This is a genomic window from Pelovirga sp. C15f, from assembly GCF_057178085.1.
In genome coordinates this window covers 57,672-173,014 of record NZ_JBXUCV010000004.1, presented here as the reverse complement: position 1 = coordinate 173,014, position 115,343 = coordinate 57,672, and the positions used below count along the sequence as shown (strand labels likewise).

Sequence of the window (115,343 nt, the reverse complement as noted above, 5' to 3'; positions counted from 1 at the left end):
TTTTTTGAAGATGCGCGCCTTACGCGGATTCTGCTTTTCCAGGGTCTGGTTGATCTTGCTGTACATCGATTCCCACAGGCGCGGCACCGTTGCTACCAGGGTCGGTTTATAGGTCTCCAGATCGGCAGCAAAGGTTTTAACCGTCGAGTAAACAGTGCAGCACCCTTGTGACAGGGCAAGATATTCGCACGCGCGCTCAAAAATATGCCAGCTTGGCAGAATTGAAACAAAGCTGTCGGTTTCTTTAAGGGCAATGATTTCGGGCAGGGTGTGGACGTTGTACATGATGTTGCGGTGGGTGAGGATGACCCCCTTGGGATTGCCGGTGGTACCCGAGGTGTAGATCAGGGTGAAGGTCTCATCCAGGCTCAGGGTGTAGCGCCGGGCGATGAATTCTTCCCGGTCCGCTGGTGTAATGTTGCGGTTGTCCAGAATGTCGTTGTAGCTGTAGACATTATCGAACCAGCGGTGGGTCTTTCCCCCCTCGATGACGAAAACCGCCCGCAACTTCTTCATCTTCTTGAGAATCGCGCTGTGGGCCTTGAGCAGCGCTTCGGTTTCAATCACCAGGAATTCGCAGCCGGCATGCTCGAGGATATATTCGAGCTCACGGGTCGGGGTGTCACTGCCGCGCGGTACGCTGATTGCCCCCAGGGAGATCAGGGCAAAGTCGGTGACAATCCAGCCATAGCGATTGTCCGACAACAGCATGACCTTGCTTCCCTTGCTGATCTTGTGGGAGGCAAAGGCCTTGGCCAGAATCAGGGCATCGTCAAAGAGTTTGGCGTAGCTGACCTGAAATTCACTGCCGGCAGCCCGGTAGATAAAAGCGTTGTGCTCAGCGAAATTCTCGCAGCTGGCAAGCAGGGTGTCAAAGAGGGTGCCCTGTGGCGTGATGACGGTCGTCACCATGGTTACTGGCCGCAGCACTTTTTGAATTTTTTACCGCTACCACAGCTGCATGGGTCATTACGGCCGATCTTGGAGACCGTCAGCGGTGGGGATTTGATCATTTCCCCCTCGGTAAACAGCCAGTTGCTGCCGGTTTTGGCAAAATGCGCACGCTCGTGGTGGCTGCGGATAACCCCTTTGTCGCGAAAACGGGCGATGAATTCGACCTCGCCCTGCTCATCGTCAGCATCACCGGCAGTGGTAACGACTTCCAGTCCAAGCCACTGGGATTTTTCTGCCCAGTTTTTTGTTCCCTTGTGATCGTAATTAGTGCGGTGGTCAGGGTGAGTGCTGCTGTAGAGAAAATCGACAGCCACCTTGTCGTGGGCACTGTAGCGGGCACGCATCAATTCCTCAGGGGTTGCTGCGCTTCTCTTGCCGGTGATGACCGGCTCACAGCAATTGGCATAATCCAGATTGGTGCCACAGGGACAAAGGCTCATGGGTGACTCCTTCTTCGCTTTACGATCATGATCCAGCCACAAGAGGTTGGATGTTATCCGAAAAAATTACTGATTCAGTGCGGGTTGTTCTGTTGCCATCTGTGCCCGCCGGGCTTTGCGTCGCTCACGGATCATCCGTGTGTCTTCGTAAAGATCACTGTAGGTAGCCTGCAGGGCTTCCTCAAAGGTGACTATTTCGCCTGTGTTTTCGGCTATGAAAGCTTCCGCGTCGGTGTGCTTGGCAAAGGCCCATTTAGCGCGCTTACTCATTACCCCGGGACGTTTCCCACCGACTACCCAGGTGGCGGTTTCAGCGTCAATCAGCTCATCGGTGTAATAGTCTCCCACCATCATCCGCACCGGTGCCTTGTCAAGATTGTTGACCATATCCACTGCCGCACAGCGGATACTGCAGGTGCCGACTTCACTGCCGTCATCATACACAAGCAGCATGCGGCTGAAGGAGAACTTGCCACGATCCATCCCGCAATGAGGGCAAGAGGGATGGTTGACAATGTCGCTCTGAGAGCCGATAACTAGAGTGGTTAGAAAAAGCAGGGTGGCCACCAGTAGAATAATTTTTTTCACAAATCTCTCCTTTTAAATATTAGACTAGATATAAATACATTTTTCATAACAGCCTCGACCCACCCTTTTACCAGTAAAAGACACTAACGACAAGAGTCTGGTGGATTTAACGAACAGGCTGATGTTGCAGCAACGGAGAATGACAGCAGATGGACCCTCTTTACTCCCTGGCGTTAATGACCGGATTGTTCGGTTCCGCCCACTGTATCGGCATGTGTGGCGGTATTGTTACCGCCCTGTCGTTGACTGCTGATGGGCGCAATAGTGGCCCCTTTTTCCATCTGCTTTATAATGTCGGCCGAACCATGACCTACGGCCTGATCGGTCTGGTGGTCGGTTGGCTCGGTTCGGCATTGGCAATGAGTGGTTCATACCGGCAGGCAACCCTTGGCCTGTTGATTTTCAGTGATATCCTTGTCATCCTGATCGGTATCGGCAGTGCCGGGCTGTTCCAGCGGGTCAATATCATGGCCCTTGAATTTGCCGGTCCGGTTCAGTATCTGAGCCGTGCAGTTAAAAGATTGCGCAGCTTGCCGCCGGCTTTGTCAGCTTTGCCGTTGGGGATGTTATTCGGTTTTTTGCCCTGTGGCCTGTTGTACGCTATGGCGATTACCGCCGCGGGCAGCGCTGACCCATTACGCGGGGCGGTCACTATGATCGCTTTTGGTCTCGGCACCATTCCGTCCCTGTTTCTGGTCGGTAGTGCGGCCCAGTGGTTCAGCCGCAAGCGCAACTGGATGCTGAAAGGGGCGGGGTTGCTGGTCGCCCTGATGGGTTGTTATAATCTCGTTCGGCATCTGTCCATGGACGTTGTTTGTCATTAGCAGGATGTTTGAAAAGAATCTGGAGAGGTCGATGGAAGAATCGGTTAATAACATCATTGTTCAGCTTCTGAATGTGCTCAACCTCGATGGTGGTTATGCCTGGATTATCCAGGTTTTTATTATTGTGCTGCTGACATCTTTTGTCAGTTACGGGGTCAAAAGGATTTTTGATCGTCTTGAAAAAACGGCCCTGACCACTAAAACCTTCTGGGACGACTTGCTCATCAGTTCGGCACGCAAACCGGTACGAGTTTTTATCTGGCTTAACGGCCTGTTATGGGCGACTGAAGTTGTTCGCCAGGTATCGAATGAGCCGATTTTTAATTTTATTGACCCACTGCGTGAAGTTTCTTTTATTGTAATTTTTGCCTGGTTTATGACCGGCCTGATCAACAAGGGTGAAACGACCATTCAAAGCCCGAAACGAATGGAAAAACCCCTTGACGCGACAACCGCCTCGGCGCTCGCGAAATTACTGCGCCTATCGGTAATAATTACCACTGCGCTGGTGGTCTTGCAGACACTGGGCTTCAGTATCTCAGGGGTTTTGGCCTTTGGCGGCATCGGTGGTATCGCTGTCGGTTTTGCCGCCAAGGACCTGCTCGCCAATTTTTTCGGTGGCCTGATGATTTATCTGGATCAGCCCTTCAGGGTCGGCGACTGGGTGCGATCCCCGGATAAGGAGATCGAAGGGACGGTGGAAACGATCGGCTGGCGGCTGACCTGTATCCGGACCTTTGACAAGCGTCCCCTGTATGTGCCCAACGCTACCTTTGCCAACATCTCGGTGGAAAACCCGTCACGGATGACCAACCGCCGTATTTTTGAAAATATCGGGGTACGTTATGCCGATGGTAACAAGGTCGCCGCCATCGTCATGGAGGTCAAAGAGATGCTGTGTTCCCATCCGGATATCGCTGCTGATCTGACGATGATCGTCAACGTGAATCGCTTTGCTGCCTCATCCATCGATTTCATGGTCTACACCTTTACCAAAACCACCAACTGGGTGGAATTTCACGGCATCAAAGAGGACGTGATGCTCAAGATCATGGAGATCATTGAACATAACGGTGCCGAAATCGCCTTCCCGACCCAGACGATTCATCTCGAATCACCGGAACCCGATCCCCAGGAGTGGTAACTTCAGGTTGTCGGGTCATCCCCATGCCTAACCACCTAAGGAGACAGGAATATGGCAAAAGCAAGCGCGCGGCACATTCTGGTGCCATCAGAAGCGGACTGTAGTACCTTGAAAAAAATGATCGAAGGCGGCGAAGATTTTGCCGCCGTGGCGAAGCAGCATTCAAAATGCCCTTCCGGCAAGCAAGGCGGTGCCTTGGGAGAGTTTTATCCCGGACAGATGGTCAAGGAGTTTGACGAGGTGGTCTTTACCGGCGACATCGGCAAGGTTCTGGGCCCGGTCAAGACGCAATTCGGTTATCATCTGATTGAGATTACCAGCCGCACCGACTCATAGTTTCTGTCCGGAAACGGCCCTTTTCCGCAATCTCTGCGTCAATCTGCGGTTTTGCTTGTGCGGCGTAAAGTACTACGCCTTAAGCGCAACTCCTTGATTTCCTTGACCTTGCGAAAAATTGCTCGTTTCCGAATCAGAAACTATTTTCGGAGTGCCAGGGAAGCATTGGCGGAAAAAATCAGAAAGGCGCCGATCCAGCCGGTAGCTGTCAGTACCGGGTCAGCAACCAGCAACGGGCCAAGCAGGGCCGCCATGAGGATGCGGCTGGAGGAAAGGATGGAACCTTCCACCGCGGTAACAAAGACAAAGCCGTAGGTCAACAGGTACTGCCCCAATACCCCCGCCGCGGAACAGCTGAGCAGAAACAGGAGTTCAGTGCTGTCAGGCAGGAAGATTGCGTCGTGAAACAATATCAGGATAAAGACCATTCCCAGGCCAAACATGTAGAGCAGAATCGTCTGGGAATCATGGTACTGACGACTGATATTCAGGTAGATAATCGCCGCCGCGGCAGTTATTCCCGATGCCATTCCCCAGAGACTGCCCGAGCCAAAATTCATATCTCCCGGCGCCAGTACCAGCCAGATGCCGGCGAACGCCACCAGAACGATGACAAAAGACACCAGATCGCGTTGTCCGCGCAGGAAAAACCAGGAAAACAGGGCAACAAAGAGCGGATAGGTCATGTTGAGAATGTTGGCCTGGGCAACCGATCCGACCTCGACGGCTTTGTAAAAACAGAAAACTGCCGCCGTATTGGTGACGGCGCGACCGATCAGATAATGATAGTTGCGGGGCTTGGGCGATTGTCGTTGCAGCAGCATGGTGGCAGCTACGACGATCAGGCCGACCAGAAAACGGGAAAAAACGTAATAGGCTGACCCAATCTCGACATGGGCTGCGCCCCAGCGGATGATCAGGGTCGCGAGATAAAAGAAAAAGGCTGAGCCCAGCACCGCGCACCAGCCGATGGCCTGACGGGATGTTCTGGGAGTGAGGCCGGGCAGGTCGATACTCATGGGCGGCGCTTTTTTGTCATGAATGGGGTTGTTGTCAGGTTAATGTTTACGGCGGAACAGTCCGGTTTTTAAACTTGATACCCGGTCAAGAAAAAGTAATCCGTCAAGATGGTCGATTTCATGCTGGATGGCAATAGCTTCAAACCCTTCGGCACGAATAACGCAGCGCACGTTGTTTTCATCCTGATACTGGACCACAATAGCTTCCGCCCGGGTGACGTTACCGGTATAGTCTGGAACTGACATGCAGCCTTCACGTGCTTCGCAAGATCCTTCTCGTTCGATGATTTCCGGATTGACCATCTGGATCAGGCCATGATTTTCCTGTTTTTTTCCCAGCTTGCTGCTGGAGACATCCACCACGACGGCACGGCGCAGATCGCCGACCTGCGGTGCCGCAATGCCAACCGAATGCCCGGCGGCGACCATGGTATCGACCAGATCCTGGAGCAGATGGCGGACGGAATCGTCAAAAGTCTCTACCGGCTCTGAAACTTCTTTGAGCAGAGGATCCGGATACACCAGAACGGTCTTTACAGCCATTTGCTACAACTCCACTGCGATCAATGAACGTACAGAAATATCCACCTGCAATTGCCTCTTTAATTCTGCCATCCAGTTTTCCACGGCATCGATCTCAATCCTTGGCGGCAGGATCGCTTCAATCATCATGACGTAGACCGGTCTTTCTGTTGTGCCGATGAGTTTGGTGTTCAAGTCGGTAATGTTGATCTGATGCTCTCCCAGAACCTTGGCCACCTGATAGACAATTCCGGGCTTATCAGCACCGTAAACGGAAATCATGCATTGTTCACCTTCCAGTTCAGGGCTGATTTCCCCTCCCGGTTTCATGGTGCGGATGAACACCGACAGATTGGTCTCTTCGAGATGGCGAAAATCGTCTTCAAACTGATCCTTGGAAGTGATGTTCGGATTGGAGATGATCAGGATCATGGAGAACTGACCGCCTAAGATCGAGCAACTTGAATCAGCGATATTGAAGCCGAGGCGGTAGAGAATTTCCGTCACCTGGGCAACGATACCGGGACGATCACGACCGATGATCGTCAGGGCAAAATATTGCATAATTCCTCCTTAAGGACACAAGATGAGAACAATTGATAATGCCTTATTTGTTGTGGGCAGGCAAGATTGGCTGGATTGGTTTTAAAGAGTTCAGATCGAGTTGATACTGCGCCTCAACAAACATCCAGTTGTTTGATCGCTTTTATTAATTCACCGAACTGATAGGGTTTTTTCAGAAATCCGGCAAGGCCTTTGCCGACGAATTTCTGGGCGACCTCCTGCTGGTTGTAGCCGCTGCAGATAATGACTTCAACATCCTTGGTAATGCGGCGAAATTCGCGGTAAGCCTGCTCCCCGTCCATGTACGGCATGGTCAGATCCATCAGTACAAAACGGATGTCTCTGTGGTGCCGACGGAACAACTCCACGGCAGCCAATCCATCATGAGCGGTCAGTACTTCGAAGCCCAGCTCTTCAAGCATCTCCTTGCCGATTTCAAGGATCGTTTCTTCATCATCGACAAGCAGTACCAAACCGCCGGGATTGAAGGACATGTTGCTGTCAATATCGTCAACCGGAGTTTCCGGCATCGTTGAGGCCGGCAGCAGAATTTTAAAGGTGCTGCCCTTGCCAACTTCGGTGTACAGCTTGATCGCTCCCTGGTGCCCACGGACGATCCCCAGGACTGCTGCCATGCCGAGCCCGCGCCCAGTGAATTTGGTGCTGAAGAAGGGCTCGAAAATGCGATCTAACTGATCGGGTTCCATCCCGCAGCCGGTGTCGGCAACCTCGACATAGACATATCGTCCTTCCGGCAGATGTTCATCCAGCCAGGTTTCACTCAGGTACTGGGTGTCACAGTCCATGACGCCGGTGACTACCGCGATCACCCCACTGTTGTCTCCAATGGACTCAGAAGCGTTGATGACAAGATTCATGATCACCTGGTGCAATTGGGTCGCATCCGCTTCAACTGTGGGCAGATCTTCGGTGAGTTCATAGCGCAGCACCGCTTTTTTACTGACAGAAACGGCGAGGATCTGTTCCATCTCGGATACCAGTCGGGACAGATTCAGTGGTGCAACGACAAACTTGCCTTTCCCGGAATAGGCCAGCATCTGATTGGCCAGATTTGCCGCTTTGCCGGCGGCATTTTTGATCTGCATAAGGTGATTGGCAACAGCTGTTGGGTCGTTAAATCGCCGTTGAGCCAGTTCGCAATGTCCGAGCACCGCCAACAGGATATTGTTGAAGTCGTGAGCAATACCGCCGGCAAGGACCCCGAGACTCTCCAGTTTCTGGACCTGAAGCATCTGCTCTTCCAGCTTGCGTCGTTCCTCTTCGGCCTTTACCCGTTCCGTGATGTCGCGGGTGATGGAGAGAATACAGAGTTCATCGTTGATTTCGATTAAACGTGCCGACATCAGGCCGATCAGAATATGGCCATCTTTGCTGCGAAACAGTGCCTGTAACCCGTGCACCTCGCCATGTTCCCTGAGGTCGTCGACCAGTTTCTGGCGATCCTCGGCGCGGCACCAGATGTCCAGATCCCCCGGCAGGGAGGTACGGCCGATGACTTCTTCCTCAGTCCAGCCCATGGCTTTGGTGAAGCCTTCATTGATCTCAATATAGGCGCCGTCACGTAGACGGTTGATGTTGACCGCATCCGGGCTGAGCTTGAACGCCCGCGAGAACTTTTCTTCAGAGTGTCGCAGCGCCTCTTCGATTTTCTTGCGATCGCTGATGTCGCGCATAAAACAGTGATAGGTGCCATCCGGCAAGACCCTGGCACTCATTTCAATGCTGATAAGGTCTCCGCTTTTACGTAGTAGCTGTCTCTGTTGGTGAACCGTTTCGCCGGCCTGAAGCAGGTCGTAACGCAGGGGCGCGCGTTGCAGTTCATTGGCGGGGAAAAGCCGACTGATGTTCATGCCGATCAGATCATCTTGGGGATAACCGGTCAACTCGAAAGCGTAAAGATTGGCTGTGGTGATATTCCCCTGGGGGTCCCCAAGAAAGATGGCGTCTGCCGCATGTTTGATGAGATCCTGAAACCCTGAAGACTTGGTGGTGGCAGCCTTCAACTGGTTTTTCAGAGTCTGATTTTCCTGTTTCAGGGCATCGCACTCATGGATAAGCTGCTGCAGAAGTTCGACCTCATCTGGTTTTGGCACCATCTGTTATCCCCCTAATTACCCTAAAACCCGATCTGCAATCAGCACAGTAAAGAGCAACGCCATCGACAAATTTACCAGATGAAAGCGCTGCAGTGCGATTGTGTCCGTGGCACCATGCCGGGTGTTGATAAAGGCAAAGAGTAAAACCAGCAGTCCTGTTGTAAAAGAGGCCGTGATCAAGGGGTTGACGATAAAACCGAACAGGGGAAAGAGCAGGTAACAGAGGAACAGGCCGGCAATCCAGCAGTTGTTGATTTTCAACAACCGCTCGGTTGGAATCGTGTGAAACAGATCCGGCAGGCCGCTGCGTCGCAAATCATCGCGATAGCGACATAACAACAACCAGGTGTGAGGGATCTGCCAGACAAACAGGGTGCCGGCGAGAATGATGGCCGGCTGAGATAGCAGATCCCCCCCGGCAGCAGTCCAGCCGATCAGTGGTGGCAGGGCACCGCAAACAGCACCGGGCAGGGCGGCAAAAGCGGTCCTGCGTTTGAGCGGGGTGTAGATGGCGTTATACCAGATAACCGCCAGGGAGCCGATCAGCAGGGGCAGATAATCCGGCGTTTGTGCCAGCAGCGTCAAGCCGACAGCGATCTGCAGCAAGGCTGATATCAGAACCAACTTTTCGCTGAATTCAGCGGCGGGTATGGGACGCATGCAGGTGCGCAGCATGCGTTGGTCAAGATCGGCCTCTTGCCATTGATTAAGAGCCGAACTGCCACCGGCAAGTAATATTGTCCCGCCCAATACTATTGGCACCAGCCATGACCAGGCTCCGCCGGCGAAAAGATATCCGGTCAAGGCCGACAGGGCGACCATACTTGACAGCTCCAGCCGCACCAGTCGCCGCAGTGATTGGAGGTTTGTCAGCAGGCGCCCGGCCGGTGTTGTCCGACTGCCATGGGGAAGGGATAAAGACAAGGTCAGCTATCCTTACTGTTGGAGCAGATGCTCAACAATGGCATCCAGTTCTTCCGGGCTCAGATAATCACTTGACGGCATGATATCCGGATATCCTTCGACTACTTCAGAACCGGGATTAACCAAGGCGCGTAGCAGATAATCACTATCAGCCTGCTGGGTGAATTCTTCGCCATCGCGAACAAAGGTGATGTCGCGGCTCCCGATTCCCTGGAAGGTGGGCCCAATACTGGAGCTGCCGTCCGTTGAATGGCACCCGGTACAGCCGTTGATTTCGATCAGACGAGCGCCATCAATAGCCGCAGCTGTTGTTGTATCCGGTCGTCCCATCAGATAATCAACCAGCGCCTGTAGATCGTCATTGTTGAGACTGGCCTCATCGTATGATGGCATCATCGCCGGATACCCCTGGACAATTTCATCATTGGCTTCACGAATGGCTCGAATGAGATAATCATCGTCGATGGTGATTTCCTTCGTCTGCCCGTCGATCTCCACCTGTCGGGGCGATCCTGCCAGTTCAAACAGGGATGGACCGATACCGGGGGTGCCGTCGAGGCTGTGACAGCCGATACACCCCTGTTCACGCAAAACCACTAAGCCGCGATGTTCGGGCGGGGCATCAGCAACTTGCCAGGCGGCGTAATCCTCCGCGCTCAAGGCTTCGATCGTCGTGATCATGTCAGCGTGACCGGCGCCGCAGTACTCTGTACAGAAAATATCGTAACTGCCCGGTTGGGGAGCCTGAAACCAGACGAAGGTTTCCAGGCCCGGCACCATATCCTTTTTGATGCGGAAGGCCGGCACAAAAAAACTGTGAATGACATCGGTTGAACGCAGGCGCACCTTGACCGGGGTGTTGGCCGGCACATACAGACGGCTTTCGCGGCGACCGTCCTCGTATTCAAACTGCCATGACCACATGCGTGCTGTGGCGTTGACCTCCAGCGCGCCCTCCGGTACTTCAGTCAGACCGACATAATTGACCCAGCCATACCAGAACATGGTCAGTACGATCAGAGTCGGCAGTACGGTCCACGTGGTCTCCAGGACGATGCTGTGATCAACATCGGAGGTCGGCTCCGGATGCTTGGAACGGCGGTACTTGACGACAAAATAAATCGTGATAATGGTGATTCCGAGCAGCAGCAGCAAAGACAGGCCAAAGATGTAGATCATGACACCGTCAACAAGTTGAGCTGTCGGGTTATCAGCTTGAAGCAGGGTCACGGCAACACCTCGCGGTAGATAACATCGGTAAAGGTCAGACCGATGAAGATAACCAGGATAACCAGCATGGCCAGCAGGCCGATTTTAAAGAGCAGCGATTCCTGGCGCAGATGCATAAAAATAAACAGCACCAGGGCCGATTTCAGCGAGGCCACTGACAAAGCAACCCAGACATTCACCGCGCCAAAATCGAACCGGGTAACCCCGACGGTGACGCCGGTCAAGATGATCAGGGCGACCCAGGTAAGGATAAAAGTCCGGTAGGTAACCGGTTCGTGCTTTTCTTCCGACATTCAAACCTCCTGATGTTTCAGATAATCAGGTAATACAGAGGAAACAGGAAAATCCATACCAGGTCAACCAGATGCCAGTAGAGGGCCGAGTTTTCCAGCAGTACGTAACGATCACTTGTCACCTTGCCTTTGGCCACCATTACCGCCACAACCGCAATCAGGGTGGAACCAATCAGAACATGCAGACCATGCAGACCGGCCGTAAAGTAATACAGATTGAAAAATGAGGTGACCCCCGGTCCCATGTCGCGCAGGGTTTCCGACGCGGGATAAATCCCCAGGCTGATCTCGTAAGACCACTCAAAATATTTGTTGATCAAAAAAACCACAGCCAAAGCGATGGTGGCGACGCAAAGGTTGATGCACAGGCGGATCTGGTTGCGCTGAATGGCGGTAATGGCCAGGGCAATGGTCAAACTGCTGGTCAGCAGCACAACGGTATTGGCGGCACCAAACCAGACGTTGAGCTTGTTGCTGGCGGTGATGTACTCCTGCGGATAGGTGATCAGGGCGATGGCATAGAGAATAAACAAACCACTGAACAAAATCACCTCGGTATAGAGGAAGAGCCACATACCGAAACGGTCGCCGGTGTCGTCACGATGTTCAAAACTCATCTGCTCTGACTCCTTTGAAGTCGTAGGGACCACGAGTAACGACCGGATCATCCTTACCAAAGTTAAGCATCGGTGGCGGTGACGGCACCTGCCATTCAAGGGTCGCTCCACCCCAGGGGTTCATCCCGACCGGCCTGCCGTTAAGCATGCCCTTGAGCAGATTGGCGAACATCATGATCAGACCGGCCGCCAGGACCCAGGAGCCGACAGTTGCCACCAGGTTGAGGGTATGAAACTCGGGCAGGTAATCGTAGTAGCGGCGTGGCATGCCTTGAATACCGACGGCCTGCATCGCCATGTAGGTGGTGTTGAAGCCGACAAACAGCAATCCCCAGGCGATAAAAGCGATCTTGTGGTTGTACATGCGACCGGTGAACTTCGGCAGCCAGTAATGCAGCGCCCCAAAAAAGGCAAAACCGGTGCCACCGAACATGGTGTAGTGAAAATGCCCGACGACAAAGGTGGTGTCGTGCAGATGAATGTCGGCGGCGGCAGCACCAAGGGCCAATCCGCCAAGGCCGCCGATGGCGAACTGGAGGATGAAGGCGAGGGCATAAAGCATCGGCGGCGCCAGTTCGATGGATCCTTTGTAGAGGGTGGAGACCCAGTTGAAAATCTTGATAGCGCTGGGAATGGCAACGATGAAAGTCAGAAATGAAAAGACCAGGATCGCGAAATCGCTCATGCCGCTGGCATACATATGATGAGCCCAGACCAGTGAGCCGGCAAAGGCGATGGCGAGACTCGAAATCGCCATGGCCCAGTAACCGAATATCGGTTTGCGGGAAAAGGTCGGGATGATTTCAGAGATGACCCCCATGGCGGGCAGAATCATGATGTACACCGCCGGATGGGAGTAGATCCAGAACAGGTGCTGAAACAGAATCGGGTCCCCGCCGCTGGCAACATCAAACAACCCGGCGCCAAAGAAGCGCTCCAGCATCACCAGTACCAGGGTGATTCCGAGCATCGGGGTCGCTAACACCTGAATCCAGGCAGTGGCGTAGAGGGTCCAGACAAACAGGGGCAGTCGACCCCAGCCCATTCCTTCGGCGCGTAAGCGGTGGATGGTGGTGACAAAGTTGATGCCGGTCAGGATCGAGGAAAAACCGAGCATAAAGGCTGCAAAGGCGGCAAGGCTGACGTTGGTTGACGTCTGGGTACTGAAGGGGACGTAAAACGTCCAGCCGGTGTCGGGGGCGCCGGTGCCGGTAAAAATTGCCAGAATCGCCAGGATGGCGCCGCTGATATATAAATACCAGGACAACAGGTTGATTCTGGGGAAGGAAACATCCCGCGCTCCGATCTGTATCGGTAACAGCAGATTACCGAAGGCTGCCGGAATACTGGGGATAATGAACAGAAAAATCATGATAATGCCGTGGACCGTGAAGGTGGCATTATAGGTCTGTGCTGACATAATGTGCTGTCCGGGGGCGAACAGCTGCAGACGGATGGCAAGGCCGAGCATGGCAGCAACAATAAACATGGTGGTGATGCAGCCAAGATACATCATGCCGATGCGTTTGTGGTCGGTGGAGAGCAGCCAGCCCAGCACGCCGGAACGGGGGCTCTCACTGTAGAATCCGGTGTTACTCAAGGGGGATCTTGTCATGATTTTTTCTTTCTACCGCTGAAGATCAGAAACAGAAAAAAACTGCCGAGGGTCAGCAGGATCACGGTGCCGCTGACGCGCATCAGGTTGAAGACATACCGGCGGTTTTCGGGATCATAGGTAAAGCAGAACTCCAGTGCCTTGCTGATTGGTGTGCTGATACGCCCTTCAGCAGCCTCCAGAATTGCCATGGTCAGGGTGATCGGCGGGATCGATTGACCGATCAGATAGCGGACAATGGTGCCATCAGCAGCGACAATAAAAGCGGCGGTTGGGTGAACAAAGTCATCCCCCTCCTTGTAAAAAAAATAACCGGCGGAGTCAGTCAGTTTAAGGATGTTCTCCTGCTCACCAGTTAAAAAATGCCAGGCCTCGGCCGGGAAGTCGGTACGGGTGGCAGTAAGAAAGGTGCGCTGGCTGTGGGCCGCCATGGCGACGGTTTCTTCCGGGTCAAAGCTTAAGGCGATGACCTGATAATCCTTGCCGGGGGTGAGTCGCATTTTCGGCAGGGTTGACGACAGGCCGCCGAGAAGTACATTGCAGACCGTGCGACAATTGTAAAAGACCGGAACAAATAAGGTCGGGCGGTCAATCAGATCGCCAAGCTGTACCTGCTTGCCGTTCGAATCGGTAAAAGTAAGCTCCAGGGGTATTTTCTCCCCCAGTTGCATCTCCAGGGCAACCCGATTTTCCTGTGCCAGGGCGGTGGCCTGAAATAATAGATAGATAACCAGAACAATGAGAAAAGAACGCAAGAGTTGCTCCATGCAGGTGCCGAAAGTTTTTCTTCGATAGACGCTGCGGTTGTTTTGATCGCTGACAATGACGCAAGTCTACTCAACTGGTAAAGAATTGTAAATACAGTGGGGAGAAAAAGATCCCCGGTCGCGCATCTGTTATGAGCGCTATCAGCCGATGCCTGTGTCGTGACAAGGCTGAGACTGTGTTAATATGGGAAATTGTTGTTCGAATCCCGAGCGCGACCGATGGTCAATTGTTGATGACTTTCTTGAAGAAAATCCATGTGGAGCCTGTGTGGTGATCAAAGCAGACTGGAGTGACTTTTTAGCCAAACACTATCGACTGATGCTGGTGGTCAGTTTGATTCTGCTGGTCACGGTATTTCATTACCTTACCTCGACCATGCACGCACCATTCCATGATATTTACCGACGGCTTTATTACCTGCCGATTGTTCTTGGCGGCGTCTGGTTCGGGTTGCGTGGCGGGTTGCTGGCCGCTGTCTCCATCTCGCTGTTGTATCTGCCGCATGTGTTGTTGCAGTTGGTTCCCTTCCATGGGGATTTACTGGAGCAGGTGCTGGAAATGCTGCTCTATCACGTGGTCGGTGGCGTAACCGGACTGCTTTCCCAGCGCGAGCGGCATCAGCAAAAACGGTATCAGCAGACAGCAGAACGTCTTGAGCACAGTTATGCACAGCTGCGCCGACAAGCCGATGAACTGATTGCCGCAGAAATGGACCTGCGTCGCAGCGAACAGCTTTCTGCCCTGGGTGAGCTGAGTGCCGGTCTGGCCCATGAGATCCGTAACCCGCTGGGATCAATCCGGATGGCGGCCGAGGTGGTGACGGAAGGGTTGACCGTAGAAGATTCCCGCTACGAGTTCGGTCGTATCCTGCAAAAAGAAGCCCAGCGTCTTAATGGCGTACTTGAAGATTTTCTGGGGTTGGCGCGTTCACCGGCAGAAGAAGTGGAAGAGGTGGCGGTCGCAACCATGTTTGCCGAGCTTCAATTACAAATGCTCCCCATCGCGGCAGCCGTACGGGTGAAAATTGTCGTTATCGCGACCGACGAGGTTTTAGCGGTGCCTGCGGTTCCGTTGCGGCAGGCATTGTTGAATCTGGCACAGAACGCGATCCAGGCGATGCCCGGCGGCGGGGTGCTGACGTTATCGGCCCAGCGGATGGATGAAACGCTGCAGTTGCGGGTAGAAGATACGGGTGAGGGGATTGATGAAGAGACACTGCAGAAGATTTTCAGTCCGTTTTTTACCACCCGCGAAGAGGGAACCGGTCTTGGACTGGCCATCACCCAACGACTGGTGCAGCGTTTGGGCGGAAGCGTGCAGGCCACAAGCCGGCCCGGTTCCGGCACCTGTTTTACCGTCTGGTTGCCGTTAACAATGGATGGCGATCACGCACAGTGAGCACGGATTAAAAAAGCCGGAACTGCGCAGGTGCAGTTCCGGCTTCTGATGGCCGAGTCCGACAAGCGGTTAGCAATTATCGCTGGTGCTGTTCAGCACCAGCAGGGAGTGTTGGTGCCCAGCTCGACTCCGATCAGGGGTTGTCCCGCTTCAGTGCCAATCAGAGCCAGCAGTTCGGAGTTGTAATCAAAGTTTGCGCCTGCCGCTTTTGCTTTTTCGCTGCCTACGATATCGGACCCAGCTTCAGTGCCCATGGCAACCAGATCGCGAGAGCTGTAATCGTAATTTTCTGCCGTTGCCAACGCCCCGGGGGATGCAACGATCTCGACCCCTGCTTCCGTACCTATATTTTGACTGTTACCGGGGATACCCATGCCGGCGAATGAGGTTGCTGCTAGACCCAACAGGATCAATGAGGTCAACCCGCTAATAAGTGTCGATTTTGTCTTCATGACATTCTCCTTTTTCTGTCAATTAATTCACCTCGCTGCTCATCAGGAGGTGTTTCTGGTTTTGATGTCTTGTTGATGCTGTGTAATTGCAGGGAGAATGCCAACTTCAAAAAAAAACGTAACATGCTGAAATGTCTGAAATTATTTTATTTAACTAATCGCGAGTCATTTTTTATCGACTTTTATGGAGAATATTCTTCATCTTGTCGTAGAGTATTCTCCTGTCCGTATCCTTGGGTATCAGATAAAACCGACATCGTCTGGAGATGCAATAATGAGTGAAACAATCCTGGTCGTTGATGATGATCAATCCCTGCGCCGGATGATGGAATATACTCTGCAACAGGCGGATTATACCGTTACCGTTGTCAGTGATGGAGAGGAGGCCCTAAAGGTTGTTCGCAAAGAGCAACCACAATTGATCATCACCGATCTGAAGATGGAGAGGATGGGTGGGCTTGAACTGGTGGCGAATATCCGGCGGGAGTACCCGGATATCCTGATGATTGTTGTGACCGCTTTTGGCAGCGTCGAAAGCGCGGTTGAGGCGCTGCAGCGCGGTGCCCATGATTACCTGGTCAAACCCTTCACCCGGGATGTTTTGCGTCTGGCGGTGAAGCGCGCGTTGTCTTACGGTGGCTTGCAGCGGGAAAATAAACAGTTACGCGAGCGGCTTGCTCAAGGCGAAAGTTTTGAACTGGTTACCGCTGCCCCCAGAATGCAACAACTGCTCACGACCCTGGATCGGGTCGCGACCTCCGATGTGCCGGTCCTGCTGACCGGAGAAAGCGGAGTTGGTAAAGAGCTGTTGGCGCGGCGGGTTCATGACAAGAGCGCGCGTGCGCAGCAGCCTTTTGTGGCACTGAACTGTGCCGCCATTCCGCAAGGGTTGATTGAAAGCGAACTGTTCGGCCATCTCAAAGGATCTTTCACCGGCGCTCTTAAGGATCGCAAGGGGAAATTTGAACAGGCTGACGGCGGTACCCTGTTCCTCGATGAAGTTGGTGAATTGCCTCTGGATCAACAGCCAAAACTGCTGCGCGCGTTGCAACTGGGAGAAATAGAACCGGTCGGCGGCCAGACCCGCTCCGTTGATGTGCGAGTGGTAGCTGCCACCAATCTGATTCTGGAAGATGAAATACGTCAGGGTACGTTTCGTGAGGATCTCTACTACCGGCTGGCGGTCATTCCTGTGGAGGTTCCCCCTTTGCGTCGGCGACCCGAGGATATCCCTTTGTTGGCGCGCCACTATCTACGCCAGTATGCGGCAGATCGGCAACTCTGTTTAAAGGACGACGTTGTCACCGCACTGCAACAGTATTCATGGCCTGGTAACGTCAGGGAACTGAAAAACCTGATGCAGCGGCTGGCCATTCTGTGCAATGGCGATACTGTCGAACTGGCCGATTTGTCAGCCAATCTGCGCCCCGAACCCTCATCTAGCAATCCGGGTAGTGATGCTGCTCCCGCAAAAACTGCGTTTGTGCTGCCTGCCACCGGTTATTCCCTGGAGGAGCTGGAGAAGTCGGCAGTACGCCAGGCTCTGGAGTTAAGCGGCGGCAACCAGACGCGTGCCGCTGCGCTGTTGCACATCCCGCGTCACGTCCTGCTGTACCGGCTGGAAAAATTTGGCCTGAAATCCTCCTGAATTTTCACACTTATTGCAGACTATTCCGCGGTTTGCTGTAGAATAGTCTGCAACGCCCTTCTTTTGTTCTTCTTCTGTAAGATCTATCTATCTAAAATACAACAGAAAAAAATCTGGCATGCAAACTGTAGTTGTTCTCTGGCTGATGATCGTTTTCGATCAGATTTATTGATGCCGGAGGCGCGTGTGAGAAAAACCTTTTATGGATTGGTGGCCATGACCTGGCTGCTGGTCGCTTATCCCGTTCTGGCCGCTGAGGAAAATCTCGAGGCGTTGGTGGTCCAGGCGCTGGAACAGAACCCCGACGTTGCGGTTATTGAGTCGCGCTGGCAGATGTTGCGGCATCGGGCTGTCGCCGCAGGTAGCCTCGATGATCCGATGTTGATGATCGGCGTTCGGAGTGTTCCGATAGGTTCCCCCTTTGACTTTCGCAGCGAGCCGATGTCGCAGAAGGTGATCGGCATTTCCCAGAAAATTCCCTATCGGGGCAAGCGCGGCACGCAAGCGGCAGTGGCCCGTAGTGATGCTGAGGCGGCGCGCTGGCTGGTGGCGGAACGAAAGCTTGAACTGGCGCAGATGGTGCGGGAAACCGGCTATCGTATCTATGCCAGCGACAAAAGCATTGAACTGACGCAGCAGACCCTGCAGCTGCTGGACGATCTCATCGTCCTCGCTGAGGCTCGCTACGGAGTCGGGAGGGGATCGATACAGGCCGTTTTCAACGCCCAGGTTCAGCGCTCGCGAATGCAGGAGATATTACTTAAGCGGCAACAACAGCGCAAGACGTTGCAGGCCTTCTTCAATGAACTGCTGAACCGGCCGCAAGCAACCGCGGTCGCGACCTTTCCTGAGCCGGAACTGGAGCTCATCACTGCAGTACCAGAGGTTCTGTTGCAGCGCGCCCTGGTAGAGCGGCCATTGCTGCACAGTTTGAGCGCTGAGCACCAGGCCAGCCTGTCTTCCCGGCGACTGGCTGAGCTCGATTTTTATCCCGATGTAACCTTGAATGTTGAATATATGCAACGCGACCGGCTTGCTTCCGGTATGGGAGGGGATGACATGTACAGCCTGTCACTATCATTCAACCTGCCGGTTCAGCGCGCCAGGCGGCGCGCGGCAGAACATGCGGCGGCTGCGCAAAGTGCCATGGTGACGGCGCAATTGCATCAGCTGCGCAACAGTATTGAGGGTAGCATCAGCCGGCGACTGGCTGAACTCGAACAGCGTTACGGTCAGGTACAACTCTATCGAGATGCCATTCTGCCGCAGGCGGAACAATCTCTTGAGGCATCTGTTGCCGCTTATCAGGTGGATAAACTCGATTTTTCCATGCTGCTCGCTGAGCAGATGGGGTTGTTTGCTTATCAAACGGAATACTACCAATTGCTGGCCGATTATCAGATCTCCCTGGCGCAGTTGCGTACCCTGGTTGGGGGGGAGCTGTGAGTGTCCTTTCTCGAAAATACCAGAGGGTCGGAATGCTTTCTGTTGCCGCAAAAACCCGCCTGTGGTTGCACAAAAGAGGAGAAGCCATGTCGTTGGAGTGTCCTCTCTTGCGGGCAAAACTCGCTACGTTCAGACAGTTTCCAGCTGCTTTCGAACACTCCAATGACATCGCTGGTTACCAACGTTTCGGTGCACCGATCACTTAGAACGGACATGACAATGAAAAAAATATTTCAGCTGCTTCTGACAATCCTGTTGCTGGCAGCTGCCCACGTGGCTGCCGAACCGCCCAAATATATCAGCCCGATGCATCCCTGGATCACCTCGGATGAGCCGGGACAGTGCCCGATCTGCAACATGGATCTGGTGCCCTACGATCAGTTCGAATCCGGGGAGGCCGGAAGTATTATCGAGATCGACCCGGTGGTGGTGCAGAACATGGGGGTGCGTTTAGCACAGGTAGAACGGGGCGATCTGCAGCGCAACGTCCGTACCGTGGGGATCATCACGTATGAGGAAAGTGGTCAGACCTCGGTCAACAGCAAAATCGCCGGCTGGGTGGAACATTTGAACGTTAATCAGACCGGTCAGGAGGTGAAAAAGGGGCAGTTGCTGCTGTCCATCTACAGCCCCGATCTGGTCAGTGCCCAGGAAGAGTATTTGATGGCGTTGCGCAATCTTGAGCGACTGCGGCACAGCTCCATCGCCGGGGTGGCGGACAGTGCCGAAAGATTGTTGGGCGCTGCCGAGACCCGGTTGCGCTACTGGGACATTTCCCAGGGTGACATCGACCGTTTGCGCCGGACCGGAACCGTGCAGAGAACTCTGTCCCTCTATGCTCCCTACAGCGGCGTGGTCACCGAGAAAATGGTCAATCAGGGGATGTTCGTCAATGCCGGCATGGAGCTGTACCAATTCGCTGATTTATCGCGAATCTGGGTCTACGCCGACATCTACGAGTACGAACTGCCATGGATTGTCGAGGGGATGGCGGCCGAGGTCGAGATTCCTCAATCAGGCAAGACCCTTCCCGGCAAGGTCGATCTGATTTATCCCTACGCCGACGCTACGACCCGAACCGTCAAGGCCCGCATTGCGTTGCCCAACAGGGATCGCGTCTTACGTCCCGACATGTTCGTCACGGTGCGTTTGCGGGGACGGACAGTGACGGATGTTCTGCTGGTTCCCGCCGAGGCGGTGCTTGATTCCGGTCAGCAGCAGCGGGTCTTTGTCGCCCTGGGAGAGGGCAGATTCGATCCGCGTCAGGTAGAGGTAGGCTTACGCGGCAGCAATGGACTGGTTGAAGTTCAGGGGGTTCACGAAGGGGAGCAGGTGGTGGTCAGTGCCCAGTTCATGCTTGATTCAGAAAGTCGTTTGCGGGAAGCCATAGAGAAGATGCGGACACCGGCGGCATCAGAGCCATCGCTGGATGATCTGTTTGAGTGAGCAGTGGGGTGCCTCTGCGGCCGGCATTGGAGTGTTTTCTCTTGCTGGCAAAACTCGGCTGGCGCCTTTAGACAGTTGCCCGCTGCGTTCAAACACTCCAATGCCGGCCTTTTTCGCAGCAAGACGCAACAAAGTGAGAAATGAGGCTCTGGCCATGAAAGGTTGTTTCGATGTTATCCCATGTCATTGAATGGTCGTTTCGCAACCGTTTTCTGGTGATCCTGACCACCGCTTTTCTGGTGGCGGGCGGGCTGTTTGCTCTGCGTAACACGCCCATCGATGCGATTCCCGATCTGTCGGACGTCCAGGTGATCGTCTTTACCGAGTACCCGGGGCAGGCGCCCCAGGTGGTGGAGGATCAGGTCACTTACCCCCTGACCACCCAGATGCTGGCGGTGCCGGGGGCCAAGACGGTGCGCGGTTATTCCTTCTTCGGCTATTCCTTTGTCTACGTCATCTTTGAAGACGGAACCGACCTCTACTGGGCCCGCTCGCGGGTACTGGAATATCTCAACTCTGTTTCCGGGCGACTGCCCGAGGGGATTAATCCGGTGCTGGGGCCCGATGCGAGCGGAGTCGGTTGGGTCTACCAGTATGCACTGACTTCAGACCGCCACGATCTGCAACAGCTGCGCAGTATTCAGGACTGGTACCTGCGCTATGAGCTGTCCTCGGTGGAAGGGGTGTCGGAGGTTGCCGGTCTCGGTGGCTTCGTCAAGCAGTATCAGGTGGCGATCGATCCCAACCGGTTGCTTGTCTACAACATCTCGATAACCGAACTGATGATGGCGATCCGTAATGCCAACCTCGATGTCGGCGGCGGTGCCATCGAGATGGGCGAAACCGAATTCATGGTACGTACCACGAATGGTTACGTTGGCTCCGTAGAAGATCTGAGGGAGATTGTGGTGATGGCGACCCCTGAAGGGGTCCCGATCCGGGTGGGGGATCTGGCTGATGTCCGCCTTGGTTCTGAGATGCGGCGGGGTATTGCCGAACTGAACGGTGAGGGGGAAGTGGCCGGCGGGATCATCGTCATGCGCTCGGGTGAGAATGCCCTGAAAACCATCGACCGGATCAAACAGAAACTGGAGGAGCTGAAAGACGGGTTGCCGCAAGGGGTCGCGATCGTCCCGACCTATGACCGCAGTGAACTGATCACCGGAGCGGTCAAGAACCTGCAACGCAAGTTGATTGAAGAGAGCATTGTCGTGGCCCTGGTGATTATTCTCTTCCTGTTCCACCTTCCGAGCGCCTTTGTCGTCATCCTGGCGTTGCCGGTAGCGATCCTGATGTCGTTCATCATCATGTATCTGCAGGGGATCAGTTTCAACATCATGAGCCTCGGCGGCATCGCCATTGCCATCGGCACCATGGTTGATTCGGCCATCATCATGGTCGAGAACGCTCACAAGAAGCTGGAGCATGCGCCGGCTGATGCGCCGCGCAAGTCGATCATTATCGAGGCTGCCAAAGAGGTCGGGCCGACGATCTTTTTTGCCCTGCTGGTGATTACCGTCTCCTTTGCTCCGGTGTTTACCCTGCAGGAGCAGGCCGGACGCATGTTCAAGCCGCTGGCCTATACCAAGACCTATGCCATGGCGGCAGCAGCGCTGCTCTCCATCACCCTGGTGCCGGTACTGATGAGCGTGTTTATCCGCGGACGGATTCGTGGCGAGACGGCCAACCCGATCAATCGAGGATTGATCCGGATTTATCATCCGCTGGTCGATTTTGTCCTGCGGCGGCGCAAGACGGTGCTGCTGGTCACCCTGCTGCTGCTGGTGTCGACGGCCTATCCCATCAGTCGTATCGGTAGCGAATTCATGCCGCCTCTGTATGAGGGGGATCTGCTCTACATGCCGACCACCCTGCCCGGTATCTCGGTGACCAAGGCCAGGGAACTGCTGCAACAGACGGATAAGATCATCGCCTCTTTCCCCGAGGTGGAGCGGGTGTTCGGTAAAATCGGTCGAGCCGAAACGGCCACCGACCCGGCGCCGATGATGATGCTGGAAACCACGATTCTGCTCAAGCCCCGGGAGGAATGGCGTTATCTGCCGGCGGAGCGTTTTTACAGTAACTGGTCCGCTACTCTTGATTTTCTCAAAACACCATTGCGCCGGATGTTTCCTGAATCACAGCAGATGACCATCGATCAGCTGACCGATGAGCTCAACCGGGCGGTGCGCTTTCCCGGTTTGACCAACTCCTGGACGATGCCGATCAAGACCCGGATCGACATGCTCTCCACCGGCATCAAGACCCCGGTCGGGATCAAGGTGATGGGGGATGATCTGAATGTTTTAAGTCGTCTTGCCCAAGAGATCGAAGCGGTCGTGCGGGATGTGCCCGGCACCCGTTCAGCGATAGCCGAGCGGGCGGTAGGGGGTTTCTTCCTCGATATTGAGATTGATCGAAAAGCCGCGGCCCGTTACGGAATCAATATCGGCGATATCACCACTGTTGTTCAGACCGCCATTGGCGGGATGAGTATTGCCGAAACCGTTGAAGGGCTGGAGCGCTACACCATCAATGTCCGCTATGACCGGGATTTTCGTGACGATGCTGATGGCCTGGCGCGGGTGCTGGTGCCTGCTCCGGGCGGACGCCATATTCCCCTGGCGCAGGTGGCGAATCTGGTCGTGCGCCAGGCACCTGACAGTATCAAAAGTGAAAATGCCCGGCGGACGGTCTGGGTGTATGTCGATCTGACCAGCAGCGATGTCGGCGGCTATGTTGCTGCTGCCAGAGCAGCGGTCACCGAACGGATCACCCTGCCGCCGGGCTATAACATCGTCTGGAGCGGACAGTACGAATATATCGAAGCGACCCGGGAGCGTCTGCTGGTGATTATCCCGATGACGGTTGTGGTGATTTTCGTCCTGATTTATCTGAGTACCAAATCGGTGGTCCGAACCGCCATTGTTTTTTCAGCCGTTCCTTTTTCCCTGATCGGTGCTTTCTGGCTGCTCTACCTGCTCGATTACAATATGTCGATCGGGGTCTGGGTCGGGCTGATCGCCCTGGCCGGGCTCGATGCGGAGACCGGCGTGGTGATGCTGCTGTACCTCGATCTGGCGCATAGCCGCTGGAGTGAGCAGGGGCGGATGCGCACTCGTGGCGATCTGATTCAGGCAATTCATTACGGTGCGGTGCGGCGGATCAGACCGAAGCTGATGACGGTGATCACCATTATTGTCGGTCTGATGCCGATCATGTGGAGTAGTGGTATCGGTTCCGACGTGATGAAACGGATTGCTGCACCGATGATCGGTGGCACTGTCAGTTCGCTCATTCTTGAACTGCTGGTTTATCCGGTTTTATTTTACCTCTGGCGGTCCCGTTCGCTGGATCCCAGTCCGGAGCCGACGGTTCCGGATGACGATATAACAATCATTGCGGAGCCTGTTCCGCACAACCAAGGAGAACTGACATGAAAAAAAGTATGAAACGAATTACCGGTGTGGCTTTAAGTCTGTTGTTGGTAACCGCCGGATTCTCAATGGCGATGAATCATGGTGGTGGTCACAGCGGCCATGGCAGCCAGGAGATGAAAACAACATCGGAATCAGGACATGGTGGAGGCCATATGGGGATGGAAATGAGTTCCGAAATGGAGATGCTCGGCGCCACAACCCTGGATGGCGTAAAAGCTATGGCACATATCAGCGATACGAGGGAGGCCATGGCCGCCGCCGGCATGAAACAGACCCATCACCTGATGGTAGCTTTTGAAGACGCCGCGACAATGGCGGTGATCGATTCCGGTCGGGTGGCGGTGCGTATTGTTACCCCTGGTGGCCAAACCTTGCCGGCGATTTCTCTGCAGGGCATGGACGGGGCCTTTGGTGGAGATGTTGAGCTGAGCGAAAAGGGGATCTATACCCTTCAGGTCGGCTCCCAGATGCATGATAACAGGACGCGGCAGTTCGAGTTTCAGTATCACGTGAAGTAGTTTTTTTCAGAAATCGGTTATTTTCGAAGAGATCAGCGGTTTCAACTGTTGGCATAATCCTCTTTGACAGCTATATATAGATTAGTGTGCCAGGAGGAGAGGATTATGCCTAACAGTTTGACGGAACGTCTGGACGAGCTGGAAATTCGCGCCAGCTATCAGGAGCGACTGCTGGAAGAACTCAATGCCGTTGTCACTGATTGCAACCTGCGCATTGATCAGTTGACCCGACAGAATCGCCAGTTGCAGGATATGGTGAAAAATCTCGGCGGGTCGTTGGAAGAGTCGCCCGATGAATAACGCTGAGACAGTCTGATGACGATGGATTTCTGGCAGCAGCGCCTCAAAGAAAGTTTAACGACGGTAGATGAGCTGGCCCTTCGGTTCGGGATTGATCCGGAACCTTTGCGTGAGGTGACAACGCTCTATCCGCTGAAGATTACTCCCGGCTATCTGGATTTGATTGAGACAGTCGGCGATCCGATCTGGCGCCAGTGTGTTCCCGATGTGCAGGAGCTCAAGGCTGAAGGTTTTGCCGACCCGCTGGCGGAGCAGGTCCACTCCCCGGTGCCGGCGGTTATCCACCGCTATCCCGATCGGGTCATTCTGCTGGCGTCTAACAATTGTGCCGGCTATTGCCGCTTCTGTACCCGCAAGCGCAAGGTTGGTAACAGTAAGCATGCCGTCAGTTTTCGTGAACAACGTGAAGGGATCGACTATATCGCCGGCGATAACCGGATTCGTGATGTGATTCTCTCCGGCGGCGACCCTCTGATTTTGCCCGACAACGTCCTCGAGGATCTGCTCGCCCGGATATACGCAATCCCTCACGTTGAGATCATTCGCATCGGCAGCCGGGTCCCGGTGACCCTGCCGGAGCGCATCACCCCGACGCTGTGTGAAATGCTCAAGCACTATGCCCCACTTTATCTCAATACCCACTTTAATCATCCACGTGAGCTGACGCCGGATTCTGCAGCAGCTTGTGCCCGGCTCGCTGACAGCGGCATTATCCTCGGTAACCAGACGGTGCTGCTGCGCGGGGTTAACAATGATATCGCCACCATGACTGAGCTGCTGCGCGGCTTGCTGAAAATCCGCGTGCGTCCTTATTACCTGCATCAGATGGATCTCGCCCAGGGCACCGCTCATTTCCGCACCCCCCTGCAGACCGGTCTGGACATCATCCGCAGTTTACGCGGCCCGGTGTCGGGCATGGCCTGCCCGCATTTTGTCGTTGACCTGCCTGGTGGCAAAGGGAAGGCACCGCTGCTGCCCGACGGTTTATTCCAGCGCTCCGGCAAAACGGTTATCACTACGTCAGGCGGGGAACAGGTGGAATACCCCGATCTGATGTGAGATGGTACTGCCGCTACCAGTTGTGGCCCGTTCGTAAGAGTGGATCCCCTGTCTTTATCCCCGGCACCCCTTTCATTACTTATCGTTCCTGAAGACGTCTTCCAGCGTTAATCCGAAATGTTTTGGCCGGAATCCAGCTCTTGGCTCTGGATTTCCGACAACAACACTCAGGGATGACAACATCTGATGACATGGCGAACAGCCACTGCAGGGTAAGAAAAAGCACGACAGTCTACCGAATTATATTTACAAGGGACCGGTCAAAATATATAAATGGTCATACCAATTTATTTTTTGCCACCCCTTTGCGAAAGTGGACTGTCATGAGCCGTGCTCCTTTGTCAATCAACTACAATAGCAAGTGGCCATTGTCCCACCGTCTGCACAGTGTGAACTCTGACAAGCCTTTGTCTGTACTGACAGGGCCAGTACTCTTGTCGGGAACAAAAACAGCTAAAAGTGGTGGGTTGCAGGTGGTTGTTGCCGGCCTCGGGATTAATCTGGCGTTGGGCATCCTCTACGCTTACAGTATGCTGGCGGCAGATATTGCGACACTATTTCCTGGCTCCGGTGATCCTTATGCGACCGCCTGTCTGGCCTTTGCCGCGTCGATGATCATCGGCGGAAAAATGCAGGACAAAGTTGGCCCGCGAGTGATTGCATTTCTTGGGGGATTGCTGGTCGGGGCCGGATTCCTGGTCTGCTCTCAGAGCTCCAGCTATTGGGGTTGGGTTATTGGCTTCGGGGTGCTGGCCGGTACCGGGATCGGTTTCGGTTATTCGGCTGCGACTCCTCCAGCCCTGAAATGGTTTTCACCGGCAAAAACCGGGTTGGTTGCCGGTATCGTCGTTTCCGGTTTTGGTATCGCTCCGGTCTATCTGGCCCCGGTCTGCCAATACCTGCTTGGGCACTATGGTCTTCATACAACGATGATGATTTTAGGAGTGGTCTTTATCGTAATTGTTTGCACGATGTCACTACTGTTGATTAACCCGCCGACCGGGTTTGTTCCGGCTGTACAGCATCCTCCCGAAGCCGTTGGGAAAAAAACCTGTGTGGATGCTACACTCATCCAGATGCTCAAAGAGCGGCGTTTCTACATCCTGTGGCTGATCTTTTTTGTTGGTGCCGGAGCCGGGTTGATGGTAATCGGCAGTGTCGCTGGTATCGCCAAGCAAAGTATGGGTGAAATGGCTTTTATTGCGGTTGCAGTGATGGCCATCGGTAATGCCGCCGGGCGGGTTGTTGCCGGTCTGATGTCCGATAAAATCGGCCGTGCCACGACTCTGATCCTGCTCCTTGCTCTGCAGTCGGTGCTGATGTTCGTGGCAGTGCGGGTTGTCTCCAATGAAGACTCCGGGGCTCTGCTGGTGACCCTGATGGCAACCTTTATCGGATTCAACTATGGTTCCAACCTGTCTCTCTTTCCTTCTTTTATCAAGGATTACTGGGGCACTAAAAATTACGGGACTAATTACGGTATCCTCTTCTCAGCCTGGGGCGTCGGTGCCTTTGTGCTGGTCAAACTCTCCTCCTTCATGAAAGCTACGCATGGTGGTATGGAAAGCTCCTTTATCCTGGCCGGTATCCTGTTATTGATCGGCACCGTCCTGGCCATTTCCCTGCTGCCGTTAAAAGGGACAGAGCCTGTCTTTGTTGAGAAAGAGCCTTCGAAACTGTAAATCACCTGTCCTCATGGTGACGTCAACCTGCCCGGTGCTGAACAGAAACAATTTCAAAATGATGATCATTACTGGAACCCCCGGATGAGAACGGCTTCAGCCGTGTATGATCATGTATGAAGGTACTTCCTGCCCTGTTATTCCGGGGCAAAATACAGCAAGATCCAGTTTGTTGTGGCGTTAAAAGGTTGTTCTTTAGAGTAAAGCAGCAGCTTGCCCTGAGGTGATACGCCACCGATCAACATCCAGTCCGTTCCTAGTTCACCCAGGCGACTTTTAAGTCGATCGAGATCAAAATCCTTACTCAGGCGGGTTGTCTGTATGCTCCAGCCGTCATTCAGGCGTTGCTGCAGGGTGTGAAAATCTGTCGGCGGCTCAAAGGCAAAATAGCCTCGTTGCTGCAGGGTCAGGCGTTTTTGCTCCTGGACGGCCTCCTTTTGCGGGGCCAGTTGAAAGGTACGATGGTGACCAAATTCATGCCCCTGGGCTTTACAGACCAGGGCGTTATAATAATGATTGTCGGTGGCGCATAACAGAAAGCTCAGATGTTCATCCTCCAGTTTATGTTCGGCATGCTCAGAAAGAATTTCCCCGTAATAGACCTTGATTCCGTCCATGCGCAGCAGTTTGAGCCGATGATAAGATCCATCGGCCACAACCACGTCGATCTCACGCTTTTTCAATGCCTTTGCCAGGGCCTGGGTCCAGGCCGAGGCTCCCACGATCAATAAACCATTTTCATCCTCCGCAGCCAGAGACATTTTTCGCGCCAGGGGTCCCAGGGTGAGTCCATGGGCCAGAACCGTCACGATGATGATCAAAAAGACGATGGGCAAAAGCGCTGCGGCATCTGGATAGCCGGCAGCGACCAGTGCCGGACCGAAAATTCCTGCGGTGGCTGCTGCGACGATGCCGCGTGGGGCGACCCATCCCAACAGAATTTTATCCTTACCCCGGATCGGCGCCCCCAGGGTGGCCAGGGCAATGGTCAGCGGGCGCACCAGCAAGAGCACCGCGACAACGAAAGCGGCCACCCGCCAGTTCAGCAATTCCAGTTGGCTGACCTTGAGTTGCGAAGGAATGATAATGAACAGTACCGCTAACAACAGGATAGTAAGATTTTCCTTGAAATGATGAAGTGACTCACGTTCGACCAGTTTCATATTGCCGATAACCAGACCCATTACCGTGACGGTCAGCAGTCCCGCCTCATGCTGTACCAGATTGCTGACCCAGTAGGCTGCGAGAACATGGACCATCAAGGCCGGGGGTTTCAGGTGGGCGGGAACGGATCCGCGCTGATAGAGCCAGCCGGTAATCCAGCCGCCCAGACCGCCGAATACGGCGGCTGCGAGGATTGCCAGGCCCAGGCCGGACACGGTCTGTTGCCAGCTGCTGCCGGCGTAGGTGAAATACTGGAAAGTCAGGACTGCCAGTAAAACCCCGGTCGGATCGTTGATGATTCCTTCCCACTTGAGCAGCGCTGCCGACTCTTTGTTGAGGCGCGCCTGGCGCAGCAGAGGCAGGATCACGGTCGGCCCGGTGACGACCAGAATAGCACCCAGAACCCAGGCGACCGGCCAGCTCAGTCCGGCAATATAGTGTGCCGCCAGGCTACCGAAAACCCAGGCAAGGGGAGGTCCGAGAATTGTCAGGCGGCCGATACCATGACCGACTCGGCGGATTTCGCCCAGTTTTAAATCCATGCCGCCTTCAAACAGGATAATGGCAACACCGAGGCCGATGAGTTCCGTCAATTCAGTCTGAGATAGCCCCAGCTCGATGATGCCGCTTACCGGGCCCAGCAACAGCCCCGAAGTGATCAGGACGACAATCGCCGGCAGATGAATCCGCCAGGCCAGCCATTGGCTGGCCAGTCCGGCACTTAAAATAATCAGCAGCAGGGTAGCGATGTGCATAGTGACTCCAAGGTTAAAAAAAATCTGCAAAGGCAATAATAAGAGCATATACTTCAGAAGGTAAGATAGGTGTTGATATTTTTTTGTTCGTTCGATCTGTATGAGAAACGATAGGGTGTTAACCTGGCTCTAAGGAGCTCAAAACCAAGGAGAACAAACAATGAGCATGAAAGCAGCCTACGAAAAAAAATTGCAGGCCAAGCTGGATGAATGGAACGCTGACATCGATAAACTAAAAGCCCGGGCAGACTCGGCCGAGGCCGATATCCAGCTGGAATATTACAAGAAAATTGAAGAGTTGAGATCGCAGCAAGATGCCGCCAGAAAAAAGCTTGAAGAGCTTAAAGACTCGAGTGATGACGCCTGGGAAGATCTCAAGGCCGGTGTCGACAGCGCCTGGGATTCCCTCAGCAGCTCCATCAAATCGGCGATCTCTCGCTTTAAATAATGTGCCGGCCACCCATCACGGTTGCCCTTAACAGCCTGCACCGCAGCATGGGAAACGAGTGTGCCTGTCCGTTCGTTGATTCACCGCACATTTCTGAACGGCTGGGCTTCGTGCAGCCCGTTGTGCGCCAAGCCTCGTAAACCGGGCAGGTAATGGGGGTCATTTACGTGGCGAAGTGACTGCCTTGCAAAGAGGATGCAATGAAAACTCAAGTTGATGTTGTCATCATCGGCGCCGGTTCAGCCGGACTGGCGGCGGTGCGTCAGGTTAAAAAAAGAACCGAGAGTTATGTGCTGATTAACGACGGCCCCTACGGCACCACCTGCGCCCGGGTTGGCTGTATGCCTTCCAAGGCCCTGATTGAAGCGGCCAACGCCTACCATTCCCGGCACAGAGCTGAAACCTTCGGTATTCGCGGTAGTTCTGCCTTGTCCATTGATGTGTCGGCCGTGCTGCGACGGGTTAGAGCCTTGCGTGACCGTTTTGTGTCGGGGGTGCTCAAGTCCACTGAAGCCCTTGGTGAGCGGAGTATTGCCGGGCGCGCCAGGTTTGTCGGAGCGAATACGGTTGCTGTTGGTGATCAGCAATTTGAAGCCGGACGCATTATTATCGCCACCGGTACCAGGCCGGTTGTCCCTGCCCCCTGGCGGCCGCTGGGCGAACGGCTGCTGACCACCGACACCTTTTTTGAGCAGAAAACTCTGCCGGCACGGATGGCCGTGATCGGTCTGGGAGCCATCGGGGTTGAAATGGCCCAGGCGTTGTCGCGCCTGGGTGTCGAAGTGTTCGCATTCAGTAACAGTGATCGGCTGGCAGGAATTTCCGATCCGCAAGTCAATGCCTGTCTGCAGGACACGTTAAGTGCGGAACTGACCCTTCATATCGGCCAAGAGGTTGAGCTCAGTGCGACGAGCGGCGGCGTGCGGGTTCAGTCCGGCTCCGTTGGACTGGAAGTCGGGCAGGTGCTCGTGGCCATCGGGCGCAAGCCTAACCTCGACGGACTGGGATTGGCGGATCTGGATGTCAAGCTCGATGAACATGGCATGCCACCGTTCAATCCCAACACGATGCAAGTCGGTGATCTGCCGATTTTTATTGCCGGGGATGTGAATGGGGATCTCGGTTTGCTTCATGAAGCTGCAGATGAAGGGTTCATCGCCGGCATCAATGCGGTCAGTGATGAATTGACCTGCTTTGAACGCCGGACGCCGCTGGCTATTGTCTTCTCCGACCCCGGGATTGCAGCAGTCGGTCAGCGTTTCACCAGCCTTGATCAGGAACAATGTCTGATCGGCAGTGTTGATTTCGGCTCGCAAGGGCGTGCACTGACCGCACAGAAGAACAAAGGCGTGATGCGAATCTATGCCGGCCGCGATGATGCCCGCCTGCTTGGCGCGGAAATGTGCGCGCCGGCCGCAGAGCACATGGCCCATCTGCTCGCCCTGGCCATTCAGCGCGGACTGACCGTCCATGATCTGCTGGCCATGCCATTTTACCATCCGGTCCTGGAGGAGGGGCTGCGAACCGCCTTGCGTGATATCGCTAAGCAATCACAGGTCGTTCGATCCGACCTCAGCGCGTGTGAAGACTACCAGATCGAGGCGCTGGATTAACATAGATCGGCACACTAACCGGTTTTTTTTGTTTCCGGCAGCATGGTACCGCAGTGGCGGCAATGAGTCGCGTCGGTGGTATGATCGGCTTTAGAGCAGGATTCGCAAGCCCGTCCGTCGTTTCGGGTGCGCAGGGATGTGGCTAGTTCTGCTGTATAAATGCCGGTTGGTACGGCAATAATACCGTAGCCGATCAGAATCAGGATGGATGCTGCAAGCTTGCCGAACGGGGTTGCCGGCGAGATGTCGCCATAGCCTACGGTCGAAACACTCACCAGTGCCCAGTACATGGAAATGGGGATGCTGGTGAATCCGTGTTCAGGTCCTTCAATAACGTATAACAGTGCGCCGAAGATGGTGATAATGGTTAACATCGCCAATAAAAACACCAGGATTTTACGCCAACTGTTGCCCAGGGTGTCGAGCAGTACACTGGTGGCACGTGTGTAGCGGCGCATATGCAGGACTTCGAATATGCGCAGGATGCGTAAAACCCTGAGGACGGCAAGAAAATGAAGGCCAGGGAACAACAGTGACAGATAGGTCGGCAGCAGGGCCAGCAGATCAACGACACCATAAAAACTGCGCGCGTAGTGGAGGGGTTGACGGATTACCGTAAGCCGTACCAGGTATTCCAGCGTGAAGACCAGCGTAAATGCCCATTCCGCCGTTCTGAAGATTTCCCTGTAACGGGCATGTAGCAGGGTGACGGAATCGCAGATGACAATGGTAACACTGACCAGAATAGCCAGGACCAGGGCGATGTCAAAGGTTCGCCCTGCATTTGTGTCATAGCCGAAAATGACATGAAAGCAACGCTGCCGCCAGCCTTCGCGGTCATATGGGTGCGGGGAATGAAAGCGGCTCACAGTGTTTTTTCCTCGTTTGGTTCAGAATACTAGCCCCGGGCTTCAATAAGGCCAATCTTGGGTTCAACGAGGGAAGGTTACCCTGTTTCCCTGAGTTGATTTTGATCCGGACGTCCAAAACGATAGGAATGATTCGGATTGACGGTCATTCCCCGCATGGCACTTCGTCCTAACAGCATGCGGAATTTCATCGTATCGCGGTTGGTAAGGGTCATTTCGATCGGCCAGGTACGTTCTCCCAGCCGGATCGGAGTATAGATGACATAACGCATCTCGCGATGTCCGCCGGAGTCACAGACTTCGCGGTAATCATGAACAGGATAAACACAATCCACCCATATTTTATTACGCTTTTGCAATGGTCTTACCCCGAAGTGTATCATCGGTTGATCGTTTTCCATATAGGGTTCGACAAAAAAAGCATGAAGAGCTGAGGTTCTGGCTCCGGTATCAATCTTGGCCTTGATTTTCTCTATTCCCAATTCAGGAAGAGAAAACCACTCGCGCCATCCAACCTGTATGATTTTTTCCATCTCAGAGTTTGTCCAGTACAATTGTCGCAAAACTAAGAACCAGAAAAAAACCACCCATGTCGGTAATCGTGGTAATGAGGGCACCGGTAACCAGTGCCGGATCAAGCTTGAGCATTTTAAGAAGCAGAGGCGTCAGTCCGCCAACCAGAACCGATAGCAGCGTGTTTAATGCCAACGCCAGGCCGATCACTATGCCCAGCACCAGGTTCCCCTGCCAGAAATAAACGAGCCCGCCGAGCAACAACCCCAATCCGATGCCATTGAGGATGCCAACGCTGGATTCCTTCATAATGACCCGCCCTAATTCGTGAGGGCGCAGCAAGCCGAGTGTCAGCTCGCGCATACTGACAGCTGCCGCCTGCTGTCCGGAATTGCCGCTCATATCGCTGACAATCGGCAGAAAGACGGCAAGGGCGATGACGGCTGCAATGGTGTCCTGATACAGGGCGATAATACTGGCGGCAATGATATTCAAAAAAATGTTTAGTGACAGCCACGAAAATCTACGTCCGGCTCTTACTGCGACCGGCATGGATCTGAACTCTTCACCACCGATGATGCCGGAGAGGCTTAAGAACTGATTCACACTTTTTTTCTGTCTGGCGTCTTCCACCGCCTCAGGCATAACAATACCCACCAGACGGTTATTCGGGTCGACCACTGGTGCGCCAAAGAGATTGTGTTCCTCAAAAAAGTTGCGCAATTCATCTAGAGGGGCGGTGACGATGATCTTGTAGGGGTTGCGAATCATCAGCTTTCCCAGGGTTGTCGAGCGCTGGGGGAAAAGCAGGTCGCGCATCCGCAATACTCCTTCAAGATGACCTGCGTTGTCGGTTATGTAGATGTATTGGACATCGTACTCGGCGTATTTCTCACGGTTGGTCTGTAGATTATCAAGAACATCCTGAACGGTCTGGTTACTGCGGTAATCGAGAAATTCCGAGATCATCAGGCCGCCGGCGGTATCCTCGTCATAGGTGAGGAACTGCCGCGCTTCTTCGGCGTCTTCCGGATTCATCTGTCCGATGATGGCGTTGGCATCATCGGAATCCATTTCTCCAAGAATGTCGACGACGTGGTCGCTGTCAAGCTCCTCGAGAATCGCCGCTGCTTGTGACGGGTCCATCTCCTCGATGATTTCCGCCGCCTGGGTGTCAGACAGGTCTTCAATGAGTTCAGCAGCGTCCTCAGCATTAAGCAGAATCATCAGCTCATTGACAAGGTCATCATTGATTCGTGAAATCGCCAGAGCAGTATCGGCGGGATTGGTGTTGTCAAGAAAGGATCGGATCCGGGCATCGTCTTTTGCCGTGATCAGTTCTTCGAGATGTTCCCAGGGCTTTTCAGTTTGTTGAGTTTCCATTGCTTAAAACCTGTCAGCCTGGTGGCGGCGATGAAAATATGTTGTAAACAGTTTCTGTGAGTGGCGGGTAGAACCGCTCCTTGTGCCGGTACCTTGGCCCCTGCAAAAAGAGGGGATGGAAGGTACCGGCACAAGGATTTACCGGTTCAAATCAGGATGCAATGATCAGGGAGTGATAATCACATCAATTCTGCGATTCTGGGCTCGTCCTTCTGCCGTAGTATTGGGTGCCAACGGGCGACTCGGTCCGTACCCGATAGCAGAAACCTTTTCAGAAGCAATAACCCGATTGGCGAGCAGATAGTCTTGAACCGCCTCAGCGCGTTGTTGTGAAAGGTGCTGGTTGAGCTCCTCGGACCCAGTGGAATCAGTGTGACCTTCAATCGTTATAGTTGCACCTTCAAATGTACGTATGGCATGTTGAACTTTGCTGAGCAGGGGATAGTTCTCGGGCATAATCATCGACTGTCCAATCGGGAAACTCATGCCACGCAGACGGATAACCATCTGTTGTCCCTGCTTGTAGCTTTCGGCTTCATTTTTGGAGAACATGGCCTGGACCTGGTTGTAGAGTTCGTTAAAGCGTCGCTCGGCAGCGAGTCTCTCCTCGGCGGCCTTTTTCTCGGCAGCCAGGCGTTCCTGTTCGGTTCTTTTTGTTGCTTCCGTCTGCTCAAGCCTTTTTGCCTCTTCGCCCAACCGGAGGTTTAATACGGCAATTTCCTGGGCTTGGTTGCTGCTTTGATTCGACAGGAAGTTTCTGTCTTCTACCAGGGCTGTTGCGGCACCCAGCACATTGCTTTTTTGGATATCGAAGGATTGGTCACGCATATCCTGAGCACCAAGATTGGCGGCGACCCCGGCAATGAGGCCTTCCGTCCAGAGACTGATATCAATCGGTTTCATCTGCTGAAATGCTGTGCTCTGGCGGGTAAGCTGTAAAAGCCGTTTGGCATTAAACAGGGTGCTGCCGGCCATCTCCTGCATCTCTTTCGTTGCGTAGGGATTGGCGGCAATATAATTTTCTGCCCGCTGCAGTTCCTCGCGGGTTTCGGCAAGAAGTTCAGGCGCTATTTTGCCGGCATTTTCAGCTTCTGCCTGAGCCAGCACTTTACGCACATCACCAATGGTATTTTCCTTGATGGCCCGGATTTCTATAGCACGGAAGCTGTTGGCAACTTTCTGCTGATTGCGTTGTGCATAACCCACATTGTTGTTTTCTATCGCCCGGGTCAGATCAAGGAAGTCGCTTTCCAGCACCGCATAGTCCTGCTCAAAAGCTGTCGCTCCGGCGGTGCGGGCAAGATCCCGGTTTTTGATTGCCTCAGGCAGAGCGGTCCGGGCCAGTTTGGATATTTCCTGCGCTTTTCCAAGCTCCGCGTATCCCTGGGAAAGATAATTGCTGATCTGTCCGATTTCACCCTTGGCAGCAATGAGTCTGGCTGCCTCTTTGTGCGAGGCTTCAGCCCTTGAAAACCAGGTTGGGGAAAGGATGTTCTCCTGTTGCTGGCGGGCACGGATGATGTCGGCTTCAAGTTTGGCTGCTTCCTCCGTGGGATTTGTCGGTACAGGTATCGGTTCCACTTTGAGTTTAGGTACGCCGCAACCGGCAACCAGCAGAGTGATGGTTAGTAGCATAATGGGCCAGAGGTAAGTTTTTGTTTTCATTTAGTTCTCCTTGGAGATTGTCCTGAAGGTATTCAGGTACAGGTTATTGCAAATTGAACAGTTGTACGCCCCGGAGGTCAACTGGATGACTCACCGTCACCGGGTTCCTGCTGCGATACGCCGTCGTTGTAGCGGCGATAGTGGGTAAATGTTTTGTGGCTGATCACGACAAAAAAAGACTCCAGATCGATCAGGCTGTAACCCATCTGATACATTTCTTTACAGATCTGGTCCATGTCTTCCTGGAAAATTCGTCTGCAACCGGCAATCTGGCGCAGATGCTTTATCGAGATACGATAGCGCCCATTGGGTTTTCCACCGAAGGGATTCTGATAGATATCGACCAGGTGCTTTGCAATCTTTTTGTAGTTCACCATATTTCCTCCAGTTATATAAAAATATATACATAGACAAAAAAAGTTTGTCAATAGACAAAAAATAATATACTAATATCGTTCTTGAGAACATCGTAAATCAAAAAAGGAGAATGTAATGAAAGTTGCAGTCTTGTCGCGCAATCCAAAACTCTACTCGACCCGTCGTCTGGTTGAGGCTGGAGAAGAACGTAACTATGAAGTGCAGGTTATCGACCCGTTACGTTGTTATATGACAATTGCCAGCCAGCGTCCGACAATTCACTATAAGGGTGAGGAATTGCAGGGGTTTGATGCGGTTATTCCACGAATTGGGGCGTCGGTGACTTTTTACGGGACGGCCGTTGTGCGCCAGTTTGAAATGATGAATGTCTTCAGCATTAATGAGTCGGTAGCGATTACCCGTTCGCGCGACAAATTGCGCAGTATGCAGTTGTTCGCGCGTAAGGGGATCGGTTTGCCGGTGACCGGTTTCGCCCATTCGACATTATATACAAAAGACCTGATCAATCTGGTCGGCGGCGCACCCCTGGTGGTCAAGTTATTGGAGGGCACACAGGGGATCGGGGTTGTTCTGGCCGAAACAGATAAGGCGGCAGAGAGCGTCATTGAGGCGTTCCGGGGTCTGAAGGCAAATATTCTGGTTCAGGAATTCATCAACGAGGCTCAAGGCGCTGATATCCGGTGTTTTGTTATCGGCGACAAGGTCGTCGCGGCCATGAAACGGCAGGGGAAGGAAGGCGAGTTCCGTTCCAACCTGCATCGCGGCGGAACCTCCAGTGTGACGCGCTTGACCCCGGAAGAACGTATGACCGCTATTCGGGCAGCACGGATCATGGGATTGAATGTTGCCGGGGTTGACCTGTTGCGCTCCAATCATGGGCCGGTGGTCATGGAGGTTAATTCTTCTCCCGGACTGGAAGGGATAGAAAAGGCGACTGGTAAGGATGTTGCCGCCCTGATCTACGATTTTATTGAAAAGCAGGCAAAACCGGGTCGCACCCGTACCAAGGGGCAGGGATGAAAGTAGCTGATTTTGAGTTGGGCGGAGAAACAATCACGCCGGGTACCCGCAAAACTGTGGAGTTGCCGGTAGCACGCCTGTATACCAATAGTGAGGTGACATTGCCGGTTCAGGTAGTTCATGGTCGCCGCGCGGGGCCGGCACTTTTTGTCAGCGCGGCCGTGCATGGTGATGAAATCAATGGTGTTGAGATTATCCGTCAGCTGTTAAAAAACAGGGCGCTTAACCATCTGCGCGGAACCCTGATTGCAGTGCCGGTGGTCAATCCTTTCGGATTTATCCAGCGCGCACGTTATTTGCCGGACCGGCGAGATCTTAACCGTTCTTTTCCGGGAACCGCAAAAGGGTCTCTGGCGGGTCGCCTGGCCCATGTTTTTATGAAAGAGATCGCTGAAAAATCTGACTTTGGTATTGATCTCCATACCGGGTCCAACTTCCGCAGCAATATGCCGCAAATCAGAGCGAGCCTGGAAGATCAGAGAACCGTTGATCTGGCAATGGCTTTTGGTGCACCCGTGATTGTACCATCTGAAATGCGCGACGGTTCCCTGCGTGAAACGGTCGCGTCGCAAGGAAAACCGGTTTTGGTTTACGAGGGTGGTGAAGCCCTTTATTTTAATGATGCCGCGATTCGTACCGGTATCAGGGGGATCATTAAGGTGATGCGTCATGTTGACATGCTTCCCCCTGGTCGTGGTGGAAAGATCCGTGAGTCAATCATTACTGATCGTACCAGCTGGATGCGGGCCAATATAAGCGGCATCTTCACCCGGCGGATGAAACTGGGTGGATTTGTCAGAAAAGGTGACCTGCTTGGTGTGCTGAGCGATCCTTTGGGCGATGAAGAGGAAAAAGTGATCGCCCCCTTTGCCGGTATCATTATTGGTCAGCTTGCCATTCCTCTGGTTCACGAAGGGGATGCCCTGATCCATCTGGCCAGGGTTCCGGATCCGAGTGAAGCTGAAGAAGCGATGGATCATTTTGCTTCTACCCTGACCGATGAGGACTTCGGGATGGAGCGCTGAGGTAGCGGTGAGCGCCCCATGTCAGCGCGTGTCGGAACCAATCGCTGAGTGTGAAAGAGGCGTCTGTGGACTGCAAACCGTGGCAGGTTTTGTGATTGTTGTGGACAGACGCCGGAGCTTCTGTTAGTATCCAAAGGTTCTGGCGCCTTCGGTCGGCGTCATTTTCGTGTCCATCGGTTAGCTTTTTGCGTATTGTCCTCGCATATCTCCCCCTTAGACCATCAATTAAGAGATTCCTGCCTGTTGACCGTTCCTTACGTTTTATCACTTAGGGATGGGCCGGTTCCACATTTGGAGAAATATATTTATGTCGTTTGAACAACTCGGTCTTCGGGCCGAACTCCTCCGTGCTGTATCTGAAGCAGGCTACAGCCAACCCTCACCAATTCAGGCCAAGGCGATTCCGGTGGTACTAAAAGGTGGCGATCTGCTTGCCGGCGCTCAGACCGGGACCGGTAAAACCGCCGGTTTTGCCCTGCCGATGTTGCAGCGTTTGAGTGAAAAAACACCTCAGCGCAGCGGTGCGATTCGTGCTCTGATTCTGACCCCGACCCGCGAACTGGCGGCCCAGGTTGAGGCGAGCTTCCGTCTCTACGGTAAGTATCTGCCGTTACGATCGACGGTGATTTTCGGTGGTGTCAATATCCGTCCGCAGATCAGTGCCCTGCGTAACGGGGTTGACATCGTGGTGGCCACTCCGGGGCGTCTGCTTGACCATGTCGGTCAGAAGACCATCGACCTGTCGCAGGTTGAGATGCTGGTGCTGGATGAAGCCGATCGCATGCTCGATATGGGCTTTATCCATGATATCCGTAAAATTCTTGCTCTGTTGCCGCGCAATCGCCAGAATATGCTGTTTTCAGCGACATTTTCCAATGATATCAAGCGTCTGGCTGATGGTCTGTTGAAGGCCCCGGAGATGATTGAAGTGGCCCGGCGCAACACCGCTGCCGAGCAGGTCGATCAGGTGATGTATCGGATTGACAAGGGACTTAAGCGCGCTTTGCTTTCCCACCTGATCTCCGGCAGTAACTGGCAGCAGGTGCTGGTGTTTACGCGTACCAAGCATGGCGCTAATCGTCTTGCCAGTCAGCTGGACAAGGACGGTATTACGACGACGGCGATCCACGGTAACAAGAGTCAGGGTGCCAGAACCAAGGCCCTGGCTGATTTTAAGCAGGGGAAGGTGCGGGTGCTGGTTGCTACCGACATTGCCGCGCGCGGTCTCGATATTGAGCAATTGCCCTTTGTCGTGAACTATGAGATGCCCAACGTTCCCGAAGATTATGTCCATCGTATCGGCCGCACCGGTCGTGCCGGCCATACGGGTAACGCTATTTCTTTTGTCTGCAGCGAAGAGCGCAAGCAGCTGCACGATATAGAAACCCTGTTGCAGCGCCGGATTCCATTGCAGGAGCAGGAAGCTGGACTGAAACTGGTCTCTTCGGCCGTAGACTCACCGGCGCGACGTCCCATGCGCGGCGGAGGCGCAGCGCCATCGAATCGCCGCCCGGCAAAAAGCCAGCGCCGGACTTCCCGTCCGCCGGCAGGAAAGTCTAACCCCCAGGCTGGTGCAGCAAAGGCACGCGCTGGTCGTGCCCCGCGATAACACAGGTTAATGCCTGGAATGTGCGACACTGCCCCTCGAAAGCTGTTATGACAGCTTTCGAGGGGCTTGTTATTTCTCAAGCCCACCAGCGGTTCTTTAGCTCAGCCACCCAGGCATTCTTACCAACCATGGTTGCTCGCAAATTCCCGCCGGTTGCGTATGAAAAGTTCCTGGAAGATGCGAGACCCTATTGCAAAATAAATTGCATGACAGCCCAACCTGGTGATTTTAGGTTGAGCTGTTGATTGTCCTGATTTTTGGTAATTATGAGACAGGGGCTTCAACGTTACGCATGAGACGCGGAAAATAGCGCATCCGCACGCCATTTTCCGTCGCTCTCGAAGCGATCGTTCGACATATCTAGATAATATCTTTCAAGAATTCAGACAGAGATAGATTAAAGGTCCGAATTGAATCTTTGATTCTTGCAATCGTTACCCCCCCCTCCAAGTCAACGTCCATTTCGAGTACAGGGTCGCCGTCATTGTCAAGGTAGGCTTTTGAGTACTTTTTACTCATGTTCCAGTCGTTGACATCACGCATTGTTGCACTGGTTTCGCCAATGCTAAAACGATACATTATGCTGCTATAGTCATTGCCCCTGACAAATACAAGGATGTTATAGCCTTGCATCCGCACAATAAGGTCGTCATCGCTGTCTACTTCAACATTCGTGAAGCCTTGATCCTGAAAAAATGACTTCATCTGCGCAGAAGTTAACGTTTGGACAACTCGGTTGTCTTGCGCATTCACAATCGACGCGGATGCAAGCATGAGCAAACAAGCAGTCAGGGCAACTAAGTAGGTTGATCTTTTAAACATGGCTCTCTCCTTTTGGCTTTGGTTGTTACATCTTGACTAAATAATAACTGGGTAAGTGCTTGATTTAATTATCAAACCACACTTTTTGGAGAATTTTTTATCTGAAAGTTTTTTCTTTCCATTTTCTATTGATCCTATTATTAAAAACGGTAGGCTCAAATCTTGTGCCGCCTGAAGGCGGCTGGTTAAGCAGTTTCAATTGATCGAACATCTGGCTTGGCAATATCAAATTTGCTTTATTTAATTTAATATGTCAAATAATAATTACGCAGATTTGAAGTTTTCATATCACGCTTGAGTTTAAATACCCATTTTGAGGCGAGGACAGCTTTCAACCTTCGGTATTCAGTCCGGAGCAACAACACCAGGATGTTCATGAGGGCGTCGCTTGCTACAACTTGTCTTGTATTTTGAAGACGGTTGGAATTTGTCTATAAGCGTAGATCATACAGACCCGATTATTTCAGCTTGATAAGTCCTGGCCCCGAGAAACGCCCTCAGCCAGAATTAACACTTCAGAAATGACAGTCCCCATTTGTTGAGACTCAAAATTCAACACTTCAAGGACGAGTCCGTCTATCACATTTTCGATGGGATGTTGTGTGAAATGATCATAACTGGCTTGTTTTCCAGACTTGCCGAAATCCATCGTCATTTTTATAGGTTGTTTTATGCGTGCGCATTTCAAGCTCGGCAGAAATGACTTTGCCGGCCCTTATCCAGAAGTGGCAGGTTCTTCATCAATAAACTGCGTTTGCCAATAACCCCGGCATCGCGGAAAGCTTGTTCACTGTTCGCCAGGCAAGGGTTTGATGTTCTTACTGCCGGAATTATTGAGAAATCGCCCCTTGATCAACTTTCTTTGTTACTGAATATAAATCTGTGATTTTCGCGCAGCTGAAAATCCGTAAATAACAAAACACAAGGAAATCAATTGCTGAATGGCCAGCAATGGTTTGTGATGTAAAAACATGAGTGCTGCCATGCAGCCGTTCATCAGCATAAAGAACAACCAGCCTTTTGAGTTTTTCTTTGCAAGCAGATAGCTTCCTATCAGAAAACCTGCCGTTGTCCCAATCTCCAAGAACTGGGTAAGAGAGCAGATGCCGCCATAATCATAAAAACTGTAACTGACACCGAAGATTAACGTCATATAGGTAATGGTGCTCGTGATTAAATCCAGGGCTTTGCGTGGATGAATAACATCATGGTAGGCGTTGTACAGGCCAAAAATCATTGCTGGAACGCCACCAACCTCCATTGATGCTGCTATCCAATTGTGTTTGCTGATAAGAATGATAACCCAGGCGGGGACACCAAGAATGTAAATAACCCATCCAAAGAGTCTGAGCTGTCTTTTTATCGTTGGGGATTTTCCTTCGGCAAAGACAAAGAAAATTTTGTTCAGGAGATAAAAGCCACCTCCCCATATTTGTAACATCAGATCCATAAATGATTTTCCTGGAAAGTGGGTTTTCTAATGCCGGACGGGACTATTCATCTAGAGGTTGCGAGCCGGAACCCCGTCCCTGAGCCATGCTCCGCCGGAGGGTATACAAAGTGCCCGGCCCCGAAGTGAGGTTGACTGTGAAGTCGGTGACAATGAAAACAGTGAAATCATGGTACCAAATATCTTACCCTGCCGAGTTGACCGGTTGACTCAGATAAGCTTTAGCAATGTAAGGGAACCACGATAGAGGAGACAATATTTAATTGTTCAACTACTGTGTTGCCCAGCATCCTGCTGGGATCAAGGCCCGGCTCGATCATTCCAGCCTTATGTGGTCCTGCCTGATCGGGTAAAGAAACATTTGTCGACGCCATAAAGCCAGAAGTCGCATCAAAATGACCTTTCTTGATCAGTACTTGAAAAGCAAGATCATATTTGTTACCCTGCGTAAAAATTTATTTAAAAAAACCATTCCGCACAAATCTTCGTGCGAGAAAGTTTTTTACTTTCAAGATGTTTATTATCTATTACCACCTCTGTGAACTTACCCATCGTGTCAATCTTCATGGCAATGTGACGGCGTTACTTGTCGGACGTTGACGGCCTCTTGAAAAAAACTCTGTTTATTTCGTTTGAACTGTATTGGAGTTTAACAGCATTTTTTTGTCCGTTAACTGACCACCGACAAAAAATTCTTATAAAAGGAGAAAAAAGGCTTTTATCATGAGTATTTATTCCAGCAATCAACAAAAAATCGCGGCAGATTTGAGTGAAGATCAGGTTCATCAGTCCAATTGGACCGACTGGCACTGGCAGTTGCGAAATTCCATTAATCGCGTTGACACGTTTGAAAAACTCCTCGGGATCGAGCTTCAAGATGTGGAGCGGCGTAAAGTTGAACTGACCCTGCGAAAATTTCCCCTGTCGATTACTCCTTATTACCTGTCCCTGATTGATGCCGACGACTTTCGCAACGATCCGATTTTTCGCCAGGCGTTTCCGGATCCTAAAGAGCTTGAAATTGACAAATGCGACATGAGCGACCCGTTGGCGGAAGATCGTGACAGTCCGGCGCCGGGCATCACCCATCGTTATCCCGATCGCGTGCTGTTTCATATCAGTAATGTCTGCTCTATGTACTGCCGCCACTGCACGCGCAAGCGCAAGGTCGGCGACACTGACTCCATCCCGGATCGCGATCAGATTCGTGCCGGACTTGACTATATCCGCGGCGCAACCGAGGTTCGTGATGTGCTGCTCTCCGGCGGTGATCCGCTGATGCTCTCTGATCAGTATCTCGACTGGATCTTGACCGAATTGCGCCAGATCGAACATGTTCAGATAATCCGTATCGGTTCACGTATGCCGGTCGTGCTCCCCTACCGGATTACCGACAATCTGGTTGATATGCTCAAAAAACACCACCCGGTATGGCTCAATACCCACTTTAATCATCCGCGGGAGATGACCAGTTCGTCCCGGCAGGCGTTAAGAAAACTGGCTGACGCCGGGATCCCCCTGGGCAACCAGACGGTGCTGCTGGCAGGGGTGAACGACTGTGTGCGGATCGTCAAGTCGCTGGTGCACAAGCTGGTAGAAAATCGGGTGCGTCCTTACTATCTCTACCAGTGCGATCTGTCTGAAGGTTTGTCCCATTTCCGTACACCGGTGGGTAAGGGGATCGAGATCATGGAAGGCCTGATCGGTCACACCAGCGGTTTTTCGGTGCCGACCTATGTGATTGATGCCCCGGGTGGTGGCGGTAAAATTCCTCTCACTCCCAACTATCTGATTTCCCTGTCAACCAACAAGGTTGTGTTACGCAACTATGAGGGGGTGATCACCACCTATGCTGAACCGGAAAGCTACAGGACGAAATTTTGTGATCGCCGGTGCACGACCTGTAATCTGCAACTGAAGCTGGATGGGGCCGAAGATAACAATACCGCCACCGGGATCGAGCGGTTGCTGTGTGATTATGATGAAACCATCAGCTTGACTCCGGCCGGTAACGAACGCATGGAGAGACGAGATGTCAGTTGATCGGATTGAAACCTTCGGATCTTCCGTATTGCAGCACGGTCCTGAAAATGATCGGGTTTATCTGATGAAGTTGCAGCAGGAAGATGTGACTGGAGTGCTTGAATATATCGATGAACTGGTCGATCAGCATGACTACTCCAAGGTGTTTGCCAAGATTCCTGAGACCATCAAAGCCCCTTTTTTGCAAGCGGGTTACTGCGTCGAAGCGCAGGTGCCGAAATTTTATCAGGGTAAAACCGATGGTTTATTCCTGGCCAGCTATCCTCAGACAGAGCGCCAAAACGACCCTGATGCAGGGATCGTAACACAGGTGCTGGATGCCGCACGGGCGAAAACGTGTTCAACGGTTCCCGTCAGTTTACAAGACGACGGGAACTATCAGTGCCGCCTGGCGCAGCCGGACGATTGTTCGGCGATGGCTGATCTTTACCAGCGGGTCTTTTCCAGTTACCCCTTTCCGATCCATGACCCGGACTACCTGGCCGGGACGATGACTGATAATGTTGTCTACGCCGGTATCTGGAAGGAAGATAAGCTGATGGCCTTGGCCTCAGCCGAAGTTGACAAGGCCGGCTCCCATGCTGAAATGACTGATTTTGCGACTGATCCGGTCTGTCGGGGCAAGGGGTTAGCCCATCTGCTGCTGGCCGAATTGGAAACACTGATGGCACAAGCAGAGATTCAGACCTGTTACACCATTGCCAGAGCTACCTCGTTTGGAATGAATATCACCTTTGCCAAAAGTGGCTACCAGTATGGCGGTACTCTGGTGCAGAACACCCAGATTTCCGGCGGGCTGGAGAGCATGAACGTCTGGTACAAACCGGTCGAGTAAGAGCAGAAAGCTCGATCAGGTCGTTCTGCTCTGCATCAGTTTGTTCCAGGTGTTGCGTTCCAGGAAGGAGCCGGCGACATTCTCCTCCATGGTTTGGAACATCGACCAGGGCAGCGACATGCTCATGACATTGTCGCCGAAGTGATTGCGCAGATAGAGGCGCGCTGACAGGTCCATCAGGCCGGCAACTGCCTTGGGATGATCTTTTTCCTCTTCATCGTAGGCGTAGAGACTGATTGCCTGACAGCCGGCGGCAAATGGGAAGATGACATTGTCGTTGCCGTCGAAGCTGTAGTTAGCTAATACGCCGAGGGCGGAAAACTGGTCAGGATTGCAGAAAAAAACCACAACAATCGGCTCTTCCAGTTGCAGATCAATTTCGCTCAAGGGCTTGAATACCACGTATTGGGCGGGGATATCACGCATCGGTAGATCATCGATAAAATCACGCACCGCCTCCGGGTTTTTCAGGTAACGCTCGCCCTGCAGATATTCCTCAATAAAATGCTCATCAGCAACGGCCTTGAGCGCCCTGGCTACTTCTTCTCCTTCGGGGTGGCCGGCGTTGCCGGAGGAAAGGAAACGGCAGAATCCTTCAGTCCCGCCAGGAAAATTACGATACTGATCGCCGAAGCCAAGGCCGGTGCCGCCGCCGAAACAGCCAAAAGCATCGCGGCTGCAGGCGGTGACCTTGCCTTTGGCCGCCGCCGCTGTCAGCCACAGGGAGCAGGCCCAGGACTTGTCCTTGAACATCTGAGCCCCTTCAGGTTTCTCATCGCTCCAGAGAATAGCAACAGGCTGGTGGGGCAGGTTGATTGCTGCGGCAATCTGACTGTTCATGATAAGCTCCTGTCGGCAGAAGAATTACACGTGAAAATGCTCACAGGGCGATCATTATATTGATGTTAATAGTGCTTGTCGAGTATGTTGCCGGAACCCTTGCCGAGGAATCGCTGTACAGGAGATTTGCTGCCGATGAGTTTTAATGAAAAAGCCACGCGCTGGGATACTGATCCAAAAAAGATAGAACGTGCTGAAACGGTAGCTGCGGCTATTCGTAAGCAGGTGCCATTGTCACCCACAACCCGGACCCTGGAATACGGTTGCGGAACCGGGCTGCTCGGTTTTGCCCTGAAACCGGCAGTTGGCGAGCTGGTGCTGGCGGACAGTTCCCCGGGGATGCTTAGTGTTGTTGAACAAAAGATCGCTGCCGGCAGTTTTGATCAGGTCAGTATGCTTTATCTCGACTTGTCCGCGGAGCCGACACCGGATGAATGCTTCGATCTGATCTGCTCGCTGATGACCCTGCATCATGTTGACGACTATCAGGGTTTGCTGGTTGCTTTCTGGGAGTTGCTCAATCCCGGGGGGCATCTGTGTGTTGCCGATCTTGATGTTGAAGACGGGAGTTTTCATGGCAGTGATTTTAGCGGACATCAGGGGTTTGACCGTCAAGAATTGGCGGGGTTGCTGACGCGGATCGGCTTTGTCGATGTCAACTTTACCACCGTCTTCGAGGTGGTACGCGGCGAAGAAGGGGCGCTTAAGGGGTATCCGGTGTTTCTGATGGTTTGCCGACGTCCGTAATGGCCGGCGTGAACCATTGAAAAAGACCGATAAAAAGGGCGCCTCATGACGAAGCGCCCTTTTTTGTACTCGTTTTTTTTTGACTAGCTGATCAGCCGCCACCGTAGGAGTGCAGGCCTGACAGTACCAGGTTGACCCCCAGGTAGCAGAACAGGGTGGCGCCAAAGCCGATCATTGACAGCCAGGCTGCTTTGCGTCCGGCCCAGCCGCGGGTGAAGCGGGCGTGGAGGAAGGCGGCGTAGATAAACCAGACAATCAGGCTCCAGGTTTCCTTCGGATCCCAGCTCCAGTAGGTTCCCCAGGCATAATAAGCCCAGGCGGCGCCGGTGATGATGCCGAGGGTCAGCATCGGAAAGCCGATCATAATGGCTTTGTAGTTGAGGTCGTCAAGCACCCTGGTCGGTGGGAACATGCCGAGAATACCACCCATCGGATCAGGCCCTTGATGTTTTTCCTCTTTGCCGATTTTCAGCAGGTACATAATTGAGACGCCGAAAGCGATGGCGAAAGCGGCATAGCCGATAAAACAGGTGATGACATGATAGGTCAGCCAGTTGCTCTGCAACGCCGGTACCAGCGGATCAATCGATTTGTTCAGGCTCATTTGTCCCCAGAGCATGGCGAACAGGGCAATGGGGAGAACAAAGGCGCCGACGGCACGGTGTTTACTGAAATACTTCATCTCCATGAACAGGTAGACGGCGACGATCGACCAGGCGAAAAAAACTACCGATTCATAAAGGTTGGTCAGGGGGGCACGGCCATGTTCATTGCCCAGAAGCGCATAGGATTCATACCAGCGCATCCCCAATGCCCCGGTCTGGATGATAAGGCCGGTTAGCGCCGCCAGGGTTGCCGCCGCGGCGACCTTGTTGTTTTTGGTTGCGATAAAGGCGATATACAGAACCATCGAGGCAAAATAAGCAATGGTCGTTAAATTAAAGAGTTGTCCACTATCCATGGGTTATCCCTCCTTTGTCGGGGAATCATTTTTAACGGCATTTTCCACTTTTTGCATCAGATCATCAAAGGCCAGGGCAAATCCTGGCTGGTTGCGGTGTGCATTGCCGGCCAGCTGAACTTTAGTACCCTTGCCATCATGTTCAATGCAGGCCCAGACCCGCTTGTGCGACATGAAGAAGGCGACGAAGGGGCCAATAATCATCATGATACAACCGGCCCAGACAATATTCACACCGGGATCCCGGGCGACCTGCAGGCCGGTGAAGTAGGTCTGACTGAAGCCGAGCATGGCGAAGCTGAAGCGATCACCACGACGTTCGTCGAATTCAGGAAAATTCTGCCAGATGACCACCGGATTTCCACGGGCACCATCCGGGCTGATCATGTTCATCCGCATCGCCGGTCCGAAACTGCGGTCGTTGTCAGTGAAATCAGTAACAATGACACTGAAGCCGTCGGCCAGTTGCACTCGACTGCCTAACGGGGCATTGAATTCCTGGATTTCGCCATTCTGGCTGTCGGTGACTTTAAAGCTGATAGTGGGATCACCGGCCTGACCGTAACTTGACTGGTAGAAGATAATTCCCTCAAAAAACAACGGGTCGTTAACGACAATTCTTTTTTCATAGACTTCAACACCATCTTTGAGAATCACCAGATCGCTGGCATACTCCATTGGTCGGGAGGTGTTGGGGTAGAATTTGACGTCAAAATTGTCGCAGCGTACTTCAAAACCCAGATCAATGCGCTGACTGCCATCCCGGGTCATCACGTGCGAAACCGAATCCCCTTCAGGGATATTGACGTAGGCTTTAAAACCAAAAACATTGCCGATGATGGCTCCAACCAGGACCACAATAATGGAAATGTGAGTCATGTAAGCACCCAGGCGGGAGAAGATTCCTTTTTGGGCGAACAGGTAGGTTTTTCCGTCGGCGTCAGTGCGTACAGTCCTGGCGAAGTTTTTATCCAGCGCTCCTTTGACTTTCTCAAGGACCGCTTCCGGCGACTCTTTAGTACTGATTTCCAGCTTGTTGCTGGAATTTTTCAGTAGCCCCGGAGTGGCAATGTGCGCCGGCTCTTTGAAAAACTTCCAGGTACGCGGAAAGTGTTTAATCGAACAGCAGATCAGGTTGACGCAGAACAGGGCCAACAGACCGATAAACCAGGTGGAACCGTACATCTCCGTGAACTGGAGTTTGGTGAAAAGTTCGTAGTTGGATTGTCCGTAAAGACGAATATATTCTGCTGCTGATGAGTTTTGTGGAATAATCGTGCCGATGATGGAGGTGATCGCCAGCAATAAAAGCAGAATGATGGTCAGCTTCAGGGAACAGAAAAAGTCCCATATGCGATCAGTGAAGTCTTGTTTTTTTTCTGTTTCAGTCAAGGTGAATATCTCCCGTTGCAGAATGCCTGAGAAATCAGACAAAATTGGTCATAATAAACGACGGCCTCCGTCGTTTATCGCGGTGCGTAGCGGGAGAATCTCAATGGATCAGAACGGTTGTACGTAAAAAGGCCAAGGCGTGGCGAGGGACAATCGAGGTGACAGGCAGTTGTCGTTTATTCTGACAACTGATCATTGGCGGCACAAAGGCTTTGACTGTTTTTGATTGCGGAAGCTGCTGGCGTGACTCAAGAATCAGCGGGAGCAGATCCTTGATCTGATTGGCATACTCAGGGCTGCCGAAGTTTTGTATTGGCGAATGAGCGCGATGGCAGGCGGTACTGTCGCAGCAGGTATCAGAGGCTGTTTTTTTAATAAAGTCATGGCAGGCGTTAACCTGGATATTGATTGTGGAGTGTTCTGTTAGCGGTGCAGAGGGGCATCCCATTACTGTTTGCAGACCAGTCAGTAACAATAAAAACAGGGTTGGGAGCAGTGAGCGCAGGATTTTTTTCATGATGTGCGTGGGCCACCTTAAGGATGTGGTAGGGGCTGTATGGCCCCATTTCCAGTACGTAAGGACCTCTGTAGTGCTTTTTAAAAGTGCTGGCCACTATAGCCCATGCCGTCGCTGCAAAGCAAGGAAATTAGCCCTGAACCCCGTGTTCACCATCAGTTGATCTGACAGGTTGAATGATTCAATCGTCAGACATAGCTTTACAGCCTGACTTCCTTCAATTTTTTCAATAACTCTTTCTGTTCTGCACTGAGATTTTTGGGAACGGCCACCTCGATAATCGCATACAGATCACCGGCTTGCTGATTTCCCGAGGCTGCAACTCCGAAACCGCGCAGACGGATCTTTTGACCTGGTTGCATGCCGGCCGGCACTTTAACCCGCTTAGGGGATGTAAGGGTCGGCACTTCGATAGTTGTACCGAGGCAGATGCCGCTGAAAGGAATTTCCGCCCTGACCAGCAGATCTTTGCCTTCACGGCTGAAAACCGGATCGGGTTCAATATCGATTTGTAAAAACAGATCTCCTGCCGGTCCACCGGCCGGATTGGCACCCCCCTTGCCGGCGACGCGAAGTTTTGCTCCCTGTTCAATGCCTGGGGGAATCTTGACCTTGATCTGCTCGACCTTGCTGTCGCTGCGATAATCGATGCGCCGTTCACCACCCTGAACCGCCAGGCGAAAAGGGATACTGATCTGCATCGAATAGTCCTGCCCACGTTGCGGTGCCCGGCGCGAGTGAGGACGCCCGCCAAAGAGCTGGCTGAACAGGTCCTCACCTCCGAAGCCGCCGAAGATATCCCCCATGTTGACATTACGGAAGATGTCTTCCTGGGAAAAGCGCTGGTGAAAACCGGCATCACCAAACTGGTCATATTGATTTTTTTTCTCCGGGTCGGATAACACGGCGTAGGCTTCTGTCAGTTGTTTGAATTGATCTTCGGCATGTTTGTCGCCGGGGTTTTTATCGGGATGATACTTCTGCGCCAGTTTGCGATAAGCTTTTTTTATCGTAGCGGCATCGGCATTGCGTTCGACGCCGAGTACCGAGTAATAATCCTTGGCCATAGTTCTAACGCTCCTGCTTGTTGCGAGTTGATATTCAACGCCATAGTAGGATCAGTTTTTAAACAGGTCAAGCACCTATGCTTACAGATGCCGCGCTTGCTTGACCTGTCTGTGGTGAACCGCTAGGATGTGGAAAACTTTCATTAATCCGAACTTTTCAGGGGTCATTATGACACGAATCGCAATCATAGGAGCAGGAATTTCCGGTTTGGCGGCAGCCAGTGCTATTGAAGACCATGCCCGCCGATCGGGCCTTGATCTGACCACCCTGGTCATCGAAAAACAGGAACGTGTCGGCGGTAAGATCTGGTCGATCAAGGAAGAGGGCTATCTGTGTGAATGGGGACCTAATGGTTTTCTCGACAGTAAACCCATGACCCTTGATTTCTGTCGCCATCTGCAGATTGAGGAACGCTTGCTACGTTCAGACGATAACGCGCGCAAACGTTATATCTACGCGGATAAAATGCTCCACCGACTGCCCGAGAATGGCCCCTCCTTTTTATCTTCCAAGCTGATCTCCTGGCCGGGAAAAGTGCGGCTGGCAAGTGAAGTGCTGGTACCCAAACGTAATGATCCCGGTGATGAAACCCTTGCCGAGTTCGGTCGTCGGCGGTTGGGCAAGGAAGCTCTGGATAAGCTGATTTCACCCATGGTATCCGGTATTTTCGCCGGTGATCCGGAGACCATGAGTCTGAAAAGCTGTTTCCCGCGGATTAATGAACTTGAGCAGGAATATGGTGGTCTGCTCAAAGCGATGGTGCGGTTGGCACGTAAAAAACGCGCCGAGATCAAGGAGGGTAAGGCGGTTGCCAGTGCCGCTGGACCGGGTGGGGTGTTGACGTCTTTTGTCGGGGGTATTCAGGAGTTGACCGATGCTGCATCCTCTTCTTTAAAAGGAGAGTTGATTAGCGGTCAGCAAGTGGAGCGAATCGAGGGAAAATCAGGTGGATTTTTGCTGTATCTGGCTGACGGGCGACAGCTTGACGCTGACATGGTGATTACCGCTTCCCCTTCTTACGCGGTAGCGGCAATGATCGATGAACTGAATTCACAAGCGGCAACGCTGTTGCGTGAAATTCCCTACGCCCCGATGAACGTGATCTGTTTTGGTTATGAACGTGAACGGATCGCGCGCAATCTGGATGGTTTTGGCTATCTGATTCCCCGTGCCGAAGGGTGCAATACCCTGGGCACCCTCTGGGATTCGAGCATTTTTCCCAATCGCGCCCCGGAAGGAAAAGTGCTGTTACGCTCAATGATGGGCGGCGCGACTAATCCTGCAGCGATCGATCTTGCAGATGAAGAGGTCATTGCCCGCACCACCGCCGATTTGCGTCAGATCATGGGAATTACTGAGTTGCCTGATTTTGTTCGGGTGTTCCGTCATCCACGTGCGATTCCTCAGTACACTCGTGGCCACGGAGCCAGATTGCAGGCTCTGGATGCTGCGCTGGCAACAACGCCGGGGCTGTTGTTAACCGGAAATGCTTTTTACGGGGTGGGTTTGAACGATTGTGTCAACGCAGCCAATCGGGTGGCCGAGCGAGTAATATGGGAGTTACAGCATCGAGGCGCCTGATGGCGTTATAAAAAAATCATTCGTTGGAATTATCTTCCGGTTCCTTAACAACGGCTGCCAGTGGCGAGTGACTCAAAAAGCGCAGTCCGCCATCTTGGGTGTTTTCAACGATGGACATGGGACCAGAGCGCTCCATCTTGATTTCTTCACTGGTTTCACCAAGGTGAAGGACTGATCCTTCCATCAGTTTTGCCAGAATATTGATCCTGGCGCGGGCGGTCGGGTGTTCTCCGGCGCTGAAGTTGATCAGCTCTTCGCTGAGCTCTTCCCGTTCTTCTTCGAGGTTGACGTGGCGTTGGGTGAGGATGCCAATGCGCAGTTCAATGGCTTCACGCAGGGCCGGGCGGTTGTCCGGCAACGGTTTTTTATTCAGTGATTTCAGAGCTTCACTGATTCGCTTAACCTGTTCAGCGACACTTTTAACCCGCGTCCGCAGGTATTTGAGACGATCGTTTTCGGGAAAGTAGACCCCGGAAGTCAAGTGGGTTTTAATGCCGGAGCGTGCCCCCACTGCTTTGGCCTCGATCCCTTCCAGAGCAATGGCCTCACCGCCTGAGATCTGCCCCGATTCAATGTGGATACTGCCGGTGGCTTTGAGTACCGAGTTGCGCACCTCGTGGGCAACTCGGATGTTGCTCCAGCATTCGACCGTGACCTGGTTGAGATAGTTGGCCTGCAAAGTTCCTTTGCAGACAACTTTTCCCGCCCCCTTGCCGGTCATGGTGCCGATGGTCACTGGCCCGTCACACTGAATTCTACAGGCGCCGACGGCGCCGGAGACCTTGATACCCTTGGTAGCGGTAATGTTGAAATCGTCAAGCACATCGCCCTTGATGTCAACAAAACCATTAAAGACTATGTGCCCGATACTTAAATCAACATCGCCATTGACGATAAATTCTTCGGCAATCGAGATGATGTTGTTATCAAAGACAGCACGTCCGCTACGGGTGGCAAAGGCCTGTTTACCATCGTCGCTCAAACGTACGCCGGCACCGGCGACAACATTGGCGGTTTTGCCGGATAACGGGGGAATCAGATCGCCGGTAATGGTTTTGCCCGGGGCACCGGGGGTCGGCGGGAAGATGTTGCCGATATGTTCATCAATGTCAACATTGGAGAAGTTCTGGACATCTTTAAAGTTGACCCGGCCAAACTCGTCCTCTTCCCATTCCGACACATCTTTGCCGGTTGACACCAGCAGTTCGAACCAGCCGTCTTCTCCCGGTTCCGGTTCCGTCCCGCGGGCGAGGATGATGTCCTGGGGATTGTTGCCCTGGGCGGCTTCGGTGCAAAAGATGGCGACCTGCTCGAGATCGACAGTGCTGGTAATGTTGTTGCGGCGCAGAATCGAGATAATATCTGCAGGAGAGGGGCTTTTTTCGAGGTTATGGACGGTGATACCGGCCCGACACTCAATCTCGCTGTCGCAGGTCTGCAGCTGCAGGCTGTAGTCGTCGGTGACATATTCCGCAAGCGCCATGCAGCTGCTCTGAATCCTGTTTTTCTGATCGCTTTTAGCCATGATCCTCACGTCTGACATGGAGAAAAGTGTATAAAAAGACGCAACATTATCATATCTATCGGCCATCGGGCGAAATTAATTGAGCTGCTTTTTGAGCCTCAGTATAATTTTGATTGAACATGATACAACGCAGGTGTTGACGCACCCATCATCAGCTGGTTATTCTCGCCGGAACTTACCTGTTACCAGGGATGCATGGAGAGGATAGAATGACAACTGTCAAAGAAGCCTGTGAGCGCGATCTTGCCCAGGTCAACTGGCGCGAGCTGCGTATCCATCTGCGTCGTGATGCCCTCGTCACCGTGGCCGGTGATCTGAATCTGGTAACCGTGGCCGCCGCCGTTGCGGCGGATGATGCGCCCCAGGTGGGGGAGTGGATTGCCGGCGGCCAATTGGCCAAGCCGACAGCCGCCGAGCTTGCAGAATGGGAAGCGGCCCCTGATAAACCCTTTTTGATGCTGATTGTACAACCTTATATTCTGATTCAGGCGGTGTGAAGGTGCTTGCTGATTTTATTGCCGCCCTGCGCGCTTATCGGTCTGCAGCGGTGTTTAATCCCTGGGGTGAGAGGGATGTATATCACGATGCTGATGATCAGGGAGCGATGATACGTTGCGAACAGTTGACCCACTATCTGGACGAGCGCATTGGTCAGGCAGATACCCTGTTATGTGCCGAAGCTATCGGCTATCAGGGGGGGCATTTCAGTGGAATTCCGATGACCTCGGAGCGCCTGCTGCTGGGTGGTCTGGCCCACAAAGGACTGCTGCCGGATAGCGTGTTCAGAGGTTTGGCGCCACGCCGGACCAGCGCGCTCAAGGTACGTTTTGCAGGTTTTACCGAGCCGACCGCGACCATCGTCTGGGGGTTTTTTGCGCAGCAGGGAATAGATCCCTATCGGGTGGTTTTATGGAACGCTTTCCCCTGGCATCCTTATCACCCTGACAGGGGGCTGCTCAGTAACCGCACCCCGGATACGCAGGAACTTAACGACGGACATCAGGTTCTGCTGCAACTGCTGGAACTCGGAAATTTCGGTCAAATTGTTGCGGTTGGTGAAAAATCCGCGCTGCAACTGAAGCAGCTGGGGGTTGCCGCAACCAAGGTGCGCCATCCCGCCAATGGCGGCGCCGGGCAGTTCAGAGAGCAGTTGCGTCAGGTCTTGGGCTGACTCTTTTTGTGTTAATCTGCGGTCGATCAGTGAAGGAGCTGCCCGATGTCCATTACCATTATTGAACAGCAGATCGGACGATTTCTGGCAAGCGAAGCACCGGAGGTTCTCGCCATCAAAGGGGGCTGGGGGGTGGGCAAAACCTATGCCTGGAATGCTTACCTGCATGCCGCAAAAAATCAACGGCGCATTGCCTTAAATGACTACTCATACGTTTCCCTGTTTGGTATCAATTCCCTGTCGGAACTGAAAAATAGTATTTTTGAAAATATGATGTCCCGTCAGCACATCGGCCGCCGTCCCTCGGTGGAGAGCTTTCGTGCCAACATGAGCCGTTTGCTGCGTACCACCGGAAAAAAGAAGTTTGCCCTTTTTTCGGTAGAAAAAGCGGCAGAATTCACTGATGCTCCTTTCGAATCCCTGGCTTTTCTGTCGCTGGAAAAAACCCTGATCTGCCTGGATGATTTTGAACGTAAAGGCAAAGGAATTGAGGCCCAGGATATTCTCGGGCTGATCACCATTTTGAAGGAGCAGAAAAAGTGCAAGGTGGTGCTGATTCTCAATGATGAAAGCCTCGCTGGCGATTCCTATATTGAGTACAATCGCCTGCGCGAGAAGGTCATCGACAGCGAACTGCGCTTTGCCCCGAGTGCCAAGGATTGTGTGGCAATTTCATTGCGCAACGACCCTCTGGGCAAGATTCTTGGGGCAGCGGTGATGCGGCTGCAGATCAACAACATCCGCATCATCAAAAAAACTGAAGCGCTGGCGGGCTTACTGGTGCCGGTGTTAAAGGGCTTCGACCCGCTGGTGTTAGAGCGGGCGGTGCGTATTCTCACCCTGCTGTCCTGGTGTTACTACAGTCGCTCTGCTGAGGCTCCTGAATATGCTTTTGTCATGAATCGCACCGCTTCATTCGTCAGCCTTGACAGTGAGGAGAATTTGACGACCCAGCAGCAACAGTGGAATGCGATCCTGCGCGGTTATGATAATTTTTTTCTGGATGATTTCGGTCGTCAGATTGGTCGTCTGGTTGAGAATGGTTACCTCGACGAAGAACCGATGAAGGCGCTGGCAGCAATCGATGACGAGCAGATTCGTGCTGCGCGCTCGGAAAAATCTTTTCAGGAGGCCTGGCGAAAATTTTACAACTCGTTTGATGACAACGCCACTGATGTGATCAACTGCCTTTCTGAGAGCTTTCGCGACAATGCCCGCCATATCAGCCCGGCCAATCTGGACGGCAGCGTCCGCCTGCTGCGCTATCTGGGTAAAGACAAGTTGGCAACCCGGATTATCGACCTGTATATCGAAAAACGTAAAAGCGAAACGAAACTGTTTGCCATTGAGTCAGCTGTCGAGACAGAAGAAATCCGTGATCCTGAGGTGATTGAGAAGTTCCGGCAGGTTCAGCATCTCCTGCGCGAAAAGTGGACCGTGCTACAGCTGTGTGAGCGGCTGCATGAAGAGGGAGACCGCAGCGATGAGGAACATCAGCTCGCCCGGGCTTCGGTGACTGATTTTATTTTACTGTTCAAGGGCTTAAGTGGCGATGATTTGTCCCGTCATATCGACGTTTGTCTGCGTTACGGACGTCTGGGTGGCATCAGCGATCCACAACGACTGATTGTTGAAAAGGCCACTGCCGCGTTGCAACAGATCGGCAGGGAAAACCGTTTGAATGCGAGTCGGGTACGTCGTTTTGGGGTGCCAATCTGACTTTTTTAAGACAGCAGCGTTATACAAATAAAAAAGCTCCGGCAACCAGGCTGGAGCTTTTTTTATTTATCAGCATGTGAAGCAGCTTAAATTACAGGGCTTTTTTGATCAGGCTTTCAATCTGGTTTTTGGGTACGGCGCCTACCAGTTGGTCGACAACCTTGCCCTGATGAAAAAGAATCATGGTCGGGATGCCGCGAACCCCGTATTGACCAGGGGTCGCCGGGTTGTCGTCGACGTTGACTTTACCGATCTTGACCTTGCCGTCATATTCGTCTGCCAGTTGATCCAGCACCGGGGCAATTGCCTTACAGGGGGCGCACCAGCTTGCCCAGAAATCGACGAGGATCGGGGTGTCAGATTTCAGCACGGTGGTATCGAACTGGTCGTCGGTAACTTCGATAATTTTATCACTAGCCATCAGTTTCTCCTTATTCTTGATTCAAATACTCAAAAAGGGTGGTCAATTTATTCAAAAGCTAATATATAGTAACTCGATTCAAAAATCAAAGATCTAATCATCGTATCCGAGGTGATGCTTGACACTAACCAGGTGCCTCCCTATCATGCCGGATTGACTAGTTGTGCCATCATCCCTTTGTTGGCAGAGGCCTTATGGATTCTCGTTTCGCACAATCAGCTGTTCTCCACCGGGAGCTCATCAAGCGTTTTTGCGACACCCAACAGGTGGAGGTTGAGCGCCTGGCAGGGCGGGTCGCTACCCTGTTTGCCGACGGAGGGCAATTGCTGATGGTCGGTACTGGGATTTTTCATCCAGTGGCTCAACTTGTTGCCACGGCTTTTGCCTACCGTCTCGACTTCGATCGACCGGCCTTGCCGGCGATTTGCCTGGGAAGTGATAGTGCCCTGGCTGCGGCGATGGCTTCCGGCGGTGATTACGAGCAGTTATTTATACGTCACTATCGCGCGCTTGGCAGCGAAAAGCAGCTGCTGCTGCTTTTTGGTAACGGGGCTCCGAATCCTGCTCTGGAAAGGTTGCTCGATGAAATGCTGGAGAATCATCAAGGTGTCGCTTTGTTCACTGGTGCCGGCAAAAAGGATCCACTCTATCGTGATGAACTTGAATGGTGCCTGGATCTGGCAACCGCCAGCCCGGGGCGGCAAATAGAGCTGATGCAGTTTGCCGGTCACCTGCTGTGTGAATTGGTGGAGGAGGAACTATTTCAATGCTGAATGTGCTGTCGGTTTTTGCTGTCTCACTTTTATTCGATCGACTGTTATCCTTTGTGCAGAAAGGGAACATATGGAACCAGTGACTCTGCTTTTTGCACTAACGACACTGTTTTACCTGATAGCCGGCCTGCTCTACCTGACGGCTTTGATCGGCAAACGTGAGAATATCGGGCGTCTGGGGCGCTGGGTGTTACTGGTGGGGATCGTTGCTCATGCCGGCGTTTTTGCGATGCGCCATTCTATGGTTTCCGGCACGCCGGTTACCAGCATGCACGAATCCCTGTCCTTTTTTGCCTGGTGTCTGGTGCTGCTGTTCCTGCTGTTGGATCTGCGTTTTCGCCTGTCGGTGATGGGGGCTTTTGCCGCTCCGGTTGCTACCGGGCTGATGATCTTCAGTGCGTTGAGCCCTGATGTGGTGGTGCCGCTTAATCCGCTGTTGCGCAGCTGGATATTTCCCTTTCATATCAGTTTTGCTTTTTTGGGAAATGCCGCGTTTGCCCTGTCTTTTGGTGCCGGGGTGATGTATCTGATTCAGGATCGGATGCTCAAGAGCAAGCGGTTTAATCGCTTGTACCGGATCTTGCCCTCCATCGATGTGCTTGATCGGGTCAACTACACCTGTCTGAGCGTTGGTTTTCCATTTATGACCCTGGGGATTATCAGTGGTGCGGTCTGGGCCAACATGGCCTGGGGGAGCTACTGGAGCTGGGATCCGAAGGAGACCTGGGCGCTGGTTACCTGGTTTTTGTATGCCGGCCTGCTGCACGGCCGCCTGACGGTTGGCTGGCGGGGGCGTCGCGCTGCGTTTTTCTCTATTGTCGCCTTTATGTTTTTGCTTTTTACTTTCCTCGGGGTGAGTCTGCTGTTTGATGGCTATCACACCTTCGAATCCTTCTCCATGCCATGACCGATTGCCGTGGATTGTTGTTATGAATATTGTTGTCGTTGGACTCAGTCATAAAACGGCTCCGGTTGAGATTCGCGAAAAGGTCGCGTTTGAGGCGGATACCCTCCCCGCCAGCCTTGCTCGGGTTCTTGATCTGGCGAGCGTATCTGAAGCGATGATCGTTTCGACCTGTAACCGGGTTGAACTCTATGCCGCGACCATGCGCCCGGAACAGGCCTGCGCCGAGCTGCAGCGCTTTATGGGTGAGTGTCATGGCCTAACCCCGGACGAGCTCAATGAGCATCTTTATTCCTACACCTGTCAGGAAGCGGTGCGCCATGTTTTCCGGGTGACTGCCAGCCTCGATTCCATGGTGGTCGGCGAACCGCAGATCTTAGGTCAGATAAAAACTGCCTACGGTCATGCCTGTGATTCCAAGAGTGCCGGTCTGGTGATTAATCGCTTTATGCACAAGGCCTTTTCCGTGGCCAAGCGGGTGCGCACGGAAACTGCCATTGCCAGCAACGCTGTGTCCGTTTCTTATGCCGCAGTAGAACTGGCGCGCAAAATCTTTGACTCCCTCGAGAATAAAACGGTCATGCTGGTCGGTGCCGGTGAGATGTGTGAACTTGCAGCCAAGCACTTTGTCCGTTACGGCGTATCCAAGGTGCTGGTGACCAACCGTACTTTCAGCCGCGCCGAAAGCCTGGCTGAAAGCTTTAACGGGACTGCTGTTAATTTTGCCAACTTTCGGGAACAGCTCCACCGGGTTGATATCCTCTTGTCATCGACAGGATCTCCTGATTATGTCATCAATGCCGCGGACCTCAAGGCAGCCTGTAAAATGCGGCGCTATCAGCCGATGTTCCTGATCGATATTGCCGTTCCGCGTGACATCGACCCGGCTGCCGGCAAGATTGACAGCGTTTATCTCTACGATGTTGATGATCTTCAGGGCGTAGTGCAGTCCAATCTCAAGGAGCGTGAAAAGGAGGCGGTCAAGGCTGATCAGATTGTCGATCAGGAGGTCGGCCGCTTCCATGAGTGGTTGTCCAACCTCACCGTGAGGCCGACTATTGTCGCCCTGCGCAAACAACTCGAAGAGGTCCGTCAGAAAGAGTTGCAGCGCACCCTGTCCAGCCTCGGAGACCTTGACGACCATGAGCGCAAGGTGCTCGATGCCATGACCAGCGCTATTGTCAATAAAATCCTCCATCATCCAACCCGTCTGCTCAAGCAACTTGATTGTGACGATGATAAGCTGCGTTATCTCGATGCGGTGCAGATGTTGTTTGATCTTTCTGTTCAACCCCCATCTGACGATCTGCCCGAATTGCCGGAAGAATAGTCATTAAGAGAAGGAGACAGCATGTCCAACCGCACATTACGTATCGGTACCCGCGCCAGTGCCCTGGCTTTGTGGCAGGCCAACTGGGTCAAGGCCGAGCTTGAAAAACGCTATCCCGACCTGGAGGTAACCCTCACCAAAATCAAGACGCAAGGGGATAAAATCCTCGATGTTCCCCTCGCCAAGGTCGGTGGTAAGGGCTTGTTCGTCAAGGAAATCCAGGAAGCGATGCTGCGTAACGAGATTGATATCGCCGTGCACTCGATGAAGGATGTTCCCACGGTGTTCCCACAGGGAACCGGGCTGCGTTGTATCACTGAGCGTGAGGACCCGCGTGATATTCTGGTGCTCCCCGTCGGGCGCCGTTCGCTGGAGGATATCCCCCAGAATGGGCGCATTGGCACCTCCTCGTTGCGACGCAAAGCGCAGCTGCTGCATCTGCGCCCCGATCTGCAGATGATTGACGTGCGTGGCAATGTCGAAACCCGGATCCGCAAGCTTAGCGACGAGAATCTTGATGCGGTCGTCCTCGCCGCTGCCGGCATGAAACGGCTCGGTTTTGCCGAACAGATCGGCTGTTATCTCGAGCCTGATGTCTGTCTGCCGGCTATCGGACAGGGTGCCCTGGGCCTTGAGAGTCGAATCGGAGATGATCGTACCAATGACCTGATCGACTTTTTTAACCATCCCGAAACCGCCTGTGCCGTCATTGCTGAGCGAGCGGTACTGGCGACCCTGGAAGGTGGCTGCCAGGTGCCGATTGCCGCTTTTGGCAGGGTAAAGGGGGGAGAGCTTACCTTGACCGCTCTGGTGGCTGATGTGGAAGGAACAACCCTGCTCAAGCGCTCCACCCTGGTGCCGACGGATCAGGGTCACGCTGCTGGTGTCGCCCTCGCGAAAGAGCTGCTGGCAGAGGGTGCTGCGGCGATCCTCAATGAAGTCTATGGTTGCCGCACTTTCCCGGAAGCGGAACACTGATATGACCGGGGCGCCCCAACTGCCACTTGCCGGCAGGCGTTTTCTGGTAACGCGCCCGTCGATGCAGGCGGCACCCTTTGTCGCCCAGATCAACGCTCTTGGTGGCGAGGCAATCTGCATCCCGACCATCGAAATTGTACCACCGGCCAGCTATAGGGAGATGGATCTGGCGGTGGTCGATCTGGATACCTACCAGATGGTCATTTTAACCTCGGTCAATGCCGTGCAGGCGCTGTTTGAGCGGATGCTTGAGAATAATCAGTACTTCGGCATGCTGCGCCGGTTGGAGTTGATTGTCGTCGGACCCAAAACCGCTGAGGCTCTGGCGCAATACAAGCTGCGTCCGACCCTGATGCCGGCAGATCATCGTGCCGAAGGAATTGTGGCAGAGTTGCTGGCGCGCGGGGTCGAAGGGAAGAGAATTTTTTATCCACGCGCCGCAGCCGCCCGCCCGCTTTTGACCAGAGAGTTGCGCGCCGCCGGCGCTACTGTGATCGATCCAATCGCTTACGAGACCGTGATCCCTCAGCAGAATGCGGAAAGAATCCGTGCCCTGCTGACGACCGGTGAGCTGGATGCTATCTGTTTCAGTTCGTCATCAACCTTCCGTCATCTGCAGCAGATGCTCGGCGCAGACCTGGCCCGCCTTAAGGGCGCAACGGCATTTTTCTCCATCGGCCCGCAAACGACACAGACCATTCGTGAGGGTGGTTTTGACGTTGATCTCGAGCCCGAGAGCTGGACGATGGATGCGTTGCTGCAAGCGATGGTAAACTATTATCGTTGATGGCGTCGCAAAAACTCACCAACTGCTGCGTTGCCGCCAACGTTTCACTGCTTTGACGTACATAAGTACGCCTCAGGGTTCAACAAGGCGCGCCTTGCATTTGGCGTTTTTGGCTTATCCATCTCAAAGCGATACTTTTTTAAGAAAGCATTATCTTAAGATTAGCAATCCAAGACATTATAACAGGAGTGACCTATGAATTTCCCTGATTATCGTCCTCGCCGTCTGCGCCGCAACCCCACATTACGGCGCATGGTACGTGAAACCCATCTGCGGATTGATGATCTGATCTACCCCATGTTCAGTGCTTTTGGCACGAATGTCAAAAAGGAGATCAGCTCCATGCCCGGCATCTATCAGCAGTCGATCGAGCATATCGTTGCTGAAGCTAAAGAGGTGCACGATCTGGGGGTTCCGGCGGTCATTCTGTTCGGTATTCCGGAAACCAAGGATGCCGTCGGCAGCGATGCCTACAGTGACAGCGGGATTATTCAAAACACCATCCGTGCCATCAAGGCCGAGGTTCCGGGACTATTGGTGATTACCGATGTCTGCCTGTGTGAATACACCGACCATGGCCACTGCGGGGTCATCACGGACGGGGATGTCGATAACGATGCGACCCTGGAGTTGCTCGCCCAAGAGGCGTTGAGCCATGCCCGGGCCGGGGCCGATGTGATTGCTCCGTCTGACATGATGGATGGGCGCATTGCAGCGATCAGGGCGATCCTGGATGAGCATGGTTTTGAGCATATTCCGATCATGAGCTATGCGGTCAAATATGCCAGCAGCTACTACGGGCCATTCCGGGAAGCGGCGGAAAGTACCCCCGGTTTTGGTGACCGTCGCAGCTACCAGATGGATCCCGCCAACCGCCGGGAGGCGTTGCGCGAAGCGGCCCAGGATGTGGCTGAAGCGGCGGATTTTCTCATGGTTAAGCCGGCTCTGGCCTATCTGGATCTGCTGCGTGAATTAAAAGACAACTTTGATCTGCCACTGGTTGCCTACAACGTGTCCGGCGAATACAGCATGGTCAAGGCGGCAGCACAAAGGGGCTGGATCGATGGGGATGGGGTGATGATGGAGACTCTGCTGGGAATGAAACGCGCCGGTGCCGATCTGATCATCACCTACCACGCCAAGGAAGCGGCACGGTTGCTGGCAAGGTAAGACACAGCGATAAAATAATCTATCAACGGGCTATCGTCGAACGGTGGCCCGTTGTCCTTTCTGCACAACAGCCGATCAGCTTCGGCATGAGAAGAATCTCTATGGAAGAATATCTCATCGATCAACTTCCCAACGGTATTCGCCTGGTCACGGTGCCAATGCCCCACCAGCACGCGGTGGAGCTGGTCTGTTATGTTGCTGTCGGCGGGCGATGTGAGCCACTGACCCAGTCGGGGATTTCACATTTTCTCGAGCACATGCTGTTTCGTGGTACGGCCGAGTTTGCCGACAGTACCGAACTGGAACGTGCTTTTGAGGAGATTGGCGGGGCGGTGAATGCTTCGACCGATGTTGAAACCACCTGTTTCCATTCCCGGGTTCACCCTGATTATGTTGAGCGCGGAGTTGCGTTGTTTGCCTCCATGCTGCGACGACCCAGTTTCAACGAGATGGATACTGAGCGGAAGATTATTCTTGAAGAGGCGCGGGAGGACTTTAACGAGCGCGGTGAACAGGTTAACCTCGATAATCTGATGGTCGAACTGCTGTGGCCGGATCACCCGTTGGGCGCATCGCTGATCGGTTCCCCCGAGACCTTGAATGCGATTGGCCGCCAGCAGCTTGAAGCCTATTATCGTGACTGGTACCATCCCGGTAACCTGGTGATCTGTGCCTGCGGCGCAGTCGATCCTGCGGTATTGCGCCTGGCTGCTGAGCGGGAATTCGGCGACTGGCAGCCACGAGTACCGCGCGCGCTGGTGCCTTTGGAAGAATCGCGGCAGTGGGTGCCGTGCAGTCGCTGGGTTCAGGATTCTGATTCCCAGGTCAGTTTCCAGCTGGCGTTTCGTTTGCCCGGACGTAACGATGAACGCACCATGGCGATCCGTCTGTTGCGCCGGATACTGGGATGGGGGGCAGGCGCGCGCCTGCCATTGCGGCTGCGCGAAGAACTCGGCTTGACCTACTCGGTCGAAGTCAGCTGTCTGTTGTTGGATGATACCGGGTATCTGGCTATCGATACCGCGGTTGCCCCTGACAACCTGTGTGCCGCTGTGGCGGAGGTGCTGGCAATATTAAAACGTCTGCGCGATGAGCCGCTCTGCCCTGCCGAACTGGCGGCCGCGGTCAAAACCTATCTGTTTGATCTTGAGTTCAGCCGTGACCAGAGTGAATCGCTGGCGGTACGTTACGGCTGGGGGCTACAGGCCGATTATCTGCGCACCCTGGAGCAGGATCGCCAGGAGTTGTTGAGCCTTAGCGCAGAAAATGTGCAGCAGGTGGTACAACAGCTGTTGACGCCGTCAACCATAAATCTGGCCGTTGTCGGCCCCTGGGCCGAGAAGGATCGCCGTCAGGTTGAGCGGCTGCTGCATGCCGGCATTTAGTGCACTGTATCCCACAATCTATCGCATCTTGCTTGTCTTTTGGCACGCCAAAATCCTGCGCAATCGTTGCGACATTCTATGAGTTGCAGGGTACCAGCCTACCAGCGGAGCTTGACGGTTTTATAAAAAAAGTTTTTAAAGCGGTAAAAACGCTTCTTTTCTTTTTCGTCACTTGATGACGGGTCACAGGCGGCCAGCAGTCGCGCCAGTTTGGGCATATTGGTCGCCCCTTCCGTGCGCGCCTTTTCCACCACTTTGAGTACCAGATCACGGGTGATTTCCTGACGAGCATAGGGTTCGTAGAGCGCTGACCAGAAGTTCTGTTCCTGCTGGATAACCTTCTGCAAGATTTCCTCGGCCAGTTGATTGTTCAGCGCTTTGTTGTGGTCGCTCCTGTCAGCGCGGCTGAAGGACTGTGGTTGCAGGGCGTTGGTAATTTCCTCGACGTCGATCACATCACCCCGGCGCAACAGCATGCCGCGCAACAGGATACTGCGCAGTTCGCGGATATTGCCGGTGTAATGATGGCGGCTCAGCAGGTTTTTGGCCTTCTGGCTGAGAGCTGGTTGAGAGTTTTTGTCGTCCTGTTTGTGGTAGGCCTGAAACAGGCGGCCAAGCAGGTGAATGGCCAGGTCAGGGATGTCTTCCCGGCGTTGATTGAGGGATGGAACAGCGATAATCAGTTCGGAAAGACGGTGATAAAGATCTTCGCGAAATGTTCCGTCCGCGATCAGCTGACGCAAATCACGGTTGGTGCCGGCTACCAGGAGCACCTGAGAGTGGCGGGTGATATTTTCACCGAGACGGATAAATTCGCCACTGTCAAGAAATCGTAACAGCTGTACCTGGGTCTTAGGGTCTGCATCACCAATCTCATCCAGGAACACCACCCCGCCATGGGCTTCCTCAAGGATGCCACGGCGATCATTGTGGGCACCGGTAAACGCCCCACGTTTGTGGCCAAACAGCTCGGAATAGGTGAGGTCGCCACTGTAGGCGGCAATATTGGTTTTTTTCAGCGGCAAACTGCTGCGGCCAGGCAGCAACTGCCGAAAAGTGCGGTTAAGTTCAGTGTAAAAGTTGTTGAACAGAAACTCCTTGCCGGCACCGGTTTCACCGGTGATCAGAATGGAGGGCAGGCCAAGAAATTCGCCCTGATCGGGCACCCCCTGTTTGTGCCACTGAGTGATGCGCTCGCACAAAGGCGGACTGATGCGCTGGATGGTGGTGATGATCTCCTGAGCTTTGCTGGAATTGCCGATGATATTGCCGAGGCGATAAGAAGTGATTTGCGGGTCTTTGTAGCCGACATCCTGGCGCAGACGGTCGATTTCGCTGGTGAGTTGATCGATTTTCTGCAGAATTGACAGATGGTGGCCGATCATCCTCGCAATAATCTGCAGGATACGCTGATGCTCATCGGTGAAGTAATGGGGGCGCAGGCTGTCGAGACAGACAACTGCCAGAACCTCGTCTTCGTAAACCACCGGTACTGCGATTTCACTACGAATCGCCTCGGTCACCGGACGGTAGAACTTCTCTTCATCACTGCCTTCATGACAATCATCAAGAATCTGCGGGCGGCGGGTGGCGGCGGCGAGGCCAGTCAGGCTGCGCTGGCCGGGAGGGAGCTCCGTACCGCCGATGAGGATGGGGGGAATATACTTTTTCAGCCACTCCTTGTTTTTTGCACCGATCAAATTGCCCTGGTCGTCTTCCACCAGCAGCCAGCGTTCCCCCTGAAATTCGCGCACCAGGGCCAGACTGCCGGTGTCAGCACCGATCAGCTGGGTTGCCTTGGAAAGCACCCGGTGCAAAAAGGGACGCAAACCATCGCTTGACTGCTGCAGTAAATCGCCGATTTCTGACAGGATCTGAATTTCAAGGTGCTCATCGCCGATTTCCTGCACCACCCGTTGTGCCATTTCCGCGTGGGCATCGAGCAGATCACGCTCAAAGGAGCTGAAGTGGTAGCGATCCTTGGTATAGTAGTTGACCAGGCAGATAACACGACGATTGTGTTTGTCATAACGGGGAACGATGTAGAGGGATTTGAGGCCCAGGTTTTCGGTCAGATAGCGTTTCTGCAGGGTTTCAACGGCCAGGTCTTCAATATACAGGGGGGCCAGCAGGCTATCGTCGATAATCACGCCGGCGCGATCGATAAAGCGGGATATCAGGGATTCCCCGGGCGCCAGGTTGATTAGCTTCTCTTCTTCGTAAAGCCGCCGTGCCTCGCGTTCCTTGGAGTAGGAAGCGAGGATTTCCAGGGTGCGTTCACCGTCGATGCCGGAGGGTACCGGGATGAGCACCGAGGCCAGCGCCACGCGATCGATCAGCTGCGCCGCCGACTTCACCATGAACAGGGCGGCTTCGCGCTTCTTGGCCTCGTCGACACGCCGGGCAAGGAGCAGCTGCTGGTGGTACTTGCGGGCGCGGTTCAGGCTGGGTGCTGCCTCGCTCAGCAGTTTGCGCAATGGCCGCAGCAGCAGCTCTGAGGGTGGCTGCACAGCGCCACTGCGGTCAAGACTGACAACCCCGATAGCGCGCCCAAGATGAAGAATAGGCAGCAGATAATAGGACGGTTGCAAGGGATCATCTGTGGTTACTGTGGTTTGCGAATGCCGTGACAGGCTATTCACTGCCATTTCCTGCTTTTGCTGATAGACCTGCGGAATCGGAAAGAAGCTGTCATTAATAGGGAAGGTTGGCTCGCTGATTCCCTGGAGATCATCACTTTCCGCGGCGGCGCAGCTTAGGGAACCCATGGTCAGGTCCTCAAGGTAGATGCGGCAATGCCCGCCACCACTGACCAGCTGAACCCCCTGGCTGATGCGGCGTAAAATCTCGACCAGATTCTCTTTGCCGAATTCGTCAAGGGTTTTAATGATCTGGTCGATCTGTTTTTGCGCCGGTGTGTTCATGTAAGTACTCCAAATGAGTTCCTTGTTGCTTTATTTGCAGGGTAGAGGGAAAGCAGGTAGCTGTCAAAAAATTATTACCGCCGACAGGGTGGTGGCATGGGTCATGATTAGGGTGATTTTTTAATCTTGCAGGATTAGTTTTTTGTTAAATAAATATAAAATAGGCTCTGGTTTCGACACCTTGCTTGGCTTCGATGAGAGAAATATGAGATTGTGAGTTTTTTATTATGAGATTTTCTACGCGTTCTTCTGCGCCTAAATACCTGAATGTTAAGCAGAATTCTTTTTTTTTGTTCTTGCTAATCTACGCTAACTGATGAATAATGATGAGACACATGCTCAGTTCATGCGCAAGGAATGTATCTATGGGGGTCATTTCAATCAACAAAAAACAACCATTACCGGAGCCGCCCGCAGAAGCCTGTGGTGTGCACGGATCCTCTTTGCTTTCCCGGCCCGATGTCCTTGCCGACCTGCTATCCGCTTGTCTTCAAAGTGCCAGTCCCCAGACCGTTGTTGAGATCATTTTACAGGACGCACCCTTCGCTGCTCATTTAATAGACGTTGCCGTGAAAGGTTGTCACCATAAACTGGATGCCACCGAGCCGGTTACTGCTGCGGTGAATTCCCTGGGCTATCCGATGATTGTCAGCCTGGTTCTGCAGTCGGCCCGGCAGGTTCTGGAGCACAAGTTGTCGGTAGCAGAAATATCCTATTTAAAGAGACTGTGGCGGACATCGCGTTTTACCGGCCAGGCGGCCCGCTGTATCGCTCCTTCGGTTAATTATCCCTATATTGAAGAAGCCCAGCTCTGTGGACTGTTGCAGAATCTTGGACTTTATCAGCTGTTAGCTCAACACGCAGACCTGTTCCTGGACAAGGCGCCAGTCTCCTGGAGTTGTGAAAAACAAGCAGTATGGGAGCAGCAGGACTTTCAGATCGACCATCTCAGATTGGCGGCAGACAAGATTGAACGCTGGGGACTTGATTCCTTTCTGGCCGATGCCGTCCGTTTTCTAACGGTTGACAGCGGTCAGCTGCAAACAGCCAATCCCCTTTTCCGGATTGCCAGAATGGCCCAGCTTTTTGCCGCCAGTGACGGTGATTTAGATCCTGAAGCCGGGCGCCTGGGCGAGTTGTTTTTCAATCTGCGTCCGTCAGAAACAGACTATCTTTTCGAATGGGTGACCAGCCTTTCTGCTCCGGCCTTCAGCGACAAGGATGACGATGCTTCAGCTGTAGAGGTCTTCAACAAAGCCTGTCGACGGTTAACCCGGCAGATTTTTCTGGTTGCCAGTCAGGAGGCCGCCCGCGCCCGATTGACAACCGGCACAACCCCGGAAGATATTGCCGAGATCGCCAGGAGTCTCTATCTGGAAAACAGTCAGGCCAAAAAGATTCATTTCTTTCTGCTTGATCAGCGTCGCCAGGAACTGATCGGTATTTCCTCAAAAGACGGTTCCCGCTTGTCACGCGAGTTGAAGCTTCCGTTGATCAGTGAAGCGAGCCTGGCGGCCCGTGCACTATCCGGCGAGGGTGCTGTCAGCAGCTTTGCCGCGGATCAACCCTTGACAGTGACCGATCACCTGCTCATGCGACTATGTGGCGGACAGGGCTTCGTGTGTTATCCCTTGAGTTCCAATGATCATCCCCTGGCGGTGGTAGTTTTTGGATTTGATAATCCCCACGATGCTGCCGGACTTGAAGCTCCGGCAATAGCCATTTTGCACCCGATCGTCAGCACGGCGCTGGCACAGGTGTCGATGGGAGAATTCAATCGCATCGGGGATGGTGCTCTGCTGCTGCGTCGGGTGAATCATGAAATCAGCAGTCCTTTGACAATTATCGGCAATTATGCCGAGGTGCTGAAGCACAATTTGTCAGGCAGGTCCGGCCGGGAGCTGGCTGAAGCCATCAAGCAGGAATCACAACGGGTCGACGAAATTGTCCACTACTATCTTAATCAGCAGGATACCTATGAATTTCCTGACCAGGAGATCGATATCAACCAACTGGTGCAGGAGACAGTTGATACTTTGCGCGAAGCCGAATTGACGCCCCGCAATATTGAGGTGAAACAACAGTTCCAGCAGGATCTTCCGCGACTATCAAGCATGGCAATCCTGATTCGACAGATCCTGGTCAATTTGATCAAAAACGCAGCCGAGGCCGTCGATCATGGGGGCCACATCACCCTTGCGACCCGTGAGGGTTTCTGTTCTGAACGTGGGCGCTATGTGGAAATTCATATCGCCGATGATGGACCCGGCATACCTCCTGCCATCAGGGACCGGTTGTTCCGACCGGTTGTCAGCCCCAAAGGGGGAGGGCATGCCGGCTCGGGTTTAAGTATCGTTAAGGGAATGGTGGAAGATCTTGGAGGGCGGATCAGCTGTCACAGTGGCCCGGAGAAGGGCACCAGTTTTTATCTGCAACTGCCGGTTGTGGATGATTTCAGCCTGTTTACATAAATGAGGGGGGATGAACATGCAACAGGATTATACGACGAAATCGAAGGACCCGACTGCAGGAATTCTGATTGTCGGTGAGCAGTTGCCTTTGCTTTACAGTCTGCAGGCCTTGTTGCGTATCAATGGCTATCGTACCGAACTGTCAACCTCTTGTGATGAAGCAGGAAAAAAACTCGCACAGGGGCGCTACGCTCTGTTGTTGCTTGATTTGCAGATTTCCGGTCGCGACAGTTGCCACCTGATCGAAGGCGTTCGAAACTCCTCCCTCGATGTAGAAATTATTGTTCTGGTTTCAGATAGTTCCGTTGTTTCTATTAAAGATGCCTTGCGGTTGGGTGCCTATGATTTTGTCCGCAAGCCGTATCGTCCGGAAGATCTGCTGGTGAGCGTCAGCCGTGGAATTGAGCGTCAGCAATACCGGCTACAGTTGCGCCGTACCGAATTAGCCCTTGAGGAATCGGAGCGGATGCACCGTTTTATTGTCAATAATTCCCCTGACTTCATTTATATGCTCAATGCTGACGGGGTATTCACCTTTGCTAATGATATGGTCGAGGGGTTGTTGGGTTACAAACGTCACGAGATTATCGGACGTCATTTTTCCTGTCTGATCCATCCTAATAATGCCGACATTGCACATCGGTTTTTTAGTGAACAGCGTACCGGTGAACGGGCGACGCGCAGTACGGAAATTCGTCTGCAGTCAAGCCGGAACAGCCTGCAGGGACAAGGCGGGGAAGATCTCCTGGTGGAGCTCAATGCGATGGGAGTATATGCCCAGAACAGCGCCGGCAAGAGAGAGTTTGTCGGAACTCTCGGCAGTGCCCGCGATATCACCGAGCGAAAGCGTTCAGAAGAACAGATCAGCTATCAGGCATATCATGACCTGTTGACCCGGTTGCCTAACCGTCTTCTTTTTGCTGATCGCATGACCCAGGCCCTGGCCCATGCGACTCGCAGCAATACGAGAATAGCGGTCATTTTTATCGACCTGGATTTTTTCAAGGAAATCAATGACAGCTATGGCCATCTAGTTGGTGACCGTATTCTGCAGCAGGTGGCTGGACGTATTCTTAAGTGTGTGCGTGCTGAAGATACGGTCAGTCGCTTCGGTGGAGATGAGTTTTCACTGCTTCTGGTCAATATTACTTCGCTGGAGGATGTGACCGTTGTCGCGGAAAAAATCCTCGCAGCGGTTCGTCTGCCCTTGACTGTTGATGGTCATGACGTGCGTTTGAGCGCCAGTATGGGAATTGCCCTTTATCCTGAAGGGGGCGAAACCATTGATACGTTGCTTCACAGTGCCGATATTGCCATGTATCATACCAAGGATACAGGTAAAAATGGTTATTGCGTGTATGAACGCCAGATGGGAAAGCTACTGGGAGGCGTGAACATTGAGAAAGAATTAAGAAGTGCCATGGATTGCAACCAGCTGCAGGTGTTTTTCCAGCCCAAGGTGGATCCGACAAGCGGCCATATCGTCGGCATGGAAGCATTGCTGCGGTGGCAGCATCCCTATCGCGGTTTGCTTTGCCCCGGGGACTTTATTCACGTTGCCGAAAAAACCCGGCAGATTATCCCGATCGGAGATTGGGTGCTGCACCAGGTTTGTGAGGAGATGTTGCGCTGGAGACGGCAGGGATTACCTCCGATCAGGGTGTCACTCAATCTGTCCGTGATCCAGCTGCAGCAGGATGACTACGCTGATAAGTTTACCGCCACCATCAAGGCGGCCGGGATCGAAGCGGAGCTGTTCGAAATCCAGATTACCGAACAGGGGATGCTGGATGGCTCCAGCGGGGTAGCCAAGATATTGCGGGTCTTGAGCCGCATGGGCGTCTCCGTTGCCATTGACGATTTTGGTTGTGGCCATTCCTCGCTCAATTATCTACGGGACTATCCGGTCAATACCTTGATGATCGATCGCTCCTTTGTGCGCGACATTACGCAGGATGTGGGACGGGCACGAATCGCCGATGGTATTGCCATGATGGCGCGCGGCCTTAATTTAACCCTGATGGCAAAGGGAGTCGAAAACCTGATCCAGCTGGAGCATTTGCGGCAGCTGGGATGCCATGAAGTCCAGGGCTATCTGTACGGCGAAGCCGTCTCTGCCGATGTCGCCTTTGCCCTGTTGTGCACTCATCCGAGCCTGGCCCCCGGAACCAGTCTGGTCAAGCACTGAAGGGATACAGGGGGCCCCCATTTGGCGTTTCCGGGTGAAACCGGCACCATTTTCAAATTGGAGAAGAACCATTTCCCACGAAAACTTGTTAATCCGGTGTCGCCAGCCCCAATAGTTCAGTAATGTGAAGCACAGGTTGCGGCATCCGGGCCTGCTGTAATCCCCAGGCGAGCTGCAGATGACAGCCGGGATTGCCGGTCACCAGGATCTCGGCGCCGGTTTTTTGGACATTTTCCAGTTTGCGGTCGAGAATCTTCTGGCTTTCGTCGGTAAATTTGAGGCTGAAGGTGGCCGCCGAGCCACAACACCATGATGCCTCTTTCATTTCCCGGAATTCGACTCCCGGAATAGATTGAATCATCTCGCGCGGCTGCTTGCTGATCCCTTGAGCATGGCACAAATGGCAGGGTTCGTGATAGGTGACACTCTTGTTAACCGGCTTAAGCCCCTCGGTACGTATCCCCTGTTCGCATAAGAACTCACTGATGTCCTTGATCTTCTGATGAAAGAGGTGAAGACGCTCATGGTCCTCCCGCTCGCCCAGGATTTCCTCGTATTCCTTCAGCGCCGCTCCGCAACCGGCACAATCGGTCACAATCGCATCGACGTCCAGATCAAGAAACAGGTCCAGATTGAATGCGGCAATCTCGCGGGTTGTTTCCCGATCGCCCTCGGTCAGATGGGGAGCGCCACAGCATTTCTGTTCTTTGGGCGTAATCACATCAAATCCCTGATGATTTAGCACCTTGACCGTCTGGCGCGACACCTCGGGGTAGAGCAGGGTCATGACACATCCGAGAAAAAAGGCGACAGTGCCGCGGCTTTCCCCTTTGGCCGGACTGATGTCGGGCAACTGCGGTCTCAGTGGGCGGTGCAGCTCCGGCAGCATGCCTTCAGCTTTGTCGATCCAGGTTGGCCCCAGCTTCAGTATCCTGCTGTTACGCACCAGCCACTGAATGCCGAGTTTCTGGTAGAGGCGCGCCGGCAGCATCGAAGTTTCCATCAGTCCGGGGTTCGGCACCATTTTTTTCAAGACCAGGTTGCGTAAGGATCCCTGCCATTTTGGTGCCGGCAGCTGCTGATGCACCTGGGCACGGCAGACCTCCATGACCTCTCCAGCTCTGACTCCCGATGGACAGGCGGTCGTGCAGGCACGGCAATCAAGACAGAAAAAGGCTTCATCCTTCATGGCCTGATTAAAATCGAGCTTGCCTTCAGCGACGGCCCGGGCCAGGGCAACACGGCCACGCGGGCTGGAACGTTCCCGTCCGGTCAAGGCAAAGGTTGGACAGGTCGGCAAGCAGAAGCCACACCGCATACATTGCAGGACGTCCTCGTAAGCCGGGGCATCCTGGGGGGTGAAGTTGCTCAGCTGTTGCTGATCGCTCATGATCTACTCCTGCTCACTGATAAAAATTTTACCGGGATTCATGATTCCCTGAGGATCAAAAGCCGACTTGATCCGGCGCATAACGGCCACCCCGCCGGGACCGATCTGTTTGGCAAGATAGCCTTTCTTCGCAATCCCGATACCATGCTCCCCCGATACAGTGCCTCCCCAGGCCAGTACCTGCTCATAGAGTTCGTCGTAAAAGGCGTGGGCACGTTTCATCTCATCCTGGTTGCGTTCATCACAAAGGACGGTCGGATGCAGGTTGCCGTCACCGGCGTGACCAAAGGTGCCGACGGTGAGTTGGTATTTCTCGGTCAATTGTTCAATCAGGGCGAAGGTGTCCGCCAGCTTGGAGCGTGGCACGGTGGCATCTTCAAGGAGTGTGGTGGGTGATACGCGTGCCAGAGCCGACAGGGCCGTGCGGCGGGCTTCAGCCAGCTTCGAGGCGTCCTGCGCGTCTTTGGCCTGATGAACTTCAGCCGCACCTACCTGTTCCAGGATCTTGTTCAGAGCGTCGGCTTCTTCAGCAACTACCGCCGGGTGTCCATCAACCTCAATTAACAGCAGGGCCGCCATCTGCCGGGGCAGACCGATCCCGACATAATCTTCGACACAGTTGATGGTAGCTTTGTCCATGATCTCCATGGTCGAAGGGATGATCTTGGCGGCGATGATTTTCGAAACGGCCTCGCCGGCGGTGCGAATATTGTCAAAATAAGCAAGAAAGGTCTGTTTTGTCTGCGGCGGTGGAATGAGTTTGACGGTGATCTCGGTGATAATGCCTAAGGTGCCTTCTGATCCAACCAGCAGGTCCTTGAAGGCATAACCGGCCACATCCTTGACGCTTTTACCGCCGGTGGAAATCAGGCTGCCATCGGCCAGAACACAGCTCAATGCCATGACATAATCGCGGGTCACGCCATATTTCAGTCCGCGCAGACCACCGGCATCTTCCATGACATTGCCGGCCAGGGTAGAGATTTTCTGTGAGCCGGGATCGGGCGGATAAAACAGACCTTTTTCTGCAACCGCGTTGAACAGATCGAGAGTCACTACTCCCGGTTCACAGGTTGCAGTGAGATTTTCTTCATCAATCTCCAGAATACGGTTCATCTTGTTCAGACAGATAACGATGCCGCCATTAACCGGAATACTCCCGCCAGAGAGGCCGGTCGCGCTACCACGTGGCGTCAAAGGGAGGTTGTGGTCGCGGGCAATTTCGACAATGCGGACGATTTCTTCGGTGTTGGTAGGATAGATGACAATGTCAGGGGTAGCATGTAAACCCGGTGTCGAGTCATAACCCAATACCAGCAGGTCTTCCTTAGCCGTCACCAGTTTTTCTTTTCCAAGAGCCTGTTCAAGTTGTTGCATGGCGCTTTGTGCAATCATGGGAAGCCTCGTGAATTCCTGTAGAGCGCCCTGCTGCCATATTCAACACGATAAATGACAGCGTTGAGCGAGTTGTCTTTATGGTAAAGTGGTAAAATGGTATTACCAAAAGATAATCCATGTTTTATTGTTGTGTCAAGCAAATATAACGTTGTTTTTTATGACAAGGATAAGCCAGGCGTGTTTGATCAGTGGTGCTGAAGCAATTTGACGGATCAAGGTTACTGATATCTACGGGAGGAGTTTAACTAACTGTTGAACCAAGACTCAGTACCCTATGCAGGAGCGATTTTAGTGACAAATAATCGTGTCAGAAGGAAATTTCCAGCGCCATTTCATGAATGTTCAGGCGGAATCCGGTTTTTCCTTTTTGACACCACCCGCGGATCTTGATAACAGAATCAAGGACGAGCTGTTGTGAAAAGCAGGAGAACGGTCCGCATGCAGTCAGAAAAACATCAGACTGCATGCGGTTTGCTGATAATCAGTATCCTTCTTCGTGATAGCCGTCCGGGATCCGCACGACGAGTACCGGTATTGTGGTGCTATGCAGCACTTTGCTGGTAGTACTTCCCAAAACAGCATCTTCGAGTGCTGAGTGTCGATGCGAACCCATGATGATCAAATCGACATCCTGCTCTTTGGCGACCGTCAGGATAACCTGAGATGCTGGACCTTCTTTGATCATGATGCTGTCAAGCCGTTCAGCGTATTGCGGATCAGGACCACACTCGGCGTCACAGAGGCGCTTGATCCGATCTTGCAGCCGTTCCTTTGCATAAGCCAGAGTTTTGTTGTGGATCTCTTTTGACTGTTCCTGGGTAATGTGCAATTCCACCAGGCTTTGGGCAAAGCTCGACAGTTTTTCCAAAGCCGAAACGGCAATAATCTGGGCATCATGCTGTTTTGCCGTCATCAGGGCATAGCGATAAACATAGGGAGCGCTTGCCTCCATGCCCGTTGCGTAAAGTATTTTTTTAATTTTGGGTAGCATTACTGACATCCCTGCTGGAAAGTTGAAAATGGTGGTTTATCTGCGCCCAAAGAACAGATCGGGCAACCAGGTAACGATTTGCGGAAAGGCAATGATGGCTGCCAGACCGAGGATTTGAATCAGGACAAATGGAATAATCCCGCGGTAAATGTCGCCCATGCTGTACTCGGGCGGTGCTACCCCCTTGAAATAGAACAGGGCGTAACCGAAGGGCGGGGTTAAAAAGGATGTCTGCAGGTTGATACAGACCAGCATGGCGAACCACAGAGGATTGAAGTCAAGGTCCATGGCGATCGGCGTGAAGATCGGAACGACAACCAGCAGGATCGCTGCCCAGTCAATAAACATCCCCATAACAAAAACCACCAGCATCATGATCGCCAGAACAACATACTCGTGCACGTCCATGCCCAGCAGCAGATCGGCGACGACATCGCCACCACCCATGCTCAAAAAGACGACACTGAACAGCTTGCCGCCGACAAAAAGCAGCATGATCATGCAGGTGGTTTTCAGGGTTGAGTCGGAAGCTTGACAGATCATCTGCCAGGTCAGCTTTTTATTGAAGGCCGCAAGAATCAATGCGCCCAGGCAGCCCAGGGCCGCTGCCTCTGTCGGGGTTGCAACCCCCGCAAGAATTGTCCCCATGACGGTGAGGATGAGACCAAAAGGGGGAACGAAGCTTTTCAGGGTCATCATGGTCTTCTGACCCAAAGAATAGGTGCGATCCTCTACCGGAATAACCGGACCCAGCTTCGGATTAATGGTACAGCGAATCGCGACGTAGGCCAGATACATGCCGGACAACAAAATGCCGGGCATTATCGCGCCGGCAAACAGATTGCCGACGGATGTCTCTTTCAGGCCGGTCAGGCCACCGTAAACTACCAGCATAATACTCGGTGGAATCAGAATTCCCAGGGTTCCGGATGAGCAGATAATGCCGGCTGAGAGCCCTCGTTCATAGCCCCGCCGCAGCAGTGCCGGTCCAGCCATCAGCCCCATGGCGACAACTGATGCGCCGATGATGCCGGTGGTCGCAGCAAATACGGTTGAAACGACGATGACCGCCATGCCAAGACCGCCACGCAGTCCTCCCAGGACGATGTAAAGAGCGTCAAACAGACCTTCCGAGACCTTGGACCGATCAAGTATCTGAGCCATGAAGATAAATAATGGGATGGCAACAAGAACGTAGTTGAGAAAGATTCCCCAACTGTTATTCAAAAACAGATCGAACAAAGGCAGGATGTTGCCGCCGTTGTCAATCAGGCCGTACAGGGTGGCGACCGCTGCCAGAGTGATTGCGAGGGGGTGTCCCAGGGCAATCATCACCATCAGGGTGCCGAACATGAGAATTGTCATTATCTCCGGACTCATTATCGATATCTCCAGACCAGAAAGGTGATTTTAATTTTTTAAGGAGCGGAAGTCGCTGATCAGTTTGGCGATGCCTTGGAGCAACAACAGCACAAAGCCAATCGCCATGATGGTTTTAAACGGATACAGCGGCGGCGCCCAGGAGGATGAGGCCAGCTCCCAGTTCTCCCATGAGTTGGCAGCATAACGGATACCTGCCATTGCCATCAGCCCCATGGTCGGAATAAACAGCACCAGCGAGACAATAATCCTCAGTATCGTGCGGGGCCTGGTTTCAAGCCGCGACTCAAAAACATCAATGGCGACATGGCCGTCGTGTTTATAGGTGTAGGCAAAACCGAGGGCGAAATGACAACCATACAGCAGGGTTGTGGCTTCAAATGCCCAGATTGTCGGTGCGTTGAACAGATAGCGCATAAAGACTTCAATAACAACGACCGCGAATAATGGTATAATCAGATAGGCGGTCAGCTTGCCAACACGCTCGTTCAGGCTGTTGATGGAATTTTCTATGATGGACATGATCTTCTCGCTTTAATAGTCAATACGGGTAGCAAGAAAGACGAGGGCCCGTTTGGGCCCCCGCCGGATTGAGTTTATGCGTTGGTGTTACTGGGTTCTTTTGCCGTTGATGTAGTCATCAATCGGCCAGGGAGTCAGGCCGCTGCGAATCTCGCGCCAGTCAGCAAAATCAACTTTGAACTGCTCTTGTGAATCGAGGGTTTTCTTCACATCGGGATGTTTTGCTTTAACTTCCTCGAGATATTCCTTGGTGCGCTTGGCAAAGGCGGTGATGGCTTCGTCATCCATCTTGACGAACTCGACCTTCTCTTTGAACATCTTGATGGCCTCAACGTTCAGGTTCTCCTGCCAGGCGTTTGACCAGAGCTGGGTTTCTTTGGCAGCGATTTTTACGATCCACTGCAGGTCTGCCGGCAGCTTGTTCCAGGCGTCCATGTTGATGAAGAGGGCGGATTGAACCGATGGCTGATGAGCGCCGGGGGAAATGACATACTTGGTGATTTCATCAAAACCCATCGGCCAGTTCATCGCCGGTGTAGAAAATTCAGCGGCATCGATAACGCCACGCTCCAGGGCCAGATAAACTTCGCCACCTGGTAGCGGAGTGACTGAGGCGCCAAGGGAATTGAGGATATCCATGTACCAACCCGGAGTCCGAATGCGCATGCCGCTGTAGTCAGACATTTTGGTTGCTTTGACGTTGGAGAAGAGGCCCATTTCCTGGCCACCATTGCCGCCGGGCAGGGCGTAGAGGTTGTAACGACCATAGAGTTCCTGCATTTGCTCCAGACCACCGCGCTCATAGAGCCAGATGTTGTAGCCTTCGGCGTCCAGTCCAAAAGGAACGGAAGCAAAAGAAACAAAGTTTTCGTTCTTGCCTTTCCAGTAGCCCGGCCAGTCGTGGCCGATTTCAGCGGACCCTTTGCTGACGGCATCAAAAGATTCCATAGCACCGACCAATTCACCGGCCGAGAACAGCTTGATTTCAAGACGTCCGCCGGATGCCAGGGCTACCGAATCTGCAAAATGCTGAGCCATATCATAAAACAGCAGGCCTTTGCTCCAGGGCATGACCATCTTCCAACGGAAGGTTTCCGTTGATGGTTTGATGGTACGCAACTCTCTTTTTACTTCTTCGTGGCGTTTGTCGACACCGAACTTGTCTCGCTTGGCGGCAAAGGCATTGGGTGCCAGTGCCAGGGTCAGGATCAGAACCAGCCCGATTAATATTCTGATTTGTTTCATTGTGTGGCCTCCTTGGTTTTTTGCTGATGTTAGTCTGACGAAGAAACCGTCAGGGCAGAAATTCATGATTGTAAAATTGTTATACCGGACAAAAGGTAAAGTGGCATTACCAATTTCCAGAAAAGTAATTTTATTTACTTATATTGTCAAGTAAATAAAACATTGTTTTTTGTTAAGTCCTGATTCCTTGGAAGTGGTCTTTTGTCAATCACTCAGGATCTTTTCCGTTCATTGATGCATTTAAGTTTACGGGCGGCGCTTGCCTGACTAATTCCCAGCACTGAAGCAACACGACGACTGGTTTTGTATTGTTCCTGGGTCTGTAGCAGGATTTCCCGTTCCCGTTCCGCAAGAATGTCTTTTAGTCGCTGTCCGGAGGAAAGTGCCGCAGTGACCCCCGGAATCTGGGCTTTATCGGGAGTAATCAGGTCACCGATGGTAGTGACGATACAACGTTCGATCAAATTCTCCAGTTCCCGGATGTTGCCTTTCCAGGTCATGCCGACAAGCTGGTTGATCAAGCTTTCTGAAAAGCGTTTGTAACTGTTGTATTTACGGTTGTACTTCTCTGAGAAATGGTGGATCAGGGTCGGAATGTCCTCCCGGCGTTCCCTGAGGGGCGGGATCGTGATCGGGACAACGTTAAGGCGATAGAACAGATCCTCTCGGAACAGTCCGAGGCTTACCTGCTCCGCAAGATTCTTATTCGTGGCGGCAATCAGTCGGATATTTGCATGTTGAACCTTACGGCCGCCGACCCGGTAAAACTCCTTGTCCTGGATCACGCCCAGCAGTTTGGATTGCAGATGGATCGGAAGTTCGGAAATTTCGTCGAGAAAAACAGTTCCGTCTTCCGCCATTTCGAGCAGGCCGGGTTTGCCTTTGTGATCTGCGCCAGTGAAGGCCCCCGCTTCGTAACCGAAAAGTTCCGATTCAATCAGGTTTTCCGGGATGGCAGCGCAGTTGATCTGCATCAGTGCCTTGGTCTTGCGTTCGCTGGATCGGTGGATGGTTCTGGCCAGCAGGCTTTTACCAACACCTGATTCGCCGTTTAAGAGAATAGTGGAATCAGTAGCTGCAACCCGCAACGCCAGATCAATGATTTCCATCATTTTGTCACTGCAGGTGACAATATCATCCTCACTGAGTCGCTGGTTGCGGGCCGTATCCGCATCAATTTGCTGGCTGTACTGTACAACTGTCAAATCCCAGATAGTGTTGATAACGTATTCGATATCCCCCGCAGCATTAAAAATCGGGCGCCCCTTGACCAGAAGTTTCCGGTTGGTGCTGGTCGAGTAGGTTGCCGTCACCGGGCATTTTCGTTCAAGAACCAGCAAGCTGGCGGAGCCGGAAAAATAATTATCCTTGCCGACCAGATCGTAAAGGCTGCGACCTACCAGTTCAGCATTGGTGAAGCCCGACATTTCTTCAAAGGTTTTGTTGACGCCGATAGTGACCCCCTTGCCGTCGACGACAAAAATCCCATTGTAGAGATTATCAAAAATGATTTCGTGAAGCTTTTTGTCCATAGTGCCCTTATAGTCGTGCCGTTCGGAACCCGGGTTGCACGGGATGCACGTTTTTGATTCGCAAAACGTACAGTTTTCTCAAGATCAAGGAAATCAAGGTGTTGTGCTTAAGGCGTAGTACTTTTCGTCGCACGGGTAACGCCGCAGAGCGACACAGAGATTGCGGGACAGGGCCGTTTCCGGACAGAAACCTAGTTGGCCGTCCAGCCACAGTCAACCGTCATGGTGCTGCCGGTAATACAGCGCGCGGCATCGGAACAAAGAAACACCACAACTTCGCCCAGCTCGTCGGGTTCAACCATCCGTTTTATGGCCTGTTTTTTCAATAATACTTTCTCAAGGACTTCTTCACGACTGATGCCGTGGGTTTTTGCCTGATCGTCAATCTGACCATCTACCAGCGGGGTACGAACATAGCCGGGACAGATGCTGTTGACAGTGATTCCGTATGGAGCACCTTCCAGCGCTGTCGTTTTTGTCAGACCGTTCATACCGTGTTTGGCCGAAACGTAGGCGACTTTAAACTCTGATGCCCGCAAGCCGTGGACAGAGTTCAGGTTGATGATCCTGCCCCAGCCGTTCTCGCGCATGGACGGCCAGAAATATTTGGTCAGCAAAAATGGTGCGGTCAGCATCAGATTAATGATGAATGACCATTTTTCCTCCGGGAACTCATCGATGGGAGCCACATGCTGGATACCGGCGTTGTTGACCAGAATATCACAGCCGCCGCAGGTTGTTAAAACCGCATCTGCGAGGGCGCGGCATCCTGCTGCGGTACTGAGGTCGGCCTTGATAAAGAGGCCACCGATACGATTGGCCTCTCTGTTTCCCGCCTCTTCGTTGATGTCTGCCAGAACCACCTTGTTGCCGCTATGGGCCAGCGCTTTAGCGATAGCCAGGCCGATGCCGCTGGCGGCGCCGGTTACTACTGCAATACGTTCGGTCATCTTGGAGCTCTCCTTGGTTATTTCAATGTTTCAGCAATATGGAACGGACAGGAGGTCTTTTCCTTGACCAGTTCAAGGCTTGACTCGGGTGCCAGCTCAATCAGGGTGAGTCCCATTTCGGCATCGACCTCAAAGACCGCCAGATCGGTTACTATCATATCAACGACGTTTTTACCGGTCAGCGGCAGGGTGCACTCGGTCATCAGTTTTGAGGTGCCGTCCTTGGCACAGTGGTCCATCATGATGACAATTTTCTTCACCCCGGAGACCAGGTCCATGGCTCCGCCCGGTCCTTTGACCATGCTGCCGGGGATCATCCAGTTGGCCAGATCTCCGTACTGTGAAACCTGCATGGCGCCTAATACCGACATGTCGATGTGGCCGCCGCGCACCATGGCAAAGGATTCGGCGCTGTCGAAAAAGGCGCCGCCGGGCAGCCAGGTGATGGTCTGTTTGCCGGCGTTGATCAGATCGGCGTCTTCCTTGCCTTCTTCCGGAAAGGGGCCGACTCCCATCAGACCGTTTTCAGCATGAAGCGTGACGGTGATATTGTCGGGGATGTAGTTTGCGACCAGGGTCGGCATGCCGATGCCGAGGTTGGCATACATACCATCCTTGAATTCCTTGCTGATTCTTTTGGCTTGCCACTCGCGGGCCGGGGTAAAGCCTTTGACGGTCATCTTGCCGGCCAGGGTGCGTTGTTCGATCGGCTTTTCGAGATCGGTGCTGATCAGGATGCGGTCGACGTAATTGCCGGGAACATGAATCTGATGAGGATCCAGCTCGCCGATTTCGACAACTTCTTCGACTTCAACAACGGTGACACGGCCCGCTTTGGCACAGGCGGCGTTGAAGTTGTTGGCGGTGTAGCGGAAGATCAGGTTGCCGGCCTTGTCAGCTTTCCAGGCTTTCACAATCGCCAGATCGGCGACAATGCTTGTCTCCATGACGAATTCTTTTCCGTCAAACGTCTGGATCGGTTTGTTCTCGGCGAGTACCGTCCCATACCCGGTACGGGTGAAAAATGCCGGTATGCCGGCACCACCCGCCCTCAGTTTTTCCGCCAGGGTGCCTTGAGGGGTCAGTTCCAGCTCCAGTTCGCCACTTAAAAACTGTTGTTCAAAAAGGGCATTCTCACCGACATACGATGAAATCATTTTTTTGATCTGACGGGTCTGCAGCAACCAGCCAAGGCCGAAATTGTCAACCCCGGCGTTATTGCTGACGACGGTCAGGCCGTTCACGCCGCTGTCGCGCAGGGCTTTAATCAGGTTTTCGGGGATGCCGCATAGGCCAAAACCACCGGCAGCAATGGTCATGTTGTTCCGGGCCAGCCCTGCAAGGGCCTTGGCGGCTTCGGTATAGATCGGTTTCATCTTGTTTCTCCTATGAAAAGTACAACGTTCATTTCATCTCAGGGGCACAGAGTCACGGAAAAAAGCTGGAAAAGAATTAAAGCCTAATTGGCAGTATAACCCCAGAAGGCATCAGGTCTTTTTAGAGATCTAGGACCAATGAAGCTCTTCTTTCTCTGTGTCTCTGTGACCCTGTGGTAAGTCCGGTTTTAAATTAACTCAAAAATCGCCGCTACCGCTTCACCGCCACCAATACACAGCGTGGCAAGGCCATATTTTTCTTTACGGGCATGCATTTCGCGGATCAGGGTGGCAACCAGGCGCGCGCCGCTGGCACCGATGGGATGGCCAATGGCAACCGCGCCACCGTTGACATTAACCCGTTCCGGATCCAGTCCGAGTTCCCTTATCGCCACCAGGGGAACCGCTGAGAAGGCTTCGTTGATTTCAAACAGACCGATGTCTTCCAGTTTCAGCCCGGCTTTATGGCAGCAGCGACGGATGGCATCGACCGGAGCTTCAGCAAAAAGATTGGGATGAATACTGTTGGTAGCGCCGGCTACCAGGCGAGCCAGGGGCGTCAGGTTGTGGGAAGCGACGGCTTCAGCACCTGAAAGAAGAACCATGCCCGCACCATCGTTAATAGTCGAGGCGTTTCCTGCGGTGATGGTGCCGGACTTGCTGAATGCCGGCCGCAGATCGGCGAGTTTGTTTACTGCACCGCGAAAAGGCTCCTCATCGGTAGCGATGGTGGTTTCTCCCTTGCGGGACCTGATAACGACCTCTACCAGTTCATCAGCAAAGGTGTTGTTGGTGACGGCCGCCTGGGCGCGCTCGTAGGAGCGTCTGGCAAAGATATCTTGCTCGCCACGGTTTATACCCTTGGCGGCAATCCATTCTTCCGTAATTTCCCCCATGTGTTTTTTGGAATAGGGATCCTGCAGCCCATCGTAGATGATCAGGTCAACCATTTCACCGTTCCCGAGGCGCTGGCCAAAACGGGCTTTAGGTAGAGCATAAGGGGCCTGCGACATGCTTTCCATGCCGCCGGCCAGGACAATGCGGGAATTTCCGAGAGCAATGCCGTCAGCTCCCAGCAGGATCGATTTAAGGCCGCTGCCACAGACCTTATTTATTGTCATGGCTGCCGTGCTGTCTGGTATCCCGGCCATGCGCATAACCTGGCGCGCCGGAGCCTGGGCGGCGCCGCCCTGGAGAACCTGGCCAATAATGACTTCATCGATGGCCTCTGCGGGCAGCGCTATGGAATCCAGGATATTCCTGGTGGTTTGCGCCGCCAGTTCCATTGCGGTCAGTTCGCTGAGCGTTCCGCCGAAGGAGCCGAAAGGTGTGCGTTTCGCGCAGATGACGTAGACATCACTCATGATATAATCCTTTATGTAATATGGTTGCCTGGCCCGCCCTTTAAAGCAATTAGCGTTCCACAAATAAAAAAACGTTTTATTTCATGCGGTTGCCGGGTTGCCGTTGATCCGAGACCTGACTTTTGACTCAAAAAAGATTCAAAAAATGTAAAAATATTTATAAGTATATACAATTCAGATAGTAATATTGACCCAATAATGAGTCAATGTGAAACTATAATGAATCAAAAACCGGGGGAAGCAAAGGTGTTGTGTCTATCTATCTATCAATTTTCTGGTGACGGACTGATTATTGAGCAGAGTTTCTGCTACTGAAAAAACAATGGTTATTGACAAAGGTAAGAAGAGTATACTATGGAAGTGGTCTTACCAAATTCAAGAGCCTGGCCGGAATGTAACTCGTATAGATGTAAGTTGGAAACGAGAGGGTCTCTCAGCAGGGAGAAAGTACCATGGTAGAAAAACATCTGGGTCATCGATTTATGGAAGCTGCCGGTCGCGTCGGGGCTGTTACTGTGTCCTGTCCGACATTGCAAGATGCTGTCGATTATGTTGCGCGCACGGCGGTCGGTAGAGCTTTGGTTCCTCAGACGGCACTGGCACAAAGGGTTCAGTTGCGTCCGTTACTGGAAGCTGCCGGAGTAGAGGTTTTTACTGGTAGTTTTCGTGACGCTGGTCAGTTGCCTGGCGCCGGTATCACCCTCTGTAACTTTGCCATGGCGGATACCGGTACGGTTGTTCTAGACAGCACCAGTGAGGATGTCCGGTTGGCAACAACCATTCCCGAAATCCATTTTGTTCTTCTCGATCCGGCTAAAATCCTCCCTGACAACCTGGCCGCAGCTGCTCCTATGAGTGCGCTGTATGGAGGCTCTGAGCCACGCTTTGTCGCCTACATTACGGGTCCCAGCCGTACTGCCGACATAGAACGGGTGCTGACCATCGGCTGCCATGGTCCCCGTGAACTCCATATTCTGCTTGTCCCTGACATCTCTGATGATGTGATGGAGATCTAGGGGACGGGGATAGTCATTGGGTGTGATAACTCGTGACCCGAGGTGGGTCTAGAGGATGTACGGGGCACTTTGTTACACCCGCTGCTGTCGATTTGATCCGGAAAAAATCTGACAACGATCGCTGAGGAGATAACCATGGCCGCTACCGCCGATTTTAAAAAAAGCGTCGAGAATGCCCTCGCCAAACCCAAGCTTAGTGAGGCTTTACACCTTTTTGGTGATGCCTATCTGATTGCTCGGGAAAATGCCTTTCGTGGGCTCGATTTTGATCAGCTGCGAATCGAGTTGGCGGCCATTAAAGACGATGTCAGGGAACGTCGCAAGGACCTGCTTGCCCAATTTATTGCTAACGCCGAGGCAGCAGGCTCTAAAGTCTTTGTCGCCAAAGATACCCGTGAGGCCAATGAGTATGTTGTCAATCTGGCCCGAGAGAAAAACGCCGGGTTGATAGCAAAATCCAAATCGATGGTATCGGAAGAGGCGCATCTCAACAAAGCTTTAGAGGCGGCTGGCGTGCGTGCCGCTGAAACCGATCTGGGCGAGTGGATTGTTCAACTTGCCGGTCAGCGTCCTTCGCACCTGGTGATGCCTGCCATTCATATGTTCAAGGAGGAGGTCGCCGAACTGTTCAGCAAGGCGATCGGCGAACCCCTCGAAGCAGATATCAGAACCCTTGTCGATGCTGCCCGAAAGCAGCTGCGCAAGGAGTATTTTGATGCGGATATCGGTCTGACCGGAGCCAACTTCCTGGTGGCTGAAACCGGTGGTATCGGTCTGGTCACCAACGAAGGAAATGCGCGCCTGTGTGCCACTCTGCCGAAGGTTCATGTGGTATTTGCCGGCATCCACAAACTCGTCCGCAACATTGAAGATGCCATCAAGATAACCCGGCTCTTGCCGCGCAATGCAACCGGTCAGTTGCTGACCTCCTATGTGACCTGGATTCGCGGGGCGGTGCCGACCCCCGGCAATGATAAGGAACAACACATTGTGCTGATTGATGGTGGCCGTGAGGCACTATACGAATCGCCGGTGTGCCGTGACGCTCTGCGCTGTATTCAGTGTGGGGCCTGTGCCAATGTGTGCCCGGTATATCAGACCGTCGGAGGTCATGTTTTCGGCAGTATTTACATTTCTGCCATCGGTATTATTCTCACCGCTTTTTATGAGGGCCTGGACAAGGCAAAAGAAATTACCCGTGCCTGTATTGGCTGTCGCTCCTGTACTGCTGTCTGCCCGGCCAATATTGATCTTGAAGAAATTATTCTTCATCTGCGTCAGCAGGTCACCAAAGAATACGGTATGGGGCTGGTCAAAAATATCACCTTCAAAACGGTGATGCGCAATCGCGCCCTGTTCCACAATATGATCAAGGCCGCTTCCAAACTACAGAAGCCGGTAACCCGGCAAAAAGAAGGCCAGCCCGCTACCCGGGTGATCCGCCATTTGCCGATGCATTTCATGGACAAGGATCTGACCCAATGGCGTGATCTGCCGGCAGTGGCACCAACATCGTTCCGTGATCTTTTCGCCGAAATTGACCAGAAGATTGATAACCCTCGTTACCGGGTCGGCTTTTTTGTCGGCTGCGGGGCTGATTTCGTTTATCCCGAGGTCGGTGTCAGCCTGGTCAAGGTTCTCAACCATCTCGGCGTTGAAGTCGTTTTTCCGAAATCCCAGAACTGCTGTGGTATACCCGCCCTTTACGCCGGTGACACGGAAACCGGGGTTGAGCTTGCCAAACAGAACGTCAAGGCTTTTTATGAGGCTGATGTCGACTACGTGTTATGTGTCTGCCCGACCTGCACCATGGGGGTGAAGCGCGATTTCGTTGAACGGCTGGTCGATGACCCGATCTGGTCACAGCGTGCCATCGGTTTGTCAGAAAAAACCATGGATGCCGTCGCTTTTCTGGAGAATATCCTCAAGGCTTCGGATCTTCTCAAGACATCATCTGCTGGCCGCGTAACCTATCATGATTCATGCCACTTAAAGCGTGGCAACGATGTCTGGCAGGAGCCGCGCGCGCTGCTCAAGGCAACGGGCTACGAGCTTGAGGAGATGAAAAACAGCGATCGTTGTTGCGGTTTCGGTGGGACCTATTCGTTTTTAAGTCATCCGCAGATTTCCCGCCAGATAGCCGGTGACAAGGTCGAGAGCATCAAAGCCGTCGGCGTCAAAACCGTTGCCATGGACTGCCCCGGCTGCATGATCATGGTCGGTGGCAGTATGGGCAAGGCCGACCCGACGGTGCGTTGTGCACACACCATGGAGTTGCTGGCTGAAGCTATTGATGCCACTCACGGCAACCCGGACAGGAGAAAAGGATGAGCGGACGTTTGCCAGTTGTCGATAACCTATGTCGCAATCCGGAAAATCATCAGCGTCATATCTGTGAGCTCAAGTCCGCCGGGCGGTATGAGGAGATTCAGCGCCTGATCGCTGAACCGCGGTTTATCTGTGGTAATTGCGGTAGCAAGGCCAACGAAGCAGGGGCCCTTTGTGCTCCTGGACCCTGGCACAAGTAAAAAACTCAAGGTAAAAAAAAGATAACAACCATCCTGGTCAAGAATTTTGTTGACACCCGCAGGTTGGTTATTATATTAAATGGTCTTACCAGCGACTTGTTGAACCAGATGGTGCCCGGCAGCTGCCGGTTAAAAATAAAAACCAGAAAAATTCGTTTGTTGCCGTGAGACTCTCTCTCCCACGTGCTTGGCCCCGTCAGGATCTCCTCCCTGACGGGGCATTTTTTTTAGGGTGTCGGAAAATCTTTCACCAGCTGCGTCCGTTTGTGAACAGTTGCAATGGTCTCACGGCTTCGACGTATATGGGAACGCCTCATTGATCGGCTTTTGCGCGCCGTGCATTAGGCGCTTTTTGCTCAGTCATCTGATGTCAAAAGTTCTTCATGTAGGTGTTAATCTCCCAATCGGTAACCGCCGTCCGCCAGGCATCCCACTCTTTTTCTTTTCCCTCGATATATTTCGTGTAAATGTGATCGCCGAGAGCCTCTTTGGAAAGCGGATTGGCTTTTAGCGCTTCAATGGCTTCATGCAGGTTGGCGGGCAGGCAGATAACACCGGCAGCATCCATCTCGGCTGCTGTCATGTGATAAATATCCATGTTGACCGGATCTGGTGCCGGGAGCTTGTTGACAACGCCGTCCAAACCTGCTTTGAGCATCATCGCCATGGCCAGATACGGGTTGCATGAAGGATCGGGGCTGCGGACTTCGGTTCGGGTACTTAAGCCGCGGGAAGAGGGGATGCGCACCAGAGCTGAACGGTTGGAGCCGGACCAGGCGACATAAACCGGGGCCTCATATCCGGGAACCAGGCGTTTATAGGAGTTGACCAGGGGGTTGGTGACGGCGGTAAAGCTGCGTGCATTCTTCAAGATACCGGCGATGTAATGGTAGGCAATAGTGCTGAGCTTCATGGGGCCGTTTTCGTCAAAAAATGCGTTGGTGCCATCAAGGTTGAACAGCGACTGGTTGGTGTGCATTCCTGAACCGTTGATGCCATAGACCGGCTTGGGCATGAAAGTCGCGTGAAAGCCGTGTTTTGCGGCGATGGAGCGAACTACCCACTTGAAGGTGAGGGTGTTGTCGGCGGCGGTCAGCGCGTCGGAATATTTGAAGTTGATTTCATGTTGCCCTTCCGCAACCTCGTGATGGGAAGCTTCAACCTCAAAACCCATGGCTTCAAGGGTATCGATAATCTCACGACGGCAATTGATGCCGGTATCATCGGGATCGACATCAAAGTACCCGGCGACATCATTGGTGCTGGTTGAGAGGATTCTGCCTTCATCTTTTTGAAACAGGAAAAATTCACACTCAGTGCCGACATTCATGGAGTAGCCGAGATCTTTGGCTTCAGCCAGAACCCTCTTCAGGTTCACCCGCGGGCACCCAATAAAAGGGGTGCCGTCCGCCTTGTAGACGTCACAGATAATCCGCGCGGCATTGACGCCGTCCTTGTTGCGCCACGGCAGAACAACAAAGGTGTTAAAATCAGGTTTCAGATACATGTCCGACTCGTTGATACGCACAAAACCGTCAATCGACGACCCATCGAACATCATCATGCCATCGAGTGCCTTGTTGATCTGACTGATCGGTAAAGAGACGTTCTTCATGAAACCGAAGATGTCGACAAATTGCAGACGGAAAAAGTTGACATTGTGTATCTTGATGGCTTCCATGATCTCGTTGCGGGTCATAAAGTGCTCTCCTGGGTCGTCGGGGTGGATGGAAAATGTGCGGTGGCGGGCTGAACTGATCATTGCTCGCTCATTCTACTTGATTATTGCTGGATGATAAAGCGGCACTTTTTTCAGTCGCATGCTTCATGCTCTATCCAGGGAATGGTTTGAGCATGTTGCCGGTCCGCTTCTTTCTAGCGGGTCAAGCTTCGGTTGAGTTTTTTGCCGATGTTTTTCTCGTCGGTATGCTCAACAATGGCGATACTGATTCTCTGTTCCGGCACCGACAGCGGCTCCGCGTGGGTCAGCTGAAAATCCAGTACGCTTTCATCCGCATCGGAGAGGTTGCCTCCCTTTTTTACGCGGAGTTTAAGCCGTTGGCGTAACAGCTCTTCGTGCAACTGAAAATCAAGGATGATCAAAGGACATTGCCGGGTTATTGCCAGCTGTTGCATTTGTTGCCGATCTGCTTGTTTGATAAAGGTTGCATCGACAATCGCGCTGTAGCCGGCATCAAGAATAAGGGAGGCCAGCTGATTGAGGCGGTCGTAGGTTCTCCGGCTTGCGGTGGAGCTGTAAATCCCTTTCTGCAACGCTGCTTTGCCGGACTGTCTGGCCTGAAGATGATGAAGACGTTTGCGTTCCAGATCGGAATGGATGCAGATGGCCCCAATAGCGGGTGCCAGTCCGTTAACGAAGGTCGTTTTTCCTGACCCTGATAAGCCATGGGTAATGATCAGTTGGGGTGGTTGGGGTTGCGTGTAGCTTGCAGCAAGCGCCAGGTAACTTTCAAACTGTTCAAGATCGGTGCAGCGTTCCTGAGTTGACAGGCCCGGCTGGCGCAAGCGCAAACAGAAAACTTTGGCTCTGACCATGGCGCGATATACCTGATAAAAGCGTAAAACTTTGAGGCCGTCATAGTCACCTGTATGGCGCAGGTAGGCATTGAGAAAGCACCAGGCGAACTGACGGCGGCCGCGATCATCAAGATCCATCACCAGAAAGGCGATATCGTTGATGGTATCAATCCAGCGCAGATTCTCATTAAATTCAATACAGTCAAACAGTAGCGGCTGATCATGAACCCAGGCCATATTGGCCAGGTGCATGTCACCGTGGCATTCTCGGATCAAACCATTTTCACGTCGTGCAAGCAGGACAGGCTTCAGGTCTGAGAAGATTGATTCGCTCCAGTCTTCGATGGTGCTGATTTTCTCAAGCGCGGCACTGTCTTGGAGTACAGCCTTGATCTGCGCGAAATTCTGGCGCACCGGCTCGATGATACTCTCCGGCGTTCCGAAATGGTTATGGCGGTCAGCTTGGGCGGCCTGCAAGTGATATTCAGCAATTTTTTCAGCAAACTCGATTAATACACCAACATCCAGGGTTCCAGCTGTCAGCATCCGGTCGAGCTGGTTCTTCTGGGGAAATCGGCGCATCTTCAGCAGGTAGGCCAATGCCGGTTCCTGGTTAAGACGCGGCTGGTCAACGGAGCCGCCGACAGGGATGACTTCAAGATAAAGTTCCGGGGCAAAGCGGCGATTGAGCCGGAGTTCTTCAGTGCAGAAAAAATGGCGTTTGGTATGGCTGGAAAAGTCGAGAAAACCAAAATTGACCGGTTTTTTCATCTTGTAGGCGTGGTCACCGTTTAAAAAAATCCACGAGGCGTGGGTTTCGATCAGCTCCACTGTCGGGTCCTGGGTCCCGAAGAAGGAAGGTTCAAGCATGTGCTTGACGAGTTTACGGTGCTTCTCCATGACTCTGCCTTTATGGGCAATTTGTCAGCGGCGGTAAAATTATTTTCCTGGTTTGAGTTGAAGTGTAATCGATGAGGTGGGTTTAGCAAGGGTTTATCGGTGCGCTGAACCACCAGGCAGCTCAGGAAAAACAGAGGAATTGATTAAAAGTCTGCGATACTCCGGGGGTGAGGGTATGAACCGGAATCAGGGGGCACAAAAATCATTGTGCCCCCTGATTTGAGCTTAACCGGCACTGTGGCTCAACAGTTATTCGCTATCCTGCCGGCCCTAGAGCCCCATCAGGGGATCCGTCAGACCAAACACGTACATGGCCACAAGGCCCAGGATTCCGGTAGCAAGCACATAAAAGACGGTTGGAATAATTGTCATGCGAATTGTCCTGCCTTCCTGCCCGAGGAGCCCAACGGTTGCCGATGCGGCAACCACATTATGAATAGCGACCATGTTACCAGCTGCTGCGCCCATTGCCTGCAGGGCAATCATGACCGCACCGGAAACACTCAGGGCGTTCGCCACTTCGAGTTGGAACTGGCTGAGCATCATGTTGCTGACGGTGTTCGAGCCGGCGATAAATGCACCCAGGCCGCCAACTGTCGGAGCAAGTAGCGGATAGATGGAACCAAAGGTCACAGCGACAAAGTCGGCCATGGCTACAGGCATGGATGCCAGATCAGCGCCGTTAACCCCTGAATTGATCAGAATCCGTACCATCGGGATGGTGAACATCAAAACGAATCCGGCGCCAATAAGGGTTTTGCCCGCAGAACTGGCCGCTTCGGTAAACTGCGAGAATTTCATTCTGTGAAGGAACAGGGTCAGTATACAAACGAAGAGTAAAATTCCACCGGGGAGATAGAGCGGTTGAATGCTGCTGCTCACGCCCGTTTCTCCAAGAATGTTTGACCAGCCGAATGAGAGACTGAGCAGTGCCGATTTGAGAGCTGGGAAGACCCGGCTGGCGACGAGAATCAAGGCCACCAGCAGATACGGGGTCCAGGCCATGGCCAGTGAGATTTTTCGCTCATCGAGGCTGGGTTTTTTGGGAACGATGGTGCCAAACCAGGCCTTTGGCCACTCTTCTTGTGGAGCAAAATCCCAAACGGTTTTGGGTGCCAGGAAGCCTTTTTTTGCTGCCGGGACAACAATGGCCATGCCGACCAGGGCGCCGACGATAGAAGGAAATTCGGGACCAAGAAAGATACCGGTCAGGGCGTAGGGTACAGCAAAGGCCAGCCCGGTAAAAAGAGCGAAAGGTGCCATTTCCAGCCCCTCTTTCCAGCTCTTGTTTTTGCCGAAAAAACGGGTAAGCATCATGACCATCAGTAGCGGCATCAGGGTGCCGACGATGGCATGTCCAATAGCTACTTCAGAAGTAATGATTTGCAGAAAAACTTCCCAGCTTGAACCGCTAGCGTTGAGTTGGTTGCCAATGGCAATATGATCCAGTCCATTGGTTACACCGATGAGAATGGGAGTTCCAACGGCACCGAAAGAAACCGGCGTTGATTGAATCATCATGCCAACCATGATGGCGCCCAGGGCGGGAAAGCCGATAGCGACCAGCAATGGTGCGGCGATGGCGGCCGGGGTACCAAAACCCGAAGCGCCTTCGATAAAGCAGCCGAAAAGCCATGCCAGAATAAGAACCTGGATGCGTCGATCCGGACTGATGTTCGTGAACCCTGCCCGGATTGTTGAAATAGCGCCGGAATTCTGAAGGGTATTGAGCAGCATGATCGCTCCAAAAATAATCCAGAGCACTGCAGCGGTGACAATGATGCCCTGGAACGTTGAGGCGAGAACACGGTTCAGGCTCATCTCCCAGAAGAACAGTGCGATGCCTGCTGCTGAAAGATAAACAATGGGCATAGCTCGCCGTGCCGGCCATTGAAGGCCAACCAGCAGCACGGCTGCGATAATAATTGGTGTAGCTGCAAGTAGTGCCTGGATCCCTGGTGACATAGTATTTCCTCTTGCGAAAAGGTTTATTGTGCGTCAGGACTATCCTGTGATGGATAAGAGTTTAAGCAATAAGGCGTTTCCGAAAAAATCAGATAACTTCGGCGTCGGCGCCCCTTATTTGATCAACTTGCTGTAGTCGGTTTTGACGTTAACGCAGAGGTGTCCGGAAGGGCACCGATCAACAAACAATGGAGAAACGCTGGCAATATAAATGAAATGGTATATTTGGTAAAGAGGTAATACCAATTATTTATTGTTGCTTTCCAGATCGGCATGTCCGGGGGACTATTGGGAAGTCAGGGTGAGTTCCTTGCGCCACCCCGGCCGGCGGATAGGCGCCCACGGTTGCGGGCCGACTTCAAAAAAGGTTGAGCCCACGTTTAAAAAATGAGGCTTTTTATCGTAAAAATAGCTCTCTTGTGCTATTTTGCCCTGTCTATCCATGGGTTTGCAGGAAATAAGCGCTGTTGTGGCAGTCTGCATGATCAATGGTGTTTTATTATGAGCGCTAAATAGAATTCCCTGAATTTAAAATTGTTTCGCTGGATCGGGTTAAACTTTTTGCCAAGGAGATAGAAATGAAAAAGACTTGCTTTGTCCTGCTCTGTATCGCCCTCATTGTACCGGCTGCCGCCTGGTCACTGGACCCGATCAAAATCGGCATGGTGACCACCCTTTCCACCAAAGCCGGTTATCTCGGGGAAGACGTTCGTGATGGTTTCAGTCTGGCCATGACCCAGGAAGGGGGTAAGTTAGGCGGCATTCCGATCGAGTTGATGGTTGAGGACGATGGTGGCGACCCAGGTAAAGCCAGGCAGATCGCTGATCGCTTTATGAAGCGTGACAAGGTCGGAATCATGACCGGAATCATCTTCTCCAACGTGGCGATTGCTGTGGTACCTAAAGTGGTTAGCAGCGACGTTATCTATATCAGTCCTAACGCCGGCCCGTCGCTTCTTGCCGGCAAAGGCTGCGATCCCAATTATTTCAATGTCGCCTATCAGAACGACAACCTGGATGAGGTGGTCGGTCAGTATGTCAGCGAAGCGGGCTTTAACAACGTTTATTTGCTTGCCCCGAATTATCCTGCCGGCAAAGATCACCTTGCCGGGTTCAAGCGCTACTATCAGGGGCAGATTGCCGGTGAGGTCTACACCAAACTCGGTCAATCCGATTACGCAGCCGAAATCGCCACCCTGCGTGCCAGCAATCCGGACGCGGTTTTCTTTTTTCTGCCGGGCGGCATGGGGATTAATTTTCTCAAGCAGTATGCCCAGTCTGGTCTTAACCAAACAATTCCGGTCTTCGGCCCGGCCTTTTCTTTTGACGAGCGGCTGCTGCAGGCCGTCGGTCCGGCAGCCCTCGGGGTTAAAAACGGTTCCCAGTGGAGCCATGACCTCGACAACCCTGCCAACCGTCAGTTTGTCGCCGCATTTCGTGAAGCTTACGGGCGTACACCGACGCTCTATGCCAGCCAGGGCTATGATGCCGCCCGTCTGATCGCCAGTGCCCTAAAAAAGGTTAACGGCGATATCACGCAATTAGCAGCATTGCGCTCAGCACTGCGGGCGGCTGACTTTGAATCGGTGCGCGGGAATTTTGCGTTTGCTGCCAACCAGCACCCGATTCAGAACCTCTATATTCGTGAAGTAGTGCAGGACGAATCCGGGAATTACACCAACAAAACCCTCAAGACCGTTTTCACTGACCACAGTAATGCCTATGTTAGTGAATGCACTATGAGCGACTGAAGAAATTAACTGATCCTGGCTGATGTATGCTTTTAGTTTTTGAACAACTGCTCAATGGTTTGCAACTTGGCGTCACCCTTTTCCTGCTCTCCGCCGGCCTGACCCTGGTCTTCGGCATTATGCAGGTTATCAACCTCGCCCATGGTTCGTTTTACATGATCGGCGCCTATGTCGCGGCCACGGTTACTGCCCAAACGGGTTCTTTCCTGCTTGGGCTGGCAGTCGCCCTGCCGGTTACCGCACTGGTCGGTATGCTGGTCGAAATGAGCATTTTGCGCCGTTTATACCAGAAGGAGCATGTTGATCAGGTCCTGGCAACGTTCGGATTGATCATGTTTTTCAACGAACTGACCCGCATTATCTGGGGGCGTCAGCCGCTGTTCATGGATGTTCCGGGCTGGTTGTCAGGCAGCATTGAGCTGATCCCCGGGATACCCTATCCGAGCTACCGCCTTGCCGTGATTGCGGTCGGACTGCTGGTTGCATTGTTCCTCTATCTGATGTTCGCCTATACCCGTGTCGGCATGCAGATTCGTGCCGGGGCCAGCAACCGCGAGATGGCGGCTGCTCTGGGGATCAACATCAAACGACTCTACACCCTGGTGTTCGGCCTTGGAACCCTGCTGGCCGGACTGGCCGGGGTGATGGCCGGGCCGATCCTTGCGGTCGAAGCGGGGATGGGGGAAAGCATCCTGATTCTCACTTTTGTGGTCATTGTCATTGGTGGCATCGGCTCGGTCCGAGGTGCTTTTGTCGGAGCTCTGCTGGTGGGTATGGTCGACACTCTGGGACGGGCTTTTTTGCCGTTGTTTTTTCGCTTGTTGTTTCCTGCCGCAACGGCAGATGGAGCTGCCGCCTCAATTGCTTCCATGTTGATCTACCTCCTCATGGCCGCGATTCTGATCTGGCGTCCGCGCGGCCTGTTGCCCGCACACTCCTGACAGGCTCCCCCCGACTCCACAAAACGAAAGATTCAAGATGCTCAGACCAACTCGAAAAGTGCTCCTGTTAATTTCCAGCACCCTGTTGCTGTTGCTACTGCCGCCGGTGCTGGGGTTGCTTGGCGAAGAGTATCTGATCTCACTGGCAAGCCGCATCCTGATCTATGCGCTGGTGGCGGTCAGCCTCGATCTGATGCTCGGGTTTGGTGGTATGGTGAGCCTGGGTCATGCTGCTTTTTTCGGTATCGGTGCCTACGTGGTAGCGATTTTTTCTCATCACAACTTCGATGGAACCCCCGTCCTTTCATGGCCTTTTGTCCTTCCCGGGCTGGACGCTGCGCTGGTGCTGTGGCCGCTGGCGATTCTGATTTCGGCACTGCTGGCGGCGATCATCGGCGCCTTGAGCCTGCGCACCAGCGGTATGCACTTCATCATGATCACCCTGGCATTTGCCCAGATGCTGTTCTTCTTTTTTGTTTCCCTGGAAGCCTATGGCGGCGATGATGGTCTCAGCCTGTTCGCGCGCAACCGCTTCCCCGGCCTGGATCTGGGCAATGACACGCATTTCTACTACCTTTGTCTCGCCTTGCTCGGAGTCTTTCTGCTGATCACGTATCGCCTGGTTTCGTCCCGCTTCGGCATGGTGATCCGGGGTAGCCGGAACAATGAAAAACGGATGCAGGCTCTTGGTTTTCCGACCTTTCGCTATAAACTGGCCTGTTTTGTTATCGCCGGGGCCGCCGCCGGGTTGGCGGGGGCACTGATTGCCAACCACACTGAGTATGTCAGCCCGGGGCTGATGCATTGGACCCACTCGGGAGTGATTCTGGTCATGGTTCTGCTGGGTGGCAGCGGCACCCTGTTCGGGCCGGTACTCGGGGCCGCGACCTTCCTGATTCTGGAAGAGGTGCTGGCGATCTACACCGAACACTGGATGCTTTATCTGGGGCCGGCGTTGATTCTGGTTGTCCTCTTTGCCCGCCATGGAATTTACGGTATTTTGATCGGCCGGGAGCGAAACCGTGTCTGAGCCCTTGCTGAAAATTGTCGAGCTGCGAAAACACTTCGGCGCTGTTAAGGCCTGCCATAACCTGTCTATGGACATCAGCGCGGGTGAGACCCATGCCCTGATCGGTCCGAATGGCGCAGGAAAAACCACCCTGCTGAACCTGTTGTCGGGAGATCTGCAGCCGGATGCCGGTCAGATCTTGTTCGACAACCGAGATATTACCCGGGTTCCCCTTTATCAGCGGGCCCACCTGGGGCTTGCACGTTCCTACCAGATCACCTCGGTTTTTTCGCAGCTCAGCGTTGAGGAAAATCTGCTCCTGGCGATACAGGCCCATAGTGGCCATAGTTTTCGCTTCTGGAAAAAGGCCGTAAGCGATCCTCAGCTGCGCCGTGAACTGGAGCCGGCGCTGGAGCGTGTCGGGCTTGAACAGCGTGCCCGCGTGCGCGCCGGAAGCCTGTCCCATGGCGAAAAAAAGCAGTTGGAAGTGGGCATGGCGCTTGCGTGTAACCCGCGTGTTCTGTTTCTCGACGAACCCATGGCCGGAATGGGCCCGGGCGGCAGTGTTGAGTTGGGCAAGCTGATCGGCAGATTAAAACAGCAGATGACGATTGTCCTGGTAGAGCACGACGTTGAGGCGATTTTCAGTCTCGCGGACCGGATTACGGTGCTGGTTTACGGTGAAATTGTCGCCACCGGGACGGCGGCTGAGATCCGTACCAGTGCGGCTGTCCGTGAAGCCTACCTGGGAGAGGAAGAAGCATGCTGAAGGTCGAAGGGATTGAAACTTTTTATGGAACCAGTCAGGCGCTGTTCGGCGTCAGCCTCGAGGTCGGTGACGGCGAGGTGGTCACCCTGCTCGGTCGCAACGGAATGGGCAAGAGCACAACCGTTAAATCAATTATGGGGATGACTCCGGTCAGCAGTGGCCGTATGAGCTTCAACAACGTTGACATTCACCGGTTACCCAGTTACGCAATTGCCCGGCTCGGGATCGGGCTGGTGCCGGAAGGCCGCCAGATCTTCCCCAACCTGACGGTGCGCGAAAACATTCTGGTCGCCGCCGCCAATCGCGGTGGTCGTAAAGAACCCTACACCTTTGATGAGGTGCTGGAGATATTTCCCCGTCTGGCTGAACGTCTCAATCATTACGGCGATCAGCTCTCCGGCGGAGAACAGCAGATGCTTGCTGTTATCAGGGCCCTGATGACCAATCCGAAGCTGATGATCCTGGATGAAGCAACCGAAGGCCTGGCGCCACTGGTGCGTAAGGAAATCTGGTACGGCCTGAGGGTTCTTAAAGAACGCGGGCAGGCGATCCTGGTGATCGACAAAAACCTGGATGCCTTGATGCAGCTGGCTGATCGACATTACATCATGGAAAAAGGGCAGGTGGTCTGGTCAGGGAAAACCGCCGACATTGTCAGCAACGAGAAGTTGAAAGCCCGCTACCTGGGAGTTTGATAGATGGATTTACGGAAAACCTGAGCCCGGCTGGGAAACAGAAACAACGCCTGTTTCTGTCCCGTCCGGAGCGGCAGCGGTAAATACCTTCAGCCAAATTGACGTCGGAAAGAAATATCCTTTATGGCGGATCTTTTTTTTGTTTTTGCGAACGTAACCTTACCGGTTTTTGGTATCGTGATCCTGGGCGCTCTGGTCGGGGGGCGCCTGCAATTGGAAGCGCGTACCCTGACCAGGGCGGCCTACTATGTGTTTGTTCCGGCCTTTATCTTTCATTCAATCAGCACGGCGCACATAGAGTTTTCCAGCGCATTATCGATGATCGGCTATATCGTGCTGGTGCACCTGATCGGTGTCACCATTGCTATTGTTCTGGGGCTGGCATTCAAGCGCTCGCGGGAGATGATTGCCGCCTTTGTGATGATTGCCTCTTTTGGCAATGTCGGTAACTATGGCCTGGCGCTGATTCGCTTTCGCCTGGGTGATGAAGCGATCGCTTCCGCCACAATTTTTTATGTTGCCATTACCATCAGTGCTTTTGTCATGTGTGTCGGCGCTGCGGGGTGGGCGCGGGGTGGAAAGCGCGGGGCCGTCTGGCAGGTGGTCAAGACCCCGGCACTGCTGGCCATGATTCCTGCCGTCCTGATTTCCTCAACAGACGTGCAAGTGCCTTTAATGGTGCAGCGAATGGTTGGTCTACTGGCTGAGGCGATGATTCCGGTCATGTTGTTTGCCCTCGGGCTGCAGATGCTTGAACAAAAAAAGCTCCAGTTCCATGCCGATGTCTTTCTCGGATCGGGCTTGCGGCTACTTCTGGTGCCCATCATCGCGGTGCTGGTGGCGCGTGGATTTTCTTTCGACTCAATTGAACAAACGGCCGGGATTCTCCAGGCCGCAATGCCGGCAGCCATTCTGGTCGCCATTATCGCCAAGGAGCATGATGTGGTGCCGGAATTTGTTACCTCGGTGGTAATTATCTCAACCTTGCTCAGTGCTGCGACCCTGACGGTCTGGATGGTCCTACTGTAGCTGCTAAACTTTTTTAAGGAGTTCGTGTGACATCACAGCGTTATGCTTCCCCGCTGCTGGGCTGGATCATGTGGGGCCTGGTTGCTAATCTTTATCTCGTCGGGTTTTTCCAGCGGGTAGCTCCGGCTGTCATGGTTGATGAATTGATGGCTGATTTTCAGATCGGTGCGGCGGTGCTGGGCAATCTGTCGGCCGCTTATTTTTATGCCTATGCCGCCATGCAGATTCCCAGTGGGATATTGGCTGATGCTATCGGTCCGCGGCGCCTGAGCACTTATGCTGCATTGATAGCGTCTCTGGGCATCTTCGCTTTTGCCTTGTCGCCTTATCTGTGGCTGGCTTATCTGGGTCGTTTCATGATCGGTGCATCGGTCGCAGTGGCCTTCGTTGCCTGTATGAAACTGGCCGGGCACTGGTTTCCGACCAATCGTTTCGCGACGATCACCGGAGTTGCCCTGCTTCTGGGTAATCTCGGCGGGATCCTTGCGGGGATTCCCCTGTCTGAAGCCATTGCCCTGTTCGGTTGGCGCTCTTCCATGTTTGCCAGCGGCTTGGTAACCCTTGCGGGCGCTTTGCTGATCTGGGTTGTCGTTCGCGATGATCCGAGCGAACGAGGCTACACCTCTTTTGCCTATGCTGCCACGGTCGATGAAAAAAAACTGTCCGCCGGGCAAGCTTTGAAAATGGTCGTGAAAAAGCGGGACACCTGGCTGCTGTTTTTTGCCGGTGGTCTCTCTGCCGCGCCCTTGCTCGTATTCGCCGGCCTCTGGGGCGTCCCCTATCTGACCCAGACATACGGGATGGAACGCTCTCAGGCCGCCGGGTTTACCTCGACCATGCTTCTTGCCTGGGCAATCGGCGGACCATCTTTGGGAGCTATCTCAGACCGGTTCAGACGCCGTAAATTGCCTTATCTGGCGGCAAATATCTGCGCGACTGTACTCTGGGGCGTTTTTCTGTTTGCGGACATCCCTCAACCACTGCTGTATCCGCTCTTTGCAGCGATGGGTTTTTTCTCGGGAGGGTTGATCGTCGGATTTGCTTTCGCACGCGAAGCCAATCATCCAGCCGTTGCCGGCACGGTGGGGGGGGTCGTCAATATGTCGATTCTTGGATTCGCTGCGTTATTGCAACCGCTGCTGGGCTTTATTCTCGATCGCCACTGGGATGGAACCCTCTTTGGTGGAACCCCAGGTTACAGTACAGAGGCCTATTTTTTTGCTTTTCTCTGGCTTTTTGGTTGTGTCTTGTTGTCTGCTCTGGCGTTGATTCCGGTTGCGGAAACCCACTGTCAAATGTCTACTGACGAGTTATAGCTGCGAAGGGGCACAACTCAACGGGGACAATCGAAATCGCTATCGGGAACGGCAAGAACGATTTCGATCCCGATCAGGTTAGCGTGGTAGCACATACAGCAGAACCGCAAAAAAGTGAAACGCGCTGCCTGCCAGGACAAACAGGTGCCAGATGGCGTGGTTATAGGGCAGGCGTTTCCAGCCGTAAAAAATCACGCCGCCGGTGTAAGCTATCCCGCCGGTGATCAGAAGGCGGATGCCGGCGGGATCAAGAGCTGTCAAGAGGGGCTTTATCGCTATCAGAATGATCCAGCCGAGGACAAGATAAAGGGTCAGGGAGAGTCCGCGCTTGTGCCCGAGGGGCGATACCTTGAGAATGATTCCTGTCAGGGCGATACCCCAGACCAGAGTAAATACTGACCAACCCCAGGGACCACGCAGGTTAACCAGCAAGAAGGGGGTGTAGGTGCCGGCAATCAGCAGGTAGATGGCGACATGGTCGAGTAGGCGCAGAGCCTCCTTGGCGCGGGGAGCGGTGACACAGTGATAAAGGGTTGACGTCATATACATCGTGATCAGAGTGGCACCAAAGATGGTGCTGCTGACGATGTGCCAGACACTGCCATGAGTGGCGGCAACGCTGACCAGTATAACCAGACCGGCCAGCGAGAGAAGGAGTCCGATCCCGTGGGTTATGCTGTTGGCGATCTCTTCTGCCAGGCTGTATCTTTTCGGATTTGATGATAGTTCATTCATCTGTCGCCTCAGTATCTGCTGTTATGCCAAGACTTAAGTATAGCATTAACGTAAAGGTCAAGCAGTATCCGAAGTTGCTGTTTTACAAAAGTATTACGTTCAGCCTGGTTTGCCCTTCATGACCTCTAAAGGTCGGTTAGTGACTTTTTGAAAAAAACTTTCAAAATCTTGTTGACAAGTATAACCAAAAAGGTTATAAATGTTTCAAATACATTTTGTTGTGGCAGGCAAAAGGTATTCCAAGTAGTACTCTCTCGTTACCTCCTTAGTGTGTCGCCCCGTGGTCCCCTCCTGATCACGGGGCATTTTTTTGTGGTATCCTCCTCCTGTTGTTAAACTCCGTTGTTTCAGCTGACCTGGGTTCGTTATTTGTGGTATATCCTGACTGTTATGCTTGTTATTGGCACAGTCGGGGCTTAGGGTAGTCATGTACAATGAATATTTCGGGTTCAAGGAAGATCCGTTTTCCATCGCGCCTGATCCACAATTTCTCTACATGAGCGAGAAACACCGCGAGGCTCTTGCTCATTTGATCTACGGGATGAAAGCCGACAGTGGCTTTGTGCTGCTTACCGGTGAAGTGGGCACCGGAAAAACTACGGTCTGTCGTTGTCTGCTGAATCAGATTCCAGATCATTCCGAGGTTGCTTTTATTCTCAATCCCAAGTTGTCGGTAGTCGAACTGCTGGCGACCATCTGCGACGAGCTGGGAATTGAGTACCCTTTTGGGACTGCCAGCATCAAGGTGTTTGTTGATCGCCTGAATTTATTTCTGCTTGATGCTTATAGCCGTAACAAAAGGACGATACTGATTATTGATGAGGCGCAGAATCTCAGTGTTGACGTGCTTGAACAGATTCGACTGCTGACAAACCTGGAAACCGACAAACGTAAACTGTTGCAGGTGATTCTCCTCGGCCAGCCGGAACTCAACCAGCTGTTGGAACGTCCCGAATTGCGCCAGTTAGCGCAGCGCGTTACCGCCCGATACCATCTCGAGCCGCTGTTATTGAACAATATTTCAGCCTATCTGGGCTATCGGTTGGCGAAAGCGGGGGTCGAACGCCCGCTTTTTACGCCGTCAGCTATCAAAAAACTTTATCGTTTAAGTGGTGGCGTACCGCGACTGATTAATCTGATCAGTGATCGTGCCCTGTTGGGCGCTTATGCCCTGGGGGAACATCAGGTCGGCCCAAAGGTGGTGGCGCAGGCTGCCAGGGAAATATTTGGTGCTGAACACCGGCCGGGAAGAACTGGCAAGTGGTTTTTTTCGGTCGTGCTGCTGTTGTTTGTGATTGTTGCGGTCGTTGTTGCCATGTTTCTTTTTTTGCCGGTACCCCAGCACCAAGAAACCCTGGCGCTGGGGCCCTCGGCTCCGGAAATAACCGATCTGACCGAGGCGCAGGGCGCCGACGCAAAGCTGCTGTCGACTGTAAGCCAGCTGCCACCGGAACAACCGGAAACAGTCCTGACTATTGCTGCCCCATCGCAGTTGACAGCTGATCAGAGTTACAGTCAGGCGATGCGGGCATTGTTGGCACTATGGGGTTATACAGATTTTTCTGATCAGATAACCTCAATCCTCCCTGCTGATGTGAACGGACTTGCCCTTCAAGAAGAAGAGGGAGGTCTGGCGCTGCTGCGCACGTTTAATCATCCGGCCATCCTGTCGTTGACCGATGCGTATGGTAATGACGGTTTTTATGCCCTGCTGACTGCTCTCGATGCCGCCAACGCGACCCTGGTTGTGGGGATGGATTTGCTGCGGGTTCCTGTTGCTGCCCTGCTGGATCAATGGGATGGCCGTTTCACCATGCTCTGGGAGCCTCCTCCGGGGTACGATGGCGTTCTGCGTTATGGCGATGAAGGGATAATCGTCTTCTGGCTTGAGCAGCAGTTAGCTGAGTTGACGGGTCGTGAGCCGCGCGCCGTGCGTGACTTGCGTTTCGATGATCAGTTGATGGCTGACGTGCGTCGTCTGCAGCGTCGCTATGGCCTGGTTCCTGACGGACTTGTAGGCCCTAATACCCTGATAGCGATGAATGCCCGCATGACAACAGAGCAGCCGCGTCTTGCCAATCAGCGGGAGCAATGAATATGTCATTTATTCTTGATGCCTTGAAAAAATCAGAACATAAGCGCCGAGCTCAGGCTGGTGAGGAGTCCGTTACTCTTTATCAGGGGAATGATAATAAAATCGCCAAGCGGCGGCAATCAATCATTGTCGTAATGATTTTTTTATTGCTGGGGATTTTTTTGCTGCTTGCTGTTCTGGTGTGGCAACGTCCCTGGATGGGACGGGATAGTTCGGAGCTACCTGTGGCGCCAGCCACCGATCCGCCCGCTACTGTGTCCGCACAGCAGGGTGGCGCCGCTAACAAACCGGCACCGGCGGCGCTAGTACAACCGCAGGTGGAGATCCCTGTTGAAGTGGTAGCACCACAAGAACAGGTTGAGCGCCCGGTGCAATCCCCCATCGATACTCCCCGGGGTCCCGATGCCGCTGGTCAAACCATGTCACCTGTCGTTACGCAATCAACCCCAACGGCGACTGAAGCTTTGCCCGGGGAGCCTGTTGCTGTGGTGGACGTCGAATTAGCTGAAGATCGCATCTACAGCATCAGCGACCTGCCGGTTGATGTGCGTCGTCGCCTGCCCGCGCTGCAGATGGCACTGCATGCCTACAATGCCGCAGATGCGGATGCCAGTCTGGTCCAGATCAATGGGCGTCTGGTGCGTGAAGGGGCTCAGATTGCGGAAAACCTCACTGTTGATGAGATTACCGGTGACGGGGCGATTCTGCGCAGTGGCATTTACCGCTTTCTGCTTCCCCGCCGTGGTCAGTGAACAAGGACCATCTGCAGATCACCGACATTGGTATTGGTGGGACCGCTGATCAGCAGGCCATCGATTCTTTTGAAAAAATGGTAGGAATCGTTGTCGGCCAGGTAGGATTCCATATCCATGGCAGCACCGCTGGCTCGTGACAGGATCTCTGCGTCGGCAAAAGCGCCGGCGGCGTCGGTGGGCCCGTCGTTGCCGTCGGTTGCTGCCGATAAAAAACAGACCTGTGCTTGCTGCTGATTGTCCCATCCGGCCAACTCCTGCAGGAATGCCAGCGCCAGCTCCTGATTGCGACCCCCTTTGCCGTTTCCTTGCAAGGTTACCACCGTTTCACCACCAAACAGCAGGCAGGCGGGTTTTTCCATGAACCAGTCACTGACCGCAACTTCGTGGGCAATCGTTGCCAGATAACGGGCGGCATTGCGTGCTTCACCGGTGATGGCGACGCTGCCCGACCGGGTGTGGTAGCCCAGTTGCCGGGCCTGTCGCTCCGCTGCCAGCAGGGCCTGGTGGTTGGTGCCGACGAGGATATTGGTGGCATATTCAAGGCAATGATCCCCTTCTTTAGGGGTTTCAGCCAGTTTACCGGCCACGCCATGTTCAAGCGCTGAGATAATACTGGCCGGAGTCCGGGAGCGGAGCTGGTAACGTTCGATGATGCTGAGGGCGTCGTTGAAGGTGGTCGGGTCCGCGCTGGTGAGACCGGAGGCGATGCTGCCGAGGTCGTCGCCGACCACATCAGACAGAATAAAATTCAGACTCCGGGCCGGCGCCGCCAGACGCAGAAAACGTCCGCCCTTGATGGCGGAGAGGTGCTTGCGAACGCAGTTAATCTCTTCAATCGGTGCGCCACAGCCCAGCAGCAGGCTGGTGAGTAGTTGTTTGTCGGCCAGGGAAACCGCCGCCACGCCGGCGGAAGATTCCAGGTCGAGGGGGTAGGGGAGTAGCGCCGACGCTCCCCCGGAAATGCAATTGATGATCAGGGTTGTTTCGTCAGCGGCTCTGACCAGCTCCGCCAACCGGTGCGCCGCCACCAATCCGCGCTGATCAGGGATTGGGTGGGCGGCTTCGAGGACCTCAGTGCGCTGCAACGGCTCGATATGCCCCTCTTTGACACAGATCAGCCCGGTGGTGATGCGCTCCCCCAGCAGTTCTTCGAATGCTCGCGCCATCGGGGCCGTTGCCTTGCCCGCTCCCAGCAGCAGAATACGGTCATACTGGGCCAGGTCAAGATCGAGTGCCAGCTCCTCGGTTTTAATCCGCAACAGCTCTCCGGACCGGCTGACCATGCTTTGGATCGCCTGGTAAGGATCGACTCGGTTGAGGGCGGCACGAAATATCTGCTGCAGATGCCGGCGACAGTGTTGTGGTTCCGGTATTAGTGAGGAGGGATTATTGGTCATGGTGATATATCCAGGCAGAGGGTTAGCGGGAATATCCATTTTCCGTTGAATTTTAGCCTGATTCCTGCTTTAAGTTCTATCGCCTCAGGGTAGTAACAATCAATGGTATTTTGTAACGGGTAAAAAATGACAACAAATCAAGCAACAAAGCAATTCATGGACTGGCGCATCCGTCTGTACTACTGGCTTGAGAGCCGCGTCATTCAGCGGTTGGTGATTGCCGTGATCCTGGTCAACGCGGTACTCCTCGGGCTGGAAACCGTACCAGCCATCAACGAACCCTATGGCCATCTGCTTTTTCAGCTTGATCGCCTGTGTCTGCTGGTCTTTGTCATTGAGCTGACGCTGGCGATTATTGCCATGGGACCACGGGGTTTTTTTCGCGAACCCTGGCGGGTGTTTGATTTTATCGTCGTCGGCATCGCCCTGGTGCCGGCAACCGGTGCTTTCAGTATTCTGCGCAGTTTGCGGGTGTTACGGGTGTTGCGTCTGATTTCAGCCTCACCGCGCATGCGGGTGGTGGTCTCAGCGCTGTTGGCGGCGATTCCCGGCATGAGCTCGATCGTTGCGCTCCTGCTGCTGGTTTTTTATGTGGCGGCAGTGATGAGCACCAAGCTGTTTGGTGCCGATTTTCCCGACTGGTTCGGTTCCATCAACGCTTCCATGTATACCCTGTTTCAGATCATGACCCTGGAAAGCTGGTCGATGGGGATTGTCCGTCCGGTGCTGGAAGTCTTTCCTTATGCCTGGCTGTTTTTTGTGCCGTTTATCATGCTGGCGACCTTTACCATGCTCAATCTGTTTATTGCCGTGATCGTTGATGCCATGCAAAGCCAGGCCCAGGTTGCGCAGAAAGAGCAGATGCGTGAGATCGAGGAACTGGCGGAGGAAAAGGAGCAGGAACTGCACCGGGATATCGACAGCCTGCGTGCGGAGATCCGTGAATTGAAAGCGATGCTCAAAGGCTCGGCCAACGCGCCCGCCCCTGCATCAGAATAACAGGGATTTAACAATGATTCACTTAACCAATATCACTAAACAGCACGGTAATCGGGTGCTGTTCAAAAACGCCGGCTGTCAGATCCTTCCCAACAGCCGCTCCGGTCTGGTTGGGCCTAATGGCGCCGGTAAATCCACCGTTTTTCGGCTGATCACCGGCGAGGAAGCCCTCGATGGTGGTGACATCACCTGTTCGAAAAAAACCGTGATCGGTTATTTTTCCCAGGACGTCGGTGACATGACCGGCCACAGCGCTCTTGATGAGGTGATTTCCGCCTCGGAAAAGACGGTACGCCTCGGCCGGGAGATTGCTGCCATGGAAGCGCAGATGTGTGAGCCGCAGGATGACGCTGCAATGGCTCAATTGCTTGAGCGCTACGGCGATGTGCAGCAGGAGTACGAACAACGCGGTGGCTACGATCTGGAATCACGCGCCCAGGCGGTACTGACCGGCCTGGGGATCGGACCCGACGATTATAACCGCCCGGTCGAAAGTTTCAGCGGTGGCTGGAAAATGCGCATCGCCCTGGCGCGGATTCTGACCCTGAATCCCGATGTGCTGCTCCTTGATGAACCGACAAACCACCTCGACCTGGAGTCAATCGTCTGGCTCGAAAACTGGCTCAACGACGAGTACAAGGGCGCTCTATTAATGACCAGTCACGACCGCGATTTTATGAACCGCCTGGTGACACGCATTATCGAAGTGGGCAACGGCACCATTACCACCTACGGTGGGAATTACGATTTTTACCTGCGCGAGCGCGATATTAGGCGTGAGCAGTTGATCGCCAGTCACCGCCGCCAGCAGGAGATGCTCGCCAAAGAGGAAGAGTTCATCGCCCGCTTTGCTGCCCGCGCTTCCCATGCCGCCCAGGTGCAGTCGCGGGTAAAAAAGCTGGAAAAAATAGACCGGATCGAATTGCCGCAGGAACAGCGACTGGTGCGTTTCGATTTTGCTGAACCGCCGCGCAGTGGTGATGACGTGCTGGCCTTCAAGGATCTCGCTAAGGTCTGGCAGCGCGAGGATGGACGCGATCTGCCGGTGTTTTCCGGCGTGTCCGGGCTGGTGCAACGAGGCGACAAGATCGCCGTCGTAGGAATCAACGGTGCCGGCAAGTCGACCTTCCTTAAAGTCCTGAACGAGCAGACCCCGCCGAGCCAGGGGACGGTGACAGTTGGTGCCAATGTCTTTTCCGGTTATTTCAGTCAGCATTCGATGGAACTGCTCGATCCAAAAAAAACCGTTTACGAAACCGTACAGGATGCCCTGCCGCAATTGACCGTCGGGGTATTGCGCAACCTGTGCGCCGCCTTTCTGTTTCCTGGAGATGATGTCGAAAAACGGGTTGACAAGCTATCCGGGGGCGAGAAATCGCGTCTGGTACTAGCTACGTTACTTGGTCGGCCGCTAAACCTGTTGATCCTTGACGAGCCGACCAACCATCTCGATATCCAGTCGCGCGATGTGTTGCTCGAAGCCCTGCAGGGTTTTGCCGGGACCGTGCTGATCGTCAGTCATGACCGCCACTTTCTGCGCTCACTGGTGCGTCGCGTGTTTGAAATCGATCACGGGGTTATGTCCTCTTTTGAGGGGGGCTATGAATATTATCTGGAAAAAACCGGCCGCAGACACCATACTGATTGAAGATTTTCTGGCGCATTGCCGCCTGATGGCGCTGACAGACAAAAGGAGCAATCATGGTTAATCTGATCTACTTTTCACCGACGAAAACCACGGAAAAGATTGTCTCGCAGATTGCTGCCGGTATTGCTGATCCGGATTTGCAGCGTTACGACCTGACCCGCATGGATACCGATGTGCCCGGGCGGATCAGCGTCGGCACAACGATTATCGGCGTGCCGGTTTACGCCGGCCGGGTACCGCAAGTCGCGCTGGAGCGACTGGCACAGCTACGGGGGGCCTCACTTCCTGCCGTTCTGGTGGTGGCCTACGGTAATCGCGAGTTTGAAGATGCCCTGCGTGAACTGACCGATGTGGTAACCGCAAAGGGGTTTCACGTTGTTGCGGCGGCAGCCTTTGTCGGTGAGCATTCCTATTCGACCCGGCAGCAGCCGATTGCCGCGAACCGTCCCGATCAAACTGACCTCGAACAAGCCACGGTCTTTGGTGCCGCGATTAAAAAGAAGTTGAGCGTGGGCAAACAGCCGACAACCCCGGAAACGATTCCCGGCAATGTACCCTATCGTGAAGGAGTGGTGTTGGGGCAGATTGCACCGGAAACAATCACAGAACGGTGCGTGCTGTGCGGGGCGTGTGCTTCGCTGTGCCCGACCTTTACCATCAGTGTCAGCGATCAGGTCCTGACCGACGTGGCGCAGTGTGTCATGTGCTGTGCCTGTGTGAAGGGTTGCCCCCACGATGCGCGGGTAATGACCCATCCGCTGGTGGCCGAACGTCGTACCCTGCTGGCAGAAAACTTCAGCCGCCGTAAAGAGCCCCAGTGGTTTCTTTAGCTTTTCCGCGCGGCCGGGAGCGAAGGTTGCAAGGCTTTAAGCAACGGGCGAATTTTCCAGGGAGCCATGATATGAAAAAGATTATGTTGATACTTGCCGTCATGCTGTTCATAGCTAATGTCACGTTGGCAGCTGGTATCCAGGGCGAAGTTGTCGAGATCAAGGACAACGAGATTCACATAGAACTTTTTGGAGATGATGGCGCCGGTTTCAAGGCAGGGGCTCATGTCCGTCTGGAGGTTATTCCGGAAGGTGTCCCGACTCTGGATATGCTGAAAGGTTGATAGGTTCATGTCATGCCGTTGGCATGACCCGGTGGCCCTTTTCTTTGGCATTAAAGGTCCTGTCGAGAACTTCTGTTGCCGGTTCGCAGTAAACGAGGCACATTGCTGAAAACCGGTTACCAAGGAAGCGAGCCAGTCACTATCCGAGGAGTTTGTATATCAGTTGAATCACCAGTTTTACAACACGACCCCGCATGGTGCCACCATGCGGGGTCGTGTTGTTCTTATGATCGCCGGCGTCGGGAAGAACCGCGATTTTTACGTTGGACTCCGTTATAACGCCCACCAGTTGCTGTTCCTACTTCATTTTGGGGTAACCGGACAGCACCGCCAGCTGGTCGGGTTTGAGCAGGCCTTTATACATCCTCCCGCCGATGATCCAGGTTGGATAGGCTTGAATATTATTTGTTCTGCACTCTGCTGCCTGCGGTGACCTGGGGCCACCCGGCGTGCATTCAACGTATGGGAGCAGTTTAGCCGATGCTTCGAACAGAAACTTCTGTTCTTCGCAGGCCGGTCACCAGAAAGTGCCATAAAAAACGGCACCCTCCTGGGTCAGATGAGTGGCCAGGCCTTTCAGGTACGGATCTTCTGGCCCGGCCGCAGGATTGAATACGCCACTATAGTGCAGATGCATCCCTCCGATAATGATCAGTGCCATTATTGCTGTTTGGGCGACCCACTGTCTAAATTTGAAATGCATCATCCCTTCGGGTCGCTGAGCAACGATGACTCCGAAAGTGACCATCATGATGGTGAGGGAAACAAGGCAGTAGGGGCAGAGGGCATCGATGACAGTGTGAGATATCAATGTGAGATAGATACTGTAACCGACGCCCACTAAGGAAACGATCCAGGCTGATTTCCAATGCCGCTCGGGATGACGAACCTTCAACCCGATAAATGCAAGTGCAGCGTATGTCAAGAATCCCCAAAATGCCGTTGGCATGCCGAGGAAACTTCCCCAGCGGCTTTGCTGAACGATCTCGCACGCGCTCCCTTGCGCACAGTACAGGGGAACCCCTCCCAACCATACGGTAAGAGTCAGATACAGGGTCAAGACCATCCCGGCTCCGGCAAGCGCCGTCACCGGCCAGTTGGGCTGCTTCCTCTTTTTCAACACTGTCGGTCGTTTCTTTTCCCCTTGTTGCCCGGACCTTTCGCGGGTTGATGTCTCGTGCCGCGGAGCAGCTTTTTGCGTGGGGGTCTTCTGTCTTTTGGTTTTTTTGCTCAAAGCGATGATCCTCCAGCAGGTGAGTTACTAAAATAACACGATCCTGAAAGATATTTGCGACATTAACTCGTTTCTGGATCTGAGTTCATCCGGAGTTGCCGGATAAACACGAACTATTGCGGGTATTGGGCGTTCAATTCAGATTGAATCAATTCGTACAGTTGTCGATAGCCGAACGTTTGCAGCGGTCTGCCATTGACAAAGTAACCGGGAGTTTTTTGTACATCAAGGGCTCTCACGTCGGCCATGTCCTGTGCGATGATGTTGGCAATGGCTGGATCATGCATATCTTTTTTGATTTGTTCGATATCCACGCCCGCTCTGGGAAGGATTTCCCATAGTTTTTCCGGTTGATAGTTGTGATGGTTGGCCCAGATGCTCTGGGTTTCAAACATGACATTCAGGGTTTCCCAGTATTTTCCCTGTTTGTCAGCGGCTTCGACGATTTTGACAAAATCGTCAGCACCATCATGGAACGGGGCGTAACGCAATACCAGCCTGATTTTGCCGGGATTGTCCGCCATGATTTTTTTGACATAGGGAGCAAAGGCGGCACAGGTTTCACAGGCCGGGTCCATAAACTCAACCAGGGTTACCCTGGCATCATCACTGCCGAGGGTTTTGGAATGATCCCGGACAAAGACTGCAGAGTCTTCTGCCGCCATTGAGCCGTATTTTTTTACTTGCTGATCCTGATAATAATTATTACCGACCACAAAGGCTAATACCAGTACGAGACAGGTAATTCCAACCAGGGCGTATTTCATGATGCGGTTCTCCTTTTCAAGATGATTAACAGGGTAACAAGGGTTGAAAATGCGAAAAATGACAACATGGGGATGGAGACAAAACCGAACAACTCAAAATATTGTTCCGTGCAGGAAACCCCCTGAGAACAAGGTTGAATGTTTTCCGGGATGATTCCGGCATAGAGCAGGGTATGATAAAGGGCCGTCAAGCCTCCGGCAATGGTCAACGGCAGCGCATACTTGATGACACTTTTGTCAAACGTCGGGAACAGACCCGCAGCAAAAATGAAAATCAGAGGGAACAGGCAGATCCGCTGATACCAGCAGAGGACACAGGGTTGATATTCCAGAACGGAACTGAAAAAGATGCTGACGGTTGCCGAAACGCTGACCAGAAGCCAGCATAAGAACAGTAACATCCAGTTTGTACTCGTTGCTTTATCTGATTGTGACATAAGTTAAAGTCTCCAGTTGATGAAGAATGAGATCAAGACGCAAGGCATGGCACCATTGCTCCAGCCACTAGCCGAGTACCGGAACGAACCGGTAGAAAAACATGGTGATCGGGCCGAGCAGACCAAACATCAGCATGATGCCAACGGCGATAAGCATCACCCCGGTACCGATTTCAATCTTGCGCATGTGATAACGCAGCCGCCTTGCGGTGTTCAGGAAACGGTGAAACAGCAGTCCCGAGAGCAGGAAGGGAAGCCCCAGTCCCAGGGAATAAAAAGTTAATAGAATGGTTCCTTCCCCGGCTTGTCCCGAGGTCGCGGCGACCATCAGAATCGAGGCCAGAATCGGGCCGATACAAGGGGTCCAGCCGGCAGCAAAGGCAACTCCAACAATGAAAGTACCGAAAAAACCCGCAGGTTTTTTGTTCAGTTGAATTCTTTTATAGCTAAGCAGGGCGTGAAAGGAGAATAAACCGGTCATGTGCACGCCGAACAGCAGGATCAAGAAGCCGCCGATCCTGGCGATCCAGTTCATCCCCTCGCGCAGTAAGGCCTGGATTTGACCGGAAGCGATGCCGGCAATCGCCCCCAGCAGAATAAAAACCAGGGAAAATCCGAGGATGAAAAAAAGAATGTGAAGGATAACTGTCAGACGAACCTTGACATCAGGATGTTTTTCATCAAGCTGCTCAAAGGACAACCCGGTTATGTAGGTCAGGTACGAAGGGATCAGCGGCAGAACGCAAGGAGAAATAAAGGACAAAACCCCGGCGGTAAACGCAATCCAGTAGGTTATTTCAGCTGTTTGCTGGAGCACTTGTTTTATCCTTTGATCAAGTTTTTGATGAAGGTAACCGTCTGGGGACTGGCCCAGTCGATGGCGCCGGCGATCTTCTCGACGATGACACCGTCTTTACCGATGATAAAGGACTCTGGCAGCTTGTAGACGCCGTACTGCCCCTTAACGGCCCCCTGGTTGTCATAAAGAACACTAAAACCGTGCGGATTCCTCTCTAAAAAAGCAGGGACCACAGAACGGGCGTTTTCATCCGCATTAATTGCCAGCATGACAAAATTCTCAGCGGCCATGATCTGATTGAGCTTTTCCATCGACGGCATCTCTTCTTTACAGGGAGGGCACCATGTCGCCCAGAAATTCACCATGACCACCTTGCCGCGCAATGCCGACAATGTCACCTTGTTACCTTTGGTATCCTCAAGCGTGAAGTCAGGAGCCAGGTCGCCGGCTACCACGGGTGCTGGAGGCATATTGAAATAGATGTAGGTTCCAAAACCGACCACCACAAGCAGAACTAGCAACATCACATAACGCATAACCGGCCTTTCCATTCGCAGCAAATAAAGCGCTGCGATAACTAAAGGGTTATTTTTCTCAGGAGTCTATGCCTGCCCGCTAAAAGTTGTCGCGACAATGAGCGCCGCAGGGGCATGGTCAGTAACAAAAAATCAGTGTCGGTCAGGCGACAAACAAGGATGTGTCGCCAACGCCAACTCCGGGCTGCCTTTAGCAACGATTTTTGTGCAGGTTTAACGCAGGAGGACGACGGTACGCAGGGCTTTTAACGGGTGAGGTTCGGGTAAGCGGGCGGACAGGCTATGCTTGGCTAAGCCCCGCATTTCCAGGCTCAGCTCCAGAATGTGGGGAAGATTGGTTGGGCAGAAAGAATCGGCCGGGGTTTTGTTTAACAGGCTGGCCGGTTTTGAGGTGGGAAGTGTCGAGGTAAATACCGGGGAATCAAGGCAATCCTCCCCCGGTAAAGAAGAAACAGCTTCAGCTTCAAGGGTTTTTAAGCCATGCCGGTAGTCTCCGGCGTCCGAAGAACATTGACCGATGGGATTCAATTCCAGATGCGGGGTTTTTTCATCCGCCTGGCACCAAAAAGTGGCATTGGCAGTACCGAAGCTGAGCAGCAGGTAAATCAGCGCCATGAGGCGCAAGATCGATTTTGTCTGTAGAGCGCTTGTCAGCATGAACTATTACCTGAAGGCAGAAAATTACAGAACGGCGGCATCAGGTTATTTATACCCATTCACGGAAAAAAACGAGGGGGAAATTCCCTTTTTATCTCTGTGTATCTGCGCAGCCCGGAAGGCTTCTAAACAAAATTCTTTATCATAAAGAACAGCTGGCAATCGATTGATTCCAGCTGTTCTTTAATGGCATGTGGGCACGCTGCAACGGCGTTTTTTCTTCGATCCTCAATCCCAGGCTCGAACCTAAATATCTGATCTTCCAGGGATGTTGATCTGCAGTTCAAACAGCCCGCAGATCTTCCGGATCCTTGGCCTGAGTGGCCAACTAGGCCCGGCCTTTCCCGGCGCCACTGCCATTACCGGACCCACTGCCTGATCCGCTACCACTGTCTGAGTCTCCACTGGAACCGCCACCATCGGAACCGCCACCATCGGAACCGCCACCATCGGAACCGCCACTACCTACGCCCGCGCTAGCATCGCCGAAGTCACCGGTTCCGGCGTAGTCACTTCCTTCACCGGCTACTCCGCTACCGTAACTGTCTGCCCCCTGCATTGAGCTGGCCGGGCCGTTACTAGTACTATCTCCCGCGGCCCCATAGCTACCCATGTTTTCATCCTCATCACTCATACCGACATTGGTGCCTGATTGATTATCACTCTGGGCATTGACGCCATGGGCGTAGTCATCGACCACATCGGGTGCAGAACCATAGCCTTGACCCATATGATGAGCTAAACAGGTGATCGGTAGCCAAAGGCCGATGGTGAAAATTGTCAGGGTGATTATTGTTTGTTTTTTCATTTGTTTCCTCCTATTGCATGATTTCCGTCGCATACGTTGCCTTAGTATATTAAACGCACGACTACCGCAGAGGTTGACCGGTAAAATGACGGAGTTGTCTTTTTGAGGAATGGGGTGGCGTGGAAAAGGGTCGCTTGCCGTGGTTCAAATTGTTGCTTTACAGAAAAAATCTGTAAGAAGAAGCTTGAGATCAGACACTCTCAGCTTTTTTTGCGCGGCTGTACATGCCCAGCAGGGTGTGAAGAACCAGCGTCGCGACGATCAGAACCCCGCCGCTAAAGGTGGTCGCTGGAGGACTTTCTCCCAATACCAACCAGACCCAGATGGGCGCAAGACAGGTTTCCAACAGCAGAAACAGACTGACTTCCGCGGCCGGAAGAAAGCGCGTTGCAGAAGTGATGAGCAATAAAGCAACCGGCATCTGCACCAGACCGGCAAGCACCAGCCAGGCGTAACTGGAATGCGGCAACGACAGCGGTGTAGCAAATGGGAGTGCCGCCAGACATAGTAGGATGCCGCCACGCATGATGACTCCAGGGCGCGAAATCTCCGGGTAGCGTCGGAAAACGGTGAAGTAGGCCCCGATAAATAAGGCCGACGCGGCAGCAAGTCCGTCGCCGAGAAGAGTCCCGGCGCCGAGCGAACCGGACATAACCCAGAACACACCGGCGATACAGACAATAATCGCCAGCCAGGTACGCAGGGAGCACCTTTCGCCAATAAAGATATGGCTAATAAGAGCGGCAAACAGTGGTGCTGCGCTGAGAATGACAACGGCATTGGCTACCTGGGTCAGCGTAAACGCGAGGACCAGGCACAAGCTGCTGCCGGCCATCATCAGCGCTGCGAGCCAAACTCCCAACTTTCTGTTGTCTGATGATCGAATCTGACATGAAGGCACCAAGTGACTTAGTATCAGAAACGCCAGAGCCATTAACAGGCCCCGCCAGAACGAGACGTTCCAGCCAT

The 115,343-nt window shown here is 53.2% G+C and carries 102 protein-coding genes (2 of these 102 cut by a window edge); 49 read left to right on the top strand and 53 right to left on the bottom strand.

The features are described from left to right. From AC1931_RS11275 to AC1931_RS11265, 3 genes are all read right to left on the bottom strand, one after another. Window positions 1–912: the start of an AMP-dependent synthetase/ligase gene (locus AC1931_RS11275; RefSeq protein WP_483877368.1), read on the bottom strand. Its footprint begins 996 nt before the window's first position; only the first 912 of its 1,908 coding nucleotides appear in the window; it begins with the start codon at window positions 910–912; its stop codon lies off the left edge, out of view. A gap of 2 nt (window positions 913–914) precedes the next feature. Beyond that, complete coding sequence (locus tag AC1931_RS11270; RefSeq protein WP_483877367.1) at window positions 915–1,394, bottom strand: YchJ family protein; 480 nt, start codon at window positions 1,392–1,394, stop codon at window positions 915–917. A 66-nt stretch (window positions 1,395–1,460) separates the two neighbouring features. After that, window positions 1,461–1,982 (bottom strand): nitrous oxide reductase accessory protein NosL, encoded by a 522-nt coding sequence (locus tag AC1931_RS11265; RefSeq protein ID WP_483877366.1) that lies wholly within the window; start codon window positions 1,980–1,982, stop codon window positions 1,461–1,463. A gap of 149 nt (window positions 1,983–2,131) precedes the next feature. Between AC1931_RS11265 and AC1931_RS11260 the strand changes: the two genes are divergently transcribed. Genes AC1931_RS11260 through AC1931_RS11250 form a run of 3 tightly spaced genes read left to right on the top strand, consistent with a single transcriptional unit; the run spans window position 2,132 to window position 4,286 of the window. Beyond that, the gene (locus tag AC1931_RS11260) at window positions 2,132–2,806 is read left to right on the top strand and encodes a sulfite exporter TauE/SafE family protein (protein ID WP_483877365.1); all 675 of its coding nucleotides are present in this window, start codon (window positions 2,132–2,134) and stop codon (window positions 2,804–2,806) included. Window positions 2,807–2,837: 31 nt separating this feature from the next. After that, on the top strand, window positions 2,838–3,950 hold the full coding sequence (locus tag AC1931_RS11255; RefSeq protein WP_483877364.1) for a mechanosensitive ion channel family protein: 1,113 nt from the start codon (window positions 2,838–2,840) through the stop codon (window positions 3,948–3,950). A 51-nt stretch (window positions 3,951–4,001) separates the two neighbouring features. Continuing rightward, window positions 4,002–4,286 carry a peptidylprolyl isomerase gene (locus AC1931_RS11250; RefSeq protein WP_483877363.1) on the top strand — a complete coding sequence of 95 codons (285 nt, stop codon included), beginning with the start codon at window positions 4,002–4,004 and terminating at the stop codon, window positions 4,284–4,286. Window positions 4,287–4,426: 140 nt separating this feature from the next. Here AC1931_RS11250 and AC1931_RS11245 read toward each other — a convergent pair whose 3' ends face one another. From AC1931_RS11245 to AC1931_RS11200, 10 genes are all read right to left on the bottom strand, one after another. Beyond that, window positions 4,427–5,305 carry a DMT family transporter gene (locus tag AC1931_RS11245; protein ID WP_483877362.1) on the bottom strand — a complete coding sequence of 293 codons (879 nt, stop codon included), beginning with the start codon at window positions 5,303–5,305 and terminating at the stop codon, window positions 4,427–4,429. A gap of 39 nt (window positions 5,306–5,344) precedes the next feature. Next, window positions 5,345–5,848, bottom strand: coding sequence for a peptide deformylase (gene def / locus AC1931_RS11240; protein ID WP_483877361.1), 504 nt, complete (start codon window positions 5,846–5,848; stop codon window positions 5,345–5,347). 3 nt (window positions 5,849–5,851) lie between these two features. Next, window positions 5,852–6,391: a glycine cleavage system transcriptional repressor gene (locus tag AC1931_RS11235; RefSeq protein ID WP_483877360.1), complete on the bottom strand. Its 540-nt coding sequence runs from the start codon at window positions 6,389–6,391 to the stop codon at window positions 5,852–5,854. A gap of 113 nt (window positions 6,392–6,504) precedes the next feature. Next, window positions 6,505–8,508, bottom strand: coding sequence for a hybrid sensor histidine kinase/response regulator (locus AC1931_RS11230; protein WP_483877359.1), 2,004 nt, complete (start codon window positions 8,506–8,508; stop codon window positions 6,505–6,507). A 15-nt stretch (window positions 8,509–8,523) separates the two neighbouring features. Next, entirely contained in the window at window positions 8,524–9,432 is a 909-nt protein-coding gene (locus AC1931_RS11225; RefSeq protein ID WP_483877358.1) for a UbiA family prenyltransferase, read from the bottom strand. Between the two features lie 12 nt (window positions 9,433–9,444). Then, window positions 9,445–10,662, bottom strand: coding sequence for a cytochrome c oxidase subunit II (coxB, locus tag AC1931_RS11220; protein ID WP_483877357.1), 1,218 nt, complete (start codon window positions 10,660–10,662; stop codon window positions 9,445–9,447). Continuing rightward, window positions 10,659–10,955, bottom strand: coding sequence for a cytochrome C oxidase subunit IV family protein (locus AC1931_RS11215; RefSeq protein ID WP_483877356.1), 297 nt, complete (start codon window positions 10,953–10,955; stop codon window positions 10,659–10,661). The genes coxB and AC1931_RS11215 overlap by 4 nt, the downstream gene beginning before the upstream one ends. Window positions 10,956–10,972: 17 nt before the next feature. After that, complete coding sequence (locus AC1931_RS11210) at window positions 10,973–11,572, bottom strand: cytochrome c oxidase subunit 3 family protein (RefSeq protein ID WP_483877355.1); 600 nt, start codon at window positions 11,570–11,572, stop codon at window positions 10,973–10,975. After that, a complete protein-coding gene (locus tag AC1931_RS11205; protein ID WP_483877354.1) occupies window positions 11,562–13,187 on the bottom strand; it encodes a cytochrome c oxidase subunit I in 1,626 nt (541 codons plus the stop codon). The genes AC1931_RS11210 and AC1931_RS11205 overlap by 11 nt, the downstream gene beginning before the upstream one ends. Beyond that, a complete protein-coding gene (locus tag AC1931_RS11200; protein WP_483877353.1) occupies window positions 13,184–13,942 on the bottom strand; it encodes an SCO family protein in 759 nt (252 codons plus the stop codon). The genes AC1931_RS11205 and AC1931_RS11200 overlap by 4 nt, the downstream gene beginning before the upstream one ends. 280 nt (window positions 13,943–14,222) lie before the next feature. Here AC1931_RS11200 and AC1931_RS11195 point away from each other — a divergent pair, with 280 nt between their 5' ends. Next, entirely contained in the window at window positions 14,223–15,353 is a 1,131-nt protein-coding gene (locus AC1931_RS11195; RefSeq protein WP_483877352.1) for a two-component system sensor histidine kinase NtrB, read from the top strand. Window positions 15,354–15,445: 92 nt separating this feature from the next. On the opposite strand, the gene AC1931_RS11190 is transcribed toward AC1931_RS11195, so the two are convergent. Further along, window positions 15,446–15,805: a hypothetical protein gene (locus AC1931_RS11190; protein WP_483877351.1), complete on the bottom strand. Its 360-nt coding sequence runs from the start codon at window positions 15,803–15,805 to the stop codon at window positions 15,446–15,448. Between the two features lie 274 nt (window positions 15,806–16,079). On the opposite strand from AC1931_RS11190, the gene AC1931_RS11185 reads away from it, so the two are divergent. From AC1931_RS11185 to AC1931_RS11150, 8 genes are all read left to right on the top strand, one after another. Next, window positions 16,080–17,453, top strand: coding sequence for a sigma-54-dependent transcriptional regulator (locus AC1931_RS11185; protein WP_483877350.1), 1,374 nt, complete (start codon window positions 16,080–16,082; stop codon window positions 17,451–17,453). 186 nt (window positions 17,454–17,639) lie between these two features. Further along, the gene (locus AC1931_RS11180) at window positions 17,640–18,899 is read left to right on the top strand and encodes a TolC family protein (RefSeq protein ID WP_483877349.1); all 1,260 of its coding nucleotides are present in this window, start codon (window positions 17,640–17,642) and stop codon (window positions 18,897–18,899) included. A 219-nt stretch (window positions 18,900–19,118) separates the two neighbouring features. After that, window positions 19,119–20,345, top strand: a complete 1,227-nt coding sequence (locus tag AC1931_RS11175; RefSeq protein ID WP_483877348.1) for an efflux RND transporter periplasmic adaptor subunit — start codon at window positions 19,119–19,121, stop codon at window positions 20,343–20,345. Window positions 20,346–20,515: 170 nt separating this feature from the next. Further along, a complete protein-coding gene (locus tag AC1931_RS11170; RefSeq protein ID WP_483877347.1) occupies window positions 20,516–23,785 on the top strand; it encodes an efflux RND transporter permease subunit in 3,270 nt (1,089 codons plus the stop codon). Next, the gene (locus AC1931_RS11165; RefSeq protein ID WP_483877346.1) at window positions 23,782–24,303 is read left to right on the top strand and encodes a hypothetical protein; all 522 of its coding nucleotides are present in this window, start codon (window positions 23,782–23,784) and stop codon (window positions 24,301–24,303) included. Before AC1931_RS11170 ends, AC1931_RS11165 begins: the two co-directional genes overlap by 4 nt. A gap of 105 nt (window positions 24,304–24,408) precedes the next feature. Continuing rightward, window positions 24,409–24,603, top strand: coding sequence for a SlyX family protein (locus tag AC1931_RS11160; RefSeq protein WP_483877345.1), 195 nt, complete (start codon window positions 24,409–24,411; stop codon window positions 24,601–24,603). A gap of 15 nt (window positions 24,604–24,618) precedes the next feature. Next, entirely contained in the window at window positions 24,619–25,662 is a 1,044-nt protein-coding gene (locus AC1931_RS11155) for a KamA family radical SAM protein (RefSeq protein WP_483877344.1), read from the top strand. A gap of 434 nt (window positions 25,663–26,096) precedes the next feature. Beyond that, window positions 26,097–27,344 carry an L-lactate MFS transporter gene (locus AC1931_RS11150; RefSeq protein WP_483877343.1) on the top strand — a complete coding sequence of 416 codons (1,248 nt, stop codon included), beginning with the start codon at window positions 26,097–26,099 and terminating at the stop codon, window positions 27,342–27,344. A gap of 137 nt (window positions 27,345–27,481) precedes the next feature. Here the strand turns inward: AC1931_RS11150 and AC1931_RS11145 are convergent, their stop codons facing one another. Then, entirely contained in the window at window positions 27,482–29,263 is a 1,782-nt protein-coding gene (locus AC1931_RS11145; RefSeq protein WP_483877342.1) for a cation:proton antiporter, read from the bottom strand. A gap of 160 nt (window positions 29,264–29,423) precedes the next feature. Between AC1931_RS11145 and AC1931_RS11140 the strand changes: the two genes are divergently transcribed. Next, complete coding sequence (locus AC1931_RS11140; RefSeq protein ID WP_483877341.1) at window positions 29,424–29,711, top strand: sll1863 family stress response protein; 288 nt, start codon at window positions 29,424–29,426, stop codon at window positions 29,709–29,711. Window positions 29,712–29,911: 200 nt separating this feature from the next. Beyond that, a complete protein-coding gene (locus AC1931_RS11135) occupies window positions 29,912–31,324 on the top strand; it encodes a dihydrolipoyl dehydrogenase (RefSeq protein WP_483877340.1) in 1,413 nt (470 codons plus the stop codon). A gap of 14 nt (window positions 31,325–31,338) precedes the next feature. Here AC1931_RS11135 and AC1931_RS11130 read toward each other — a convergent pair whose 3' ends face one another. The 5 genes from AC1931_RS11130 to AC1931_RS11110 form a co-directional block, all read right to left on the bottom strand. Further along, window positions 31,339–32,193, bottom strand: coding sequence for an ion transporter (locus AC1931_RS11130; protein WP_483877339.1), 855 nt, complete (start codon window positions 32,191–32,193; stop codon window positions 31,339–31,341). 77 nt (window positions 32,194–32,270) lie between these two features. Further along, window positions 32,271–32,726 (bottom strand): ATP-dependent zinc protease family protein, encoded by a 456-nt coding sequence (locus AC1931_RS11125; protein WP_483877338.1) that lies wholly within the window; start codon window positions 32,724–32,726, stop codon window positions 32,271–32,273. Window position 32,727: 1 nt separating this feature from the next. Then, a complete protein-coding gene (gene mgtE, locus AC1931_RS11120; protein ID WP_483877337.1) occupies window positions 32,728–34,089 on the bottom strand; it encodes a magnesium transporter in 1,362 nt (453 codons plus the stop codon). Between the two features lie 165 nt (window positions 34,090–34,254). Continuing rightward, the gene (locus AC1931_RS11115; protein ID WP_483877336.1) at window positions 34,255–35,754 is read right to left on the bottom strand and encodes an OmpA family protein; all 1,500 of its coding nucleotides are present in this window, start codon (window positions 35,752–35,754) and stop codon (window positions 34,255–34,257) included. 77 nt (window positions 35,755–35,831) lie between these two features. Continuing rightward, entirely contained in the window at window positions 35,832–36,131 is a 300-nt protein-coding gene (locus AC1931_RS11110; RefSeq protein WP_483877335.1) for a hypothetical protein, read from the bottom strand. A 115-nt stretch (window positions 36,132–36,246) separates the two neighbouring features. Here AC1931_RS11110 and rimK point away from each other — a divergent pair, with 115 nt between their 5' ends. The 3 genes from rimK (at window position 36,247) to AC1931_RS11095 (ending at window position 39,786) form a co-directional block, all read left to right on the top strand. Beyond that, window positions 36,247–37,152: a 30S ribosomal protein S6--L-glutamate ligase gene (gene rimK, locus AC1931_RS11105; RefSeq protein ID WP_483877334.1), complete on the top strand. Its 906-nt coding sequence runs from the start codon at window positions 36,247–36,249 to the stop codon at window positions 37,150–37,152. Then, the gene (locus tag AC1931_RS11100) at window positions 37,149–38,177 is read left to right on the top strand and encodes a succinylglutamate desuccinylase/aspartoacylase family protein (protein ID WP_483877333.1); all 1,029 of its coding nucleotides are present in this window, start codon (window positions 37,149–37,151) and stop codon (window positions 38,175–38,177) included. Before rimK ends, AC1931_RS11100 begins: the two co-directional genes overlap by 4 nt. Before the next feature lie 307 nt (window positions 38,178–38,484). Continuing rightward, complete coding sequence (locus AC1931_RS11095) at window positions 38,485–39,786, top strand: DEAD/DEAH box helicase (protein ID WP_483877332.1); 1,302 nt, start codon at window positions 38,485–38,487, stop codon at window positions 39,784–39,786. 360 nt (window positions 39,787–40,146) lie between these two features. Here the strand turns inward: AC1931_RS11095 and AC1931_RS11090 are convergent, their stop codons facing one another. Continuing rightward, the gene (locus AC1931_RS11090; protein WP_483877331.1) at window positions 40,147–40,608 is read right to left on the bottom strand and encodes a YbjN domain-containing protein; all 462 of its coding nucleotides are present in this window, start codon (window positions 40,606–40,608) and stop codon (window positions 40,147–40,149) included. An 865-nt stretch (window positions 40,609–41,473) separates the two neighbouring features. Then, window positions 41,474–42,058: a nicotinamide mononucleotide transporter gene (locus AC1931_RS11085; RefSeq protein ID WP_483877330.1), complete on the bottom strand. Its 585-nt coding sequence runs from the start codon at window positions 42,056–42,058 to the stop codon at window positions 41,474–41,476. A gap of 723 nt (window positions 42,059–42,781) precedes the next feature. On the opposite strand from AC1931_RS11085, the gene kamA reads away from it, so the two are divergent. After that, window positions 42,782–44,101 carry a lysine 2,3-aminomutase gene (kamA, locus tag AC1931_RS11080; protein ID WP_483877329.1) on the top strand — a complete coding sequence of 440 codons (1,320 nt, stop codon included), beginning with the start codon at window positions 42,782–42,784 and terminating at the stop codon, window positions 44,099–44,101. Then, window positions 44,091–44,936 (top strand): putative beta-lysine N-acetyltransferase, encoded by an 846-nt coding sequence (ablB, locus tag AC1931_RS11075; protein WP_483877328.1) that lies wholly within the window; start codon window positions 44,091–44,093, stop codon window positions 44,934–44,936. Before kamA ends, ablB begins: the two co-directional genes overlap by 11 nt. A 15-nt stretch (window positions 44,937–44,951) precedes the next feature. Here the strand turns inward: ablB and AC1931_RS11070 are convergent, their stop codons facing one another. After that, a complete protein-coding gene (locus AC1931_RS11070; protein WP_483877327.1) occupies window positions 44,952–45,776 on the bottom strand; it encodes a DUF169 domain-containing protein in 825 nt (274 codons plus the stop codon). A gap of 135 nt (window positions 45,777–45,911) precedes the next feature. Between AC1931_RS11070 and AC1931_RS11065 the strand changes: the two genes are divergently transcribed. Beyond that, complete coding sequence (locus AC1931_RS11065; protein ID WP_483877326.1) at window positions 45,912–46,523, top strand: class I SAM-dependent DNA methyltransferase; 612 nt, start codon at window positions 45,912–45,914, stop codon at window positions 46,521–46,523. Window positions 46,524–46,614: 91 nt separating this feature from the next. Here the strand turns inward: AC1931_RS11065 and ccsB (AC1931_RS11060) are convergent, their stop codons facing one another. The 4 genes from ccsB (AC1931_RS11060) to AC1931_RS11045 all read right to left on the bottom strand — a co-directional run bounded on the left by ccsB (AC1931_RS11060) (window position 46,615) and on the right by AC1931_RS11045 (window position 50,460). Continuing rightward, window positions 46,615–47,484 (bottom strand): c-type cytochrome biogenesis protein CcsB, encoded by an 870-nt coding sequence (gene ccsB / locus AC1931_RS11060; RefSeq protein WP_483877325.1) that lies wholly within the window; start codon window positions 47,482–47,484, stop codon window positions 46,615–46,617. Between the two features lie 3 nt (window positions 47,485–47,487). Next, window positions 47,488–48,876, bottom strand: a complete 1,389-nt coding sequence (gene resB / locus AC1931_RS11055; protein ID WP_483877324.1) for a cytochrome c biogenesis protein ResB — start codon at window positions 48,874–48,876, stop codon at window positions 47,488–47,490. A 100-nt stretch (window positions 48,877–48,976) separates the two neighbouring features. Then, window positions 48,977–49,393, bottom strand: coding sequence for a P-loop NTPase family protein (locus AC1931_RS11050; protein WP_483877323.1), 417 nt, complete (start codon window positions 49,391–49,393; stop codon window positions 48,977–48,979). A 200-nt stretch (window positions 49,394–49,593) separates the two neighbouring features. Continuing rightward, on the bottom strand, window positions 49,594–50,460 hold the full coding sequence (locus AC1931_RS11045; protein WP_483877322.1) for a DnaJ C-terminal domain-containing protein: 867 nt from the start codon (window positions 50,458–50,460) through the stop codon (window positions 49,594–49,596). A 169-nt stretch (window positions 50,461–50,629) separates the two neighbouring features. Between AC1931_RS11045 and hemG the strand changes: the two genes are divergently transcribed. Beyond that, complete coding sequence (hemG, locus tag AC1931_RS11040) at window positions 50,630–52,042, top strand: protoporphyrinogen oxidase (protein ID WP_483877321.1); 1,413 nt, start codon at window positions 50,630–50,632, stop codon at window positions 52,040–52,042. Between the two features lie 16 nt (window positions 52,043–52,058). Here hemG and AC1931_RS11035 read toward each other — a convergent pair whose 3' ends face one another. Continuing rightward, window positions 52,059–53,567, bottom strand: a complete 1,509-nt coding sequence (locus AC1931_RS11035) for a DUF342 domain-containing protein (RefSeq protein WP_483877320.1) — start codon at window positions 53,565–53,567, stop codon at window positions 52,059–52,061. A 209-nt stretch (window positions 53,568–53,776) separates the two neighbouring features. On the opposite strand from AC1931_RS11035, the gene AC1931_RS11030 reads away from it, so the two are divergent. Genes AC1931_RS11030 through AC1931_RS11020 form a run of 3 tightly spaced genes read left to right on the top strand, consistent with a single transcriptional unit; the run spans window position 53,777 to window position 56,457 of the window. After that, window positions 53,777–54,064, top strand: a complete 288-nt coding sequence (locus AC1931_RS11030; RefSeq protein WP_483877319.1) for a DUF2288 family protein — start codon at window positions 53,777–53,779, stop codon at window positions 54,062–54,064. A 2-nt stretch (window positions 54,065–54,066) separates the two neighbouring features. Continuing rightward, on the top strand, window positions 54,067–54,738 hold the full coding sequence (locus tag AC1931_RS11025; protein WP_483877318.1) for a uracil-DNA glycosylase: 672 nt from the start codon (window positions 54,067–54,069) through the stop codon (window positions 54,736–54,738). A 45-nt stretch (window positions 54,739–54,783) separates the two neighbouring features. Then, complete coding sequence (locus AC1931_RS11020) at window positions 54,784–56,457, top strand: P-loop NTPase fold protein (protein WP_483877317.1); 1,674 nt, start codon at window positions 54,784–54,786, stop codon at window positions 56,455–56,457. 91 nt (window positions 56,458–56,548) lie between these two features. Here the strand turns inward: AC1931_RS11020 and trxA are convergent, their stop codons facing one another. Continuing rightward, window positions 56,549–56,878 (bottom strand): thioredoxin TrxA, encoded by a 330-nt coding sequence (gene trxA / locus AC1931_RS11015; protein ID WP_483877316.1) that lies wholly within the window; start codon window positions 56,876–56,878, stop codon window positions 56,549–56,551. A gap of 194 nt (window positions 56,879–57,072) precedes the next feature. On the opposite strand from trxA, the gene AC1931_RS11010 reads away from it, so the two are divergent. The 7 genes from AC1931_RS11010 to AC1931_RS10980 all read left to right on the top strand — a co-directional run bounded on the left by AC1931_RS11010 (window position 57,073) and on the right by AC1931_RS10980 (window position 64,205). Further along, window positions 57,073–57,651 carry a hypothetical protein gene (locus AC1931_RS11010; RefSeq protein ID WP_483877315.1) on the top strand — a complete coding sequence of 193 codons (579 nt, stop codon included), beginning with the start codon at window positions 57,073–57,075 and terminating at the stop codon, window positions 57,649–57,651. A 70-nt stretch (window positions 57,652–57,721) separates the two neighbouring features. Further along, on the top strand, window positions 57,722–58,558 hold the full coding sequence (ccsB, locus tag AC1931_RS11005; RefSeq protein WP_483877314.1) for a c-type cytochrome biogenesis protein CcsB: 837 nt from the start codon (window positions 57,722–57,724) through the stop codon (window positions 58,556–58,558). A 22-nt stretch (window positions 58,559–58,580) separates the two neighbouring features. Next, window positions 58,581–59,885, top strand: a complete 1,305-nt coding sequence (gene hemA / locus AC1931_RS11000) for a glutamyl-tRNA reductase (RefSeq protein WP_483877313.1) — start codon at window positions 58,581–58,583, stop codon at window positions 59,883–59,885. A 21-nt stretch (window positions 59,886–59,906) separates the two neighbouring features. Then, window positions 59,907–60,863: a hydroxymethylbilane synthase gene (gene hemC / locus AC1931_RS10995; protein ID WP_483877312.1), complete on the top strand. Its 957-nt coding sequence runs from the start codon at window positions 59,907–59,909 to the stop codon at window positions 60,861–60,863. A 1-nt stretch (window position 60,864) separates the two neighbouring features. Continuing rightward, window positions 60,865–61,650 carry a uroporphyrinogen-III synthase gene (locus AC1931_RS10990; RefSeq protein WP_483877311.1) on the top strand — a complete coding sequence of 262 codons (786 nt, stop codon included), beginning with the start codon at window positions 60,865–60,867 and terminating at the stop codon, window positions 61,648–61,650. Between the two features lie 195 nt (window positions 61,651–61,845). Continuing rightward, window positions 61,846–62,820, top strand: a complete 975-nt coding sequence (hemB, locus tag AC1931_RS10985; RefSeq protein WP_483877310.1) for a porphobilinogen synthase — start codon at window positions 61,846–61,848, stop codon at window positions 62,818–62,820. Window positions 62,821–62,921: 101 nt separating this feature from the next. Beyond that, entirely contained in the window at window positions 62,922–64,205 is a 1,284-nt protein-coding gene (locus tag AC1931_RS10980) for a M16 family metallopeptidase (RefSeq protein ID WP_483877309.1), read from the top strand. Window positions 64,206–64,303: 98 nt separating this feature from the next. On the opposite strand, the gene AC1931_RS10975 is transcribed toward AC1931_RS10980, so the two are convergent. Further along, window positions 64,304–67,129 (bottom strand): GPMC system transcriptional regulator, encoded by a 2,826-nt coding sequence (locus AC1931_RS10975; protein ID WP_483877308.1) that lies wholly within the window; start codon window positions 67,127–67,129, stop codon window positions 64,304–64,306. 365 nt (window positions 67,130–67,494) lie between these two features. Between AC1931_RS10975 and AC1931_RS10970 the strand changes: the two genes are divergently transcribed. Then, on the top strand, window positions 67,495–69,600 hold the full coding sequence (locus tag AC1931_RS10970) for an ATP-binding protein (RefSeq protein ID WP_483877307.1): 2,106 nt from the start codon (window positions 67,495–67,497) through the stop codon (window positions 69,598–69,600). A gap of 10 nt (window positions 69,601–69,610) precedes the next feature. Continuing rightward, window positions 69,611–71,788 (top strand): putative bifunctional diguanylate cyclase/phosphodiesterase, encoded by a 2,178-nt coding sequence (locus tag AC1931_RS10965; protein WP_483877306.1) that lies wholly within the window; start codon window positions 69,611–69,613, stop codon window positions 71,786–71,788. 88 nt (window positions 71,789–71,876) lie between these two features. Here the strand turns inward: AC1931_RS10965 and AC1931_RS10960 are convergent, their stop codons facing one another. From AC1931_RS10960 to AC1931_RS10915, 10 genes are all read right to left on the bottom strand, one after another. Next, complete coding sequence (locus AC1931_RS10960; protein ID WP_483877305.1) at window positions 71,877–73,178, bottom strand: (Fe-S)-binding protein; 1,302 nt, start codon at window positions 73,176–73,178, stop codon at window positions 71,877–71,879. Window positions 73,179–73,181: 3 nt separating this feature from the next. Further along, a complete protein-coding gene (locus AC1931_RS10955) occupies window positions 73,182–74,573 on the bottom strand; it encodes an FAD-binding oxidoreductase (RefSeq protein WP_483877304.1) in 1,392 nt (463 codons plus the stop codon). Between the two features lie 484 nt (window positions 74,574–75,057). Next, window positions 75,058–75,567 carry a universal stress protein gene (locus AC1931_RS10950; RefSeq protein WP_483877303.1) on the bottom strand — a complete coding sequence of 170 codons (510 nt, stop codon included), beginning with the start codon at window positions 75,565–75,567 and terminating at the stop codon, window positions 75,058–75,060. Between the two features lie 36 nt (window positions 75,568–75,603). Further along, window positions 75,604–76,947, bottom strand: a complete 1,344-nt coding sequence (locus tag AC1931_RS10945) for a TRAP transporter large permease (protein WP_483877302.1) — start codon at window positions 76,945–76,947, stop codon at window positions 75,604–75,606. A 30-nt stretch (window positions 76,948–76,977) separates the two neighbouring features. Then, window positions 76,978–77,469 (bottom strand): TRAP transporter small permease subunit, encoded by a 492-nt coding sequence (locus AC1931_RS10940; RefSeq protein WP_483877301.1) that lies wholly within the window; start codon window positions 77,467–77,469, stop codon window positions 76,978–76,980. 87 nt (window positions 77,470–77,556) lie between these two features. Next, the gene (locus AC1931_RS10935; protein ID WP_483877300.1) at window positions 77,557–78,714 is read right to left on the bottom strand and encodes a TRAP transporter substrate-binding protein; all 1,158 of its coding nucleotides are present in this window, start codon (window positions 78,712–78,714) and stop codon (window positions 77,557–77,559) included. A 212-nt stretch (window positions 78,715–78,926) separates the two neighbouring features. Next, on the bottom strand, window positions 78,927–80,246 hold the full coding sequence (locus AC1931_RS10930) for a sigma-54 interaction domain-containing protein (RefSeq protein WP_483877299.1): 1,320 nt from the start codon (window positions 80,244–80,246) through the stop codon (window positions 78,927–78,929). 191 nt (window positions 80,247–80,437) lie between these two features. Continuing rightward, the gene (locus AC1931_RS10925; RefSeq protein ID WP_483877298.1) at window positions 80,438–81,196 is read right to left on the bottom strand and encodes a 3-hydroxybutyrate dehydrogenase; all 759 of its coding nucleotides are present in this window, start codon (window positions 81,194–81,196) and stop codon (window positions 80,438–80,440) included. A gap of 17 nt (window positions 81,197–81,213) precedes the next feature. After that, window positions 81,214–82,572, bottom strand: coding sequence for a 3-oxoacid CoA-transferase subunit B (locus AC1931_RS10920; RefSeq protein WP_483877297.1), 1,359 nt, complete (start codon window positions 82,570–82,572; stop codon window positions 81,214–81,216). A gap of 188 nt (window positions 82,573–82,760) precedes the next feature. Next, entirely contained in the window at window positions 82,761–83,936 is a 1,176-nt protein-coding gene (locus AC1931_RS10915; protein ID WP_483877296.1) for a thiolase family protein, read from the bottom strand. 452 nt (window positions 83,937–84,388) lie between these two features. Between AC1931_RS10915 and AC1931_RS10910 the strand changes: the two genes are divergently transcribed. The 3 genes from AC1931_RS10910 to AC1931_RS10900 all read left to right on the top strand — a co-directional run bounded on the left by AC1931_RS10910 (window position 84,389) and on the right by AC1931_RS10900 (window position 87,480). Then, a complete protein-coding gene (locus AC1931_RS10910; RefSeq protein WP_483877295.1) occupies window positions 84,389–84,952 on the top strand; it encodes a LutC/YkgG family protein in 564 nt (187 codons plus the stop codon). Between the two features lie 135 nt (window positions 84,953–85,087). Continuing rightward, window positions 85,088–87,283 (top strand): L-lactate dehydrogenase (quinone) large subunit LdhH, encoded by a 2,196-nt coding sequence (gene ldhH / locus AC1931_RS10905; RefSeq protein WP_483877294.1) that lies wholly within the window; start codon window positions 85,088–85,090, stop codon window positions 87,281–87,283. After that, window positions 87,280–87,480: a hypothetical protein gene (locus AC1931_RS10900; protein ID WP_483877293.1), complete on the top strand. Its 201-nt coding sequence runs from the start codon at window positions 87,280–87,282 to the stop codon at window positions 87,478–87,480. Before ldhH ends, AC1931_RS10900 begins: the two co-directional genes overlap by 4 nt. Before the next feature lie 370 nt (window positions 87,481–87,850). Here the strand turns inward: AC1931_RS10900 and glnA are convergent, their stop codons facing one another. From glnA to AC1931_RS10885, 3 genes are all read right to left on the bottom strand, one after another. Continuing rightward, window positions 87,851–89,242, bottom strand: coding sequence for a type I glutamate--ammonia ligase (gene glnA, locus AC1931_RS10895; protein ID WP_483877292.1), 1,392 nt, complete (start codon window positions 89,240–89,242; stop codon window positions 87,851–87,853). 113 nt (window positions 89,243–89,355) lie between these two features. Continuing rightward, window positions 89,356–90,918 (bottom strand): bifunctional aminoglycoside phosphotransferase/ATP-binding protein, encoded by a 1,563-nt coding sequence (locus tag AC1931_RS10890; RefSeq protein WP_483877291.1) that lies wholly within the window; start codon window positions 90,916–90,918, stop codon window positions 89,356–89,358. Between the two features lie 270 nt (window positions 90,919–91,188). Beyond that, complete coding sequence (locus AC1931_RS10885) at window positions 91,189–92,883, bottom strand: L-lactate permease (protein WP_483877290.1); 1,695 nt, start codon at window positions 92,881–92,883, stop codon at window positions 91,189–91,191. Between the two features lie 578 nt (window positions 92,884–93,461). Between AC1931_RS10885 and AC1931_RS10880 the strand changes: the two genes are divergently transcribed. The 7 genes from AC1931_RS10880 (at window position 93,462) to AC1931_RS10850 (ending at window position 100,393) form a co-directional block, all read left to right on the top strand. Next, window positions 93,462–94,634: an ABC transporter substrate-binding protein gene (locus AC1931_RS10880; protein WP_483877289.1), complete on the top strand. Its 1,173-nt coding sequence runs from the start codon at window positions 93,462–93,464 to the stop codon at window positions 94,632–94,634. A gap of 26 nt (window positions 94,635–94,660) precedes the next feature. After that, entirely contained in the window at window positions 94,661–95,575 is a 915-nt protein-coding gene (locus AC1931_RS10875; RefSeq protein ID WP_483877288.1) for a branched-chain amino acid ABC transporter permease, read from the top strand. 37 nt (window positions 95,576–95,612) lie between these two features. Next, a complete protein-coding gene (locus AC1931_RS10870; protein WP_483877287.1) occupies window positions 95,613–96,605 on the top strand; it encodes a branched-chain amino acid ABC transporter permease in 993 nt (330 codons plus the stop codon). Continuing rightward, complete coding sequence (locus tag AC1931_RS10865; RefSeq protein WP_483877286.1) at window positions 96,598–97,353, top strand: ABC transporter ATP-binding protein; 756 nt, start codon at window positions 96,598–96,600, stop codon at window positions 97,351–97,353. Before AC1931_RS10870 ends, AC1931_RS10865 begins: the two co-directional genes overlap by 8 nt. After that, window positions 97,347–98,048 (top strand): ABC transporter ATP-binding protein, encoded by a 702-nt coding sequence (locus tag AC1931_RS10860; protein WP_483877285.1) that lies wholly within the window; start codon window positions 97,347–97,349, stop codon window positions 98,046–98,048. The genes AC1931_RS10865 and AC1931_RS10860 overlap by 7 nt, the downstream gene beginning before the upstream one ends. A gap of 123 nt (window positions 98,049–98,171) precedes the next feature. Then, window positions 98,172–99,077 carry an AEC family transporter gene (locus AC1931_RS10855; RefSeq protein ID WP_483877284.1) on the top strand — a complete coding sequence of 302 codons (906 nt, stop codon included), beginning with the start codon at window positions 98,172–98,174 and terminating at the stop codon, window positions 99,075–99,077. A gap of 26 nt (window positions 99,078–99,103) precedes the next feature. Beyond that, complete coding sequence (locus AC1931_RS10850; protein ID WP_483877283.1) at window positions 99,104–100,393, top strand: MFS transporter; 1,290 nt, start codon at window positions 99,104–99,106, stop codon at window positions 100,391–100,393. Between the two features lie 78 nt (window positions 100,394–100,471). Here the strand turns inward: AC1931_RS10850 and trhA are convergent, their stop codons facing one another. Beyond that, entirely contained in the window at window positions 100,472–101,128 is a 657-nt protein-coding gene (gene trhA, locus AC1931_RS10845; protein ID WP_483877282.1) for a PAQR family membrane homeostasis protein TrhA, read from the bottom strand. Between the two features lie 427 nt (window positions 101,129–101,555). Between trhA and AC1931_RS10840 the strand changes: the two genes are divergently transcribed. Together AC1931_RS10840 and AC1931_RS10835 are read left to right on the top strand one after the other, a co-directional pair. Continuing rightward, on the top strand, window positions 101,556–103,223 hold the full coding sequence (locus tag AC1931_RS10840; RefSeq protein WP_483877281.1) for an AAA family ATPase: 1,668 nt from the start codon (window positions 101,556–101,558) through the stop codon (window positions 103,221–103,223). 2 nt (window positions 103,224–103,225) lie between these two features. Continuing rightward, on the top strand, window positions 103,226–103,975 hold the full coding sequence (locus AC1931_RS10835; protein WP_483877280.1) for a general secretion pathway protein GspB: 750 nt from the start codon (window positions 103,226–103,228) through the stop codon (window positions 103,973–103,975). On the opposite strand, the gene AC1931_RS10830 is transcribed toward AC1931_RS10835, so the two are convergent. After that, entirely contained in the window at window positions 103,969–105,375 is a 1,407-nt protein-coding gene (locus tag AC1931_RS10830) for a glycerate kinase type-2 family protein (RefSeq protein WP_483877279.1), read from the bottom strand. The two genes, AC1931_RS10835 and AC1931_RS10830, sit on opposite strands and share 7 nt — an antisense overlap. Before the next feature lie 126 nt (window positions 105,376–105,501). Here AC1931_RS10830 and AC1931_RS10825 point away from each other — a divergent pair, with 126 nt between their 5' ends. From AC1931_RS10825 to AC1931_RS10810, 4 genes are all read left to right on the top strand, one after another. Then, window positions 105,502–106,374 carry an ion transporter gene (locus tag AC1931_RS10825; protein WP_483877278.1) on the top strand — a complete coding sequence of 291 codons (873 nt, stop codon included), beginning with the start codon at window positions 105,502–105,504 and terminating at the stop codon, window positions 106,372–106,374. Between the two features lie 13 nt (window positions 106,375–106,387). Then, the gene (locus tag AC1931_RS10820) at window positions 106,388–108,022 is read left to right on the top strand and encodes an ABC-F family ATP-binding cassette domain-containing protein (protein WP_483877277.1); all 1,635 of its coding nucleotides are present in this window, start codon (window positions 106,388–106,390) and stop codon (window positions 108,020–108,022) included. Window positions 108,023–108,075: 53 nt separating this feature from the next. After that, window positions 108,076–108,852: a 4Fe-4S binding protein gene (locus AC1931_RS10815; protein WP_483877276.1), complete on the top strand. Its 777-nt coding sequence runs from the start codon at window positions 108,076–108,078 to the stop codon at window positions 108,850–108,852. 71 nt (window positions 108,853–108,923) lie between these two features. Further along, window positions 108,924–109,136: a hypothetical protein gene (locus tag AC1931_RS10810; protein ID WP_483877275.1), complete on the top strand. Its 213-nt coding sequence runs from the start codon at window positions 108,924–108,926 to the stop codon at window positions 109,134–109,136. A 517-nt stretch (window positions 109,137–109,653) separates the two neighbouring features. Here the strand turns inward: AC1931_RS10810 and AC1931_RS10805 are convergent. From AC1931_RS10805 to AC1931_RS10770, 8 genes are all read right to left on the bottom strand, one after another. Next, window positions 109,654–110,259, bottom strand: coding sequence for a vitamin K epoxide reductase family protein (locus AC1931_RS10805; RefSeq protein WP_483877274.1), 606 nt, complete (start codon window positions 110,257–110,259; stop codon window positions 109,654–109,656). Between the two features lie 224 nt (window positions 110,260–110,483). Next, a complete protein-coding gene (locus tag AC1931_RS10800; protein ID WP_483877273.1) occupies window positions 110,484–111,137 on the bottom strand; it encodes a DsbA family protein in 654 nt (217 codons plus the stop codon). Then, window positions 111,134–111,538 carry a disulfide bond formation protein B gene (locus AC1931_RS10795; RefSeq protein ID WP_483877272.1) on the bottom strand — a complete coding sequence of 135 codons (405 nt, stop codon included), beginning with the start codon at window positions 111,536–111,538 and terminating at the stop codon, window positions 111,134–111,136. Before AC1931_RS10795 ends, AC1931_RS10800 begins: the two co-directional genes overlap by 4 nt. 103 nt (window positions 111,539–111,641) lie before the next feature. Continuing rightward, window positions 111,642–112,391 carry a cytochrome c biogenesis CcdA family protein gene (locus AC1931_RS10790; RefSeq protein WP_483877271.1) on the bottom strand — a complete coding sequence of 250 codons (750 nt, stop codon included), beginning with the start codon at window positions 112,389–112,391 and terminating at the stop codon, window positions 111,642–111,644. Between the two features lie 5 nt (window positions 112,392–112,396). Beyond that, complete coding sequence (locus tag AC1931_RS10785) at window positions 112,397–112,909, bottom strand: TlpA disulfide reductase family protein (RefSeq protein WP_483877270.1); 513 nt, start codon at window positions 112,907–112,909, stop codon at window positions 112,397–112,399. Window positions 112,910–113,122: 213 nt separating this feature from the next. Continuing rightward, window positions 113,123–113,566, bottom strand: coding sequence for a hypothetical protein (locus tag AC1931_RS10780; RefSeq protein ID WP_483877269.1), 444 nt, complete (start codon window positions 113,564–113,566; stop codon window positions 113,123–113,125). 328 nt (window positions 113,567–113,894) lie between these two features. Further along, a complete protein-coding gene (locus tag AC1931_RS10775) occupies window positions 113,895–114,374 on the bottom strand; it encodes a hypothetical protein (protein WP_483877268.1) in 480 nt (159 codons plus the stop codon). Between the two features lie 190 nt (window positions 114,375–114,564). After that, window positions 114,565–115,343, bottom strand: the 3' portion of a protein-coding gene (locus AC1931_RS10770) for a DMT family transporter (RefSeq protein WP_483877267.1). Its footprint extends 115 nt past the window's final position; 779 of the gene's 894 nt are visible here — the last part of the coding sequence; the start codon falls outside the window, past its right edge — the gene reads right to left on this strand; it ends in the stop codon at window positions 114,565–114,567.

Coding starts and splice junctions, on each gene's coding strand:
- AC1931_RS11270 (WP_483877367.1), bottom strand. CDS start 1,394: ATGAGCCTTTGTCCCTGTGGCACCAATCTGGATTATGCCAATTGCTGT.
- AC1931_RS11260 (WP_483877365.1), top strand. CDS start 2,132: ATGGACCCTCTTTACTCCCTGGCGTTAATGACCGGATTGTTCGGTTCC.
- AC1931_RS11255 (WP_483877364.1), top strand. CDS start 2,838: ATGGAAGAATCGGTTAATAACATCATTGTTCAGCTTCTGAATGTGCTC.
- AC1931_RS11250 (WP_483877363.1), top strand. CDS start 4,002: ATGGCAAAAGCAAGCGCGCGGCACATTCTGGTGCCATCAGAAGCGGAC.
- AC1931_RS11245 (WP_483877362.1), bottom strand. CDS start 5,305: ATGAGTATCGACCTGCCCGGCCTCACTCCCAGAACATCCCGTCAGGCC.
- def (WP_483877361.1), bottom strand. CDS start 5,848: ATGGCTGTAAAGACCGTTCTGGTGTATCCGGATCCTCTGCTCAAAGAA.
- AC1931_RS11235 (WP_483877360.1), bottom strand. CDS start 6,391: ATGCAATATTTTGCCCTGACGATCATCGGTCGTGATCGTCCCGGTATC.
- AC1931_RS11230 (WP_483877359.1), bottom strand. CDS start 8,508: ATGGTGCCAAAACCAGATGAGGTCGAACTTCTGCAGCAGCTTATCCAT.
- AC1931_RS11215 (WP_483877356.1), bottom strand. CDS start 10,955: ATGTCGGAAGAAAAGCACGAACCGGTTACCTACCGGACTTTTATCCTT.
- AC1931_RS11210 (WP_483877355.1), bottom strand. CDS start 11,572: ATGAGTTTTGAACATCGTGACGACACCGGCGACCGTTTCGGTATGTGG.
- AC1931_RS11205 (WP_483877354.1), bottom strand. CDS start 13,187: ATGACAAGATCCCCCTTGAGTAACACCGGATTCTACAGTGAGAGCCCC.
- AC1931_RS11190 (WP_483877351.1), bottom strand. CDS start 15,805: ATGAAGACAAAATCGACACTTATTAGCGGGTTGACCTCATTGATCCTG.
- AC1931_RS11185 (WP_483877350.1), top strand. CDS start 16,080: ATGAGTGAAACAATCCTGGTCGTTGATGATGATCAATCCCTGCGCCGG.
- AC1931_RS11175 (WP_483877348.1), top strand. CDS start 19,119: ATGAAAAAAATATTTCAGCTGCTTCTGACAATCCTGTTGCTGGCAGCT.
- AC1931_RS11170 (WP_483877347.1), top strand. CDS start 20,516: ATGTTATCCCATGTCATTGAATGGTCGTTTCGCAACCGTTTTCTGGTG.
- AC1931_RS11165 (WP_483877346.1), top strand. CDS start 23,782: ATGAAAAAAAGTATGAAACGAATTACCGGTGTGGCTTTAAGTCTGTTG.
- AC1931_RS11160 (WP_483877345.1), top strand. CDS start 24,409: ATGCCTAACAGTTTGACGGAACGTCTGGACGAGCTGGAAATTCGCGCC.
- AC1931_RS11155 (WP_483877344.1), top strand. CDS start 24,619: ATGACGATGGATTTCTGGCAGCAGCGCCTCAAAGAAAGTTTAACGACG.
- AC1931_RS11145 (WP_483877342.1), bottom strand. CDS start 29,263: ATGCACATCGCTACCCTGCTGCTGATTATTTTAAGTGCCGGACTGGCC.
- AC1931_RS11140 (WP_483877341.1), top strand. CDS start 29,424: ATGAGCATGAAAGCAGCCTACGAAAAAAAATTGCAGGCCAAGCTGGAT.
- AC1931_RS11135 (WP_483877340.1), top strand. CDS start 29,912: ATGAAAACTCAAGTTGATGTTGTCATCATCGGCGCCGGTTCAGCCGGA.
- AC1931_RS11125 (WP_483877338.1), bottom strand. CDS start 32,726: ATGGAAAAAATCATACAGGTTGGATGGCGCGAGTGGTTTTCTCTTCCT.
- mgtE (WP_483877337.1), bottom strand. CDS start 34,089: ATGGAAACTCAACAAACTGAAAAGCCCTGGGAACATCTCGAAGAACTG.
- AC1931_RS11115 (WP_483877336.1), bottom strand. CDS start 35,754: ATGAAAACAAAAACTTACCTCTGGCCCATTATGCTACTAACCATCACT.
- AC1931_RS11110 (WP_483877335.1), bottom strand. CDS start 36,131: ATGGTGAACTACAAAAAGATTGCAAAGCACCTGGTCGATATCTATCAG.
- rimK (WP_483877334.1), top strand. CDS start 36,247: ATGAAAGTTGCAGTCTTGTCGCGCAATCCAAAACTCTACTCGACCCGT.
- AC1931_RS11100 (WP_483877333.1), top strand. CDS start 37,149: ATGAAAGTAGCTGATTTTGAGTTGGGCGGAGAAACAATCACGCCGGGT.
- AC1931_RS11095 (WP_483877332.1), top strand. CDS start 38,485: ATGTCGTTTGAACAACTCGGTCTTCGGGCCGAACTCCTCCGTGCTGTA.
- AC1931_RS11090 (WP_483877331.1), bottom strand. CDS start 40,608: ATGTTTAAAAGATCAACCTACTTAGTTGCCCTGACTGCTTGTTTGCTC.
- AC1931_RS11085 (WP_483877330.1), bottom strand. CDS start 42,058: ATGGATCTGATGTTACAAATATGGGGAGGTGGCTTTTATCTCCTGAAC.
- kamA (WP_483877329.1), top strand. CDS start 42,782: ATGAGTATTTATTCCAGCAATCAACAAAAAATCGCGGCAGATTTGAGT.
- ablB (WP_483877328.1), top strand. CDS start 44,091: ATGTCAGTTGATCGGATTGAAACCTTCGGATCTTCCGTATTGCAGCAC.
- AC1931_RS11070 (WP_483877327.1), bottom strand. CDS start 45,776: ATGAACAGTCAGATTGCCGCAGCAATCAACCTGCCCCACCAGCCTGTT.
- AC1931_RS11065 (WP_483877326.1), top strand. CDS start 45,912: ATGAGTTTTAATGAAAAAGCCACGCGCTGGGATACTGATCCAAAAAAG.
- ccsB (WP_483877325.1), bottom strand. CDS start 47,484: ATGGATAGTGGACAACTCTTTAATTTAACGACCATTGCTTATTTTGCC.
- AC1931_RS11050 (WP_483877323.1), bottom strand. CDS start 49,393: ATGAAAAAAATCCTGCGCTCACTGCTCCCAACCCTGTTTTTATTGTTA.
- AC1931_RS11045 (WP_483877322.1), bottom strand. CDS start 50,460: ATGGCCAAGGATTATTACTCGGTACTCGGCGTCGAACGCAATGCCGAT.
- hemG (WP_483877321.1), top strand. CDS start 50,630: ATGACACGAATCGCAATCATAGGAGCAGGAATTTCCGGTTTGGCGGCA.
- AC1931_RS11035 (WP_483877320.1), bottom strand. CDS start 53,567: ATGGCTAAAAGCGATCAGAAAAACAGGATTCAGAGCAGCTGCATGGCG.
- AC1931_RS11030 (WP_483877319.1), top strand. CDS start 53,777: ATGACAACTGTCAAAGAAGCCTGTGAGCGCGATCTTGCCCAGGTCAAC.
- AC1931_RS11020 (WP_483877317.1), top strand. CDS start 54,784: ATGTCCATTACCATTATTGAACAGCAGATCGGACGATTTCTGGCAAGC.
- trxA (WP_483877316.1), bottom strand. CDS start 56,878: ATGGCTAGTGATAAAATTATCGAAGTTACCGACGACCAGTTCGATACC.
- AC1931_RS11010 (WP_483877315.1), top strand. CDS start 57,073: ATGGATTCTCGTTTCGCACAATCAGCTGTTCTCCACCGGGAGCTCATC.
- ccsB (WP_483877314.1), top strand. CDS start 57,722: ATGGAACCAGTGACTCTGCTTTTTGCACTAACGACACTGTTTTACCTG.
- hemA (WP_483877313.1), top strand. CDS start 58,581: ATGAATATTGTTGTCGTTGGACTCAGTCATAAAACGGCTCCGGTTGAG.
- hemC (WP_483877312.1), top strand. CDS start 59,907: ATGTCCAACCGCACATTACGTATCGGTACCCGCGCCAGTGCCCTGGCT.
- AC1931_RS10990 (WP_483877311.1), top strand. CDS start 60,865: ATGACCGGGGCGCCCCAACTGCCACTTGCCGGCAGGCGTTTTCTGGTA.
- hemB (WP_483877310.1), top strand. CDS start 61,846: ATGAATTTCCCTGATTATCGTCCTCGCCGTCTGCGCCGCAACCCCACA.
- AC1931_RS10980 (WP_483877309.1), top strand. CDS start 62,922: ATGGAAGAATATCTCATCGATCAACTTCCCAACGGTATTCGCCTGGTC.
- AC1931_RS10975 (WP_483877308.1), bottom strand. CDS start 67,129: ATGAACACACCGGCGCAAAAACAGATCGACCAGATCATTAAAACCCTT.
- AC1931_RS10970 (WP_483877307.1), top strand. CDS start 67,495: ATGGGGGTCATTTCAATCAACAAAAAACAACCATTACCGGAGCCGCCC.
- AC1931_RS10965 (WP_483877306.1), top strand. CDS start 69,611: ATGAACATGCAACAGGATTATACGACGAAATCGAAGGACCCGACTGCA.
- AC1931_RS10960 (WP_483877305.1), bottom strand. CDS start 73,178: ATGAGCGATCAGCAACAGCTGAGCAACTTCACCCCCCAGGATGCCCCG.
- AC1931_RS10955 (WP_483877304.1), bottom strand. CDS start 74,573: ATGATTGCACAAAGCGCCATGCAACAACTTGAACAGGCTCTTGGAAAA.
- AC1931_RS10950 (WP_483877303.1), bottom strand. CDS start 75,567: ATGCTACCCAAAATTAAAAAAATACTTTACGCAACGGGCATGGAGGCA.
- AC1931_RS10945 (WP_483877302.1), bottom strand. CDS start 76,947: ATGAGTCCGGAGATAATGACAATTCTCATGTTCGGCACCCTGATGGTG.
- AC1931_RS10940 (WP_483877301.1), bottom strand. CDS start 77,469: ATGTCCATCATAGAAAATTCCATCAACAGCCTGAACGAGCGTGTTGGC.
- AC1931_RS10935 (WP_483877300.1), bottom strand. CDS start 78,714: ATGAAACAAATCAGAATATTAATCGGGCTGGTTCTGATCCTGACCCTG.
- AC1931_RS10930 (WP_483877299.1), bottom strand. CDS start 80,246: ATGGACAAAAAGCTTCACGAAATCATTTTTGATAATCTCTACAATGGG.
- AC1931_RS10925 (WP_483877298.1), bottom strand. CDS start 81,196: ATGACCGAACGTATTGCAGTAGTAACCGGCGCCGCCAGCGGCATCGGC.
- AC1931_RS10920 (WP_483877297.1), bottom strand. CDS start 82,572: ATGAAACCGATCTATACCGAAGCCGCCAAGGCCCTTGCAGGGCTGGCC.
- AC1931_RS10915 (WP_483877296.1), bottom strand. CDS start 83,936: ATGAGTGATGTCTACGTCATCTGCGCGAAACGCACACCTTTCGGCTCC.
- AC1931_RS10910 (WP_483877295.1), top strand. CDS start 84,389: ATGGTAGAAAAACATCTGGGTCATCGATTTATGGAAGCTGCCGGTCGC.
- ldhH (WP_483877294.1), top strand. CDS start 85,088: ATGGCCGCTACCGCCGATTTTAAAAAAAGCGTCGAGAATGCCCTCGCC.
- AC1931_RS10900 (WP_483877293.1), top strand. CDS start 87,280: ATGAGCGGACGTTTGCCAGTTGTCGATAACCTATGTCGCAATCCGGAA.
- glnA (WP_483877292.1), bottom strand. CDS start 89,242: ATGATCAGTTCAGCCCGCCACCGCACATTTTCCATCCACCCCGACGAC.
- AC1931_RS10890 (WP_483877291.1), bottom strand. CDS start 90,918: ATGGAGAAGCACCGTAAACTCGTCAAGCACATGCTTGAACCTTCCTTC.
- AC1931_RS10885 (WP_483877290.1), bottom strand. CDS start 92,883: ATGTCACCAGGGATCCAGGCACTACTTGCAGCTACACCAATTATTATC.
- AC1931_RS10880 (WP_483877289.1), top strand. CDS start 93,462: ATGAAAAAGACTTGCTTTGTCCTGCTCTGTATCGCCCTCATTGTACCG.
- AC1931_RS10875 (WP_483877288.1), top strand. CDS start 94,661: ATGCTTTTAGTTTTTGAACAACTGCTCAATGGTTTGCAACTTGGCGTC.
- AC1931_RS10870 (WP_483877287.1), top strand. CDS start 95,613: ATGCTCAGACCAACTCGAAAAGTGCTCCTGTTAATTTCCAGCACCCTG.
- AC1931_RS10860 (WP_483877285.1), top strand. CDS start 97,347: ATGCTGAAGGTCGAAGGGATTGAAACTTTTTATGGAACCAGTCAGGCG.
- AC1931_RS10855 (WP_483877284.1), top strand. CDS start 98,172: ATGGCGGATCTTTTTTTTGTTTTTGCGAACGTAACCTTACCGGTTTTT.
- trhA (WP_483877282.1), bottom strand. CDS start 101,128: ATGAATGAACTATCATCAAATCCGAAAAGATACAGCCTGGCAGAAGAG.
- AC1931_RS10840 (WP_483877281.1), top strand. CDS start 101,556: ATGTACAATGAATATTTCGGGTTCAAGGAAGATCCGTTTTCCATCGCG.
- AC1931_RS10835 (WP_483877280.1), top strand. CDS start 103,226: ATGTCATTTATTCTTGATGCCTTGAAAAAATCAGAACATAAGCGCCGA.
- AC1931_RS10830 (WP_483877279.1), bottom strand. CDS start 105,375: ATGACCAATAATCCCTCCTCACTAATACCGGAACCACAACACTGTCGC.
- AC1931_RS10825 (WP_483877278.1), top strand. CDS start 105,502: ATGACAACAAATCAAGCAACAAAGCAATTCATGGACTGGCGCATCCGT.
- AC1931_RS10820 (WP_483877277.1), top strand. CDS start 106,388: ATGATTCACTTAACCAATATCACTAAACAGCACGGTAATCGGGTGCTG.
- AC1931_RS10815 (WP_483877276.1), top strand. CDS start 108,076: ATGGTTAATCTGATCTACTTTTCACCGACGAAAACCACGGAAAAGATT.
- AC1931_RS10810 (WP_483877275.1), top strand. CDS start 108,924: ATGAAAAAGATTATGTTGATACTTGCCGTCATGCTGTTCATAGCTAAT.
- AC1931_RS10800 (WP_483877273.1), bottom strand. CDS start 111,137: ATGAAATACGCCCTGGTTGGAATTACCTGTCTCGTACTGGTATTAGCC.
- AC1931_RS10795 (WP_483877272.1), bottom strand. CDS start 111,538: ATGTTACTGTTCTTATGCTGGCTTCTGGTCAGCGTTTCGGCAACCGTC.
- AC1931_RS10785 (WP_483877270.1), bottom strand. CDS start 112,909: ATGCGTTATGTGATGTTGCTAGTTCTGCTTGTGGTGGTCGGTTTTGGA.
- AC1931_RS10780 (WP_483877269.1), bottom strand. CDS start 113,566: ATGCTGACAAGCGCTCTACAGACAAAATCGATCTTGCGCCTCATGGCG.
- AC1931_RS10775 (WP_483877268.1), bottom strand. CDS start 114,374: ATGAAAAAACAAACAATAATCACCCTGACAATTTTCACCATCGGCCTT.